General features: G+C 58.6%; 80 protein-coding genes and 7 tRNA genes (1 of these 87 running past the window's edge). 26 read left to right on the top strand and 61 right to left on the bottom strand.

From position 1 onward, the window contains the following. Together B5F40_RS00430 and B5F40_RS00425 are read left to right on the top strand one after the other, a co-directional pair. A protein-coding gene (locus B5F40_RS00430) for an ABC transporter permease subunit (protein WP_087192408.1) crosses the window boundary here: on the top strand, positions 1-510 show its 3' portion. 288 nt of this gene lie to the left of the window's left edge; only the last 510 of its 798 coding nucleotides appear in the window; the start codon falls outside the window, past its left edge; the stop codon is at positions 508-510. A gap of 215 nt (positions 511-725) precedes the next feature. Next, positions 726-802: transfer RNA gene (locus B5F40_RS00425), tRNA-Arg, on the top strand. 591 nt (positions 803-1,393) lie between these two features. Here the strand turns inward: B5F40_RS00425 and B5F40_RS00415 are convergent. Together B5F40_RS00415 and B5F40_RS16120 are read right to left on the bottom strand one after the other, a co-directional pair. Continuing rightward, entirely contained in the window at positions 1,394-6,070 is a 4,677-nt protein-coding gene (locus B5F40_RS00415; protein ID WP_087192406.1) for a leucine-rich repeat domain-containing protein, read from the bottom strand. A 16-nt stretch (positions 6,071-6,086) separates the two neighbouring features. Next, on the bottom strand, positions 6,087-6,236 hold the full coding sequence (locus tag B5F40_RS16120; RefSeq protein ID WP_162610827.1) for a hypothetical protein: 150 nt from the start codon (positions 6,234-6,236) through the stop codon (positions 6,087-6,089). Between the two features lie 582 nt (positions 6,237-6,818). Here B5F40_RS16120 and B5F40_RS00410 point away from each other — a divergent pair. From B5F40_RS00410 to B5F40_RS00400, 3 genes are all read left to right on the top strand, one after another. Further along, positions 6,819-7,247 carry a hypothetical protein gene (locus B5F40_RS00410; RefSeq protein ID WP_087192405.1) on the top strand — a complete coding sequence of 143 codons (429 nt, stop codon included), beginning with the start codon at positions 6,819-6,821 and terminating at the stop codon, positions 7,245-7,247. A gap of 475 nt (positions 7,248-7,722) precedes the next feature. Then, positions 7,723-9,075, top strand: coding sequence for a magnesium transporter (locus B5F40_RS00405; RefSeq protein WP_087192404.1), 1,353 nt, complete (start codon positions 7,723-7,725; stop codon positions 9,073-9,075). Positions 9,076-9,077: 2 nt separating this feature from the next. After that, positions 9,078-10,571 carry an Nramp family divalent metal transporter gene (locus B5F40_RS00400; protein WP_239442818.1) on the top strand — a complete coding sequence of 498 codons (1,494 nt, stop codon included), beginning with the start codon at positions 9,078-9,080 and terminating at the stop codon, positions 10,569-10,571. Positions 10,572-10,793: 222 nt separating this feature from the next. On the opposite strand, the gene B5F40_RS00395 is transcribed toward B5F40_RS00400, so the two are convergent. Continuing rightward, the gene (locus B5F40_RS00395) at positions 10,794-11,270 is read right to left on the bottom strand and encodes an RrF2 family transcriptional regulator (RefSeq protein ID WP_087192403.1); all 477 of its coding nucleotides are present in this window, start codon (positions 11,268-11,270) and stop codon (positions 10,794-10,796) included. Between the two features lie 749 nt (positions 11,271-12,019). Between B5F40_RS00395 and B5F40_RS00390 the strand changes: the two genes are divergently transcribed. Continuing rightward, positions 12,020-12,640, top strand: coding sequence for a 5-formyltetrahydrofolate cyclo-ligase (locus B5F40_RS00390; protein ID WP_162610826.1), 621 nt, complete (start codon positions 12,020-12,022; stop codon positions 12,638-12,640). A gap of 244 nt (positions 12,641-12,884) precedes the next feature. Here the strand turns inward: B5F40_RS00390 and B5F40_RS00385 are convergent, their stop codons facing one another. From B5F40_RS00385 to B5F40_RS16495, 6 genes are all read right to left on the bottom strand, one after another. Continuing rightward, positions 12,885-13,886, bottom strand: a complete 1,002-nt coding sequence (locus B5F40_RS00385) for a YdcF family protein (RefSeq protein WP_087192401.1) — start codon at positions 13,884-13,886, stop codon at positions 12,885-12,887. A gap of 768 nt (positions 13,887-14,654) precedes the next feature. Continuing rightward, on the bottom strand, positions 14,655-16,193 hold the full coding sequence (locus tag B5F40_RS00380; protein ID WP_087192400.1) for a sodium:solute symporter family protein: 1,539 nt from the start codon (positions 16,191-16,193) through the stop codon (positions 14,655-14,657). Positions 16,194-17,287: 1,094 nt separating this feature from the next. Continuing rightward, positions 17,288-18,529: a phenylacetate--CoA ligase family protein gene (locus tag B5F40_RS00370; RefSeq protein ID WP_087192398.1), complete on the bottom strand. Its 1,242-nt coding sequence runs from the start codon at positions 18,527-18,529 to the stop codon at positions 17,288-17,290. A gap of 579 nt (positions 18,530-19,108) precedes the next feature. Further along, positions 19,109-24,808 (bottom strand): BspA family leucine-rich repeat surface protein, encoded by a 5,700-nt coding sequence (locus tag B5F40_RS00365; protein ID WP_087192397.1) that lies wholly within the window; start codon positions 24,806-24,808, stop codon positions 19,109-19,111. Between the two features lie 917 nt (positions 24,809-25,725). Further along, positions 25,726-26,322, bottom strand: coding sequence for an indolepyruvate oxidoreductase subunit beta (locus B5F40_RS00360; RefSeq protein WP_087192396.1), 597 nt, complete (start codon positions 26,320-26,322; stop codon positions 25,726-25,728). Continuing rightward, the gene (locus B5F40_RS16495; RefSeq protein ID WP_239442817.1) at positions 26,315-29,341 is read right to left on the bottom strand and encodes a thiamine pyrophosphate-dependent enzyme; all 3,027 of its coding nucleotides are present in this window, start codon (positions 29,339-29,341) and stop codon (positions 26,315-26,317) included. Before B5F40_RS16495 ends, B5F40_RS00360 begins: the two co-directional genes overlap by 8 nt. Positions 29,342-29,667: 326 nt before the next feature. Here B5F40_RS16495 and B5F40_RS00345 point away from each other — a divergent pair, with 326 nt between their 5' ends. Beyond that, positions 29,668-29,967, top strand: a complete 300-nt coding sequence (locus tag B5F40_RS00345) for a TFIIB-type zinc ribbon-containing protein (RefSeq protein ID WP_087192395.1) — start codon at positions 29,668-29,670, stop codon at positions 29,965-29,967. A 569-nt stretch (positions 29,968-30,536) separates the two neighbouring features. Here B5F40_RS00345 and purE read toward each other — a convergent pair. From purE to B5F40_RS00330, 3 genes are all read right to left on the bottom strand, one after another. Then, positions 30,537-31,007, bottom strand: coding sequence for a 5-(carboxyamino)imidazole ribonucleotide mutase (gene purE / locus B5F40_RS00340; RefSeq protein ID WP_087192394.1), 471 nt, complete (start codon positions 31,005-31,007; stop codon positions 30,537-30,539). Between the two features lie 369 nt (positions 31,008-31,376). Beyond that, positions 31,377-31,721 carry a winged helix-turn-helix transcriptional regulator gene (locus B5F40_RS00335; RefSeq protein ID WP_087192393.1) on the bottom strand — a complete coding sequence of 115 codons (345 nt, stop codon included), beginning with the start codon at positions 31,719-31,721 and terminating at the stop codon, positions 31,377-31,379. Positions 31,722-32,261: 540 nt separating this feature from the next. After that, positions 32,262-32,831, bottom strand: coding sequence for a TetR/AcrR family transcriptional regulator (locus B5F40_RS00330; protein WP_087192392.1), 570 nt, complete (start codon positions 32,829-32,831; stop codon positions 32,262-32,264). Between the two features lie 238 nt (positions 32,832-33,069). On the opposite strand from B5F40_RS00330, the gene B5F40_RS00325 reads away from it, so the two are divergent. Both B5F40_RS00325 and B5F40_RS00320 read left to right on the top strand, forming a co-directional pair. Next, complete coding sequence (locus B5F40_RS00325) at positions 33,070-33,858, top strand: EFR1 family ferrodoxin (RefSeq protein ID WP_162610825.1); 789 nt, start codon at positions 33,070-33,072, stop codon at positions 33,856-33,858. Between the two features lie 1,018 nt (positions 33,859-34,876). Next, positions 34,877-35,752: a radical SAM protein gene (locus B5F40_RS00320; protein ID WP_087192390.1), complete on the top strand. Its 876-nt coding sequence runs from the start codon at positions 34,877-34,879 to the stop codon at positions 35,750-35,752. A 392-nt stretch (positions 35,753-36,144) separates the two neighbouring features. On the opposite strand, the gene B5F40_RS00315 is transcribed toward B5F40_RS00320, so the two are convergent. From B5F40_RS00315 to B5F40_RS16115, 22 genes are all read right to left on the bottom strand, one after another. Further along, a tRNA-Phe gene (locus tag B5F40_RS00315) sits at positions 36,145-36,220 on the bottom strand. A gap of 352 nt (positions 36,221-36,572) precedes the next feature. Further along, positions 36,573-37,898: a coproporphyrinogen III oxidase family protein gene (locus tag B5F40_RS00310; protein WP_087192389.1), complete on the bottom strand. Its 1,326-nt coding sequence runs from the start codon at positions 37,896-37,898 to the stop codon at positions 36,573-36,575. Positions 37,899-38,144: 246 nt separating this feature from the next. Then, on the bottom strand, positions 38,145-39,434 hold the full coding sequence (gene purD, locus B5F40_RS00305; RefSeq protein ID WP_087192388.1) for a phosphoribosylamine--glycine ligase: 1,290 nt from the start codon (positions 39,432-39,434) through the stop codon (positions 38,145-38,147). Positions 39,435-39,585: 151 nt separating this feature from the next. Next, a complete protein-coding gene (locus B5F40_RS00300; protein WP_087192387.1) occupies positions 39,586-40,902 on the bottom strand; it encodes an adenylosuccinate synthase in 1,317 nt (438 codons plus the stop codon). 380 nt (positions 40,903-41,282) lie between these two features. Next, a complete protein-coding gene (locus B5F40_RS00295) occupies positions 41,283-43,544 on the bottom strand; it encodes an ATP-binding protein (RefSeq protein WP_087192386.1) in 2,262 nt (753 codons plus the stop codon). After that, positions 43,541-44,827, bottom strand: a complete 1,287-nt coding sequence (locus B5F40_RS00290; RefSeq protein ID WP_087192385.1) for a metallophosphoesterase family protein — start codon at positions 44,825-44,827, stop codon at positions 43,541-43,543. The genes B5F40_RS00295 and B5F40_RS00290 overlap by 4 nt, the downstream gene beginning before the upstream one ends. A 35-nt stretch (positions 44,828-44,862) precedes the next feature. After that, positions 44,863-46,275 carry a replicative DNA helicase gene (gene dnaB, locus B5F40_RS00285; protein WP_087192384.1) on the bottom strand — a complete coding sequence of 471 codons (1,413 nt, stop codon included), beginning with the start codon at positions 46,273-46,275 and terminating at the stop codon, positions 44,863-44,865. A 1,497-nt stretch (positions 46,276-47,772) separates the two neighbouring features. After that, the gene (rplI, locus tag B5F40_RS00280) at positions 47,773-48,345 is read right to left on the bottom strand and encodes a 50S ribosomal protein L9 (protein WP_087192383.1); all 573 of its coding nucleotides are present in this window, start codon (positions 48,343-48,345) and stop codon (positions 47,773-47,775) included. A 15-nt stretch (positions 48,346-48,360) separates the two neighbouring features. Then, positions 48,361-48,621, bottom strand: coding sequence for a 30S ribosomal protein S18 (gene rpsR, locus B5F40_RS00275; protein WP_087192382.1), 261 nt, complete (start codon positions 48,619-48,621; stop codon positions 48,361-48,363). A gap of 20 nt (positions 48,622-48,641) precedes the next feature. After that, the gene (locus B5F40_RS00270; RefSeq protein ID WP_087192381.1) at positions 48,642-49,115 is read right to left on the bottom strand and encodes a single-stranded DNA-binding protein; all 474 of its coding nucleotides are present in this window, start codon (positions 49,113-49,115) and stop codon (positions 48,642-48,644) included. Positions 49,116-49,172: 57 nt separating this feature from the next. Continuing rightward, positions 49,173-49,466, bottom strand: coding sequence for a 30S ribosomal protein S6 (gene rpsF / locus B5F40_RS00265; protein ID WP_087192380.1), 294 nt, complete (start codon positions 49,464-49,466; stop codon positions 49,173-49,175). A gap of 764 nt (positions 49,467-50,230) precedes the next feature. Then, the gene (locus tag B5F40_RS00260; protein ID WP_087192379.1) at positions 50,231-50,773 is read right to left on the bottom strand and encodes a hypothetical protein; all 543 of its coding nucleotides are present in this window, start codon (positions 50,771-50,773) and stop codon (positions 50,231-50,233) included. Between the two features lie 1,164 nt (positions 50,774-51,937). Beyond that, the gene (locus B5F40_RS00255; RefSeq protein ID WP_239442816.1) at positions 51,938-52,615 is read right to left on the bottom strand and encodes a MarR family winged helix-turn-helix transcriptional regulator; all 678 of its coding nucleotides are present in this window, start codon (positions 52,613-52,615) and stop codon (positions 51,938-51,940) included. A gap of 347 nt (positions 52,616-52,962) precedes the next feature. Next, a tRNA-Ser gene (locus B5F40_RS00250) sits at positions 52,963-53,055 on the bottom strand. 30 nt (positions 53,056-53,085) lie between these two features. Continuing rightward, a tRNA-Ser gene (locus B5F40_RS00245) sits at positions 53,086-53,177 on the bottom strand. Positions 53,178-53,217: 40 nt separating this feature from the next. Further along, positions 53,218-54,171, bottom strand: a complete 954-nt coding sequence (locus B5F40_RS00240; protein WP_087192377.1) for an ABC transporter ATP-binding protein — start codon at positions 54,169-54,171, stop codon at positions 53,218-53,220. Between the two features lie 84 nt (positions 54,172-54,255). Then, positions 54,256-55,521, bottom strand: coding sequence for a peptidylprolyl isomerase (locus tag B5F40_RS00235; RefSeq protein ID WP_087192376.1), 1,266 nt, complete (start codon positions 55,519-55,521; stop codon positions 54,256-54,258). A 471-nt stretch (positions 55,522-55,992) separates the two neighbouring features. Then, positions 55,993-57,804, bottom strand: coding sequence for a translational GTPase TypA (typA, locus tag B5F40_RS00230; protein ID WP_087192375.1), 1,812 nt, complete (start codon positions 57,802-57,804; stop codon positions 55,993-55,995). Between the two features lie 9 nt (positions 57,805-57,813). Then, the gene (locus B5F40_RS00225; RefSeq protein ID WP_087192374.1) at positions 57,814-58,377 is read right to left on the bottom strand and encodes a J domain-containing protein; all 564 of its coding nucleotides are present in this window, start codon (positions 58,375-58,377) and stop codon (positions 57,814-57,816) included. A 417-nt stretch (positions 58,378-58,794) separates the two neighbouring features. Further along, on the bottom strand, positions 58,795-60,375 hold the full coding sequence (locus tag B5F40_RS00220; RefSeq protein WP_162610824.1) for an FAD-dependent oxidoreductase: 1,581 nt from the start codon (positions 60,373-60,375) through the stop codon (positions 58,795-58,797). A gap of 49 nt (positions 60,376-60,424) precedes the next feature. Beyond that, positions 60,425-60,886: a hypothetical protein gene (locus tag B5F40_RS00215; RefSeq protein WP_140396360.1), complete on the bottom strand. Its 462-nt coding sequence runs from the start codon at positions 60,884-60,886 to the stop codon at positions 60,425-60,427. Positions 60,887-61,050: 164 nt separating this feature from the next. Further along, positions 61,051-61,683, bottom strand: a complete 633-nt coding sequence (locus B5F40_RS16115) for a response regulator transcription factor (protein ID WP_162610823.1) — start codon at positions 61,681-61,683, stop codon at positions 61,051-61,053. Between the two features lie 710 nt (positions 61,684-62,393). Between B5F40_RS16115 and B5F40_RS15745 the strand changes: the two genes are divergently transcribed. Continuing rightward, complete coding sequence (locus B5F40_RS15745) at positions 62,394-62,783, top strand: hypothetical protein (RefSeq protein WP_140396359.1); 390 nt, start codon at positions 62,394-62,396, stop codon at positions 62,781-62,783. On the opposite strand, the gene B5F40_RS00205 is transcribed toward B5F40_RS15745, so the two are convergent. After that, positions 62,754-62,829 (bottom strand) — tRNA-Ala (locus B5F40_RS00205). The genes B5F40_RS15745 and B5F40_RS00205 overlap by 30 nt on opposite strands. 108 nt (positions 62,830-62,937) lie before the next feature. Further along, a tRNA-Ile gene (locus B5F40_RS00200) sits at positions 62,938-63,014 on the bottom strand. A 551-nt stretch (positions 63,015-63,565) separates the two neighbouring features. Between B5F40_RS00200 and B5F40_RS00195 the strand changes: the two genes are divergently transcribed. Further along, positions 63,566-64,078, top strand: coding sequence for a bifunctional nuclease family protein (locus tag B5F40_RS00195; protein ID WP_087192370.1), 513 nt, complete (start codon positions 63,566-63,568; stop codon positions 64,076-64,078). 35 nt (positions 64,079-64,113) lie between these two features. Here B5F40_RS00195 and B5F40_RS00190 read toward each other — a convergent pair whose 3' ends face one another. From B5F40_RS00190 to B5F40_RS00160, 8 genes are all read right to left on the bottom strand, one after another. Then, positions 64,114-65,676, bottom strand: a complete 1,563-nt coding sequence (locus B5F40_RS00190) for an MATE family efflux transporter (protein ID WP_087192369.1) — start codon at positions 65,674-65,676, stop codon at positions 64,114-64,116. 1,194 nt (positions 65,677-66,870) lie between these two features. Further along, positions 66,871-69,675 (bottom strand): DNA gyrase subunit A, encoded by a 2,805-nt coding sequence (gene gyrA, locus B5F40_RS00185; protein WP_255396398.1) that lies wholly within the window; start codon positions 69,673-69,675, stop codon positions 66,871-66,873. Positions 69,676-69,834: 159 nt separating this feature from the next. After that, entirely contained in the window at positions 69,835-71,784 is a 1,950-nt protein-coding gene (gyrB, locus tag B5F40_RS00180) for a DNA topoisomerase (ATP-hydrolyzing) subunit B (RefSeq protein WP_204217280.1), read from the bottom strand. 1,102 nt (positions 71,785-72,886) lie between these two features. After that, positions 72,887-74,002: a DNA replication/repair protein RecF gene (recF, locus tag B5F40_RS00175; protein WP_087192367.1), complete on the bottom strand. Its 1,116-nt coding sequence runs from the start codon at positions 74,000-74,002 to the stop codon at positions 72,887-72,889. Next, positions 74,003-75,103, bottom strand: coding sequence for a DNA polymerase III subunit beta (gene dnaN / locus B5F40_RS00170; RefSeq protein ID WP_087192366.1), 1,101 nt, complete (start codon positions 75,101-75,103; stop codon positions 74,003-74,005). It abuts the gene before it with no gap. Between the two features lie 794 nt (positions 75,104-75,897). Continuing rightward, on the bottom strand, positions 75,898-76,119 hold the full coding sequence (locus tag B5F40_RS15740; RefSeq protein ID WP_140396358.1) for a hypothetical protein: 222 nt from the start codon (positions 76,117-76,119) through the stop codon (positions 75,898-75,900). A 276-nt stretch (positions 76,120-76,395) separates the two neighbouring features. After that, the gene (gene dnaA / locus B5F40_RS00165) at positions 76,396-77,940 is read right to left on the bottom strand and encodes a chromosomal replication initiator protein DnaA (protein ID WP_087192365.1); all 1,545 of its coding nucleotides are present in this window, start codon (positions 77,938-77,940) and stop codon (positions 76,396-76,398) included. 76 nt (positions 77,941-78,016) lie between these two features. Beyond that, positions 78,017-79,177: an ATP-binding protein gene (locus B5F40_RS00160; protein WP_087192364.1), complete on the bottom strand. Its 1,161-nt coding sequence runs from the start codon at positions 79,175-79,177 to the stop codon at positions 78,017-78,019. Positions 79,178-79,995: 818 nt separating this feature from the next. On the opposite strand from B5F40_RS00160, the gene rpmH reads away from it, so the two are divergent. The 6 genes from rpmH to rsmG all read left to right on the top strand — a co-directional run bounded on the left by rpmH (position 79,996) and on the right by rsmG (position 82,965). Next, positions 79,996-80,130: a 50S ribosomal protein L34 gene (gene rpmH, locus B5F40_RS00155; protein WP_087192363.1), complete on the top strand. Its 135-nt coding sequence runs from the start codon at positions 79,996-79,998 to the stop codon at positions 80,128-80,130. Then, positions 80,121-80,471: a ribonuclease P protein component gene (gene rnpA / locus B5F40_RS00150; RefSeq protein WP_342395008.1), complete on the top strand. Its 351-nt coding sequence runs from the start codon at positions 80,121-80,123 to the stop codon at positions 80,469-80,471. Before rpmH ends, rnpA begins: the two co-directional genes overlap by 10 nt. 13 nt (positions 80,472-80,484) lie before the next feature. Further along, the gene (yidD, locus tag B5F40_RS00145; RefSeq protein WP_087192361.1) at positions 80,485-80,718 is read left to right on the top strand and encodes a membrane protein insertion efficiency factor YidD; all 234 of its coding nucleotides are present in this window, start codon (positions 80,485-80,487) and stop codon (positions 80,716-80,718) included. Positions 80,719-80,748: 30 nt separating this feature from the next. Then, positions 80,749-81,519 carry a YidC/Oxa1 family membrane protein insertase gene (locus tag B5F40_RS00140; protein ID WP_087192360.1) on the top strand — a complete coding sequence of 257 codons (771 nt, stop codon included), beginning with the start codon at positions 80,749-80,751 and terminating at the stop codon, positions 81,517-81,519. A gap of 55 nt (positions 81,520-81,574) precedes the next feature. Beyond that, entirely contained in the window at positions 81,575-82,084 is a 510-nt protein-coding gene (locus B5F40_RS00135) for a Jag family protein (RefSeq protein ID WP_087192359.1), read from the top strand. 239 nt (positions 82,085-82,323) lie between these two features. Beyond that, positions 82,324-82,965: a 16S rRNA (guanine(527)-N(7))-methyltransferase RsmG gene (gene rsmG / locus B5F40_RS00130; protein ID WP_087192358.1), complete on the top strand. Its 642-nt coding sequence runs from the start codon at positions 82,324-82,326 to the stop codon at positions 82,963-82,965. A 51-nt stretch (positions 82,966-83,016) separates the two neighbouring features. On the opposite strand, the gene B5F40_RS00125 is transcribed toward rsmG, so the two are convergent. After that, positions 83,017-83,424: an endonuclease domain-containing protein gene (locus B5F40_RS00125; protein ID WP_087192357.1), complete on the bottom strand. Its 408-nt coding sequence runs from the start codon at positions 83,422-83,424 to the stop codon at positions 83,017-83,019. A gap of 238 nt (positions 83,425-83,662) precedes the next feature. Between B5F40_RS00125 and B5F40_RS00120 the strand changes: the two genes are divergently transcribed. Continuing rightward, a complete protein-coding gene (locus tag B5F40_RS00120; RefSeq protein WP_446718583.1) occupies positions 83,663-84,631 on the top strand; it encodes a ParA family protein in 969 nt (322 codons plus the stop codon). Then, the gene (locus B5F40_RS00115; RefSeq protein WP_239442815.1) at positions 84,624-85,655 is read left to right on the top strand and encodes a ParB/RepB/Spo0J family partition protein; all 1,032 of its coding nucleotides are present in this window, start codon (positions 84,624-84,626) and stop codon (positions 85,653-85,655) included. The genes B5F40_RS00120 and B5F40_RS00115 overlap by 8 nt, the downstream gene beginning before the upstream one ends. A 226-nt stretch (positions 85,656-85,881) precedes the next feature. Here the strand turns inward: B5F40_RS00115 and rlmN are convergent, their stop codons facing one another. After that, entirely contained in the window at positions 85,882-86,868 is a 987-nt protein-coding gene (rlmN, locus tag B5F40_RS00110; RefSeq protein WP_239442814.1) for a 23S rRNA (adenine(2503)-C(2))-methyltransferase RlmN, read from the bottom strand. 145 nt (positions 86,869-87,013) lie between these two features. Here rlmN and B5F40_RS00105 point away from each other — a divergent pair, with 145 nt between their 5' ends. Continuing rightward, complete coding sequence (locus tag B5F40_RS00105) at positions 87,014-87,940, top strand: D-alanine--D-alanine ligase family protein (protein ID WP_204217283.1); 927 nt, start codon at positions 87,014-87,016, stop codon at positions 87,938-87,940. A 51-nt stretch (positions 87,941-87,991) separates the two neighbouring features. Here the strand turns inward: B5F40_RS00105 and B5F40_RS00100 are convergent, their stop codons facing one another. After that, the gene (locus B5F40_RS00100) at positions 87,992-88,636 is read right to left on the bottom strand and encodes a hypothetical protein (protein WP_087192355.1); all 645 of its coding nucleotides are present in this window, start codon (positions 88,634-88,636) and stop codon (positions 87,992-87,994) included. A gap of 63 nt (positions 88,637-88,699) precedes the next feature. Here B5F40_RS00100 and B5F40_RS00095 point away from each other — a divergent pair, with 63 nt between their 5' ends. From B5F40_RS00095 to B5F40_RS16375, 4 genes are all read left to right on the top strand, one after another. Continuing rightward, positions 88,700-91,717, top strand: coding sequence for a helicase C-terminal domain-containing protein (locus B5F40_RS00095; protein WP_087192544.1), 3,018 nt, complete (start codon positions 88,700-88,702; stop codon positions 91,715-91,717). A 16-nt stretch (positions 91,718-91,733) separates the two neighbouring features. Then, the gene (locus B5F40_RS00090; RefSeq protein WP_140396357.1) at positions 91,734-93,092 is read left to right on the top strand and encodes a hypothetical protein; all 1,359 of its coding nucleotides are present in this window, start codon (positions 91,734-91,736) and stop codon (positions 93,090-93,092) included. A gap of 57 nt (positions 93,093-93,149) precedes the next feature. Continuing rightward, positions 93,150-96,401, top strand: coding sequence for an aminopeptidase (locus B5F40_RS00085; protein ID WP_239442813.1), 3,252 nt, complete (start codon positions 93,150-93,152; stop codon positions 96,399-96,401). Positions 96,402-96,525: 124 nt separating this feature from the next. Next, positions 96,526-96,675: a DUF5679 domain-containing protein gene (locus B5F40_RS16375; RefSeq protein ID WP_204217279.1), complete on the top strand. Its 150-nt coding sequence runs from the start codon at positions 96,526-96,528 to the stop codon at positions 96,673-96,675. Positions 96,676-96,732: 57 nt separating this feature from the next. Here B5F40_RS16375 and B5F40_RS00080 read toward each other — a convergent pair whose 3' ends face one another. The 13 genes from B5F40_RS00080 to B5F40_RS00020 all read right to left on the bottom strand — a co-directional run bounded on the left by B5F40_RS00080 (position 96,733) and on the right by B5F40_RS00020 (position 111,226). Then, the gene (locus B5F40_RS00080; RefSeq protein WP_239442812.1) at positions 96,733-97,425 is read right to left on the bottom strand and encodes an HAD family hydrolase; all 693 of its coding nucleotides are present in this window, start codon (positions 97,423-97,425) and stop codon (positions 96,733-96,735) included. A gap of 1,555 nt (positions 97,426-98,980) precedes the next feature. Next, a tRNA-Gly gene (locus B5F40_RS00075) sits at positions 98,981-99,054 on the bottom strand. 80 nt (positions 99,055-99,134) lie between these two features. Further along, the gene (locus B5F40_RS00070; RefSeq protein ID WP_009305493.1) at positions 99,135-100,505 is read right to left on the bottom strand and encodes a tyrosine-type recombinase/integrase; all 1,371 of its coding nucleotides are present in this window, start codon (positions 100,503-100,505) and stop codon (positions 99,135-99,137) included. Beyond that, on the bottom strand, positions 100,462-100,776 hold the full coding sequence (locus B5F40_RS00065) for a helix-turn-helix domain-containing protein (protein WP_239442811.1): 315 nt from the start codon (positions 100,774-100,776) through the stop codon (positions 100,462-100,464). Before B5F40_RS00065 ends, B5F40_RS00070 begins: the two co-directional genes overlap by 44 nt. A gap of 68 nt (positions 100,777-100,844) precedes the next feature. Then, positions 100,845-101,357, bottom strand: coding sequence for a type II toxin-antitoxin system PemK/MazF family toxin (locus tag B5F40_RS00060; protein WP_009305495.1), 513 nt, complete (start codon positions 101,355-101,357; stop codon positions 100,845-100,847). A gap of 242 nt (positions 101,358-101,599) precedes the next feature. Further along, a complete protein-coding gene (locus B5F40_RS00055; RefSeq protein WP_013981114.1) occupies positions 101,600-102,052 on the bottom strand; it encodes an RNA polymerase sigma factor in 453 nt (150 codons plus the stop codon). Between the two features lie 823 nt (positions 102,053-102,875). Then, complete coding sequence (locus B5F40_RS00050) at positions 102,876-103,595, bottom strand: 4'-phosphopantetheinyl transferase family protein (RefSeq protein ID WP_009305497.1); 720 nt, start codon at positions 103,593-103,595, stop codon at positions 102,876-102,878. Between the two features lie 41 nt (positions 103,596-103,636). Continuing rightward, positions 103,637-104,893, bottom strand: a complete 1,257-nt coding sequence (ahcY, locus tag B5F40_RS00045) for an adenosylhomocysteinase (RefSeq protein ID WP_009305498.1) — start codon at positions 104,891-104,893, stop codon at positions 103,637-103,639. A gap of 51 nt (positions 104,894-104,944) precedes the next feature. After that, positions 104,945-105,874, bottom strand: a complete 930-nt coding sequence (cysK, locus tag B5F40_RS00040; RefSeq protein WP_009305499.1) for a cysteine synthase A — start codon at positions 105,872-105,874, stop codon at positions 104,945-104,947. A gap of 29 nt (positions 105,875-105,903) precedes the next feature. Further along, a complete protein-coding gene (metK, locus tag B5F40_RS00035; protein ID WP_009305500.1) occupies positions 105,904-107,196 on the bottom strand; it encodes a methionine adenosyltransferase in 1,293 nt (430 codons plus the stop codon). 58 nt (positions 107,197-107,254) lie between these two features. Further along, a complete protein-coding gene (locus B5F40_RS00030) occupies positions 107,255-107,635 on the bottom strand; it encodes a metal-dependent transcriptional regulator (RefSeq protein ID WP_013981116.1) in 381 nt (126 codons plus the stop codon). Between the two features lie 14 nt (positions 107,636-107,649). Next, positions 107,650-109,386 (bottom strand): ABC transporter ATP-binding protein, encoded by a 1,737-nt coding sequence (locus B5F40_RS00025; protein ID WP_009305502.1) that lies wholly within the window; start codon positions 109,384-109,386, stop codon positions 107,650-107,652. Further along, positions 109,376-111,226 carry an ABC transporter ATP-binding protein gene (locus B5F40_RS00020; RefSeq protein WP_009305503.1) on the bottom strand — a complete coding sequence of 617 codons (1,851 nt, stop codon included), beginning with the start codon at positions 111,224-111,226 and terminating at the stop codon, positions 109,376-109,378. The genes B5F40_RS00025 and B5F40_RS00020 overlap by 11 nt, the downstream gene beginning before the upstream one ends. Before the next feature lie 136 nt (positions 111,227-111,362). Between B5F40_RS00020 and B5F40_RS00015 the strand changes: the two genes are divergently transcribed. Further along, positions 111,363-112,040, top strand: coding sequence for a TetR/AcrR family transcriptional regulator (locus tag B5F40_RS00015; RefSeq protein WP_009305504.1), 678 nt, complete (start codon positions 111,363-111,365; stop codon positions 112,038-112,040). On the opposite strand, the gene B5F40_RS00010 is transcribed toward B5F40_RS00015, so the two are convergent. Further along, positions 112,041-113,582 carry a (2,3-dihydroxybenzoyl)adenylate synthase gene (locus B5F40_RS00010; protein WP_009305505.1) on the bottom strand — a complete coding sequence of 514 codons (1,542 nt, stop codon included), beginning with the start codon at positions 113,580-113,582 and terminating at the stop codon, positions 112,041-112,043. 145 nt (positions 113,583-113,727) lie between these two features. Here B5F40_RS00010 and B5F40_RS00005 point away from each other — a divergent pair. Next, positions 113,728-115,343, top strand: a 1,616-nt coding sequence (locus B5F40_RS00005) for a condensation domain-containing protein (RefSeq protein WP_204217277.1), incomplete at its 3' end; no start/stop codon positions are given.

Genomic DNA, 115,343 nt, shown 5'->3' with positions numbered 1-115,343 from the left:
CGTCACCTCGACCGCGGCTCCATGGCGTACCTGCTTGCCACGCCGAACAGCCGCACGTGCATCGCATGCACGATGATCGGCGTGATGACGACCATCCTGGCGGGCCTTGCAGTGGTGGTCACATCGTTGGAGGTGGGAGTTTCCGAAGCGTTGTTCCCCGGCGAGCTGGACATGCAAGCGCTGCTGCGGGTGAACGCAGGCCTGCTCGCACTGTGGTTGGCGCTGGCAAGCCTGTGCTTTCTCTCGGCATGCCTCTTCCCGAACACCGCGGCAGCACTATGGGCGGGCGGGGCATTGAGCATCTTGTTCTTTCTCATGCAAATGGTCTCGCAGGTAAGCGACAAGCTGGAGTTCCTGGAAAACGCCAACCCGCTTTCCTTGTTCGATTACTATGGCTTGGCCGCAGGCGAGACAACGGCGGCCAGCGGCGCCGTGGTACTGCTCGTCGCCGCCATCGCGCTGTTCGCCGTCGCCGTAGCCGTGTTCGCCCATCGCGACCTGAGCGTGTGAGAGAGCGAGGGGAAGAACGCAAGGCGGAAACGATGCCGGTCGGCAACCAGCACCCGTCGACCGGCCGATGGCTACCGTCGTGCTTCGAACCTGCGCCAATACTCCCTCATCTTCCTTGCTTCAAACTTTTGTCGGCTTTCGTTTTCGCGGATTTCGCAATTTCTCATTGACAGGTGATCGCCAAACCGGCATAATAACCTTTGCTGTTTCGACGTGCGCCGTTACCTCAGCTGGATAGAGGGACTGACTACGAATCAGTACGTCGGGGGTTCGAATCCCTCACGGCGCACCACTTGTCATCCTAGATCAGAGCCGGTTTTTAGGCTCTGATTTTTTGTTTTACAGGGACGTTTTGACCAAAAATCGCCGAAATTGGCCCACTAACTCGGTTCAAACGCCTTTCCATGTTTCGTTGCAATATTATTTTCTCTCTCCCTGCATGGAGATTTTGCATACGCACTCAAGAACGTTCTAACTTGGTTTCGAGATAGGCTAAAGATGCCGAGTGCGACCTTCGAAAAAGCGCTTAATCAGCACCAACAAGCGACTTCTGCTGAATGCGCCCAGCGAGCTTCCCGCCGAATCGGCAGAGACCGCCGCATCTCCTTTCAACATGAAAGTCGCAACACCGTCGTAGGGAACTTCGGCAGAGAGGCGCGAGATCTCAGTCAGCGCAGGTGAAGCCGATGCGCTTCCCGCAGAATGGAGCAGCGACGAGCCATCCGGCTCCAAATGCGAGAAGCGCGATGCAACTGCTTCGGCTACGATGGAGGCAGAGACCGCAAACACCGATCCGCCACCGCGATGGGCGTTCTAAGCGAAGAAAGCCCAAAAACGAGCCACCCCCTCCCGGCCGGGCCCCGCGGCGCGCCGGCCGCTGGGGCTAGGGGCGCCCGAGGGCCCGCCTCGCGGCGGCCAGGGCGGCCAGGGCGGCGCAGAGCGCGCCGAGCGCGGCCGCCAGCGGGCCCGCGGCGTCGCCCGCGGCGGGCAGGGGCGCCGCGGGCCCCTCGGGGGCGGGCGGGGCGGGCTCGGCCTCGGCCCGGATGGAGAACCCCTGCTCCACGCGGGCGCCCTCGTAGCAGCGGTTGCCCGCCACCTCGCCCACGAGCCTGTAGTCGCCGGGCTCGCTCGGGGCGGCGTCGAGCCTGCGCCAGGAGCCGTCGGGCCCGAGGGCCCACCACGTCCACGTCGGCGGGACCTTGGTGCCCGTCTGGCTGTAGGGCGGCAGCCCCACGGGCTCGCCGTCCTCGACCTTGGACAGGTCGCCCTCGATCACGATGGAGCTGGGGCTCCGCGAGATCGTGAACAGGCGCTCGTCGGACTTGACGACGGGCGTCCCGTCGTCGGCGGCGCCCCGGACGGTCGCCACGACCTTGTAGTCGCCCGCCATGCTCGGCGGGCCGTCCAGCAGGCGCCAGCCGCCCTCGGCGGCCCCGTCGCGCTCGTACCAGGCGAGCTCGGGCTCGCCGGCGCCGCCCTGCACCTCGGTCGCGGGGTCGTGCACCGGCGCGCCGTCGCACGGGCGGCTCAGGTCCTCGACGATGCGCACCCCGATCGTGCGGAAGTCCAGCGTCACCGTGAGGATCTGGTCGCCCGGCGCCGGGGCGCCCGAGTCGGCGTCGCCGCCCGAGCGCCCGCAGTAGTACGTGTACACGATGGGCGCGCCCTCGCGGTAGCCGCTCATCGTGGAGCCGTCGAGCACGGCCCCCTCCACGGAGCGGATGCGCGAGGCGTCCAGGCCGGGGAACCTCTCCTCGATGTCGAACGTGTCGTCCAGAAGCCCCAGGTCGAAGTAGCCGGGGCTCATGGTCGTCCTCGTGGTCTCGTTGTCGGCCATGTGCATCCACGCCAGGTTGTTGTTCGCAATCTCAAGCAGCGAGAGGTTGGTGTTCGCCGTCGTGTCGTAGCCCACCATGTCGTAGCCGGCGACGCCCTTGCCCAGGCCCTCCATCTGAAGCTCCTCAAGATGCGGCAGCATCGAGACGTCCAGATCGGTCATAGGCGTGCCCGAAACGTAGATCGTCTTGAACGCAGGATCGTTCTCCGGCGCAATCTTGAGCCCGGAGAGCTGGGACGCGGGAGCCCACAGAATCTCGAGCTTCGTGTTGGCCGTCACATCCAGGCTCTCGATGGCCGCGTTTCCGCAGTACAGGTGCATGAGCTCGGGGCACTGCGAGAGATCGATGGAAGTCACGTCGGTCTGGTCGAAATTGAGGTTCTGCAACTTCGGGCAGCCCGTCACGTCAAGCTCGGCGATGCCCGTGCCGCCCAGCTCCAGCGTGCCGAGCGCCGGCTGGGAGCCGATGGCGATGCTCGTGAGCGGATTGCCCGCCGCCGAAAGCGATCCCAGCTTCTTACAGCCCGCGATGTCCAAGCTCTCCACCTGCGAGTCGAGCAGGTTCACCGTTGCCAGCTCGGGAGCCTCGCCCAGCTCAAGCGTCTTGAGGGCGGAGGTTTGAGCCGTGAGCATTTGCAGGCTGGGCATGGCGGACACGTCGAGCGCCTCAATGCCCGTGGTGTTGCTGATGTCGAGATATTTGACGGTTGTCAGCTTCTCGATGCCGGCAAGGCTCTTGATGTCCGCGTTGCCGCTGACGTTCAGCGAGGTGAGCGCCTGCTGCTCGTCCTCGTTCAGGAAGCCGTTGCCGTTCTCGTCGTAGCCGCCCAAAAAGTCGCGCAGGGCCGCGTCGGGGAAGTTGGCCTCGCTGATCTCGATGCCCGGATCCACCTCGCCGCCGTCCACCACGGGGTTCAAAGTGACCTCGTAGTCGATAGCCGCGCCGTCCGCATCGTAGCCGTGAGTACGGTACGTCATGATGATGGCCTCGCCGTGAACCACACCCGAAGCCTCGCCGGTGGCCATATCGTAGCCCACGTGGCCTTCCACGCCCCGCAGGGAGACGTTGGACGGAGCAACACCGAGCGGCTCGTCCGTCACATTAAAGCTCGTCGCGCCTGCCGGCAGGGGAATGTCGATCACGTTGTCCTGCGGCAGGGTCGCATCGACGTGAATCTTGCTGCTGGGCGGGAAGTCAACTCCCACCAGCGCGTCGTTGCCCTCGAGGTTGACCGTCGCCGTAACCGTCTCGTCGCCCGCAGAGGCGTTGCACAGCTGCGTCAGATCGACGGTGCGCAGTTCGTTGTACGAAAGATCGAGCTGCGTAAGCATGTTGGTCGAAACAGCGCTGCCACCCGTGTTGGCAAGGTTGAACGCGCTCAGCTGGTTGTGCGAGCAGTTGAGGCTTGCAAGCTTGGTGTTATGCGCGACATCAAGTTCGGTAAGCTGGTTGTTCGAGCAATCAAGCGACGTCAGTTCGGTGAACAGCTCGATGCCCTCAAGGCTCTTGATGCCCAAGCCGCTCACGTTGATGCTGTTGACGGCTTTAAGCTCGTCCTGCTGCAGGCCGATCTGGCCGTTCTTCTCGAAGTTGCGGTTCACGTACGCCTGGAACACAGGGTCGGGGAACTGGGGTTCGCCCACCGTGAGGTCGAGCTCGCCCGCGAACAACACGGGTTGGCCGCTGCCGTCCTTGGCCCCGGTGTCGTAGCTGTACGCGACAGGCGTTCCCTGGGAGTAATCCGAAAGCTCGGTGCCCGTGAGCGTTGCGCCCACCACGTCGCTGACCCGGTCGATCTCGATGCCTGGCAAAAACAGAGTCATGTCGAACGGCGCGCCATCCACCGTCAAACCGTAGCCCGCGCCGCCCTGCGCAAGGTCGGATCCGGTGATCGTGGCCTCGGGGCTCAATTTGACCCACATAAGCGGGTTGCCCGCCACCTTGATGGCAGAAAGCGCCGCGTTCTGCTCAAGGCTGAGCGACGTGAGCTGGTTGTCCGAGCAGTCGAGCGTCGTCAGCTTGGAATTGCCCGACAGGTCGAGCGCCCCGAGCGAAAGCCCCGAGCAGTCGAGCGTCTCCAGGTTTGCGAAATGCTCGATACCCGTGAGGTCCTCGATGCCCTCAGGCAGACCAGAAAGCTCGGTGACCAGCGAGCGTTCATACTCGGTGAGGGAGTTCTGAACCCCGTCTTTGTCGAGATTCGTCTCAACATAGGAGCGCCACGCATCGTCGGGGAAACTCATCGGGTCGACGGAAACGTCTGTGTCCTCGACCGCAACCTCAATGTTCACGTCGAACGTGACCTTCTGACCATCCGCAATGGTACCGGCATTGTAGGTGTAGGTGAACGTGCCGCCACCTAGAAGATCGCTCAGCTCGCCCGTCTTCGCGTCGTAGACGCCAGCGCCACGCGGGTTCTCCACCTTGGAAAGGTCGATGCCCGGGAAGAGCGTCTTGAGGTTCGTGGTGCGCGGATCGTCGTTTGCAAGCTCGAGCGCCTTGGTGGTGGTGGGCAGGATGCACTTATCGGCCGTGAGGTTCTCGAGCCCGTCAACGTTGAGCCAGCCGAGGCTCGTGCTGCCGCCCTCGCCGTCCGTCATATCGAGGTTGCTGAGCTGCTCGAGCCCCGTGAGATCGGCGCCCGGGATGGCGTTTTTGCCAGCATGGAGAATCGTGAGGCCGGGAAGATTCGTCACCAAGTCGTCGAGCGATTCAACGCCGCCAGGGAACCAGCCGCCAACCCCTCCGTCAATGGCGTCGAGCCAGACGCCGTCCTCGTAGATGGAGGCGACCTCCTCCTCGCTCAGATAGCCGTCCCCATTCTCGTCTTTCACCTTTTCGAAGTACTCGCGCAACGAATCGTCGTTCGCGAAGGCCTCGGCGATGTTGATGCCCGGCGGCACGGGAACATCGGACGTGTCCACGTTGAGCGTGACGTTGAGCGTGAAGTCGTTGATGCCGGTTTCATAGGTGTAGGTCACCGTGTCGGTTACGTTGGAGAGGACGCCCGTGGCTTTGTCGTAGTCGGCGCCCACGACGCCGTCAACTTTGCTCGGATCGAGGCCCGGGAACGATTCTTCGAGGTTGACCGTGCCGTCCTCGGCAGCCTTCACGGGAACCGTAGAGGAGTACTCCTCGATCTCGGAAGCGCTGCCGCCCACGCTCTCTTCGGCCTGAACGGTCATGTATTTATTGGCGGAGCTCAGCCACGCGAGAGGCGTGCCGCCCTCCGCATCGAGGGTAATTTGCACCGCTCTAGATGGCACATCCAGGCCATTGATCCGAGAGCCGCCGATAAACAGCTGATAACGCACGCTGTCGAGCAGCTCGAGCTCTGAGATACCCGTGTTCTGTATCGACAAGTTCGTCAGGAGATAACAATTGGAGATATCGAGCGTCGTCACCGCGGGCGAGTTCGAGATGTCGAGGAACGTCACGTTCTCGTTGCCGGTCAAATCCACATTCGCTGCGCCAAGCCCATAAATCGTGACATCACTGAGATTCGTCAAGGTTTCGATGCCCGTAAGATCTGTAATGGCGCCCGCCATCTCGGCATCGGTGATATAGATGGAGATCGCCTGGGTGATTTCCTCCTCGCTGAGCGAGCCGTTGCCGTCCTGATCGAAACGGTCGGCGACGTATTCGCGGAACGCCTCGTTGGGAAACGCTTCTGCCAGCGAGACCTCACCGGCCTTGCCGGCCTCCGCGACGCCGTCCGGCATCGCGGAAACCTCGGCGTCATTGGCCGAGATTAGACCCCCCCCCCGTCTGCTCAATAGACGAAGACGAGCCTGCGTAGGCCCCTGAAGGCACCATGCCGAACGCGCAGACAAGCGCCACGCCGACGGCGGTCGCCTTGCGCGCCAGCGTCTGGTCGTGCTTCTTCATGCCGCATTCCCTTTCTTTCTCTCGTCGTTGGCAGGGCAGCATCCGCTCTGTCGGAGGATGCGCAGCCCCACCCCTCCCTCAACCGCAAGTGCGATCCGCACAGGAAGGTTGAATGTATGAGTCGGATGTAGAATAGCACGCATTAAAAGAGCGCGCTAAGGCAATTTTGACAAGTAAGCGAAGAAAATATTTGATAGCGTGCTCCTTTGCATTCGGTTTCGATTCCTCCTGAACGCCCGCCGAACCAGCGAAGGCGGCGCCTCGCTCCGCCCACATGCGTGGCCTTTCAAGTTCGACCGCCTCCGCCCAAGACGAGCACGCCGCGACCTGCCGACAACCGTGCAGGGCCGTCCAAGCACCCTCTTCGGCGACGCATTCGTCGCGGGAAGCTTGCGATCGCAACTTGAAGCATATGCCAGCCGAAGAAGACAGGGACAGATGAGGAAAACCTACTTGCAATGAAGTCAGAGACCTCTGTTTCGATCTCCCGGCAGCTGCCGCCATCGAGAGGTCAATCTCTTTGATTTTCACCCTCGAAGGCCGGGGATCTTCGATCACAAGAAAGCTCTTGGCCTTTGATTCTTGCAGTTCTGGCTTCAATCTGTCTTCGAGCGCTTCGCCAAAGCGCAGTCGCTTCACGAGGGCTGCGGTATAGAGGTCAAAGGCAATGGCGTTTACAAAGGGCCTATCGATCCTTCCGTTTGCTATCGCCTCTTCGTTTTCGGTGACACCCGCCACTTTGCCGACGAAGCCGAAGCCGTATTTACCGCCCTGATGTTCGACGAACGCGCATCAAAACAGATGGCAAGATCGTTGATGACCGGCACATCCACCGTTACGGTCGCACTGACGGTTGCGCCTTTTGCGGCAAGCGCATTGGAAGAGCGACCGCCGGGCTTCACCTCCTCCCTCCCCGAAACAATCCGCTTCGGCGACATGGACGGCATACGCAATATTGGCGGCGAAAAGCGTCCTTCCTTTCACAAGCCCGATCGCCGAGGCGATCATTGAACGGACCCGCCTCCTGCTTCGCAGACCGCGATTGCTCCCCGAAGCGCCGGTTGCATATTGAGCTAGGGCCGGCAGCATCGAGGACGACCCGCGAATCGACTCGCAAGCCTTCCCGAAGCGGCGGGACGCGGCATCGCCGTTTTTCGCAAACATATGAAATACAGCCGTTTTCCTGCACTATCGTTGCGTTCCGGCACGATTGCATGTATCATATGCACGCTGGTTTTGGTCGCTGACGACGAGGTAGGCGATGCCACGAGTCGGCACACCGCAAGGTTCGAACCCCTTGCGACGCACCATCGCAGCATGGAGAACCCGCAACGACTGGCAGCAGCACGTGCGGTTTTTTTATTGGCCAAGGAAAGGAACGTACTTGAAGGTTCGAAAATCGAAACCTCACAGTAAGTAGCTCTCCTCCGGCACCCTTGCTGTGGCCGCCGGAGGGCGGCTGCTCCGCACAGCAAGGGACATCATCATGCTTTATCTTTCTCAAATGACGGGAAAGCCTGTCGTGGATGCCACGGGCGAGAAGATCGGCACGATCTCCGATTTGGCGATATCCACCGGCGAGGTATTTCCCCGCATCACAAGCCTGGCCTTCCAAGGGCCGGGCAAAGTGCCGTTCATGATCTCCTGGCGCAAGTACGTCGAGGGGTTCGACGAGAACGGCATCACCCTCGGCGTTCCCGCGCACGACATCCGCTTCAGCTATTTGCAGCCCGACGAGGTGCTGCTCGCCCGCGACCTGATGAACCGCCAGATCGTGGACACCCAGGGTATGAAGGTTGTGCGCGTGAACGATCTCAAGCTGTCCGTGTCCGGCTCGCAACTGCGCCTTTTGGGCGCGGAGGTGGGCACGCGCGGCATCTTGCGCGGATTGGCCCCATGGCTCGAGCGCGCCGTTGTGGCCGTGGCGCGCGCGTTCGGCAAGAAGATCGACGAGCAGATCATCGCTTGGAACTACATGGACCTGCTCGACCGCGACCTGTCCGAAGTGCAGCTGTCGGTCACGCACAAGCGCCTCGACGAGTTGCACCCTGCCGACGTGGCAGACATCCTAGAGCAGCTCGACCCTCAGCAGCGTGCCAACGTCTTCCAGCACCTCGACGACGCGCAAGCCACCGAGGCAATATCCGAGATGGAAGACGAGTACCAGGCCGACTTCATCGAGAACCTCGACACCAAGCGCGCGGCAGGCCTTCTGGGCAACATGGATCCCGACGACGCCGCCGATATCGTGCGCGACCTGTCCTATGAAAAGGCGGAGACGCTCTTGCGCCTCATGGGCATGGAGGACGCCACCGAGATTCGACGCCTTCTAGGCTACAAGGACGGCACGGCCGGTGGCATGATGACCACGCAGTTCGTAGCCGTGCACGACGACGACACCGTGGGCGAAACGATCGAGGTGCTGCGCGAGCTGCCCGAAGACCATCCCACCGTGCACTACGTGTACGTGCTCAATGAATACGACGAGTTCGTGGGCGTGCTGAGCCTGCGCACCCTCGTGCTCACCGATGACTCCACACGCGTGAGCGCTGTCATGTTCGACGACGTGATATCCGTGCCGCCGGACGAGACGGAAGAGGACGTGGCAGCCGACATCTTCAAGTACGACCTTCCCGCCATGCCCGTGGTTGACGAGCACAACATGATGCTGGGCATCGTCACCGTCGACGACGCCTGGGACGCCATCGAAGAGGACGTGAGCGGCGACAAGACGAAGCGCAACGTGCTCAAGGGCGTGGGCATTGCCGTGGCGGCCGTGCTGTTCCTCGCGCTGTACACACTCGCGTTGTTCCAGATCATCGGCTATTCTTGGAGGTAGCCATGACGACCAAGAACCGCATCGGACACAACAGCGCCCAACGCGAGTGGGGCACATTCCAAACAGGACGCATCGAGAACGCGAAACGCGGGACAAGCCCCTCGCACGACGCCGCTTCCCCAGTTTTCTCGAACGCACGCGGCTCGGACGAAAACGGAAAAGACGCGCGCATCGTGCGCAACGGAAGCGAAGCGAGCGAGGATAAGGTGCGCCGCAAAACGTGCGAAGAGGGCACCGAGACAGGCACGCTCGAAGCTGCGCCGAAGAAGGGTCCGAGCAAGCTCTGGCTTGTTCTGGCAGCGCTCGGCCCCGGCGTGGTCACCGCCATGGCCGGAAACGACGCCGGCGGCATCTCCACGTACTCCACCGTGGGAGCGGAGTTCGGTTACGCCACGCTGTGGGTCATCCCCATTATGTGCGTGCTGCTCGTCGTTGTGCAGATGACCGCTGCGCGCATGGGCGCGGTCACCGGCAAAGGATTCGCCGCGCTCATCCGCGAACGCTTCGGCATCCGGCTCACAGCATTGGCCATGCTCGCGCTGCTCATCGGCAACGTAGCCACCACGTTCTCGGAATTCGCGGGCATCGCAAGCGGAATGGAGATGTTCGGTGTGTCGAAGTACCTTTCCGTACCCGTCGCCGCCGTGGCCGTGTGGCTGCTCATCGTGGGAGGCAGCTACAAGAGGGCGGAGAAGGTGTTCTTGGCGCTGTCGCTCGTGTTCGTGACGTACGTGGTGGCGGCGTTCATGGCGCAGCCCGATTGGAACGCTGCGCTCGAGCACACTGTCTTACCGCGCGTCATCGGCGAGACGAGCTTCATATCCCTGGTCATAGCAATGATCGGAACCACCATCGCACCTTGGATGATGTTCTTCAACCAAAGCAACGTGGTCGAGAAGGGCGTCTCGACGAAGGATTTCTTCTCGCAGAAGGTGGACGTGGTGGCAGGCACCATCGCCGCGTGCCTTGTGGCGTGGTTCATCATCGTAACGACCGGATCGGTGCTGTTCCCGCAGGGCATCGAGATCGAATCGGCAGCTGATGCCGCACGCGCCCTCGCGCCTTTTGCAGGGCATTATGCCGAAGCGCTGTTCGCCATCGGGCTGGTCGCTGCGTCGTTTCTGGCCGCATGCGTGCTGCCGCTCACCACGGCGTTCGTCATTTGCGAGGCGTTCGGCTGGGAAGCGGGCGTGTCCTTCAAATGGCGCGAGGCGCCGCTTTTCAAGAGCATCTTCACGTTCGTCATCGCGTTTTCGGCCGTGGTGGTGCTCGTGCCGAGCATCGACCTTATGGGAGTCATGCTGACGGCGCAGTTCGTGAACGGCCTCGTGCTGCCGGTGCTGCTGGTATTCATGGCCATCATCGCTGCGGACAAGCGCATCATGGGCGGACACCGTTCGAGATTGGTTTCGCGCGTGCTCATCTGGCTGACCGTGGGCATCGTCACCGTATTGACGGCGGCCCTGCTGGTCATGCAGGTGCTCGGCATCGAATGAGGGTTCGAGCGAGGGCGCGGCGAAAGCCCTCGCTCGAACCCTCGACCCCCGCCGTGCACTGCCCGTTCGGTCGGCACGCCGCCGGAGCGGCGAGCACCTTCGCTCGCACGTCCGCGCGCTTTCGTTCCTTGCATTAGCACAGAGTGGGACCAGGCAAATCTACGCGAAGGTGGAGAAGCCAAGGAGCGGGCATCAACGAGGCGTCGACGCAGCAAAGCGAGGCTATTCGGCTTTGGCAGCCAGGCGTCGGCTCTCTTCCTCGAGACGCTTGGAGAGAAAAACGTACTTGCTCTCCCCGTCGCGAACGCAATCCAGCATCATCTGCACGGTAATGCTGGACAAAAACGCGCTCATGCTCTCCCCTATCAGGTCGTAGGCCTCTTTAACGCCCTGCACCATGGAGCTGTCCTTGCGCGCATTGCGACGAGCGCGCGTGGTTTGCTTGGCATCTTCGTCGAGCGCGTCCATGATCTCGAGTATGCTTATGTCGGTAGGCTCCTTCGCCAAACGATAGCCGCCGTGCTTGCCCGGGCGCGCTTCGATGATGCCCGCATTGCGCAATAGCTGCGCAAGCTGGATGAGGTAGTCGCGCGGTATGGACATGTCCTCGGCGATGTCCTTCGACGAGCAGGTGGTTCCCTGCGCAGCCAAGTACAAGATGGTGCGCATACCATAATCGGTTGATGCCTTCAGTTGCACTGCTGTCTCCTTACTTTGTCTCACCACCGGTCTGTTATCCGGTGACTTTTTCACTTATATATGAGTATATAAATCATTTTTCCCTTGATACAACAAAACGACGCTGCAGCAGCGTCGTTTTGCTCCTCCAACCCCGCAAACGAGGCCGAAGTTTCAAGGTGGTTCGAGTGTACCCAATGTAGTTCGATTATAGCAAGGTCAAAGACAGGTTTGCAGGTCAAATCGAATTGCAACGGTTACGTTTGTGCAATCTGGCGCTGTACGGCGCCCCCGGCATCAAGCTGTGGCCCGCGTTTCGAAGCCCGATCTTACCACGAGGCGGTCGCATAGCCTTTCGTCGGAGGAATCCACACATGGGCTAACCACCGATAAAGCGCGCCCGACCGAGTGAGGGAAACGCTCCCGACGGTGGTCGCTCACCTGGCAGAAGATGTCCACCTGAGGAGATGCGCCCAAGAAGATCGATCGGCCAAACGAGACGGCGCGCCCGACCGAAGTAGTTTGTCGTGGAAGTTTTCGAAGATGCCCGCCCGTTTAGCGGAGAGCACCTTGGCGGAGAGCGCCCCTCTTGGAAAGCCGTCCAGCCAAAAACAAGGGGCTCGCACACGCAAGGGGCTCGCACAGCAAAGGTTGCTCGACCGAGAACGGTATCTCCGTGCCTCCTTTCGCCTGACGCTTCACACGGAACGCCCAATCCGATGAGGAAGGGCACGCCTTCGCGGCAGAGGGGCCGGTGGTATACTCTTGCCATGAACGACAAGTCACTCATGCGCGCGGCGGTCCTCGAACGACGCGATGCCATCCCCGAGGAAGAGCGCGCACGCAGAAGCGAGAAGATCTGCCGCGATCTAGCGTGTCTGGCGAAAGCCTTCTGCCCATGCGAGGCCAAGGGTGCGGCAGAGAGCCCACCCCTCGTTGCAGCATATGCAGCCATGCGCAGCGAAGTCAACCTCGATGCCTTCGTGCGCGACATGCAAACTCGCGGTTGGACGGTCTGCTTCCCCTGCATGGTGCGCGACCGCTCCCAGCAGAAGCCACGCATGGAGTTTTTCCGCGTGCCGCCCGAGCGAATGTCGCATGCGCGCAGGGCCTTCCTCTCCCACCCGCTGTGCTGCTTCTCCTCCGACGAGCTTGACAGCGCAGGATACGCGCTTGCAGAACCGCGCGATCTCGACTTCGTTGCAGTCCCCCTCGTGGCGTTCGACAGAATGGGTGGTCGCTTAGGGTACGGGGGTGGCAATTACGATCGTCTGCTGCCCAAGCTACGTCCCGACGCGCTTGCTGTGGGCGTGGCATTCGTAGAGCAGCGCGTAAGGTCCGTCCCGCGCGACCATCACGACGTCCCACTTTCCCGCGTGATAAGTGCCTGAACGACAAATGAGTGCGATTTCGGATGGCTCGAGTGCTTCGAACCGCGCCTTCCATGGATACCGGAAGGCGCGGTTCCTGCGGGGCCATAGCGAATGCCTCGCTCCGCACCCGCAACGATCCGCCCCGTTGGCCGCGCTTGCAGCCATGCCCCTACACTCGACGGATGCGCGTCTCTGAGCCGCCGCACAGCGCGCTTCAATGCGCACGGAGCCTGCGCGAGAGGGCAGCGAGATGAAAGGGGCGTCAGCGTGCTAGCAGTGAGCACCCTGACGGCACAAGCCATAGCACGAAAATCAGGATGATCGGCCACAGATGAGCTTTGGTCACCGCCGCAAACTCCCGGATGAACGCGGAAGGGCGGAAGTATCGCGCCGTTTTGCTGCCCACGCCGTCGGCGACAAGGCCGATCTTATGAGCGTACTCGGCGGTGCGGAACACGTGGAAATCGCTTGTCACCACAGCAGAGCGATAGGCACCAGCACCGGAACGCGCGTCCATGATGGCCTTGCTGTTTCGCAGATTCTCCATTGTGGTAGTGGAGCGATCCTCTTCGATAACGGCATCGGCGGGCACGCCGCGCTCGTTCACAAGATACGCCTTCATAGCGGTGGATTCAGGGATCTCCTCGTCGGGTCCTTGGCCGCCCGAGACGATGATGACCGCTCGTTTGCCATCGGCTTCCCACAACTCAACGCCCTTGTCGAGACGACCAGCTAGAAGCGGCGTCGGTTTTGTTCCCGAAAGACCTGCGCCATGCACCACGATGTAATCGTAATCGCGACGCTTTGGCAACCTGCGATACAGCCACGAATACAGAAGCAAAGCTGTGAACGTGAATGCCAGATACGACCCCTCCATCACCACCAGCAGCGCAAGCGCAACAACGACGCCAGGAGCCGGCACCAGCATGAGCAACGGCACGCCCACGCAAGCGGCTATGATGCCAACCGCAAGAAAAGCCGGGAGCAGATGCGAGAGGGAAAGCCCTTCACGCCTCACCATCACAAAGGCGTTCGCCAATAGGAACACGACAAAGGCCACCGTGCCAAAGGGGATGGCTGCAAATGCCAGCAGCACGAGCCACGGCGTATCAAGCTGAACCGACAACCCCCACAGTCCGAACAGGCACAATAGCAAAAAGTACAGGGAGTTGCGGAACTGGCGTGGCTCCTTGATGTAGTTCTTGACGAACAGGAACCCGAACACCAGAGCAGGAAAGTATATGGACAGCAGCGTGAGCAGCATGAAAGAACCTTTGACGATTACGGGAGGGCAGCACGAGCATTCGATAGTATAGCGTTCGTTGCACTGCTGTCGCCAAATTGTTCTTTTCTCACAACGCTACCCAAGTTCTTCCAGCGAAAAGCAAATGGCGAGCAAGCGAAACCTTATCGAGACCATGAAGGCACCCTCCGCGTATTCCCTGTTCCAGAGCTTGCCATATCGCATCACGTTTCCAAAATGCGGACGAGGAAACCAAAATGGGCCCTCGAAGCAAACGGAGAGTAAATGAGATTTTGAAAAAGGGAGTGGCAGGTTTTGACAGGATCGCCTGATCAAACGGGCACCGACCCATTAGGAGGCCTTCGAAAACAGCTGGAGCTCATAGCGGGTCCCTCGGAGCAAATGGAGAGCACGTGAGAAACTCCTGGGAAGCGAGCGAAGCGGTCGGAGCTCGTCTGAGATGCAGGCTAGGCGGGTGGGCCTTCCGTCCGACTCAACCTTCTTCGAATGAGGGCCACAAGAACCAATGTTTCACGTGAAACACCCGTTTGCTCGATGAGCACACGGAGCGGCCATGCTCGAGCGCTCACCCCGAACATAGCCGCTCCGAGATTGCGGATGCCGCCTATCACGCCGCCTCGGCCATGCCGCACAACGACAACGCGCCCGCACGCGCCGCACATGCGGGCGCCATCCCGCCATGCGCCCAGACGATGCGATCCACGCGAGCGAGACGTCCGCATGCGCTGGATACGCGCGCCCTCCCTCGCATGGCGTAACGGTGCAACCCTATTCCGCTTCCAGCTCCTGCTCGTACTCGCGATCGATGGCGCCTTCCACGCGCGGCGGGTCTACCTCGAAGTCCACGCGCTTCGTGAACAGGCTTACCAGCGGCACGATGATCAGCGACAGCACCATGGCGATGGCGCCGCAGTTGATGGGGCTGGCGATGAACGCCGTGCCCACGAACCCGGCGATCATGTTGCCCGTGGTCAGGCCCACGCCCACAATGAAGCTGGCCCACACGGCCGGGCGCGAGATGCGCTTGGAGAACAGCCCCCAGAAGAACGGGCCGAGGAACGATCCGGCCAGCGCGCCCCAGCTGATGGACATGAGCTGCGCGATGAACGTGATGGACGAGTTGTACTGCACGAGCGCGAGCACCGCCGAGATGACGATGAACACCACGATGAGCACGCGCATGTACGACAGCTGCTTCTTCTCGCTCATGTTCTTCACCAGGTTGTCCTTGATGAGGTCGAGCGTGAGCGTGGACGACGACGTGAGCACGAGCGACGACAGCGTGGACATGGACGCGCTCAGCACCAGCACGATCACGATGCCGATGAGCAGGTCGGGCAACGTGGACAGCATGGTGGGGATGATGGAGTCGTACACCGGCGTGCCGGCGGCCGTCATCTCCACCTGCCCGCCGTACAGGCGGCCGAACCCGCCCAGGAAGTAGCTGCCGCCCGCCACGATCAGGGCGAACACCGTGGAGATGATGGCACCCTGCTTGATGGCCGGGCCGCTCTTGATGGCGTAGAATTTCTGCACCATCTGCGGCAGGCCCCACGTGCCCAGGCTGGTGAGGATGATGACGCCGATGAGGTCGGGCAGGTTCGGCCCGAAGAAGCTCACGAACGGGCCGGCCATTTCGCTGCCCTCGACCGGGATGAGCGAAAGCGACGTGATGGCCTCGGTGAAGCCGCCGTTGTTCACCAGCACCGCCACGATGACCGCCACGATGCCCAGCAGCATGACGATGCCCTGGATGAAGTCGTTCATGACGGTGGCCATGTAGCCGCCCAGCACCACGTAGATGCAGGTGATAACCGCCATGCCGATGACGCACCACTCATACGGCAGGCCGAACGCCATGCCGAACAGCCGCGACAGGCCGTTGTAGACGCTCGCCGTGTACGGGATGAGGAACACGAAGATGATGGCCGCGGCTGCGATGCGCAAACCCTTCGACTGGAAGCGCGCGCCGAAGAACTCGGGCATCGTGGACGCGCCCAGGCGGTGCGTCATCTCGCGCGTGCGCGGGCCGAGCACCCACCAGGCCAGAAGGCTGCCCAGGATGGCGTTGCCGATGCCGATCCACGTGGCCGCGATGCCGTACTTCCAGCCGAACTGCCCCGCATAGCCCACGAAGATGACGGCGGAGAAGTAGCTCGTGCCGAACGCGAAAGCGGAGAGCCACGGCCCCATGTTGCGCCCGCCCAGGATGAACCCGTCGACGGTGCCGGCGTGGCGTCGGCAGTAGATGCCCACGCCCACCGCCACGCCCACGAAAATGAGCACCATGCATATCTTTTCGATCATCGGTAGTTCCCTATCGTCTCATGCGGGCTGCCCCGCCCGCGTTCGCTTTCCGTTGGAGTGCGGGCCGTTGCTCCAGCTTGTTTCAGGTGAGACCCTTGCCGCATCATCAAATGATCGTACAAATGTTTCACGTGAAACATTTACCACAATATACTGATATTTAAGAACAAAAGTTTCATATGAAACTTTTCGACGGCTGAAGGAACGAGCCCGCGCAGTGGCGCACATGACCTTGCCGGCTGCGGGCGCGGCGTGCCGGGCTCCGACACGTCGCAGCACCACGGGCAAACCCATGTGCTAGAGGTATCGATAGGAATAATAAGGAAGGGCGCAATAGATCCTGTCGCCCTGATGGACCCTCGTATGCTGCAAGGAAGACGACGCATGGCATTCGGGATCGAGCGGAGAAGGCATCGGGGCGAGGCATTCGGAATCGCGCGGCGCGAAGGCGCGGCATGCAGCCGCGACGGCCAGCTCGAGGCGCCAACGCTCGTCGACGAAGATATGTCCCCTCGCAGAATGCATGCGCATACTCTACCACAGTAAAGCGCCTCGGCGAGCGAGAAAGTGAGCGGGCCGTCTCGATTCTCTCGCTAACGAACGAATGTTTCACGTGAAACATTCGGGGCACATAGGTTGATCGGGCGGGAGCGAAGCAGTCCGCCCATGCGCCCGGAGGGCGCATAACGGGCTCGCAGGTTGGGCAGGGCGCCTCGATCTGCTCGAGCTCGTCGCGGCGCACAGGCTCGCAGGTTGGGCAGGGCGCCGCCAGAGCGCCCTTTCGCGCCGACAGGCGCAAAGCCACGGGGGAGCCGTCGTCGGCCGCCCGCAGGGCGGCCTTCGCGCCGCAGGCGTGAAAACGGCCGCACAGGTTGGTTGGCCGCGGCGCTGCGCCCCGGCCATGCGCCCGGAGGGCGCATGATGGGCTCGCAGGTTGGCGTAGTAAGTCAGCGAGGCCGGCTGAGGTGCCCGAGATTCGTGGGATCGCGGAGGCGACGCGTACTTTGGTACGCGAGCCTCCGGGATCGCGCGAAGATCGGGTGCCTCAGCCGGCCGCAGCGTCGGCTGGTTCCGTTTGCCGGAGGCAAACGGAACTAATACCGGCTGTCGAAGATGCGCTTGGTCTTCTTCTCCGAACGGGGCAGCTCGCCCATGGGGACGCCCTTGGCATCCGGCGTGCAGCCGCACTTCGCCTTGAAGATGAGAGCCAGCTCCTCCTCGGCGCGGGTTTTCGCCTCGCCGTCGAGCGGGGTCTCGAACAGCACGGTGAGCACGTCCTTGCCGCTGATGTTCTCTATCATCACCTGGTACTCCGAGCTCGTGCCGTCGGTGGCGGCGATGACCTCCTCCACCTGCGCGGGGAAGATGTTGCACCCCTTCACCTTGAACATGTCGTCGGTACGGCCGGTGAGCGTGTCGATGCGCGGGTGACGATGCCCAAAGCCGCAGGTGCAGTCGCCGGGGATGATGCGCGTGAGGTCGTGCGTGCGGTAGCGGATGAGCGGCGCGCCCTGCTTGCGCAGCGTGGTGAGCACTAGCTCGCCCACCTCGCCGTCGGGCACGGGGGCGCCCGTCGCCGGGTCGACGATCTCCGCGTACACGTAGTCAGCCCACACATGCATGCCGTGATGTTCGGAACACGAAATGCCGATGCCAGGGCCGTACACCTCGGTCAGGCCGTAGATGTCGAAGATCTCCACACCCAGCTCACCGGCGATGCGCTGGCGCATCTTGTCGCCCCACCGCTCGCTGCCGATGACGCCCTTGCGCAGGTGCAGCGTGTCGCGGATTCCGCGCTCTGCGATCTCTTCCGCCAAAAGCAGCGCGTAAGAACTGGTGGCGCACAGCACGGTGGACTTCAAGTCCTGCATCATCTTCAGCTGCTTCTCGGTGTTGCCGGGCCCCATCGGCACAGCCATCGCTCCTAGGCGCTCGGCGCCCAACTGGAAGCCGATACCCGCCGTCCACAAACCGTAACCGGGCGTGATCTGGATACGATCGGCATTCGTGATTCCCGCCGTCTCGTAGCAGCGTGCGAACTGAACAGCCCAGTCGGTCACGTCCTGCTGCGTATAGGGGATGATGACCGGCGTACCCGTGGTTCCGCTGGAGCTGTGGATGCGCACGACTTCTTCATCAGGCACAGCTTGCAAACCGAGCGGATAGGCACGACGCAGGTCGTCCTTCTCGGAGAACGGCAGCTTCTCGAAATCCTCTTGAGTTTGGACATCGGCCAAATCGATGTCCGCGAACTTCTCAGCGTAGAAAGGGGAGCGATCTTTAAGCGTTCTGAACTGCTCTTTGACGAGGTCGAACTGCTTGGGCGTAAGCTCCATGGCAAACCTCCTTCAAGGCGATGGGCATAATGGGCCATTTGCGCGCGGATATGCGGCGTGGAAGCGCTTCAAGCTCGCTTGCGCGAGTCTTGAAGCAAGGGCCATCGACCGGCCGAGCCCTGGGGCACGGCTTGAAGGATGCGGATGTCGAATGTATTCACCATGCGCATCATTGTAAGCGAAGGGATCGCGAATGCAAAGAGAAAGACGCGTTGCACAGAGGCGTCCCGGCCCCTCGCTGCTCACCCTCCCCTGCATGACTCTTTCCGCGCCTTCGCTCATGCCTCGACGCGAGGATCGAACGGCATCGATCAGACCGCAGCATCCGAAGCGTCTCGCGCGCACGGATCACCGTCAGCTGTAACGCGAACTTGAAAAGCCCTTCGCGCAGGATGGTGCCGAGAGGCGCCGCAGGAGCAGGACTGAGAGCGTGTCGCTCGGAACGAGAGCCCGGCTTTGCGCCACAGGTTCAGCAGCTGCGCAATACCCCCAGAAAGAGCATGAAGCGCCGCAGCGAAAAACGAGGGACCCGGCATCGCCGGGCCCCTCGTTTCGTTTTCGGACGCAGTGCTCAAGTTCTCACTTCTCGCCGCCACGCCGACGCAGCGACGTCCACGTAGCCGCGATCATGCCGACGAAGGCTGCCACGGCGACAGAGGCCGCCAAGGACGCGGCAGGCGCTGCAGAGTCGGACGTCCGCACCAGAGCGGCCTGAGCCTGTCCACCACCCTGCACCTCCTGGGCATCGGAATCGCCGGAGTTCGTAGACCCGTCCTCCTGGCTGCCTTGGCCACCCTGGCCGTTGGAGCCGCCGGGGTTCGTAGGCTCGCCAGGATCCGTCGGCTCATTGGGATCGGTCGCACCGGGAACCGCCACGGAAACCGACGTCTCTGACGAGAAGCGCGGCACACCGTCGACCACACCGCCGGCGATCATGAACTCCCAACTGTGGCCACGCGTAACCTCAAGCGTTCCATCGGCGGACACAGCCACCGGCTCCCATGCGCCACCGTCGACGCGAGCAAGGTAGAGCCCCGCAGCCGCAGTAGCCGGATCGAACCCGACGAGATATGCCGGGCCGTCGGAACCCTGCGGTTCGAAAAGCGAGGGTGCGGGAACCGCGAAACGCTCGGGAACCGCAAGCCCGACGGACTCCGACTCCAAGCCGCTCTCCGAACCAACACGCACAATGGACAGCTGCTCCCCAGCGAGACCCAGAACGGCACTGCCATCGGAAAGCTCGGATCCATCGGCAGCGCGGGCCACAGTCGCATAGCCCGCACCACCTTGTTGACCGCCCGAGAGGACAAGCGTGCCGGCAGTCAGATCGAAGCTCGCATCAAGCCCGTCTGCAGGAAGAGCGGACGATTCCGGTGCCGAGGGACGCGTCCAAGCGACAACAGGCTCGGAAGGCTCCACTGGCGCCTCCCACACCTGGGCTGCTTCATCGGTGAGCGTCCAAGAGGCGCTCACCTCATGACGGGAGTTGGGCTCAAGCCCCTCGAACGCCGGAGAGCCCGACTCCGCACGCGAGCCACTCGAAGGCACGCAGGAGTAGGACAACCCCGGAGCGTAACCGCCACTCTCGGCAGCACCGGCCCAGCCCTCCGGAAGAGCCTCACGCCATGAGGCAGCGCCCACTGCCAGCGACGTATCGGTGGTGACGGAAGCGTCTTGGCTGCCCGGAACGGGTGCCGCAGGCAGCGGCGCCTTGACGAACGAAATCGAAGCCGTGTGCGCCGGACCGCCAGCAACCGAGTACGCCTCGAAGGAAGCCTGACCGCCAACAGCATCCGGACCCGCATCCCTCACATTCGAAGGATCGGACACGACGACCGGCACCTCAGCCCAGTTCTCTGCCGGATTGAAAGCCTTCGCGCCGGTCTCGGCGGCAAGCCATACGCCGAGCGCCGCGTCGCCCAGTGCAGCCTCAGCGTCTTTCTCGGGCAACGTCACAGCCGCATCGTTGAAGAACAGGTTCGGCTCTCCCCCATCAAAGAGGGAGATGTCGGCAGCAGCCGACAGCGATGCCGTCTCCGTCCCTGGCACCACGTCGAAGCGCACGGCATGAACGCCAGCCGCCGCGCCGGCGAGCGAGGAGGGTTCGGCGGAGAAGGAATAGGAATCGGCGGCCTGAACGTCCCAAGCGTCCCCATTCTCCTTCCACACGGTCAGGCCGCATGCCTTGGCAAGCCCTGCGTCATCGGCAAGCTCCAAGGAGGCCATCGCCGTCGTCGTGGCGTAGGGGTGGGCTGCCACAGCCCAGCCGTCTGCGACGGTCACGGCACCGGCAGGATAGACGTCCAGCTCGATCCTCTGCTCAAGCGAAAGGTTGTGCGTCCGACCTATCGAATCGGTGTAGGTGTAGGGCACGGTCAGCGTCCCGCCGTAAGAACCCTGCTTGAGTCCGCGAACCGACAAAGACACCATAGCGGAATCCTGTGCTGTGCCGATGTACCCGTCATTCGCGACATAAGCGCGCAGCCAAGATCCGTCGCCCTTGTCCGGAGTGAACGAGGGCTGGCCCACTTCGAACGAAACGGAGCTGGCACCCGAAACCGAAGCGGAGTCGAACAGGTCGCGAGCCGAAAGCGAAAGCACCCCGTCCAAAGCCCCGCCCTCCTCTATGGCGGGAGCATCGAGGGACAACGATGACTTCAGGCCAGCGTCCTCAATGCGCGCAGTCAGCGAGAACAGCGCCTCCGGCTTTATCTCCGCAATCTGGTCGCCCGTCAGCCCGGCCCCCTCCTTAGAGTCCATATAGATTGGACGCCTGCCTTTGAAGGAATCTGGATCGTAATCCACCAGCTCGCCATAAGCCGCAGCCAAATTGTCCTCGACCGTGACCGGGCCGGAGGAGTCGGTCTCGGCCCAGCGACGCTCGGCACCCTCGTCGCCGTCCAAGTCGTATTTCTCGTTGACATCGAAGTAGTAGCCAGAAAACACCAGAGCGCTGGAACGGAAAAGGCCCTGCGCGTCGGGTGCGCTACCACCTGCGTCGAAGATCGGCGGCTCGCCAAAAGACGCCCCAGGGTCGAGGGCCGAGGTGCGGGAGTTGTTGCCGTTGCCATTCTTCAAGGGACCGTAGCGCCCATCGGAATCCGGCGCGGAATACTCCTCGGGAATTGAGAAACGGCCCGCATAGACGCCTACGGCCTGACGATAGGTCGCCGAGAACGACAGTCCGTCCATCGTGCGCCACGTGACAGCCTCGCCTGTCGACGACGTGCCGAAATCGGCTGGCGAGATACCCCCCTCCGCAATCACGGAAAGGGAGCTAGCCACCTGGAAGGGGCGAGTGGTTCCGTCGGCAAGGTGCAACACCCAAGGGTCGCGCACGTACGATCCCCAGCTGATCTCGGTGGGATCGATAGGCTTATCGCCAGGCTCAAGGTCGGGGAAGTATTTTTCGACCCACGTGGGGTCGTCGGGGTTCCAGTACGATGAACTCCCTTTCAGGTCGACCAGAAGCTCGCAGCGCGTCTCTTCGGTCCACCCCACGCTTTGAACGGATGGGATGCCGGGATCGACCGAACCCTTAGGCTCCTCTCCGTCAGTAGACGATTTGTCGAAGTTTACGATCCAAGACACGTCGTAGCGACGCTCCTTAAGATAGTACTTCGCCTCGACGGGACCGTCCGCAGCGGGGCCGGCTCCTGCGAGGGCCTCCGTAAGATCGTCGCCTTCCAGGATGCGAGATTCCCCTTCCTGAATATTCCACTCGATGCGGACGATATCGTAGCCGGGCACCTCGAACGTACCCTCACCTTCAAAGAACACCGGGAGCTTGGAGCCAAGACCCTCCGTAACCAGCCCGTCACTAGGTTTACCATCATAGCTGACCGACCCATCGTCGCGCAGTACACCCACAGGCTCCGTGCCAAGCGGCTCATCGGTAGCGACATCGACGAAGGACAACGAGACCGGCCAGATCTGGCTAACCTCGGCAGATGCGGGCACCGAAGCAGCCCAGCCCACATGGTCGTCCACCTGAACGGGGGTGACACGAGCCTCGTAGGAGCCGGCCGCAACCGATACCACTTCTTTGGGCCACTCGGCCCACGACCCATTGCCGACCTCTCTGAACTGGTAGGTACGGCCCTGCTGATCGTCAGGCAACGATATCGAGCCCTCACCGGGATCGCCCGAAGCCGAACCCACCGCCGGCGTGCAAACCGTCTGCGGAGCGGCAGGACGCCCGTGAACAGCCAAATCCTGCGACCAAAGCTTGCCTGAATTGCCGATGCCGGAAAGGCTCAAGTCGTGATGCACGTCGCCCTGGGCCTTCCACTCATCCGAGTCGAGCGCAGGAGCCAGGCTGAAAAACCAGCCGTCCTTTCCATTAAACTTCCAGTCGGGCTCGACGCCCATGGGCAGACCCTCAACAGAAATGTCGGAGGGAGCTGCAACGTCACCCGAAACACTCACAATCTCATCAAAGATGTCGAGCGTTACGTCCACATCTGCCGCAGTCGCAGGAAACGATCTGGTAATGAGAATCGACCGGCCCTCTATGACGTAATCGGCCTGAGCCCCATCGAGGGTCACATTCGTGCGTTCCTTCTCAGCAGTCGAAGCCGGAATAGATATCTTGATGCGAGCGGTGTACGATTTCGATGCGTCAGCCGGTTCGCCCTCGGGTACGAGCTCACCATCGATACCGCCGACATGCCATTCAACAGACTCCACGACCGGATCGGGACCATGCCAAAGCGTCGAGTCGTTCTGCTGAGAGTCGTTCAGCTGAGAAGCGCTCTGGAAGGAACGCTGCTTGACGGAAACCGCCACGTCACGGTCGAGCTCCGTACCTTCACTGGGATCGGAAAGGCCCGATACTTCATAACTGGTGATGTCGGGCACACGCACCCACGTACCCGACTGATCGGGGAGGCCAGCAATGCCATTGGCGTCGAGCACCTCGAAGGAGTCGTAGGCGGCATCCGCATCGGCACCTCTCGCCCACAGGCCCGAGAGTCCGATATCTGCAGCATCGGAAGGGAACGCTACTCCGCCTTCGCCCACTTCAACCATCCAGAGACTCTTGCAGCCAGAAAAGAAGCCCTCGTGGTTCCCGACATTCTTCTCTAGGTTCATGGACAGCGAAACTCTCTCGAGCGAATAGCAATTGTTAAAAAAATTTAACATCGTGGGATTATTCGGCATCTTCCAATCGGCAATGTGCTCGGCGGAGGTCAATCCCGTGCAGCCATTGAACAACCTGTGCGCCGATATCACATTTTGGACTTTCCATTTCTCAAGGCCCTCGAGCGACGTCAAGGCCGTGCAACGGTCGAACATGTCGTTTAGAAGCTGCACATTGGAGACGTCCCATTCTCCCAGGGGCTCGAGGGATGTCACGGACGAACATCCGCTGAACATAACGTTCATGTCTGTCACATTGGAGACGTCCCATTTTCTCAGGGGCTCGAGGGATGTCACGGACGAACATCCGCTGAACATCTCGATCATGTTTGTCACATTGGAGACGTCCCATTTTCTCAGGGGCTCGAGGGACTCCAAGGCAAGGTCGCCCTTAAACATCGCGTCCATTCTCGTCACATTGGAGACGTCCCAGTCCTCGACGCCTTTTACGGATGTCAGAGCTTCACACTCTTGAAACATGCTGGTACAAGAATAGGCGCTATTCATATCGAGATTCTCCAGCCCCTCAATCCTGGTGAGCGAAGAGAAACCGGCGAACAGATAATCAAAGTTACCCGTACCAGAGGTAACGGTGTCTTCGATGGTTATAGAGAGCACTTGTCCTTCGTCAAAGACAACCGGCCAGACACCCCTCCACCTACCGCCCTTGATAATGAGGTGGCCATCTTCGAACTCGCATTTCAGTTCATCAATTCTGGAATCGCTTTTAGCTATAACCTCTTCCGAACCCACGTCAGGCTCCACGGCGCTTTGAGCTTCGGACGCCCCGGCACTTTGAAGACTCCGTTCCTCAACGGGATCGATCGCACCCCCTCCTTGGATAGCGTCCTGTTGCCCCTGCGCCGCAGAAGACGGCACTTCCTCAGCGGCATCCTCTCCATCGGGGAACAAGGGGGTGTCCTTTCCAGTTGCGGCATCGCCTCCCTCAGGTGCAGAATCCACCTCTGTACCGTCCTGAAGGTCACTGTTTACCGCAGGGGTCTCGGACGGAGACTCATTGAACGAAGCTAGTACCCCCCCCCCTACATCAATCTTCGCGAGTGCCTGGGCCGGGACGAAGCCCAGCGCTAACACGACGGAGAGCGCCACGGCGGTTGCCTTTCTGAACGCAGGCATCTCCTCCTCCTTTCTTTTCCGAAAATGGCGTCACATGGTTCGAATTACTTGTGATGTGCACGAATATAATCTCCGCTATGCTATGCCAAACGTTTTGATTTAGCAAGCGCACAATAAACGAACAGTAAGTAATGCTTTTTTGGATTCCCGCGTTTCTTGACCCTTCGAATTCTCATCGGCACTTTGATGGGAAAACGTATGATATGTGCATCCCCGTCTTCGCCGCACGCTTTGTGTCGGCATTAAAAGGACGGTGGACATCGCGTGGGGCGTGCGGTCCTCGTCGTGCGCCCAACAAAGAGGCGCACGACACGCAAACGAATCACGAGGACAGACGACTTCAATAATGAAGCTGCGAAAGCCCCCCCCCCACCGCACGAAACGTCAAGCAAACCAGGCTCGCCTCGCTCGGAAACCGTCGCTTTCGCGCCTTCCCCACCCCGGATCGAGATTTGCCCTCTATGCTCGAGCGAAGCCCTTTGCGACCGAGAGGCGTACGGTTTCGGTCTGCTCTATGTTTGCAAGCGGTTCGCATCCGCCCATCAGCCACCTCACTCTTTTTCGGACACGACAAATGAGGCGCCCGATTGGGCAACGTCACGAAGGGATTGCTCTCATTTCAGATATCTTGCGAGCGCACCAATCCGTAGTGAGCGCCACTGCAACGGCTATCATACGGGCATGCCAGATCGAAGTAGCGCATCACGACGGGTCATGGTCGCTCAAGGACAGGCACCCTCCCATCGAGAACGTTCGGCCGATGGCGACCACAAGCAAGCATGAAGGGAAGCCTATCAAAGAACGAAACGCTCGAAAGCGAGTTGCGCTCACTCGCGCAACCAGCTTGCGAACTTGTTGCTACCCCCTGGGATGGCCGCGCCGTTTCGCTCTTCGATGCACATGCTGTGGAAGCGTCATCACGAGACCGCAGCGGCGATAGCAGCCAAGTTGATATCGACGAACTGGGGTTTCACGCACGTGCAGATCGCACGGCGCAGATCGTCGAGGGTCAGAGGAAGCCTTCCTGTGTTCAGCGCACACGCCAGCAACACGGTGTTGAGCGCCTTGCGACCGCCCGTCTGCCGTAGGATACGCTCGTCGTCTACCGCCACAAAACGCCGCGCGGTACCGTCGTTCAAAAGCGCGTTCAAACGGATCACCACCTCTTCTCCTCGGTACGGCTCGTTCGACAACGCCGCCGTCACCGGCTGTATAGCCGTGGTGGCGGAAACCAGCACGCCATCAGGCGCAAGATACGAAAGCACGCGCGCGCCTTCGGCCGGCTCGAACGCAATGACGAGATCGGCCGTGCCATGCGCCACCAACGGTGCGAGCACCTCCTCACTCGCATCGCCCATTCGCACATGCGACACCACGCTACCGCCACGCTGCGCCATGCCGATCGTTTCGGCCGTGCGCACTTGCCAGCCCTTCTCCTGCGCAGCCTGAGCCAGCACCTTTGCCGCAAGAACGGTTCCCTGCCCACCCACGCCCGTCAACAGCACGTTACGCACGAAAGCCCCTTTCCGTCCGCATCTTCCCCGTCGATGGAAGCTTCTCCGTCGGCAGCTTCCCAATCGACGATCCTTTCGACAGGTTTCCCACTGACAGGTCTTCCATCGACGTCCGTACGGCGATCTCGCATTCCGCCGCGCTCCCATTTGCCGAAGCAGGACTTTCCACCGCAAGCTTTTCCGCTGGCTGACACCGAATCGACAAATCCGACGAAGCACCCAGCGCCTTCCCATCGGATGATTCGCATAAAACGTCTGTTTGCAGCACGGGAATTCCCAGCGCGCCGAACGGACACACCTGCACGCAAAGGCCGCAGCCGTTGCAGAGGCTCACGTCCACGAACGCCTGACCGCGCTCGCGGCTCCTCGGGCCGCGAGCGTCCGCATCGAAGCCGATGCCGGGACAGCCGATCGCGGTGATGCACTTCTTGCAGCCTGTGCATACATCCGCGTCCACCTGCGCCGGAGCGCCGGGGCGCACCAGCTGCACGCACGGGCTCTCGAACAGGATGGCCGACGGACCCTCAAACGACAGCGCCTCGCGCGCCGCCTCTTCGGCCGCAGCGAGGTCGAGCGGATCGGCCCGCACGATACATTCGACGCCGAAGGCCTCGAGCACGCGCCGGATGGACAACGGCGCGCGACGCGGTCCCATCAGCGTTGCGCCCGTACCGGGATGGGGTTGCGAACCGGTCATGGCGGTGGTGGCGTTGTCAAGCACGCACACGGTGATGTCGTGGCCGTTGTACACGGCGTTCACGATGCCGGTCAGCCCGCTGGCGAAGAACGTGGAATCGCCCACGAACGCCACGTGCTTCTTCTGCGGTTCTGCCACGGCGAAGCCCTGCGCCATCGTGATGCCCGCGCCCATGCACAAGCACGTGTCCACCGCATCGAGCGGTTTGGCGTTGCCTAGCGTGTAGCAGCCGATGTCGCCGCACAGCACGGCGGGCGTTTTCCCAAGCGCACGTTTCACCGCGTAAAAGCTGCCGCGATGCGGGCAGCCTGCGCACAGAACCGGAGGACGCACGGGAAGAGGCGCGTCAAACGCGTCCGCTGCGCCCTCTCCGCATGAGCGCGCAGCGGACGCACGAAGAGCCGAAACGGAATCGGCCGCAAGGATGTCCGAAGATGCCATGACCACCGAGGGCGCGGAAGGCACCGAAGGTCCAGCGCATGCCGAGGGCGCAGCGGCCTCCGAAGCCATGGCGGGCGCCGGAGGGGCCGAGGGCGCTGAATTTACAGAAACCGCAACAGTCGCCGCATCCGCTTCCGCGACGGATGCGCTGCAAGGGGGAGCAAGCGGTTCTGCAACGAAAGACGATGCGGAATTGGATGCGGACGCGAGCATAGGAACGGCATTCGCAACCCGCCCGTCGGAAGCCTTGAAAGACGATGAGGAACCGGGATCGGATGCCGCGAAGGCAGGCAATACAGAAGAAGGCAGAGGGGAAACGGATGGGGATGTTTCATGTGAAACATCCGACGTGCTCGAGATGAGCGCATCAGCGCCCAAAAAGCGTGCGATGCGGAGCGCGATGTCGTCCACGTCGTTCTCACCGCGGTCACGCGCGTCACCGGTCAGCCGCCCGCACACCTCGCATGCCGCGCGACCCTTGCCCGCCAGCACCAGCAAGCCATCTTCCAGCACGTTATCGAGCTCTTCCAACACCAGCACGCGCTCTAAGCCCTCGGCGAAGCGCGCCACCGCGTCTTCGGGGAAGGGGTACGGCGTTCCCACCTGCATGAACCGAAACGCTGGCAACACGACGGACGCCGCCTCCGACGACGGCTGTGCATCCGCAGCGGCAACCGCTGCGCCTGTTGCCGGCGCCGCCGAAGCTGCAACCGTTGCGTCCGCCACAGCCGCAGCAGCCGTCGCGCCTGCTGCAGCAGTCGCACCCACCGCGACCGTTATGCCCGCTGCAACGCGCTCGGCCAACATCCGCAGCGCCTCGCGCGCGTATGCCGCCGACACGCCCCCCGCAAGAATGCCCACGCGCGGATCGCCAACAGCTTCTCCATCGGTCCCCGATTCGCTGCCGCTTTTTTCGGCGGCGTCCTTCCGAAGGGCGCTTCCTTCGCGAATGGCTTTTTCGTCGGCGGGCATTTCGTGCGGAACGCCCATTGCGGCGCACGCCTTCTCCGCATGGACCCCTCCCGCAACGGCACTCCCTTCCGCAACAGCGCGTCCTTCCGCGGCGACGTGCGCCTTCTCCGCGCGGGATTCCTGCATCGCGCCGAGTTCTTCCGCACTACCGCCTTCTTCCGCCCCAGCATGCTCTTTCGCCGCGCCGCTCTCCGGCATCTCAACAAGCGCATTGAACGCCGCCAAAACGGGATCCGCGCAAAAATCGCGCGCGATCAGCCCCAGCCGCTCGTTGATCTCGCCATGGGCCTCCCATGCACGCCGGGGGAAGATCACCCATTTGGAATCGCGCACGAAACCCTCATCGGGAACGGGACGCGCTTCGGTGACGTCGGCCACCTCGAAGAACGTCGAAGCGTGGCAGATGCGCGTCGTGGGCCGCACGATGACGGGCGTGCCGTAACGCTCGGACAGATCGAACGCAGCTTTCACCATGGCGAAGCCCTCTTCAGGCGTGGAAGGGTCGAGCACCGGCAGTTTTGCAAAGGAGGCGAACCGGCGCGTATCCTGTTCGGTCTGCGACGAGATGGGGCCGGGATCGTCGGCCACGAACAGCACGAGGCCGCCTTTCACGCCCACGTAGTTCAGGCTCATGAGAGCGTCGCTCGCCACGTTCAGCCCCACCTGCTTGCACGTGAACAAGCAGCGCGCGCCGGCGTATGACGCACCGGCCAAAAGCTCGAGCGCAGCTTTCTCGTTCGTCGACCACTCCACATGCACGCCGCGCGCGCTTCCGGCAGCGTGCAGCTTCGCGATCGTCTCGATAACCTCCGACGACGGCGTGCCGGGATACCCCGCCGCCACGCGCACGCCCGCCTCCAGCGCCGCATGCGCGAACGCCTCGTTGCCCATCAGCAGCTTCTTCGCCATTGCCCTCGCCCGCCCCACTCTCGTCACCTGAACGGATGTTTCACGTGAAACATCGTTTCCGCCATGATAGCAAAAGCACCTGAAGCCGCCAGAAGACATCTGCGAAAGGGGCTTGCTGGGCATGCGGACGAAGCGCAGACCGAAAAAGAGCCGGCGAACGTTCGCAGCCCGAGGATGCCGCCGCGCGAAAAAGCACGCAAGACGGCGCTTGACGGAGTTCGAGATTGTCAAATCGAAGTAACGGTTTCTGCGGCATGCAGAGATGCAGACGAGATTTCGGTACCATTTCTCTACGCCTCAGCGATTCGAGAGAAAGCAGGTATCGCATGAAATGTCCTCTCTGCAATGTCGACCTGGTTATGAGCGAGCGCCAAGGAATCGAAATCGACTATTGCCCACAATGTCGCGGCGTTTGGCTTGATCGCGGCGAGTTGGACAAGATCATCGAGCGCTCTTCGGCGCCCACCGCCGCCCCGCATACGCAACCGATGGGCTACGATGAAGGCTACCGGCGCTCGGAAAAGCGTTTCGACAAACATCCTCGATACGATGACGACTACCGCGAGCACCACAAGAAAAAGCGACGCGGCGACTTTTTGAGCGACCTTTTCGAGTTCGGCGACTAACCAAGCTCGCGATCATCCGCAAGCGCTGCGCCAAAGGTCGCGACATTCGACGGGGCGCGGTCAAACCGCACGTCTCCGCGCCCCGCACCCACCGCAGCCGCACCGTGCTACCGACATCGCCAAAGTGATCGGCCTCTTGGACGCAGCCGCTCTTCCGCATCAGCGCGACCCGAGCCGCACATCGGAACCACCCGCGCGCAAGCTTCCGTCCATAACGACTTCTCGTAACGACTTCGCGCGGACACCGGACACCATGCATCTCGGAAGACTCCGTGCTACGACGTTGCGCGCTTCGGCGCTCTCGCACGCTGCCCGCCAAAAGCATCGCGCAACCTCCGCGCAAGCTGGCGGATATCTGCCCCCAATCACTCGACTCTCCTCAAAGAGGGCCATGCCGCTTTCCGCACGCAACCCTGAGGGCGGCCTCTTTTTGCCGCACGCCTCTCAGCGGGAACTGCTCCTTCCCGCACGGCGCTCGGCGAGTATCCGGGCGTCTTCGCCCTCCCTCGGACGATTTCCATGCGCCGCCCGCCGAGCGCACCGCAAAGGCGCACGTGCTTCCGCGTTGCTTACGCCTCGGCCATCGCGGCTTTGAAGTCGATAATCTTCTGGCGCGCGCCATCACAACCGGTGCCCAGCATCTGCACAGCCAGAATAGCGGCGTTCTTCGCGCCGTTGATGGCAACGCACGCCACCGGCACGCCGCTGGGCATCTGCACCATCGACAGCAGCGAGTCGAGGCCGCCGAGGTCGCTCGTCTTCATAGGAACGGTGATCACCGGGTTCGGAGTGTAGGCCGCCACGACGCCGCCCAGATGCGCCGCCTTGCCCGCCGCCGCGATGATGACGCGGATGCCGCGCTCGTGCGCGCCGCTCGCCCACTCGTGCACCTCGGCCGGCTTGCGGTGCGCGCTTGCCACCTTCACCTCGTACGGCACGCCGAACTCCTCCAGTTGCTGCATGCACGGCTCCATCGCCGGCATGTCCGACGTGCTTCCCATGATGATGCCCACCACCGGCTTACCCTTTTCACAAACCATGTGCGTTCCTTCCCGAAAATCCTTTCAACCGCGCTGCCCGTCTACGTGGCGCCTTCCGCACGCCCCTTCCGCGCAGCCCGCGCGCCAAAACCCCAGGGATCTGCGCATCCGTGCGGCGACTTCCGCGCGGCGCATTTTGCGCGGCGATTCCCTGCGGCATATCCCGTGCGATGGCTTCCAAACGACGCACTCGCGCGACTCGTTTCGCGCGACGCTCCCGAGCGCACTGCCCGCGCCGCTTTCCACGCAATGCCGCCGCACGCTCCGACCGGCAGCGCGCCCCTATCAGCGATCAGGTGTTTCACATGCAACATCCGATGCGCAGGAGCCATCGCCCCTATTGTACCGCGTCGGGCCGCGCACAGGCGCCTACGACGGCTCTTCCTCGGCGAACTCCCGTTCTCCCCACTCGCGCAGCGCCTCCAACACGGGAACAAAGCCCTCGCCGCGCGGCGTGAGGCGGTACTCCACACGTGGCGGCATCTCGCCGAAGTCGTGACGCGAGATAAGGCCGTCGCGCTCCAGCTCTCGCAACTGCTTGGAAAGCGTCGAATCGGAGATGCCTCCGACGCAGCGCTTGATAGCGCCGAAACGCCGCACGCCCTTGATGCCGATATAGTACAGCAGCTCGATCTTCCATCTGCCGCCCACCACCGCCTGCACCTTGGAAACATAGGGGCAACGTGCCACCAGCTCGCCTTGCCTTACCGCCATTCGCCACCGCCTCCTTTCGCATGCGAGAACGCAGCCGGACCGACCGCGCCGGCGTCGCGCACTTCTTACGTGCGCATGATACAGCGCGGCGAAGGAATGCGGCAAAAAACGAGGCCGACATCACGCACTTTGCCGCACCGCGTCGCAGCGGAGGAGCGGGCGGCGCTCGCCGGAGCGGACGACACCCTCGAGGCGCGCGACAGGACGCCGCAACGGTAGCGGGCATGCGACGCATACCACGGCGACGGGCAGATGCGTGACAGGATGCTGCAACGATGACGGTGCACGGCGCGATGTCGCAGTGACGATCAGACGCACGGCGAAGCTGACGCGGAGCGGGCGGCTATGTGCAGAATGCCGAAATGCGCAACTGCCCCGCCAATCCCGCCAATCCCCCATGCAAAGCTGTCCCGCCGATCCCGCTCCTCCCCATGCGCAGCCGTCCACGCCAGCCCCACCCCGCGCCCCCCGATACGCAGCCTGCCTTGCCCGCAGCGGGCGCGCCGGCAGCGCTCCTCCGCGAGCCAAATGACGGGGCGCTCACACGCCGGCCAGCAGATGATGCAGGTGGCTATGAGCCTGGACCTTCGTGCAGGGACGGTCGCCCAAAAGGCTCCACTCCAACACGAGGAGCAGCGTGTTGGCAAAATGATCGGCAACCAGACCGGTCGGCACCGGTCCCGCCATACGTGCCGGACAGGCGCGCATGGCGGCACGCACCTCGGCGCGCACGATGCCGCGCAGGCAGCTGAGCAGATAGCCTGAATCCTCGTTGCAGGCAAGCGTGCGCCTCACCACGTCGAGATGGGCGGCACAGAGGTCGTAAGCGCGGTCGAAATGCGCATGCAGGCTCTCCTCCGCGCCCATCGAAGGGTCCTCCTTCGCCCGCAGATGCGCAACGACACGCGACCACCCGTAGTTCAGCAGATCGAACTTGTCATCGAAGTAGTTGTAGAACGTCGCGCGCGGATACCCCGCACGCTGGCACAGCTCGTTCACCGTCACCCGCTCGAACGGCTGCTCGGCCACCAGCTCCAATAGCGCACGGGAGAACGCATCGAGCGTGCGCTGCGCCCCGCGCGTGGGCTTTTTCGTCACGTCGTATTTCATCCCAACCCCCCTGGCCCGATTTTGACCCGACCATAACCGCAGCCGATTCGAACATGGACAGTTTCGACCGATCCGTCCAACGATGGGCAAAACGGGTCAACCTGTCTCTTGCATCGCTTCGCACGGCATTCTATGGTTGTCCCCGGTTCTTGGCAAGCGCTCGAAACCGAGCCCGCCCCCGCATTGCGCCCTTCCGGCCAACGAAGGCAGAGCGAGGCCGCAACGAGGGCGAAACGCGATGGCGCGCACACGGGAGGATACGATGATCTTCTACTATTCGGCCACCGGAAACAGCCGGCACGCGGCCAAACGGCTCGCCGCGGCACTCGACGACACCGCCGTCTCCGTCTTGGACTGCCGCGCGGAGAGCCGCACCTCGTTCGCGCTGCCGGCGGGCGAGCCGCTCGGCCTCGTCACACCGACATACTTCATGGGGCTGCCCACCCTCATGTCCGACTTCCTCGACGCGCTCGAACTGGACGTCGAAGGCGAACCCTATGTCTACCTCGTAGCCACGTTCGGCAACTTCAGCGGCACGACGCGAGCCATGACCGCAAAGGCCCTGAAAAGGCACGGCATCCGGCTGGCCGCCGCCTTCGGTGTGCGCATGGTGGACACGTGGACGCCTTGGTTCGATGTGTCCGACCGCGAGCGCGCTTTGCGCATCACGCGCGAAGCCGACACGCGCATCGACGACATCGCGGCGCGCATCCGCAGACGGGAGGAAGGGTCCTACCGCCTTCGAACAGGTCCGCTGCTCGAGGCGCGCGCCATCCACGCCCTATGGAGACGCGGCCGCTCCACCGCCCCCTTCTCGGTGAGCGACGCGTGCATAGGCTGCGGCAGGTGCGCACGCGAGTGCCCCTCGGACGCCATCCGCATGAGCGAGGGGATGCCCGTCTGGGCAAGCAGCACGTGCGCGCAATGCCTCGGCTGCCTGCACCGCTGTCCCGTCTTCGCCATCCAACGCGGCCCCCGTACGAAACGGCACGGTCAATGGACGCATCCCGGAGAGCGCGTCGGATAGCGCGCGAAGCTGCGAGGTCGAAAGGGCGGGAGGCGCGGCACGACGTGCGGCGCCGCAAGTCCGAACGTCACAGGGTGCAGTGCCGCGAAGACGAATGCCGCAAGAATCGCGCCTTGCGCCCAAGCACAGCCGATCATGAGCGCGAAAACGGCTTCCGTATCGGATTATCCTGCGAGGACTCCGCTTCGCTTCCGCGCATCCCACATACGCAATCGCGAACAAGCTTGCCGACCCAACCTCATGACGCATCTGATCGGAATCGAAGCAAACCCTTCAAGGAAAGTCGTTTGTCCATGTCAAGCCGCCGTTGATGCGAGCCTGCGCTCGATCAGTCTCGCGCTCAGGCCCCTTGCGGGCGGACGCCGCGGAATGCCCGTCGGGAGAGGGGGCCACGCGACGCCGACGAGGCCGCATGCGAAAGCCGACCGGGAATACGCCAATGGCGGTTTGGCATAGACACCGCCGCGAACTGGCACGAATCACGCTTTGTGCATGGATCTGCGGCCCATCTGCGACGCTCGGCTTCCCTCCGACTTCCCCCGACCTGGGTTTATGCCGACCGCCTTTGGCCCAGCCCCCTTTCCGGCGCCGAAAATCCATGCACAAAGCGCGATTCGTGCCAGTTAGGGCCTTTTCCGCTGTTAAACCGCCATTGACATCGGCCAAGACGACCCGTTGCACAAGCTTCTGCCAGCGCTTCGAAAGGGCCACCCGCCAAACAGGGAGGGCCTCGCAACAACCAGCCGGAAAAGGCTCGGCTCGAAGCCCGGCGAACGCGGGTTTGCGTCGGCGATGGTTTAACAGCGGAAGGTCTCCGCCCGCGTCAAGCCGCTACGAGCATGCGCCCGGCACCTCAGCGCTCCCCCTCTTGTCGCAAGCTCCAGCAAAGGGACGAAACCGGCGCCGCCCCGTCATGCGCCGTCAAGAATCCTTTTACTCCAAAAAAGGACAGTACTGTTTCTTTCTATTGCCTTAAGGCATAGTTTCGCACGAGACGAAACCATAGGAAGGAGACACCATGCATTTCACCGGAACGATTTGGCGGCCCCCTTACGAAGCGGGCTCGGCACTGCTGCAGGTCACCGTCGGCTGCACGCACCATCGCTGCCGTTTCTGCTCGCTTTACCAAGACCCGTTTTCGCTCTCGCCGCTTTCGGAGGTGGAAGCCGACCTCGCCGAGATACGGCGCTTCCACCCGCACGCGCGCCGCGTGTGGCTCACCGGCGCGAACCCCTTCGGCATCAGCGAGACGAAGCTCACGCCCATCTTGCAAAGCGTCAGAGCGGCGCTTTCGAGCGTGCGAAGCATCGGGGGCTTCGTGCGCATCGGCGATCTGCGGCGCAAGACCGACGACGATCTGGCCCGCTGGGCCGAACTCGGCGTGGACGGCCTCACCATCGGCGTTGAAAGCGGCCACGATCCTTCGCTCGACTTTATGGAGAAGGGCCATACAGCAGCCGATATCGTGCAGCAGTGCCGCAGGCTCGACGCGGCGGGCATCGGCTATTACTTCTTCTACCTTTCGGGAATGGCCGGAGCCGGACGCTGCATCGAAGCCGCACGGGCAAGCGCCGAGACGTTCAATCAGACGAAGCCGCGCATCATCAGCGTGCTTTCGATGACGTTGTTCCCCGATTCGCGCCTTGCGCTCGACGTTGAAGAGGGACGTTTCGCGCCCGCTGGCGAGTTGGAACGCCTCAAAGAGGTGCGCGAGTTGGCTGCGAGCCTCGAGATCGAGACGCTTCTGTCCACTGCACACGTGTCCGACACCGTCCATGTGGAGGGAATGCTGCCGAACGATCGGGCCGGCATCCTCTCGGCTCTCGATCACGCTATCGACACCTACGACGAACGCGATCTGAGAAACTACCGCCGCCGCATCCGCTCGCTGTGAGGGGAACCCGCGAAATTCTCCGGACGCACATGGCGACCGGCCTCCGAACGCTGGACGCCCATCGTCGAAGCCACGAGCGGGTGCGCATGGGGATGCTGCACGTTCTGCACCCTCTACGAGAGGGAGCCCTTCCTCGTAACCCCCTTGGAGCGATCCTGCCGCAACCTTGACGAGTGAAAGCCCCTTTCGCACGCCGCCTATGGCTTACCGGAAGCGATCTTTCCAAATGAGATTTCGCCACCTTGAAGACCGGGCGCTGACCGTGCGCAGCCGCCTCGCCAGTCAGCGGTAGGGCGACCTTCCCCTCCCTGATGCTGGTCAGCGAAACGGAAATCGCGCGAACGGGGCTCGTCGCACGCAAAAAAGGGAGCCTTGCGGCTCCCTTCAATGTGTGGTGGTCGGAGACGGACTTGAACCGCCGGCACGGGGATTTTCAGTCCCCTGCTCTACCAACTGAGCTACCCGACCGGAAACGCCTTTACAGCGCGAGACGATATTGTACCGGTCGCCCGTCCGGCGGTCAAGCACTGCCCGCAAATGTTTCACGTGAAACGCTTGCGAGAGCAAGGCGCGAGACAAGCAGAGCGCGAGGCGGAAGACGCGGGGCGTTCACAAGGTGCAATGCGAGAGCGAAGCGCGAGCGGTCGTTTCCGGGTTTCGCAGCGCGCCATGGGTGGCGCAAAGCGCGAGACGGGAGCGCAGCACGAAGCGGGAGCATGGCGCGAGGCAGCTGCAAAGCGCACGAAAACCGGTCCGACGCGAATACCGACCGAATCGTGCCCCTCGTCCTCCAAGCACGAAGAGCACGTGCCATCGCGCGCTATTCGCTCGCGCAACCATCGCCGAAAATCAACTCCCTTTCCTCGCCGGTAAGAGCAGCGCGAGCCTGATCACGCAGATTGTTCACGCCGATGAAGAACTGACGCATCATCACCACCATGAGGTAGCGACCGCGCGGCGTGAGCGTCAGCTCGTCTCGCGTGTCGCGATCGAACGCGCCCGCAGCCTTCATGAATGCCATCTCCGCGGGAAGCCCGGCCTCCACCGTGCAGCCAAAGTCACGCTCCCACGCCACCTTGTCCAACCGCAATCCGAACAGCTGCATCATAAAACGGTAACGCATGCGGTCGCGCTTGCTGAACGTCGTCTTGCCCATGAGCGACATGCGGCCGGACTCGATGGCTGCGTTGTAATCCCTCACCGAAAACGTGTTCACATACAGATTCTCGCCCAGATACGTGATGCCGCCCGACCCGATGGCCGGATACTCCTCGTAATCAACCACATACTCGTCGATCATCGCGTCTTCGCCATCCGCCCCACCACCGCGGCGGTTGAACGTCCACGCCGAGCCGTACTCGAACAGCGGCGCATCGCCGCCAGCCAAAAGCTCGCAGACGATCTCGTAGAACCGTTGCTCGCGACGATAGTCCACCGGACCCACGGTGCGCGCCAGCGAGCGCGCCACGCTCGGCGACGCCATGAGCGGGTAGAACGTGGTTTGGCTGGCGCCGCTTTCCACCACACGCTCGATGTCGCTGATGAGAATATCCTCGGTTTGAGCAGGAAAGTTGAATATCATATCTGCGTTCATCGAGGTGAAGTACGGGCTGGCATCCTGGATGCGCTCCATGATCTCCTGCCCGCAGCCGTACTTTTCAAGACGGTCCATCTGCTCGAGCAGCCCGTCGTCGAAGCTCTGCACTCCCACGGAAAGGCGCTGCACACGTCCTTGCAGCTTATCCAGATACGATGGGATCAGATGGTTCGGATTCGTCTCGCTCGACACTTCCTTGAGGGAGAACGTCTCGCGCGCCATATCGATGGTGTCGCACAGATCGTCGATCATGATGGTAGGCGTACCGCCGCCTACATACAGGCTCTCGAAATCGTAGCCCAAGTCCTTAAGCATGAGCATCTCGCGCCGCATGTTTGCGAAGTACGGTCGGGCGCGCTCTTCCGAGAACGGAAAGCGGTTAAAGCTGCAATACGGGCACAGCCGTTCGCAGAACGGCACATGCATGTACAGCATGTACTTTCGCCCAGGCTCGGGGACGGGCACACGCCCGTCGTCGGTGGGTTGAAGCTTCAGGTAGCGCTTTGTGCATTCCCGCACGACGTAAGTGAGCAAGCGTTCAGATACCATAGGTTCTCCCATGAACGTACAGATTGACGTAGCAAGTCGGTAAAGCATGCGCAGCACCGCGCATCGTCCCGTTCCACGGAAAGCGACCGGATAGACGATTCGGCCGCCCCGTTCGACGCGCGCGGTCACGACCCAAGCAGCATGCTTGCGCGACGAGCACGTCTGAAGCGAACGGTGAAGGGGAGGGGCGCGGCGGATGTCGATGACATCCGCCGCCCATCCGCTCAATAGCGAGGCCGGACGGAACTACTTCCATGCTCCACGACCGGCAGCAGCTCGTTTGCCGATATCCGAGCGGTACTGCTTTCCCTCGAAGTTGATGAGATCGCACGCTTCGTAGGCCTTTTCGCGCGCTTCGTCAAAGGTGTCGCCCAAGGCCACCACGTTGAGCACGCGACCACCAGCAGTGACCAGCTCGCCGTCGAAGTTCTTGGCCGTGCCGGCATGGAACACCGTCACCCCATCGATCTGTTCAGCCTCGTCGATGCCGAGAATGACCTTGCCCTTCTCGTACGACCCCGGATAGCCTTCGCTCGCCAGCACCACGCACACCGCCCACCGCTCGCTCCAACGAAGATCGATGTCGTCAGGACGCCCCTCGGCCACGGCCATCATAATGTCCACCAGGTCGGTCTCCAAGCGCGGCAGCACCACCTGCGTTTCGGGGTCGCCGAAGCGCGCATTGAACTCGAGCACCTTCGGACCCTCGGGCGTCAGCATGAAGCCGCCGTACAGCACACCGCGATAGTCGCAGTCGAACTCCTCAGCCGTCGCAGCGGCGGCCTTCTCCATGATCTCGTGCATGGACGCCAGCTCTTCGGATGTGACGATGGGCACCGGCGAGTACACGCCCATGCCTCCCGTGTTCGGCCCGCGGTCGCCGTCGAAGGCGCGCTTGTGATCTTGGGCCGTGGCCATGCAGTGCGCCTTGCCTCCACTCACGAACGCGAGCAACGAGCATTCCGGCCCGGCGAGGCACTCCTCTACCACCACGGTGGAACCCGCCTGTCCGAACGCGCCGTCGAAGCAGTCGCGCAGCGCCTCTTCCGCATCCTCAACGTCCTCTGCCACCACGACGCCCTTACCCGCAGCCAAGCCGTCGGCCTTCACCACGATGGGAGCGCCCAGTTCGTGCACGTAGGCCAGCGCCGGCTCGAGTTCAGTGAAGCTTGCGTAACGCGCGGTAGGAATGCCGTGGGCCTCCATGAACCGCTTGCTGAACGTCTTGCTTCCCTCCAGCTGCGCGCCCTGCGCGTCAGGGCCGAATACGGCCACGCCCGCCTCGCGCAGCGCATCGGCCACGCCCGCCACCAGCGGCGCCTCAGGGCCGACAACCACCAAATCGACGCGATGCTCCTTGGCGAACGCCAGAACGGCGCGGCCGTCCTCAACGTCGAGGCCGCTCACATTGCTCGCGATATGCCCCGTACCGCCATTGCCAGGAGCCACGTAGAGGTTGTCGGTGCGCGGAGATTTCGCGAGCGCCCACGCGATGGCATGCTCGCGGCCACCGCCGCCCAAAACCAGGATGTTCATTGCCGTTCCTTTCAACCCAAATCGTTTTTCTCCGCGCACGGCACATTGACAACTCGATGTTTCGCATGAAACGCTTGTTGCGATGTCGTGCGATAAAGGAGCGCATGTTTCACGTGAAACATGCTCCGTCGGCACCGGGCCGCTTCACGCGCTAACGATCCCAACCGCGCATGATCGTTTGGTCGCGATCAGGCCCCACAGCGATGATGCTGATGCGCACGCCGGTGATCTTCTCCAAATACTCCACATAGCGCTGCGCGTTCTCCGGTAGCTCGTCAAACGAACGGCAGCCGGTGATGTCGACGCCCTTCCATCCCGGAAGCTCCTCGTACACGGGCTTCGCATGGAACAGCACGCTTTGCTGCATGGGGAAGTAATCGTAGATCTTACCGTCACACTCGTACGCCGTGCACACTTTCACGGTGTCGAACGCCGAAAGCACGTCCAGTTTGGTGAGCGCCACATCGGTGAGGCCGTTCACCTCGGCAGCGTATCGCGCGATCACCGCATCGAACCAGCCGCAGCGGCGCTTGCGGCCCGTCGTCACGCCGAACTCGTGGCCAGCCGCGCACAGAAGCTCGCCGGCCTCGGCCTCTTCGCCCGTGCCCCCGTCTTCCGTATAGCGTTGCTCGGTGGGGAAGGGGCCGCCGCCCACGCGCGTGATGTAGGCTTTCTGAATGCCAAGCACGCGATCAATGGCCGTAGGACCCACGCCCGTTCCCGTGGCCGCACCGCCCGCGCAGCACGACGACGAGGTGACGTAGGGATACGTGCCGTGGTCGATATCCAGAAGCGTACCCTGCGCGCCCTCGAAGAGGATCGATTTGCCCGCGCGCACGGCCTCGTTCAGAAGCTGCGCGGTCTCGGCCATGTAGGGCTTCAGAATGCGCGCGTAGGGCAAATACTCCTCGCAGATCTCGTCCACCGTGTAGGTGTGAAGTCCATATATCTTCTGCAGCACAGGATTCTTCTGCGCCAGCGCCGTCTCAAGCTTAAGCCGGAATATCTTCTCATCCAGCAGGTCTTGCACGCGGATGCCCTTGCGTGCCACTTTGTCCTGGTAGCATGGGCCGATGCCGCGCTTGGTGGTGCCGATCTTGTTGTCGCCGAGGCGCTTCTCGTCCGCGCCGTCGAAATCCTTGTGATAGGGCATGATGATATGCGCGTCGCAGCTGATCTTGAGGTTCTCGCACGAGATCCCCTCAGCTTCCAGCATGGCCATCTCCTTGATGAGCACGCCAGGATCGATCACCACGCCGTTGCCGATCACCGGAACCGCGTTCTCGTACATCACGCCAGAGGGCATGAGGTGCAGCGCCAGCTTCTTGTTGCCGTGGATGACCGTATGACCGGCGTTGTTACCGCCCTGATAACGCACCACGTAATCATATTCGCGCGCGATGAGGTCGGTGATCTTCCCTTTGCCTTCGTCCCCCCACTGAGCGCCGACGAGTACTGTGCTAGGCATGTGAGCGCATCCTTTCATCACATGAAGAAACGCGGGGCGCACAACGCGCCGTTCCGCAACCTTGCTTAGTATAGTATAGGCGCCCCTGCGCGCGCCCCAAGATTCCGAGGTCGCCCCAACGCTCCAGCCTACCGCCATATGAGGCGCGGAAATGGACGCGCGAGCACCGTTCGCTGCCGTCAGGGCGGGCGGCCAAGCCTCATCGCGAAGCGGGCCTTTGCAACTCTCCCACTGGTGCGCTATAACGAAGCCGAAGCCTGTCTGCATGCGAAGCGAACGCACGACGGAGTCCTCCCGAGGAAAGGATGTGCGGCATCGCCCGAATCCCGGAGGGTGCGAACGCCATCAATCTCGCGCGCGCTCTGGCGAATGGCGACCCCTTACAGCCTTACCTCGTTGAGCGTCGGATCGGCCTCGCGCAAAGCCTCGACGATCTCTTCGTGACAGGTGAACAGGATCACTTGGCGGCAGCTTGCCAGTTCGACAAGAGCTTTCGCCGCACCGGCGCGGCGCGACGAATCGAAGTTGACGAGGATGTCGTCGGCAAGGATGGGGATGGCGCGCCCCACGTTGTCGGCTTCCATGAGCAGCGCTATGCGCAAAGCCAGGTAAAGTTGCTGGCACGTTCCTAGCGATAGATGGACAGGCTCACGCGTGGTTTTTACGGCGTCGACAACCTCCAAACGACCGTCGGACGACAGGGAGACCTTCGTCCATCGTCCATCGGTCATGAGCGCAAGCAAACGGCTAGCCCGGCGATAGACCTGCGGCTGGCTTTTGCTCTCCCATGCGGCGATGGCCGCCTCCAGCATGCGCTTTGCCAGCAGCAGTCGCGCGTAATCCTGCACGCTTTCGTCAAAGCGCGTGCGCACCTGCTGGTAGCGCAGCTTGATCTGATCGAAATCGCGCAGATGCTCGGCTCGGGACAATTCCTGCTTGAGCTCGCCATATCGCCGGTTCAAACTCTCACTCGTTTCGCGGAGGCCCGCACGCTGCCGAGTTTTCTGCTCGATGGCCCCTTCGATGGCCTCAACCGTGGCTTCGGAGCGCACCTCTACGTCTTCGAACAGAAGACAACGCTGGCGGCGAGCGAGGGAAAGCCGGTCCTCGAGCGCAGTACGGCGAGACACGAGCGCCTGGTGGCGCTGCTGGAACATATTGAGCTCGGAGCGAGTCCGCTGCGCCTCGTCGAGCAGCATCTTAGAGCGACGAAGCGACCCCTGCGCTTCACCCAACCCCGCTTTCCCAAGCTGAACGACGATGCGCTCCTTGAAGGCAGCCCGCGCCTCGAGGCATGCTTCGAGTTTTTTCTTGTCCTGAAGCATCACCCAATGCGCGTCCTTCTTGCGCGCCTCCTTAGCTTCAACCTCTTTGTCGGGCCTGAACAGCATGACCAACGCCGCCAAGGCCAGCATCACCGCGAACACGAGCAGGCCAACACCCAACGCAGTGAACGACAAGCTGGCGATTTCGCGACCGTGCGCGAACAGCGGGACGCCGGCCAATACGAACACGAGAGGCAGCGCAATGGACAGCCCCACCTGCACGCTGCGCTGTCGGCGGCGTCGCTCGGCCTCAGCTCGCTCGTCCTCGGATTCGAGTAAAGCCTCGTATGCGGCCTTCGAAGTGGTGAAGTTATCCTGCGCGAGGTCCACGGCATGCTCGCACTTCGCCTCTTCCACGGTAAGAGCCTCTATCTGATCGCGCAGAGCACGCTCATCCGAAGAGGAAAGGGATACAAGTTCGGGATATCCCGCATCCATCGCGCGACGTTCGGCTGCAAGCAGCTCTTCCTCTTCGCGCAATGCAACGACCTGCTCCTGCATTTCGGCGATCTCGCGATCTAGCCTTTCCACATGAACGCGTTGAGCAGAAAGCGCCTCGATGACAGCGTTCAATTCATCGAGGCGCGCGTTCAGCTCGTCTCGCTGCGGACCCAGATCGTGAAACTCTTTGTCTTCGCGCTTGAAACGCTCCGCTTCGTCGGCGGCGGCTGCCATGGCCGCGCGCAGTTCATTCTGCTCGGATTCCAACCGCACGAGCGAATGCTCCACGCCCGTCGCACGCGACGTGTACTCGGCAAGGCGTTCTTGCACCTGAGCGAGAGCGCGAGCAGGCGAAGCCCCTGTGCCCGATCCCGCCGTGAGCAGCTTCGCCGTGACGTCAGTGGTGTTGCGCAAACTCCGGAGCTCGTCGCTCGTGAGCGAGAACATCGTGCGGAACGTCTCCTTGTCGATGTCTCCCACAAGCGAGACGTCCCCCTGAAGCCCCTCGCTGTTGCGCGCGCGGGAAAGTTCTATCTCGAAAAGATCGTCAGAATCGCATACCGCCGACACGTCTCGTACGAGATCGGCGTCCTCCTCGCACGGCCGCCGACCCGCCTCGGTCGAATCCCCAACGGCACGAGACGCGAAGAAGAGCGATCCGGCGCGCTCGGCATTGGCCGGACGGTAGGTGTTGCGGTTTCCCCGCGCATCCTCCCAACCAAATAGCACACCGCCCACGAACGACGCGAGCGTTGTCTTTCCCGCCTCGTTTCGTCCGAACACCACGTTGAGACGAGAATCGAACGGCCCCACAACGCGGTCGGTGAATGCGCCAAAGCTCTGTATCTTTATGTGCTTGAGGAATGGCGCGTTCATCGCTCGTTCCCTTGCAACAGAAGGTCGAGCACAAGGTTTTCCGCATCGTCGGACAACTCGTCGATCATGCGCGTGCAGGAACTGGGAAGCTTCACGTTCTTGCGCAAAAACTCATCCTGCAGGTACGCCACCGCGTCGTCGGGATTTCGTCTTTGCGCCTCTGCAACTTGGAGGAGCACTGACGGGAACAGGCCCTCCGCACGCAGGGCTTCTTTGTCGCACGGCAGCACAGTGGCATCAACGAGCGCGTCGCAGAAGAACTCCGAGTACGCATCGTTCACATGTTTGCGCAATTCGCACAGCACATCGGGCTGCTCCAAAAGGGGATGCAGGGAGGTGGCGCCCTCTAAGGCGATGCGCACCACCATCTCCTCGCAGCGAGCCTTGCCGTTTTCATGGAACAGCTCGCGCATGATCTTGTCGGTGACGTCGGGCAGGTTGGAGCAGTCGGACACGTCCACGCGCATGCGCTGCCACACCACGCTCGCCGTGGGGATGAATTCGGCTTCGTTCGGGGCTCCCTCGCGCAACGTCACATGAAGCACGCCGCGCTCGCCCGTCTCCTTGATATCGCGTCCTTGAATGCAGCCCGAAAACGCTATGCGCGGATCATCGAACGACGGATGGGCGTACTTTTGGTGAATATGCCCGAGCGCCCAGTAGTCCATGCCCGCACGCATGAGCGTTTCGGGATCGACCGGCGCCTTCACAGGATCGAGATGCAGTCCGGCATGCAGCACGCCCACGGCAAACGGAACCTCCCCCGCCTCTGGAAGCTTACCCTCAAGCGCGGAGACCGCATCGGCGCGGGTCACCCCATCGGCAATGCATTCGTCAGCAGGCCAGGTTTGGTTGTAGTATCCCCGTCCGGCAATAAGGCACAGCGGCCTGCCGTCTCTCTCGAAGATCTCATAGCCGGGACGATCGCCAGGAAGCATGACGGCATTCGGAGGCAACGAAAAGAAGTCGTGCTGCCACGTGGTGTACGGATCATGATTGCCGGTTACGAGGTACGCGGGAATGCCCGCCGCCCCCAAGCGCTCGAGGCCTTTGAAAAAGTGCAGATAGTCGCCATAAGATGGACGTGCCGAGTCGAAGATGTCGCCCGCGATCACCACGAAGTCAACCTCGCGCGCGAGCGCTGCGTCGATGACGCGGTCGTATGCCTCGGCAATGGCCGAGAGCAAGCGGTCGGCCCACGCATCTGAAAGGGCCCTCAAGCCGCGGAACGGCGCGCCGAGATGCAGATCGGCAGCATGGATGAATGTGATGCGTTCGGACATGGCCCCAGTGTAGCGCGAAACGACGCAAGAGAACTTTACATCATGCCGGCCACGCGCGAATCGTCGATGAAATCCATGAAACGGGTGTACTCGGCATTGAACGCGAGAGGTATGTCTCGCGTGGGACCGTTGCGATGCTTCGCCACAATAAGTTGCGCCGTGCCCAGATCGGGGCGATCCTCGCTCTCCGCCTCGGCTTCATCCATGCTTCGGTCGATGAAGGCCACAATGTCGGCATCCTGCTCGATCGAGCCCGATTCGCGCAGGTCGGAAAGCATCGGGCGCTTCTTGCCACGCATCTCCACGGCACGCGAGAGCTGCGACAAGGCGATCACGGGCATGTCCATCTCCTTCGCAAGCACCTTGAGACCTCTCGATATCTCGCCCACCTCGACGGCACGGTTACCGTCGGCGCGAGCCTTGGGAGGCTGCATGAGCTGCAGGTAGTCGACAACGATGAGACCCTTCTCTGCATCGCGCAACTCGCGACGGGCCTTCGCGCGCAGTTCGAGGATGGACAACGCCGGGGTATCGTCGATGAAGATGTTGAGGTTCGATAAGTCGCTCGACGCTTGCACTATGGCCGCCCAGTCGGCATCGTGCACCTTGCCGGCGCGCACGTTCGCCAAACTCACGCGGGCCTCGGCGCACAGGATGCGCTGCACCAGCTGCGATGCGCTCATCTCCAACGACAGAAACGCCACCGTGGCGCCAAGCTTCGCCGCGTTGGTGGTCAGATTGAGGGCGAACGATGTCTTGCCAACGCCGGGACGCGCCGCCAATATAACGAGGTCACCGCCGCGAAAGCCGTGGAACAGGTCGTCGACATCCCGGAAACCCGACGCAACGCCGACGATTTTGTTCTCTTGGGCCGCCACCTTCTGAATCTCCTCGTACGCATCCATCACGAGGGTGTTCATTTTCTGGAACGACGACGACACGCGTTTTTCCGTAACGTTGAACAGCGTCTTCTCCGCATCTTCGACGACTGAGTCCAAATCGTCGGGCGCATCGTAAGCCAGCGACTTGATGGACTCGGAAGCGCGGATAAGATCGCGCAGGATGGACGTGCGCTTGACGATCTCCACATGGTTCTGCCAGTTGGTCAACGCAAATGTGTTATCAGCGAGCTCGAGCAGGTACGCCTTCCCCCCCACAGCCTCAAGCTGGCCCGCGCCTTTGAGATTGTCGGCCAACGAGATGTGGTCGATGGGGATGTGGCGGGCATACAGATCGAGCATCGATTCAAAGATGCGCTGGTGAGATGCACGATAGAAATTATCGGAAACGAGCTTCGCGGCCACTTCTTCGATGGCCTCCTGCGTGAGCATGCATGCGGCGAGGACTGATTTCTCCGCCTCGATGTTCTGCGGTTCAAGCTTGCGACGGTCGGCTACCTCCTCTTCGGGGGCAAAATCCGCGTTGTAAGGGGCGACGGGACCGGGCATGTGCTATCTTCCTCTCGTTCGTGGAAGACCCTATAATACTTCATCGGGAGCCTTCAAGCGAGCATCCCTCCAAAACACGAGCGAATCGTTCGCCCCCTCCTTTTTGCGGGAACGAGCGGGGAGCGCGACTCAAAGTCAGGCTCTGTCGGGGCATAGTCGAGCCACTCGCCCCCTTCGGCCTCCCTTTCCCTTCATCCTCTCTTCGACCTTCTCCTTCTCCACCGCACATCCCTTCCCCTCCTACCCTACCTCTGCACCATTCCCCTCCGCCCTTCTTGACCGCTATCTCATCCCCTCTTCCCTTCTCGCCCTTTAGCCTACCCCTCGTTCCCGCTTGCCTCCCAGCTCAGTCTCGCCATTCCGAGCTCAACCGCTCGAAAGCGTGCGCCGGAACGTTCGGGGCTCTTCGATCCGATATCCACCAGCGCCCCTCGCCGTCACGCAAACTCGAAGTCGCTCAGTTCGGTCGCCCGATATGGCCAGCTAACCTGCGCCCGTGCGCCATAGCTCAAACTCGAACGTTGTTGCACCAATAGACCTCGAAACCCCAAGGCCCCAACATGATCGTCCGCTCAGAAGCAAAGCCATCGAGAGTGTGCAAGGATGGCAACCTTCATGATCGCTCTGCAACGCTTGACCTGCTCAGGCGGGAGCGAAGAAGCAGGATCTGGCAACGCATGAGCCAAGCCGCCGCCGTCAGAAGGATCAGGTACCGCATCGGAAGAAAAAGCGGGGAAAGGCGGTCTTTCGCCTGCTTCGATCAACGTTTGGCAAGAAAGTGCAGATGAGTGTTTCACGTGAAACACTCTGCTTTTCGTTCTCTCGCACAGGTGGAACGCGATATTTGCAAGGGGAGGGTGGGAATGGAGAAACGCAGGGCAGGCCGAAACATTGCGAGACGGCCCATGCGAAGAAGGTCAAGCCGAATCCAATATCAAACGCACCGTACGGATCTCAAGGCAATCTCTCCGAATGCGGGCGCCTGCACGGGACCGAACCCTTCAATTCACCCGCAAAACCCAAGGGTATCGAATACCCCAGTGCGCCAAGTGCGTCGTGAGCGTGGAAATCCACAACGCCATCTCAGCTTTTGAGAACGTCAGGAACATCGTGACATCAAGAATGCCGGGAACTTCAAAGCGTCTGGAAACCTCGGTAGCCGAGGCTTCGGAGATGTCAAGAGCATCAAAAGAGTCAGAGACGTCGCGTTCACTGGAAGCGCCAAGGGCGTCGTCGACCCCGGGTATCTCGCGAAAACCTCATGACCAGGCCCTGCACTTTGCCACGTTCGACCGCTCGGACGGCGCCAAGCTCGAAGGATTCGACCGCTCGGACGACCTCGACATGCGGCACCCAACCCCTCGCACGGCCAAAAAGAGACGTTTCAAGCGAAACGTCTAGACGCAAACAAAGCGCTTAGATGCAAAAAGGCCCCGAAAACGTGCCGTGAACATCTTCGACACCGTTTCGGGGCCTTGAGCAAGTTCGCAGCGGAAACTACTCCGCAGCCTCCTTGGAAGCTTCGACCGCCTCGGCCTCTCCGGCCTCCGACTCGACGGTAACCTCAGCTTCCCCAGCCTCGGTCTCCTCGGCGTCCACGGCCTCCTCGGCAACGGGAGCGTCGTTCTCCCCGCCGACGAGCACGTTCACCGTGGTCCTGATCTCTCGGTAGAGCGAGATGGAAACTTCATGCTCGCCCGCCGTCTTGATGGCATGACCAAGTTCGATGCGGCGCTTGTCCACCTCGATGCCCGAGCTCTCCTTGATGGCATCGGCGATCATCTGGGCAGTGACGGATCCGAACAGCTGACCCTCGTCGCCCACCTGGGCGATCACCTTGACGGTGGTGCCGTCGAGCGCCGCCTTCACCGCATTGGCGTCGGCAATGCGCTTCTCCTCGCGCTTGGCGATGTTATGCTTGCGATCCTCAAGCTGCCTCAGGTTGCCCTTCGTCGCAAGGATGGCAATTCCCTGCGGAAGCAGGTAGTTGTTGGCAAAACCGGGAGCCACGTCAACAACGTCGCCCTCACCGCCCTTGCCTTTCAGTTCTTGGAGCAGGATGACTTTCATGGTTCCTCCTTGCGCCTAGCGGTTGCGACGGTCGCCGCGTCCGCTGATGGCGGGAACCGCGTAGGGCATCAAAGCCATCTCGCGAGCGCGCTTCACGGCGTTCGCGATGTCGCGCTGGTGCTGGGTGCAGGCACCCGTCACGCGACGCGGCTTGATCTTCCCGCGGTCGGTCACGTATTTGCGCAGCATCTGGGTGTCTTTGTAGTCGACGTACTGCACGTCCTCTTTGCAGAACTGGCAGTACTTGCGACGCGGCTGCTTCGCGTAATCGGACATTTCAAACCTCTTTCGTATCGCTAGAACGGGATGTCTTCGTCATAGACCGAAGAAGAGGCGTCGACTACCGGTGCGGGAGCAGGAGCGTACGCAGGCGCCGCAGGGGCTGCCGGTGCGGGAGCGGAGTAACCGCCTCCCATACCGCCGCCGTACGACGACGAGTCGCTGCGACTCGACATGAACTCCAGCTCGTCCACGATGACCTCGATCTTGCTGCGCTTCTGCCCTTCGCGCTCCCACTGGCTCCAGCGGAGCTTGCCCTCGATGGACACCTTGGTGCCCTTGCTGAGGTAGCGCGAGAGAGCCTCGGCGCGGGCGCCGAACATCGTGCAGTCGATGAAGTTCGGGTAGTCCTCCCACTCGCCGGTCTGCTGGTTCTTGCGGCGGTCGTTGACCGCCACGCCGAAGCCGAGCACGGGCATGCCGCCCGCCGTGGAGCGCAGCTCGGGGTCGCGCGTAAGGTTCCCGCTTATTATCACTCGGTTGATGCTCATGTAGCCCACCTCTTCTCATGCCAGCCCTGGGTATTCGCCCAGGCCCTGAACGTCTCCTTAGTCGCGATCCGTGCGCTTGACGATCATATGACGCACCACGGCATCGGTAATGCGCAGGATACGATCGAGCTCGGCAACGTCAGCGGGATCGGCATGGAAATCGACGAGAGTGTAGTCACCATCGGTCAGACCGTTGATCTCGTAAGCGAGTTTGCGCTTGCCCCAATTATCGACGTTATCGACCGTTCCCTTGGCACTGGAGATCGTCGTCTCGATACGCTTCATAACAGCGGCGCGAGTTTCCTCGTCGGTAGACGGAGCGACAAAAAACAGCAATTCGTAAGCCTTCATCAGCTCACCTCCTTTGGACTAGACGGCCCCGGGCCGGTGAAGGCAATACACCGGGGCAGGATTAGCCTGACTATTTTAGCAAAAAGACGCAGGTCGCAGCATTTAAACCTTGCCGAAAGCCCGTTTTCACCATTTCGTCATACTCTATCGCCCGTTGCAAGCGAACCCTTCGCCACCGACCCCGGCGGATCCGCGCGCAACGCATCGCTCCTCGCGGTTAGTTGCGCAGGAATGCGTGCGCTCGCGCGAACCAGTCGGGACTCGCCTCTGCCCAGCTTGCGTGCCGAACATCGTGAAACCATCATAGCGAGCGGATCTTCTGCGGGCATGGCGTGCGTCCAACGTATCGCCCCGTCACTCTTACAGGCATCCCGCCCGGTTTTCATATAAAGCGTGCAGATCGCCCTTCCCGATCCGCCGTGGTCCGAACGCGGTTTCAACGCATATCCAACGCAAGGAGACAAATGAGAAAGTTCCAACGTCTTGGAATGCGCTCGCTTACAACTCGTTTCACGGCGAGCTGCTATGCGAAAGCGGAAGGCCGGCTCTTAGCAACTCTTGCTCCGAGACAGACCCTGCTAAACGACTCGTCTTTGCCAGGAAAGCATCCTGCCGAGCGCTCGCTTTTGGGCGGCCGATCTTCAAACCGACCCGTTCGGAAGCACCGCCATAGAATCGAACATAGCAGCAAATGACAGCAGTCCACACATAGAAAAGCGCCATGGCCCAAACACCATGGCGCTCGCCCTTCATCGGAATTCCCTCTATTCCTCGGACTTGGCCTCAAGCTCAGCCTCGGATTCACGCCCTTCCCCATCGAGGTACTTCTCGTCTATATCCTCGTCGGTGTAAGACTCGGCATTTTGCAGGGCAATCATGAAATTCGGCGCTTCTCCGATGTAGACGGGCTCGGTTTCGAACGTCACCGACCCATCCTCTCCAACCTCGTACAGATAACCCGCTGCATAGCCATGGTCACCACCCGGCACTCCGCCTTCGGCGATGAGCGCATCCTTCTCTCCATCGTCCACCTCGACGTAACCGTCGTAGCAAAGCGCATAGGCCTCGGCGCCCCTGGCATGCTCCACCGTGTGGCGTGCGAAATTGAAGCACTCGTCGGATGATTCTCCCGGATGGTTTTCTATGAACAGGTTCTCCTTCACCACGAGAGCCGTGAAGGGCACCACGTTTTCACCGGCCTGCATCTTCTCCTTGGCTTCGTCCAAGGAGAAGAGCAGAACCTTTTCGAGCGTTTCGGGAATCTCGGGCACCTCGACGTCGGAGCTCTCAACTACTCGATCGGCCATTTCCTCGTCCTTTCAACAGCACCCCCGTCTCTGCGGGGACATTTTCGTTTCGGTTCAGTGTAGAGCTTGGGCGGATGTCGAACGGCGAACCAGTGGGGTTATTCGGCGTATCTTCAAAAAATGCCGAGCACAGGTTGTCGCCGCGTCGAAAATGACAAGCGCTTCCCACGCATGACCGGCAGAACGGAAAGCATCATGAGAACGCTCTCCAAAAGGACGCGGAGATGCACGATAACAAGGAAGTTTTTCCGCTTTAAAGCGTCAGAACCTGAAAGAGAAGATATCCAGCCCTCGGGTCAACAGCAGGTGAGAACCGGAAACTCCAGCATTTCGCCAATCCCGTCAAAACGGCTGATCTACAGCAGATGAGAACCGGTGATCGGATTTCCGCCAACATTGCAACAATCTTCCCAGAAAAGGCCGCAAACATTGCAAACGGCGAACAACGGGTTGTGCCGCTGGCGAACGCTTTGGGGAGCGGGAGGCGAAAGCCAATGCGGATGCAGGAGCCGAAACAGCAGCAGGCGCGTCATCGGAGGAATAACGGACTATCGCAAATGGAAAGAGCACAGCGACATCGTCGGCGAAGGGCGGCAAGACCGCCGCCGAAGCGGGCGGAACACGCAGCATCGTCGGCACGCAGGGACGCAGGCGCGAGCGTCGCGACCGAACACGGGCTTGCCGCGACGGCCTCCGCTCGCACGAGGCGAAGCACGAGCGCGAATGACGAGCTCATACCGGACGGGCGCGACGTTCGCGCCGTACAATGGGGCAACGTCTTTTTGCCGGCGACGTCGGGCGCAGATAGCAATAGGAGCACGCAGCGCGGACTACAGAAGGCGGAAGCAGATCACAAACGGCGAATAGCGAAAGGCGCGGACAGGGGCACAGAGCTTGCCATCGGCGACAGACCATGGGTAACGCAAATCGCAGCATGGGGCAGAAAGCGCGTTGCAAACGATACGCAGCTCGTTGGCCAACTCTTCACCCCCTCCGCACCGAGCTAGATGTTAGAAGCCTTGAGTGTTTCACGTGAAACACTCAAGGCTTCGCCAAGCACCAAAACGCTTGACACGCGACCTGTTCCTCCCATTTCCGCACCGATCCATGTCCGCTGTCCGCTCACAGCGCAAAACCGCGAGCGGCGTGGTCCTCAATCATCGGCTAGCGACAGCGGCATCCTCTCGCTTTGCGGCCTTTCTTTTTCCCGTTCACGCCTTTATCTTTCATTGAAAGGATGATCTTCTCTGTCAACACGTTCAACTGCGCAATCTCGTCGTCGGTCAGACAGGAAAGGATGTCGTCAGCCGTTCTGTCGTTGGCCAGCACGCGCTTTTCTGCAACGGTGCGACCCTCGTCGGTCAGTTTCACCGCATAGGTGCGTTTCTCGTCCGTGTTCTCGATGGTCACATACCCGTTGCGCGCAGCTTTCTTCACGACATCCTTAAGGTCGCCGCGATTCAGGCCGAGAATGCGCACGAGCTCACGCTGAGTGGCTCCGTCGTTCTCAACGAGCGCATTGAGCAGGGCGCCTTGTCCGCGCTTGAAGCTTTTCGGGCCGTTTTTGCGAAACGCAAGCCGAACGAGCTTGCTCGCTTTTTTCAACTGGGCAAGAGTCTTCGTCGATTCGTTCATGCGGGATTCCTTTCCTCGCAGGTCGTTGCATGCAAGCATTACTATACGACTTGCCAATATCGAGTATTCTATTATTCGAGTATATTCATTGATTAATAATATTGCCTGATTATTTGATATGTCTTCATTATCTATGAATAAATATGCCATAGATGAAGCAAGAAAAAATCGGAAGAAACGACCTCGGCTCCCTAACCAGTCGCTCAAGGGAGTCGTCGTAATCCCTAAGCCGTTTTTCGAGGACTGCTGCGGACGCCTTCCCGAGCCGCCCGGGAAGCCCGCAGAGGTTCGAAACGCTTCTGCACGCGAAGGCGCCGATGCGGGGATGCTGCCGTATCCCGCGACCCTTCAAGCGCAGTTCGTGCAGAATGCTGGGCATGCCACGTCGCCACAGCTTTCAATCCCCCGAATCGCCCTCGCACGACACCTCCGATGATATGCTTCGGAACCGGAACGCGCAACCTGAAACCATCGACCGTCGCAACCGCTCCCCAAACCCTTTTAGATCGAACTCGAGCAATAAGAAAAGCGCCCTTAGGGCGCTTTCAGTCTACTGGCGGAAGGGCAGGGATTCGAACCCTGGTCACCGGGGTTACCGGTGAAACGGTTTTCGAGACCGCCGCATTCAACCGCTCTGCCACCCTTCCGCACGGGTGATGCCGTACCTGCCATCTCAGTGGCGGAGAGATGGGGATTCGAACCCCAGATACGCTTGTGGCGTATACACGATTTCCAATCGTGCTCCTTCGGCCAGCTCGGACATCTCTCCGCATCTCCGACAGGCGCATGGTCGTCCGACCATGCAGCAGCTACGTAGTATACAACAGCTCATACGTGCTCACAAGCGAGAAATATTCCTCTTCACGAGAGGGGCCTGCAACCTCTTCCATAAGCTCGGCAGCTTCGATATCCGAGTCTGCCTCCAAAGTCGCTGCGCGAACTCGCTGCGACGCTCTCGAGTGACGGAGCAAAGACGAAGGAGAGGACATCACTTCGTGCCGCACACGCAAAGGAACATTGAACAACTCGCTCATCACCTCATCAGAGACCAATTCGCGCTTCGAACCATCCGCATGCACTCGACCCTCTTTGAGCAGCACGACACGATCGATCTCGGGAATAATGTCCTCGGGGTAGTGGGTGACCAGGACGATGCTTTTTCCCGCACAAGCGAGCGCGCGCATGCTCGAACGCACGTAGTACATGCCCTCAGGATCGAGACCCGTGCAGGGTTCGTCGAACACGAGCACACATGGATCATGCACGAGCGCGCGAGCAATGAGCACACGACGGGCTTGACCGGTAGACAACGTCATGATATCCCGCTCGGCCAGATCGGCAACGCCGATCTTGGACATCGAAGCTAACGCTCGGTCGCGCGCCTTGTCCGTATCTTTAGCGCGAGGCGGCACGCCAAGAGATCCGTACAACCCTCCAGCAACCACATCCGCCGCGCGCAGATGCACGGAAATCTGATCCTGCATCGAAGACGACACCACTCCGACGCAGGCCTTCACCTCGGCGAGCGTGGCACGGGGTCGGCCGCGAAAGCGCACGGGAGATTCGTCGCGATGCAAAGGCAGCACTTCACGCGTGATGAGCTTGACGAACGTCGATTTTCCCGAACCGTTCGGACCCAGCAGCGCCACGCTCTCACCCTCTCCGAGCGAGAAGGAATCAACCATGAGGATGGGTTTGCCCGCGCGCATCACCGTCGCATCGCGAAGCTGCAAAAAGGGAGGCGTTTCCTCGTTCCGCTCCATCAACCATCCTTTCCAAGAAAAAGCGGGGAACCTCCGGTTCCCCGCTCGGTACTTCGACCCCAAAGGCCGTTCCCTTCCGTTTCGTTACTCGGAAAGGGAGCCGGTATCCTCCGAACCTTCGGCAGGCTGTCCTTCGCCGCTTGCGGCATCATCGGTCCCGTTGCCGGCATCGGCCGCATCGTCCGCCGCAGCGTCGGCGGATTCACCGCCCTCTCCGCCTTCGGATGCGGCGTCGGCGTCGGCACCTTCTCCGGTTTCATCCGAAGCGGAGGAGCCGTCGCCCTCCCCTTCGCTAGAAGCGTCGGAGGATGATTGGTACTTCGACATGTCAACCGCATACGACAGCCCCTCCGGCATGGGATTAACCACGACGTTGGAGCTTTCCTTGCGCTCTTCAAGCCACTGTTGGTACTCTTCGCTCTGCTTTTGCGACTTGAGGGACGACTTGATGGACTCCACCCAATCAGAAGGGATCTGGTCAAGGCTCGTCACTTCTTCGGGAGCGGTGAACACATCAGTGCATTTGATGATATGGATACCATAGTCGCTCGTCACCAAACCGCTTATCTGGTCTTTCTCAAGGCCATCGAGAGCTGACTGATACTGCTCCACGAAGCTGGTGGTCTTGTCCCAGCCCACATCGCCGCCATTCGAAGCACTTCCATCCTTGGAATACTCTTTGGCCGCCTCGGCGAAGTCGAGCTCTCCGGAGTTCAACTTGTCGAGCACTTCCTGCGCCGTAGCCTCGTCCCCCGAATCGAATAAGATATGGGAAGAGCGCTTGGCTCCGTCGTAGGTGGTGGCATACATCTGCGCGTACTGCAGCATGTCCTCCTCAGAAGGCTCCTCGTCAGTGGCGAACGACTCCATCAGCCCTCTGCTCTTCAGCTGCAACTCTATTTCGGAACGATACTCTTCCTCGGTCATGCCGGCCTGAGCGAGCGCTTCCTGCCACTTCTCATCGGTGTCGTAATTCTGCTTCATTTCATTGACGTACTTATCGACCTCGGAGCTATCGACCGTAATGCCGCGCTCATCGGCACCCGTTCGAATAAGCTCGCGCTGAACATAGGAATCAATCACTTCCTCGCGCACAGATTCGGGCGTGTAGCCGTTCTGCGCAAGCCAGTTGCCCCACGAATCCTCGTCCGTCACCCCCATTTGAGAGCGAACGTTCTCGATGTACTTGGTTACCGCGTCCTCTGAAATGGACGTTTCGCCAACCGTGGCCGCAACCGCTCCACTGTCCCCCGATGCCTGGTTGCCGCCCGTGCAGGCGGCCAGACCCCAAACGCATGCGGCCGACAGCCCTACAGCACAGGCGGCTTTCAAAATGTGAGACCTGTTCATATGACCCTTCCCTCGGTCATGCACCGTTCGCAAGCCACCGTCTGCGCGACCCGCGAATCGACGCATGAGATGTTACTTGCGCCGTATTTTCGCACACGCGAGAAATAGGGTTGTCTCGATGCGCAATATATCCACTTTCGATTCATAGTCCGAACTTTCAAGGTGTCCGCCGCAGTGCCAGATCGGGAAGGAGTTCAACCACCATGTTCAGCGCGCTTGTCGAGAGAACCGCCCTCCACCCGCAACGCGCGACAGATTTTTCGAATGAGCGCGGAACCGCTTCCGCGCTCATAGGGGTTCAAGATGCAAGTGGCGCTCATAACGCAAGGAAGCCTTTCCCACCGGTCGCCTGCGCAGAAAAGGAGAACCCGTTTGCAGACGCGCGGACGACCCTTGAGCAGCATGGGAAAGGGAACCGTCCGTAAAATCGCGAGCACAAAGAATTTCTTTGAGGCTGCTTCGCGCGAAACGCTATTTTTTCGCCGCCTTTTTGCGTTCGGTTGCCGACAGGATGCGCTTGCGCAGGCGGATGCTCTTCGGCGTGATCTCCACCAGCTCGTCGTCCTCAATGTATTCGAGCGCCTCCTCGAGCGTGAACGTCTGCGGCGGCGTGAGCTGAATGGCCTTGTCCGCACCCGACGAACGCTGGTTTCCCAGCTGCTTTGACTTGGCGATGTTCACCACCATGTCGCCTTCCTTGGCACTCTCCCCCACGATCATGCCTTCATAGCAATCTTCGCCCGGACCAACGAACAGCCTACCGCGCTCCTGCAGCGTGTCCAGCGCGTACGCGACGCTCTTCTCGGTGGACATGCTGATCATCGAACCGTTCTTGCGGCCATTGAAGTCGCCACGGTACGTGCCGTACTCGCTGAAGTGATGAAACATCGTCGCCTCGCCGCGCGTTGCGTTCAGAAGACGCGTTCGCAGACCCATCGTACCGCGCGTGGGAATCTTGAACACGAGGTGCGTCTGGTCGCCGCGCTGGAACATGTCTGACATTTCACCGCCTGCTCCGCCGAACACCTCGATGGCCTTGCCAGCATACTCGCTCGGCACGTCAACCGTCGCCTCCTCGATGGGTTCGAGCTTGCGTCCCTGCTCATCGGTTTTGATGAGCACGCGCGGACGACCCACCTGGAATTCGAATCCCTCACGGCGCATCGTTTCCATCAGCACCGACAGGTGTAGCACGCCACGACCGGCCACTTCGATGCCAGATTTGTCCTCCAACTCCTCGATGCGCATGGAGATGTTGCTCTCCTTCTCGCGCATAAGGCGCTCTTTGAGCTGGCGCGCGCCGACGATCTCGCCTTCGCGGCCTACAAGCGGGCTCGTGGACGCCTCGAACACGATGGCCATCGTGGGCTCCTCCACTTGGATGGGATCGAAGCGCACCGGATGCTCGCGACTCGTCACCATGTCGCCGATATCGGCGTCCTCGACGCCCACCACAGCCACGATGTCGCCTGCGTGGACCTCCTGCTGCTCCTTCTTGCCCAAAGCCTCGAACGTGAACACCTGCTTTATGTTCGTGTTGTAGCGCGTGCTGTCGTTTTTGATGACGAGCACCGGCTCTCCTTTGTGAATGGTGCCGCTGAACAGCCGTCCTACGCCTATGCGCCCCACAAAGCTCGAATGGTCAACCGTGCAGATTTGCAGCGCCACCGGGCCGCCCGGTTCGCAGTCGGGCGCGGGAACCTCCTTGAGGATGGTGTCGAGCAACGGCAACATGTTCATGTTGTCGTCTGCGGGATCGAAGCGCGCATAGCCGTTCATGGCGCTCGCGTAGATGACGGGGAAGTCCAGCTGATCGTCGGAGGCCTCCAACTCAACCATGAGGTCGAACACCTCGTCCACCACCTCTTCGGGGCGCGAACCGGGACGGTCGATCTTGTTCACCACGACCACGATGCGCAATCCCAGTTCAAGGGCGTGCTTGAGCACGAATCGCGTCTGGGGCATCGGGCCCTCGAACGCGTCCACAATGAGCAGCGCGCCGTCTGCCATGTTGAGCACGCGCTCCACCTCGCCGCCGAAGTCGGCATGGCCAGGTGTGTCGATAACATTGATCTTCACGTCTTTGTAGGTGATGGATATGTTCTTCGAGAGGATGGTGATTCCGCGTTCGCGTTCTTGGTCGTTGGAGTCGAGCACGCGGTCTTCAACCTGCTGGTTCTCGCGGAACACGCCGCTGGTGTACAGGAGCCGGTCCACGATAGTGGTCTTGCCGTGGTCGACATGAGCGATGATCGCCACATTGCGAATGTTCTCTTGTTTCACGATTGCTTCCTATTCCTCGTCTTCCAGTTCCTGGGAAAGTCGGCGCTCTTCTTTGTTGAGCGACTCGATGTGCTCGTCGAGCGTCGCGATAGTACGCTGAGCCGAAACCGTCTGCACGATTCCCCATACCGCCGCCGTAGTTGCGATAGCCGTCACAAGTCCGAGCACGCCAACCGGACGCCGTCCCGCAAACAGTGCCACAAGCATGCCGATGACGGCCATGCCGATGCCGTTGCGACGCTCGTCGTATGCCGCATCGCGCTGCTTCACCAGCTGCATTCGCGCTGCAGCTATGCCGGCTAAGCGAGCTTCAAGGTTATTCGCGGCCGTGCGCGGCGTGCGAGCAGCCGAGCCCGGCTTGGACGAGCGTCGCGCGCCACGGCCTTTCGTCAGGTACTCATAAGCCTCTTGAAGGTTCTTGAACTGCTCAGTCGCGCGATCTTGCAGCTTTTTGTTGCCAGCAAAGCGGTCGGGATGGAGAATCTGCGCCGTTTCCTTGTATGCGGCTTTGATGTCCTCGGCTGTAGCGTCGTCGCCGAGTCCCAAGATGCGCAGCGCTTCCGTTCGGTTCATGGCCCCTCGTGTATCGTCGGTCGTTCCGAATCCGTATACTACCACGTCGCGCTGCGAAGAGCCGGAATGCGCGAAGGCGCGACACAGAATGCACGCGCAGGGAGAGTGCGCAGATCGAATGCGACGAGAAGGGACAATGCTCGAAGGCATCGACAATGTCAGAGGACACCGAGAGCGGCAGAGGCCGAACCATCCAGATCGCGAGGTGCCTTTCCGCGTCTGTGCGAGGGATGTCTGCCTACAATTCGGGTGTTTCACGTGAAACATCTCTCAAAACTATCGCAGGAATTTGCACCCAGCCATCAGTCTTCGCGCCGACGGTGCGCCAAACAAAAGAGGCCCATCTTGACGATGGGCCTCTTGTGCCACGATCGCGATCAACAGCGAGGGAGGGGCCGATCGCATTCGGGAGACGGACTATCTGCCGTTCGCAATGAATTCGTGCGCTGTGTTGGCAGCGGTGCGCGCGCTGTTCACGCCATGGCAGCTCATAGAGCCGTTTATGTCGATGCCGTACATGTTGTTGTACAACATGCCCCCATCAGCGCCGATGGCGAAGAGATTTTCGAACGCCTGGTCGCGCCCGGGCTTCTTCACGCGGAAGCAACGATCGGTTTTGACACCGCCGGAATACAGTCCCTCAAGCGCTCCGCGAATGAGCCCGCAATAGAACGGGGGCGTGGAGATGGGCATAAGGTACTGAGCGTCTTTCCCATAGTCGGAATCCACGCCGGCTGCCACGCATGCGTTGTATTGCTCCACTTGGCTCAGGAAAAGCTCTTTGTCAACGCCTTCCATGGCATCGGCGAGCTCCTCAAGGGAGTCAGCTCGGTAGGCATCGTCTCCGTTGGCGATCATCTCGTCCCAAAGCTGCGCCGCCTCCTCGTCTCCTTCCAACATGGTCTCGAGGATGGTTTGATCCATGATGGTCCAGCAGGTGCCGCCAGCCAAGCGGACGGGGACGTGCTGCAGTTCGAAGTTGTGCGTGTACGTCGAGCACGCCTCATCCGAGAAACGCTCACCGTGAATGTCGACCCACAGGCTCGGTCCGCCCCAACACAGTTTGTCCCATATGGGACCCCATGGGCCAGCCGAACCGATGATGTTCGTGCATCCGAACGCCGGCGCTCCGTGCTCGATACCGCCCGCCTTGATCATCATGGTCACACCGTCGCCGTAATGGCCGGGCGTGCCTATGATGCGCACATCGTTCAGATCGATGCCGAGCTTTCCCATGCGATCGGCATCTTCGCCGAAGCCGCCCGTCCCAATGATGACGGCCTTGGCGTTGATCTTGATGGTGTCGCCGTAAGTGTCGGTGGCGTAGGCGCCGGCCACATTCCCGTTCTCGTCCAGCACGAGATCGCGCGCCCGCGTGTTCAAGCGCAGATTCACGCCATATTCCGCCAGCTTCTTCTTCATGAACGGGAAGTACCCTATGCCAGCAGCGCCGCCTTTGTACACATAATCGAAGCTGAACGCAGCGCGATAGCGTCCTTCCTTGTACATTTCAAGGTACGCGAGATCAAGATCCTCGATGGCCTCGTACTGCACCCCGTTATCGATAAGCCACTGGACGTTTTCAGCCGCATGGCTGATCATGTCGCGGATGAACATTTGATTCACCGTGTAGGACTGGGCATCGGCTTCGTAACGCACCATTTCTCCAAGAGTCGTCTCTCCCGAATTAGGATGCAAGCCATACGCATTCGTGCATTCGACACCCGTGCCGTTGCCGCCGAGCGCCGACTGCCCTTCGACAAGCAGCACCTTGTCCCCGTTCTCGCCCGCTTGGACTGCCGCGGCGGTTCCGGAGAACCCACCGCCGATCACCAGGATGTCGCACGATATCTCCTCGGTCACCTGGTTTGCCCAATCGAGATTGTCCTCGTCTTCGCCTTTCGCAGCGAAGGCGCGGCCAGCCGTAGCCGTGAGCGCCAAGGCAGCCCCCGCCGCTCCCGCGCCGATCAAAAAACCTCTTCTCGTCAATTCAGCCATGATGCTCCTCGCTCTCGATCCAATGAAATGCTGGGATACGCCCCGCGGATCACTTCTTCTTGAAATCTCCGTCGGCATACGTGATGCTCTGTCCGTCGACCACCGCATCAAGGCTCTCTATGGTGTACATGTTGTCTTTGACGTTCTCATGGGTTGCGGCGATCTCGGCACCCGCAAACTCGGTGACCTTCACCTGCATGGTGAGGCTCTCGATATTGAATCCGGTGAGTTCTCGCAAATCGTCAACGTAATCGGAAAACTGAGGGTCGTCGCTGGACACGGTAAGCGGGCTGTCATCTGCGGTGACATCCCAATCAACCAGGGTCATCTCGTTGGCTGCGGTCTTGACCAACGTTTTCGCGATCATGGTCGCGGGGTCGGAGTCCGACCCTGACGCCCCTTGACCGTCTGCTGCGCATCCCGCAAGCGCACCCACCGACAAAATCGCAGCTAACGACATGGCGCAAAGAACAGATGCGCGCTTCGATAGTGCTTCAGTCCTCTTTCTCATAGCTCTCCCTTCTCCTTGCGTACGCTTGTGTCGCACCTTTCATGCAATTCGCTCGCGATTCTTGCGCGACGCATGGCGACAAGGAAAGTGAACACTACGAAGAGGAAAAGCGCTTCGCCGAGATCGGGTGCTTTGCAATGATCACCCGTTTATGATGACCCTTTTCATTCGAAAGAAAGCACGAGATCGAGAAGCTCTTGGCGATTATGCACATCGAGCTTTGTATAGATGTGCCGAACATGGGTTTTCACGGTGTTGTCGGAAACGCAAAGATGCTCGGCTATGTACGGCCCGTTACGTCCCGCCACAAGAAGGGTGAGAACATCGATCTCGCGCGCCGAAAGGAAGTAGCGAGATGCGATTTCTTTAAGAGCCCCTTCGCGGGAAACGCTCCCCTGCATCTCCGCAAGAACACCCTCTTCATCGGAATTTCTTGGCATGTCGAATCCCACCTCGCATGAAGCAAGCCCGTCTTTCAAAGGGCTCTTCCCGCTCGACATCCACACCATCAGCAAGAGAAGCAGACTCCCGAGGACAACGCATATTCCTTCAACCGAATTCGCCGCAAACGGCAAGGATCCCGACGAAAGGACCCCCAACGATGTTCCGACAAAAACACCGATTTGATCGATGGCGTACACGATGCAAATGGTGCGGAGCAAAGGCATTCCCGACCGATGGTTCAACATGATGCAAAGCGCCCAAATGAGCACATCGAAGCAAAGATACCCCGCAAGAAAAACCAAGCTGGCCAATTCGAGCCCCGCCACCCCGCATGCAACAAGTCCTACGGCCATAAGCAGCAACGCCGCGCCAAAAAGGGAATACGGGCGCCATGAGAAACGAACGTACCCTCCGAAAACGACAGCGCTCACCGCAGCGCGAATAAGAAGAGGAGTGTAAGAAACGAGGGGGCTGAAAAGCGCGTCCGCAGTGGAGAGCGCGCGAACGTTCACAAGCCCGAAAGCGCTCGCCACCAGGAACACCACCAAAAGGAAACGCCAGTCCCTTCCGAATGGCGAACGACCGCTGCTGTTCGACGATCGCGCAGGACCCCGTGCGACAAGCGTCGATCTCAACGTTGCAGAATTGCCCCCTCTCGCCATGAAGACGACATAGCAGCATGCCGAGCACAGCGGCAACATCGCAGAGAACACGACCGAAGCCGTAGGCTGCAAATAGACGACCAGCAGAACCATGACGATATTCAAAGGAAGGGCGGCAGAAAGATGAATGAGGGAGTTCGTCGTTCCTTGGCAGGTTGCCACACCTCCCACGACCAAGGCCCCGCACCCTTCATACAAGCCGACGAGCACCGCTCCTATCACAAAAAGCAGCTCTGACGAGCACCCCCCCCCAGATGGCAACGGTTCCCCCCGCACCGCATACGAACGAGACGGAGGAGAACACCTTCGCATCGAGCATCAGTGATCTCAAACGCGCGCTCATCGAGCACACCGCAAGAACCACGGCGCTCACTGCGAGGGAAATGGCAAGGGGTTGCGGCATGAAGGGAACGCCAGCCGCTGAAAAGAGCGTCGGACTGAAAGGAACGATGTCAAACCACGACCAGAAAAAAGACGACACAAGCAATGCGACAAAAGAGATGTTGCCAACGAATCTGTCGAGTATCCCATTCATGGAAGAAAATTATAAAGCAGAACGCCGAAAGCGCAGTCAAGCAAAGCAGAGGATCGGTTGGTGCGCCGGCGAGAACGCCAGGCATCCTCATGCGATCCTAAAACGCTCTTCCTTTCGAAAACTCGCCCTGAGCAAACGATGGCCGACAACCCTTCCCCATCCGGCTTGCTCAAAGCTCTTCGAAAAAGCAAAGAGGCCAAGGAGTTCCTTGGCCTCGCATTTTAAATGGTGGAGCATAGGGGGATCGAACCCCTGACCTCAGGCTTGCAAAGCCCGCGCTCTCCCAGCTGAGCTAATGCCCCGTCTCCGACGCTTTGCCCGACTGCAAATAGACGAGCAATTCGCATCTAGATACTAATAAACGCTCCACCGGCAAACTCGGCTCACGGTGGAGCGTTTATCGCAAAACATGGTGGGCCCGAATGGATTTGAACCAGCGACCTCACGCTTATCAGGCGTGCGCTCTAACCAACTGAGCTACGGGCCCAAAAAAGTGCTTAGCTACTTTACCTCAAACACCTTCAGAGGGTCAAGGCGTTTTTTAAAGAAATGCACCGAGTTTTCAACCGTTCGGCGTCAATCCGACAGCTGCGCGAACCCGATCCATCTGCAAAGCACCCCTCAAAACGCCCGCGCATGGTGCTCTTGGAGTCTTTCATGGAAACATCGCAGTTGCTCCCAGAACCTTCATACGAGAACCGCTGACGTCAGCTCATCCTGCTTTCTCGGTGCCACTGATAAGCCAGGCAGTCACCGTACGAGCGCGGTGTTTCCATCCAGCCGACGGCAAAGACACTTCCTCAGCCGAAAACCCGTGAATTTGCCCGAACGTGCGTCATAGAGCATCAAACCCGCCGCAATCACAAAACAGCACTTCGCAACGTCGAGGAAGCACCAGAATTCTCGCAAAGCTCCACAGAGCACCGAGAGAAAAGACCGGCGACGAAAACGAACGAGAGAGCTATAATCGAACGGTACAACAGCCTAAGGCCCCAAGTCGGCCCACAACGCACGGCTTTTCGCGAGAAGGGAGCCGCCATGGTGCCCGTGAATATACAAACCCTTATCGTTTCCGCAGCCCCATCACCCTCAATCATCGTGCTGCAACCCGTCGAGGATGTGCCTCAGGAAGGAAAGTTCCGCATCGTTCCCATATGGGTTGGAGTGAACGAGGCAACCCAAATGGGAATCGCTTTGGAACAAGCGCGTTTTTCGAGGCCGATGACTCACGACCTATTTCTCGACGCACTCACCAATCTCGACGCCCGTATCGACCACGTGGTTATAAACGACGTGAAAGGTTCCACTTTCTTCGCCCGTCTCACCTTGCGCCAACATGATCGGCTCATCGACCTTGATGCGAGGCCGAGCGACGCACTGGCGCTGGCTGTGCGACAGAAAGCGCCTATTTACATCGAAGAAAGCGTACTCGAACGCGCCTCTTTTCCCTACGTGCTCAAGCGCGAAGGGGGCGATATTAACGCCGAGCAGGAACTTTCCGAATTTCGCAGGTTCCTTGACGAGATCGCCCCCGAAGACTTCGAAGCTTGACAAGTCGATGCGCGAGAAACCGGAGGGCAAGCCGCTCACCAGAGATGGCGCGCCGCTTCGGAAACGGCGTCCACCACACCATCAGCAAGCGCTCCGTCGTCGTCCGCACCGAGCGCCAAGAGCGCGGGCACGCTTTGCACGCTCGGTTCCTTCGGCTTCTCCGCGACGCCGCACGACCGCGCCTCAATCGCGCGACGCCTCCATCCGCCACGAGCGAACGTTGCCAACAAGAAACCCGCGCGCAACCACTCGTCAACGCACATGGCCAACCACATACCCACAATGCCCCAACCTAGTCCAATGCCGAGCAGATAGCCTCCGCCCACGGCGAACACCCACGACGACAGCACGTTCACCGTCACCGGAGTCCTTACATCCCCCACCGCAATGAGGGCCTTCACCATCACGATGTTGAGCGCACGCCCCACACCAAGAAAAACCTCGACCAGCATGACCTGCTTCCCCAACTCGTGCACGAGCGGATCGGCGGTGAACAGTCCGAGCACGACGTCGGAGTTCAGATAGATCAGAGTGGACACGCAAGTGGTAAGCGCGATGGCGATGAGATCGGCTGCCCACACCCGGCGCGCAACGACATCGAACCTTCCCGCGCCAAAAAGGTAACCCAACACGATCTGCGTGGCCTGCGACAACGCGATGGAGTATAGATAAGCGATACCCGCGATCATGGAGCAGTACACCTTCACTGTCACCACGGTCGTCCCCAGCACGTTGATGAACGACAGGATGACGATCTGAGCCAAATCATAGTTCATCTGCTCTCCGGACGAAGGGATGCCAACACCCAGCATCCGCTTGAGAGTGCTCCAAGGAAACGGCCTCAAGTAAGATACGCTCATCCTCACCTCAGTGCCGCGTCGTACAAGCCGATACGCCACAAACAGGCCCGCCACTCGCGCGACGACATTCGCCGCAGCCGCGCCTTCCACACCGAAGGCGGGCAACGCGCCTGCGCCACCGATGAGGACGGCACTCGCTGCGATGTTGACCATGTTCATTACCATGCTCGCCTTCATCACGTCACCTGTGCGCGCATGGGCGCGCAGCAAAGCGGTGAACGCGAAGAACACGCCTTGAAGCACCGTCGTTGATCCCACGACGAGAAGGAACGACGAGGCCATACCATGCAGGGCGGGATCGATGTTAAGCATCGAAAAGAACTGAGGCCAGAACGCGAACAGCACCGCCGTCAAAAGTCCCGCGAGCGCCACATTCACAACAAGCGCCAATGTGGCGATCTCCGAGACGGAGCGCGAACGATCAGAATCCGCTCTTCCTAGCACGCGAGTGACCAGCACCGTGGACGCGGTTCCCATAGCCGAGAGCGCTATAGTCACGATATTGAGTATCTGCAAAGCGTTGCCCACGGCTGCCGCTGGCTGGGCACCGAAGGGCGCGAGCATGAATTGGTTCACGTTGCCGATCATAATCTGCATGAACAGCTCGACAAACAACGGCACGCTTAATGCGAACACATCGATGGACGCGGTTCTCTCCGCAGGGGCTCGCATAACACGGTCAGCACGTACGGCTCGTATGCGCGCTTGAGCACCTTGCGCCAAAGCGGCGATTGTCATAGGCTCGACGCCCTCCTCTCCGTCAACGAATGCAGGGCGTGCAGTATACGGCACGTCAACAGTAGCCCCCCTGAGGGCTCGCTCCTTCACGCTTTTCGCATTCCTGATCATATGGCCCCACGTCAAAAAATGCTTCACGTGAAACATAAACGTTCGGAAAACGCGCACCGTAAAAAGGGGGACATCCTGCAAAGAGGCAGAGGAGGATGAAAAAGATTCGGGGCTTGCAGCATAAACGATCGCCAAGCAATCGCCAATGGCTTCATCGGCCCCTTCTCTATTCAGCGGAAAGGGCATCGCCTCGTCACCAATGCTCTGCGCTTCACGTGAAACGCCGCCCGCTTCGAGAGCCAAAAGAACAATGGAAGGCGAAAACACCGCTCTGCAGCCGATCGCGCGACCAGAGAAAGACGCAACCGTAACTTTGGGAAGACCTTGCCAGCACAAGCGACCAACGAAATCGACCCCGAGCGAAGAATACCCGTCTCAATATGAGGAAACCGGGATCACAAGCTCGCCAAGAGCGGCTGGGCCAAAAGCCACAGCCATCCAGGCTCGAAGAAACCCAGAGTTTGATGGAACCGAGAACGAGAAAGAACTGAAGAGGGGTTACGTCAAACGCATCGAAGCCGAAACGCGGAGCTTCTTCCACAGCGGAGGACGCAGCTGCTCTGACGCAAGAGGGGCGGAAAGCGAACGCCAAAAGCCGAAGTCCGAAAGAATCCAAGCCCTACCAAGCGACGGACAACAAGGAACGAGGCCGTCCGAAAACGGCAAACCAAACAACCAAACCATTCGCGTGCGGCAACCGTGAACGAGAGGACCCCGAAGCCATAGCCCTTGAAGGGTGGGGTATCCGCTCTAGGCGAGAACCCCCTCATGACACTCAGGCAATCCCCCGCATCCTGGCGCAGCAGCTTGCAAAAGCGAAACAATAGACGCCACGGATCTGAAGGGAAGAGACGAACGCAAGGGCAAAGGGCGCCGAACGTCGAAGCCAAGAGACACGACCCCTCGTGCGCACCAAAAGGCCGCAGTGACGCGAAGCGAAGCGTCCACGCTTTACATGAAACGCCCAACGCGTCATGGAACCAACCACATCCAAGAAGAGAGAAGGCCCGCCACATCACGCGGCGGGCCTCGCACGAGCGTCTCAGCTCACTCTTCCACTAACAAGAAAGCGGCATTGAGGCTCTACTCCTCGGAATCCCCGAAGGCTTCGACCCCACCGTCGGTGCCGGGATCGCCGCCGTCTTCGACGACCGTCCCGCTATCGCTCCCGGGCCCCTCGACGCCCTCATCAATATCGTCGATGGAATCCTCATCGAGCTCTTCGGCTTCGCCGGGCTTCACAGACGCTTTTTTCTTCTTGCCGCGCGTGGAGATGGCCACTGCGGTCACGCGGTCGTCGTCGGCCACGTTCATCACGCGCACGCCCTGCGTCGAACGGCCGAGCTCGGAGATGCCGGACACGGGCGTCCGAACGCACACGCCGTCCTCGGACATGATCATGATCTCATCGTCGTCGGCGACGATCTTCATAGCGGCCAGAAGGCCCTTCTTCTCCGTCATCGTGATGGTGAACACGCCCTGGCCGCCGCGATGATGCTCGGGGTACTCGGCGACCGGAGTGCGCTTGCCGTAGCCTTTCTCCGTGATCACGAACAGGTCGGTGTCGTCTTGGGCGATCTCCATGCCCAGCACCTTGGCAATGGGCGGCACGTTCATGCCGCGAACGCCCATAGTGTCGCGGCCCATCGCGCGCACCTCTCCCTCGTCCCACATGATGGCCTTGCCGGCAGAGGACACCATGAGCACCTTCTCGCCAGGAGCCACGCGGCGCACGCTGATCAGGCGGTCGTTGTCCTTCAAGTTGATGGCGATGAGGCCGTCGCGGCGGGTGCGGTCGTACAGGTCCATCGAGGTCTTCTTCACCATGCCGTGCTCGGTGGCGAACATCAGATACTCGTCGGACGGGAAGTCCTTCGTCGCGATGACGGCGCTGATCGTCTCGCCGCGCTCAAGAGGCAGCAGGTTCACGATGGCGGTGCCGCGGGCGTGGCGGCCGGCCTCGGGCAGCTCGTACACCTTGAGGCGGTACACCTTGCCCTTCGTGGAGAAGAACAGCATGTAGGAGTGCGTGGACGCCACGAACAGGTGCTCCACGTAGTCGTTGTCCTTGAGGTTCACTCCCTGCATGCCCTTGCCGCCGCGCTTCTGCTGGCGATAGGTGGCCACCGGCAGGCGCTTCACGTAACCGGACTTCGTCACCGTGACAACCATGTTCTCCTCGGCGATGAGGTCCTCCACGTCGAGATCCTTCGCCGCCTCGGACAGAAGCGTCTTGCGCGGGCTGCCGAACTTCTTCTTGACCTCTTGCAGCTCTTCCTTGATGATCTCGCGGACGAGCTTCGGGTCGCCGAGCACGCGCTTGTAGTAGGCGATCTTCTCCAGAAGCTCGGCCAACTCGGATTCGATCTTGTCGCGCTCCAAGCCGGTCAAGCGGCGCAGGCGCATCTCGAGGATGGCCTCGGTCTGCTTCTTCGAGAGGCCGAAGCGCTCGATCATGCGCTCGGAGGCCTCTTTGTCGGTTTGCGACGATCGAATGATGTGGATGACCTCGTCGATGTTGTCGAGCGCGACGATGAGGCCCTGCAGGATGTGTGCGCGCTCCTCGGCTTTGGCCAGCTCGTAGCGCGTGCGACGCACGATGACGTCTTCCTGATGGGCGATGTAGTAGTGCAGCATCTCCTTGAGCGACAGCACGCGCGGCACGCCGTCCACGAGCGACAGCATGATCACGCCGAAGCCCACCTGCAGCTGCGTGTGCTTGTACAGCTTGTTGAGCACCACCTGCGGGATGGCGTCCTTCTTGAGGTCGATGATGATGTCGATGCCGTGTCGATCGGCGCCGTCGTGGATGTTGCTGACCTCGGGAAGTTTCTTCTCGCGAACAAGCTCGCCGAGCTTCTCGAGCAAGCGCTGACGGTTCACCTGGTAGGGGATCTCCGTCACCACGATGGAGCTCTTGCCGTTCTTGCCCTCCTGCACCTTGCACTTCGCGCGCACGGTGAGCGAGCCGCGGCCCGTCTCGTACGCGTCGCGAATGCCCTTCTTGCCCATGATGATGCCGCCGGTGGGGAAGTCCGGTCCGGGAAGAACCTTCATCAGCTCCTCGGTGGACACCTCCGGATCGTCCAGCATGAGGCAGGTGGCGTCGATCGTCTCGCCCAGGTTGTGCGGCGGGATGTTCGTGGCCATGCCTACGGCGATGCCGTTCGAGCCGTTGACGAGGAGGTTCGGGAAGCGGGCGGGAAGCACCGTGGGCTCTTCCAAACTCTCGTCGTAGTTCGGCTGGAAGTCCACCGTCTCCTTGTCGAGGTCGCGCAGAAGCTCCATCGCGGCGCGATCGAGGCGCGCCTCGGTGTAGCGCATGGCCGCCGCGCCGTCGCCGTCGATGGAGCCGAAGTTGCCATGGCCGTCGATGAGCGGCACGCGCAGGCTGAAGTCCTGCGCAAGGCGCACCATCGTGTCGTACACGGCCGAGTCGCCGTGCGGGTGGTACTTGCCGATCACGTCGCCGACGGTACGCGCCGACTTCATATGAGGCCGATTGGGCGTGTAGCCGCTCTCGTTCATGGCGTAGAGGATGCGGCGGTGCACCGGCTTCAAACCGTCGCGCACGTCGGGAAGCGCGCGCGAGACGATGACGCTCATAGAGTACTCGAGGAACGACGCCTGCATCTCCTTGCCCAGATAGGCAGAGCGGACGATGGTTCCCTCGCCGCCGTTGGCCCCTTCGATGATGGAGCCGTGCGGAGCGCCGAACGACGAGGTGTCGATCAGCGAGCGGGCGCGGTCCTCGTCGGACACGCCCACGCCCGTCAGACGGGTTGCAGGCTCGCCCTCGTCCCCCGTTTCGCCGTCCGTCCCACCCTGCGCGCCGTCGGCTTCCGCGTCAGCCGCGGCATCGTGATCCGCCTCGGCGCGCGAGAGCATCTCGCCGAACGCGCCGCCGTGGCCGGAGCCTTCGCCGCGCGCATCGTCGGGCGACTCAAAATCTTCAGTGTTGTCTGCCATGTGTCTCCTTGGTTCTGAAATGTTTCACGTGAAACAATCCCTCGTGAAGGCTTCGGCGGCCCTGCGACCGCCGATGCGCTAGATATCGAGGAAACGGACGTCGCGGGCGTGCTTCTGGATGAACTCCTTGCGCGGCTCAACCAGGTCGCCCATGAGCTCGGACACGACGCGCTCCGCTTCGGCGGCGTCGTCGATGTTCACCTGCAGAAGCGTGCGGGTGGCCGGCTCCATGGTGGTTTCCCACAGCTGGTCGGGGTCCATCTCGCCGAGACCCTTGTAGCGCTGGACGTCGAAACGGTTGGGATCGTCGTACTCGGCGAGCGTCGCGGAAAGCGCGCTCTCGTCGTAGATGTAGCGCTCGATCTTCGGGCTGCGAGAGTTCTTCTTCTTCAAACCGAAGATGGGCGGCTGAGCGATGTAGATGTAGCCGCGGTTGATGAGCTCCGGCATGTAGCGGTAGAAGAACGTGAGCAAAAGGCAGCGGATGTGCGCGCCGTCCACGTCGGCATCGGTCATGATGATGATGCGGTGGTAGCGCGCTTGGTCGGCGTCGAAGTCGTCTCCGATGTTCGTGCCGATGGCCGTGATGAGCGAGCTGATGGTGTCGCTGGAGAGCGAGCGATGCAATCCAGCGCGCTCCACGTTGAGGATCTTGCCGCGCAGGGGCAGGATGGCCTGCGTCTTGCGGTCGCGGGCCTGCTTGGCCGAGCCGCCTGCGGAGTCGCCCTCTACGATGAATATCTCGGACTCGGAAGGATTCTTCGACGAGCAGTCGGCCAGCTTGCCCGGCAGCGCGAACGAATCGAGCACGCCCTTGCGGCGCGTCATCTCGCGCGCTTTGCGCGCGGCCTCGCGAGCCTTGAGCGCTTGGGTGGCCTTGCCGATGATGCGCTTGGCGGGCGTGGGGTTCTCCTCCAGGTACTCGCCAAGGCCCTGCGCCACGGCGTTCTGCACGAGCGGGCGGATCTCGGTGTTTCCGAGCTTCGTCTTGGTCTGGCCCTCGAACTGCGGGTCGTGCAGCTTCACGGAGATGATGGCCGCCAAACCCTCGCGCGTGTCGTCACCAGAGAGGTTGGAGTCCTTTTCCTTGAGTATGCCCTTGTTGCGCGCGTACTCGTTGATGGAGCGGGTGACGGCCTGTTTGAAGCCGTCGAGGTGCGTGCCGCCCTCGTGGGTGTTGATGTTGTTCGCAAACGCCATGACCGAGTTCGTGGAGTACGACGTGGACCACTGCATAGCCACCTCAACGGTGCCGTCGGCGTTCTCGGCCTCGAAGTAGATGGGCTTGTTGAGCGTCTCCTTGCCCTCGTTGAGGAACTTCACGAAGTCCACGATGCCGCCCGCGTACTGGAACGTCTCGGTGCGGGGATTACCGTCCGCATCCGTGACGCGCTCGTCGTGCAGCACTATTTTGAGGCCCTTGTTGAGGAACGCCATCTCGCGGAACCTGCTGGCCAACGTGTCGTAGTCGTACACCGTCGTCTCGGTGAAGATGGCCGGGTCGGGCCAGAACGTGGTCTTGGTGCCCGTGTGCTTCGCCGTACCCACTTCGTGAAGCTTTTCGCACGTCTTGCCGTGGTCGAAGGCGATGGCATACTCTTTGCCGTCGCGCTTGACGTTCACCTCCACGCGCGTGGACAGCGCGTTCACCACGGATACGCCCACGCCGTGCAGGCCGCCGGACACCTTGTAGCCCTCGCCGCCGAACTTGCCGCCGGCGTGCAGGATGGTGAGGACCACCTCGACCGTGGGGATCTTCTCCTTCGGATGCTTGTCCACCGGAATGCCGCGGCCGTTGTCCTCGACCGTAATCGAGTTGTCGGGATGTATCCACACTCCGATTTCGTTGCAGTAGCCGGCAAGGGCCTCGTCAACGGAGTTGTCAACCACCTCGTACACGAGGTGGTGCAAGCCGCGGGGCCCCGTCGAGCCGATGTACATGCCGGGACGCTTCCGAACAGCCTCAAGCCCTTCGAGGACCTGGATGTCAGAACCGTCGTAATGATCGGGTTTGTTTGCCACTGACATGCTCCTTTTGTAGCGCGATAGAGAGTGATGTGGTGCGCTCTCGCGCGAGACCACCAACTTTCAAATTTTACCACAATAGACACGTGACACCAATAAAAACAACCCCTCAAAGGCTTCGAGAGGCTGTTTGAGGGGCGATAAGACGATCACACCTCAAAAATGCCAAACCATCGCGCAGCGCCGCGCAAAGAGCCGAGGAGACGCCCGTCCCGCAAGGAGAAGACGCCCTCTCGAAACAACTCAACGTATCCGTGTCCAGAAGAGAGGCGCGCCCTGCACGGCGAAAAGGTGGAGCGTCTCATTCCAATGTACGTCGAGCCTCCAAACACCCCCGCCACGCCTCCCTCATCTGCATGAGGGCCTCGCCTGCATGGGAGCAGGAGATGCGGACACGAAGCGAGGGGATGCGCATGACGAGAGGAGGCAAAGCGAAAAGAGAGGGCGCCGTGCGACCGGGAATCGATAAAAGCGAGACCGAGAAAAGAGAACCGGAGAGCAACGAGTCGAGATGATCGGACGACTCGCACCTTCCCACGTAACGCAGTGAGGAAGCCCAAGTATCGGAGCCAAAGCACAGGAGGCTTCTCATCAAGGAGCCGCACGGCCCGAAGACTCCGAAGGGAGATGTTTCACGTGAAACATTCAAGGGCCTCCGACAGAGCCAAACGTCGCGGGGAATGCGGCAGACGGTGCTCTCCCCTCATCATCGATGCTCACGAAGGAGGCATGCAGCAAAGGGCGGACGCGTTGGCCGTCTGCCGACGAAGATCGGAGGCGCGGGCGAACGACTCGGCGCGGGCGGAAAAACCGCGTCAGTGCGAGCTTCAGCAGCCGCCCAGGGATCGCGGCAGACTGAGAACACCGTTGTCCGGCAAACGGCGGCACGGGACAGCGCGACGGGGCGTGGAATCAGCGGCCCGCTCCGCCAACACCCGCCCATTCCCAGCGCGCGCAGCGGCCATGTTCGGTGAATGGGGAACGGAGAGGGATTGGAGCACAGCCAACGGAAGCGCCGCTGCTCTCGTAAGCCGGACGACGCCCATCCTGACCGGCACGACCGGCATTGCGGCCAACGAGCGCGGACGCCTTCGCGTACCGTCTTTCAGCCTTCGGCAAGGGGAAGCTCCACCACGCGCGCGGCGGAAAGCAGATCGGCATCGAAGTAGTCGAGGTTTGCGGTGGTGATGAACGTCTGAATGTCGCCCGCTATGAACGCCACGAGTGCTCGACGGCGAGCTGCATCAAGCTCGCTCATCACGTCGTCGAGCAGAAGCACCGGTTTCTGGTGCAATATTTCCTGTATGAGCGTAGCCTCGGCAAGCTTGAAGGCCAGCACGACGGAGCGCTGTTGCCCTTGGCTCGCAAACGACGTCACGTTGCGCTCGTTGATGAAGAACTCGATATGGTCGGCATGCGGGCCTACAAGAGCACGCCGACGTGCGCGCTCTTCGCCGGCGCGCGCCGACAAGGCGGACGCCAAGGCGGCGCGCGCATCGTCCCGTCCGAAAGAGAACGTGGCGGCCACAGCCGGATCGTGCGCCTCCCATGACGGAACGTAACATGCACGCAAGCGCTCACGACCGTCAGCGATCTCGGCATAGTACGCCGCCATCGCGGCAGCAACCTTCCCGAACAGCGCAGCGCGATAACATGCCAGCTGCGCTCCACACGTGATAAGCGCCTCGTCGAGGGCCTCGACGAGCGCCGCAGGCGCTTCGTCTTTGAGCAAGCGATTCTTGTGGCGCAGCACCTTCTCGTAATCGCGTCGGATAAGGTAGTGGTTCGCAGATAGCTGAGAACCCAGCGCATCGAGAGCGGCGCGGCGCACCGCCATCGACCCTTTCGCCAATTCAAGGTCGTCGGGCGTGAACGTAACCGAGGGCACGATCCCCTTGAGATCGGCTGTTCGCCTGCCCTTTCCGTTCAGCAGAAACCGCTTGCGCCCTTCGGCGATGCGCAGCTCAAGCTCAAGCTGCCGGTTCCCATCGGACGCGTCGGCCACCAGACGTGCGAAAGGCGCCCCCATGCGAACGAGCTGATCGACTGGAGGATGACGAAACGACGACTGAGCCGTAAGCAATTGGATGCCCTCGACAACGTTAGTCTTCCCCACCGCGTTCGGTCCCACGAGAACCGTAAGAGGACCGATGCCGTCCAGATCGAAGCGCTCGTAGCTGCGGAAATCAGCAAACGAGATATGAGTGATCGACAAATCCACTTACGATATGCGCACCGGCATGACGAGATAGAGGAAATTCTCGCCCTCGTCGGCTTTGAAAATGCCAGGCTTGAGGGACGACTGCACCTCGAGGAACACTTTGTCCGTGCTCACAGACGCCAATCCGTCGAGCACGTAGGCGTAGTTGAACGCGATCTCCACGTCCTCGCCCTCGCCCGCGCAGGGCAGCGTTTCCTGGGCGGAGCCCACGTCTTGAGCGACTGCGGACAGCTGCGCTGTCTGGGATGCGATGTTGATGTCGAACTTCACAGGCAAGCTCGTCTGCCCGAGAAGCGACGTGCGCTTCACGCCGGCTACGAGATGATCGACCTCCAAACTCACGCGCGTGGTGTACGAATCGGGCAGAAGCTGCCGATAGTTCGGGAAGTTACCCTCGATACGCCGATTGATGAACACCGTTTCATGATAAGTAACAACTATCTGGTTCTCGGCAAGCGCGATGCGCAACGGATCGTCCGATCGGGGCAATGATGCAATCTCCTGGAGGAACGCCCCCGAGATGACCGCTTGGAAATCCTCTGGAGCGGCATCGGGCACATCGGCTTCGGTGATGGCAAGGCGGTAGGAGTCCGTTGCCACCATCTTGAGCCGACCGTCCTCGAGCGTGATGAGCACGCCTGTGAGGATGGCGCGGCTCTCGTCCTTCGACACCACGCGCGCCACGCGCTTAACCATCGATGCAAACTGAGTGAACGGAATGGCTATCTCCTGCTGCACGTCCACATGGGGAAATCCGGGGAAATCTTCGGCATCGAGCGCCTTGATCGAGAACGACGCCGTGTCGCATGTGATGACGGCCGAGTCATCCTCGGCCTCCACATGCACGGCAGCATCGGAGAGATTCTTCACGATCTCCGAGAACAGCTTGCCTGGAACGACGGAGCGCCCCTCAGCTTCCACGAGCGCTGGGACAGTGTATTGAATGGACAACTCGAGATCGGTTGCTTGCAGGGTGAGCGAGTCGTTCTTCGCATCAAGGTAGATGCCCGACAAGATGGGCAGCGTTGAACGTGTTGCGATGCCCTTGAGAACGACGGACAACGCGTTTTGAAGCTCAGATTGGTTGATGCTGAATTTCAAAGGTGTTCCCTTCTTTCGACGTCGATTGCCATTATAGAACGATCCGATACGCTTCGCTCGAAACACTTAGGGAAACACGTACGAGATTTCGCCCGCTCTCCTCGGTTTTCTAAGGTCGTTTCCGTTTGCTCACGAACAGGGGTGCAAATAGCCGATACGAAGATGTTTCACGTGAAACACTTCTCTTGTCCCGTGGACCTCTTTCTTGCATGCCTTTGCTCTTTTACTATATTCAAGGGTTTCATAATGATAATAATAAGCTCGGTGGAAATGTGGATAACTTGCGTTTTCCCATATGGAAGCCGTAATTGTATGAATATTGAGCAGTGTAGACGAAGTTCTTTCTTTCAACATGGATTATCGCTTTTATTATCTCTCCTCACCTTTTGCGGGTTTTTCAGCATGTTGTCAGTCATGATTCATCCATGTTTTCCTCAAGACGCGTGTTCGCGATTGTTCGAGATGCTCGGCACCGACGCCGAAAGCTGGGCATGCTTCTGTTCCCGTACTTTCTTCTTTTCAGGCGAGGTCCTCTTCGAGGGGCCTCGTGTCCGATGATCGAGTTCTTGCGAGGCCGCTTGAGCGGGAGGCGGCTACGGGTCGGTGAGGATCGTTCGGTCTGGCGTACTGTGCCCGATGCGTACGTGTTCGATCGAGGGCAGGCGCTTGTGCGTTGTGCGTCGCGCGCCGATTGCAATGGAGGTGAATGCAAGGGTGAAAGGAAGGATTCGGGCGTTCTTTTCATTGCCTGTAAAACGTTTGAATCGAGCAATCTCTCCTTTTCCACTTGCTGCTTACCCGATCTTTTTCATCCGACCTTGCATTTTGCTCTCCGCTTCGAGCGCGGCTGATGGGTGGACGCCGTTCGCCCATCGCCAACCGTTTGCCCATCGAGATTGCCGGCTGCGCTTTTTCGTCGGTTGACGGTATCGCCGCCATCGGCCGCCGGTCGATTTATCGCTTTGCGGCGTATTGCCGATGCGCCGACCATCGTCGCGCGAGAGAATGGGTTTCATGTGAAACACCATGGTGGTTCTGATTCACGATGTCTTGTCGAAACGCCGCGAGGAGGAGCGATGGGCGAAAGCGGAGGACCTTTCGCGCGCGGCTTCGACGGCGTTTTGCCGAAATGCCGCAACGAGGTGGAGGGCGGCCGGCGACGAGGAGGGCCCCTTGCCGCAAGGTGTCCCAACGCTGCGGACTGGTTATGAACGGGGGACCTGCTGGGCGCGAACGGTCTTTCGTTCGCCGCCTTTGCTCTGGCCTGTCTTTGAAGGCGCTAAGAGGGACCTCTAAATCTCGTGGATAATCTGCCTCAGCGTTTCCAGCTCTTCGCTCAACTCGCGGTTCTCTTTTATCTTGTTCTCGATGTTCGTAACGGAATACATCACGGTTGAGTGGTCGCGGTTGAACTTCTTGCCGATGTCGTTGAACGGCAAATCGAGCATCTGCCGGCATAGGTACATGGCGATCTGCCTCGCGTAGGTGATGTTGCGCGTGCGCTTATTCCCTATCAGGTCGGCGTGGCTCACCTTGTAAAATGCTTCGACCTCCTTTTGGATGTCTGCGATGGTGAGGCGTTTCGACGAACCGCCTGAGAAATGGTTCTCGAGGAGCGATCTGACGTCGTCGAGGCTGAGCATGGGCTGGTTGAAGAACGTCATCTGGTAGATGACCTTAGTCACGGCGCTTTTCAGCTCGCGGATGTTGGAGCTGGAGCTTTCGGCGATGTACATCTGTATGTCGGCGGGGATGTCGAAATCATTGGACCCCTCAGACTCTCGGTACTCCTCCACGAAGCTTTTCACGATACCGAGCTTCGTTTCGATTTCCGGCGGTTGGATGTCGAACGTGCCACCGGAGTTGAAGCGGCTCTTGTAGCGCTCGTCGATGTCGATGTTTTTTGGCGCGCGGTCGGCCGAGAGCACCACCTGCCGGCCTTGGCTCGTCAGTTTGTTGAATATCTGGAATACGATGTCGAGTGTCTGCTTCTTGCCTTGGAGGTACTGGACATCGTCGATGAGCAGAACGTCGGCCTCCTCGTAACGTGTCTTGAAGTTCTTGTAGCTCGACTTCTCCTTGTCATGGGCCGCGCTCGCCTCCATATAGTCGCTCAGCAATTCGGCGGAGTCAACGTATATGACAGACAGGTGCGGCATCGTTTCATTTACGTAGTTTTGGATGGCGCGCATAAGATGCGTCTTTCCGAGTCCTGATTTTCCATAGATGAACAGGGGGTTCAGGTGGGCCTTTCCCGGCATTTCGGCTACGGCGACAGCCATTGAATAAGCCATGCGGTTCGAGTCTCCGATGACGAAGTTTTCGAACGTAAGCGTCGAGGTGGGCGCATCCGCCATATCCGCTGTTGAGGGCAGGGGGTTCGCTGGGTCTGGCAGGGCGACGGCACCATCGTCCTCTTTGGAAGGGTCTTGCGCTGTCGCCTGGGTTTTGGATGCCGCAGGTGTTGTGTGAGGCCCGGTCTGGGTTGCCGTGGCTGCGGTTGCCGCCGTGCTGGGCTGCAGGGTTGGCGGATGCGCTCCACTGGCTTGGACAGCGTTTGGGACAGGGGGCGCACCAGCGAGGTCCACCTCTATGACCACTGTGAACGGCACGTGGTATAGGTCGATGAGCGCTTGTTGGATGAATTCGGCGTAATGTCGTTCGATCCAGGTCTTTATAAAGTCGTTGTCGGCGGTGAGCATGAGGAACCCTTCGCTCATCGCCTGAGGATGGAGTCTCGAGAAGAATGCGCTGATCTGGGTGGGATCTATGTTGTTGTAGCTTTTGATCTGGCTGCACACTTCTTGCCAGCTTTGTTCGATGCTTTCGCTGTTCATGGGCTGCTTCCTTTATCGGGCATCTGTGCGCGCCGTGCACCCTGGGATCGCACGCTTCGGCTTGATTGTATATCTATCAGAGGGAACTCGCCACTTGGTATCCCAAGTCCGTCAGAATGCGCTTTTGACCGGCGGTCTTTTCAATGAGGCCCGCCTCCTCAAGCTTTTTGAGTATGAAGTGGGTGCTCGACTGAGGGACGCCGGTGAGGTGCACCAGGTCGGTCACGCCGAGTGCGCCCTCGCTGAGGAAGAGCGGCAAAAACTCGCGCTCTCGGTTGGACAGCGGCGGCACGAGCGGAGCGAGCGCATACTGGAGCTGGGGGTGCGTTCCAAGGGGTTGCCCGAGGTGCGCGGGGACTTGCTGCGCAGGATAGGGGTACCCTTGCTGGTACGGCTGCGCTTGAACCTGCTGATGGAACTGAGTCTGCTGTTGGTACTGTGGATGAGGTTGGTACATAGGAAGTCCTGCCTGATGAGCGGAGGCGTACTGCGAAGGGATGTACTGCGAAGGCGCCGCGGGGAAAGGTCGTCCGTCTCCGACGTGGTGCTGATTCGTTCCTGTGGGTGCCGCGCTTTCGAAAGGGCTTCCGACCATGGGGAATTCTGCCTGAGCGGTTTCCGCGTGCGCTGCCGCGGTCGGGGTCTCCTCCTTCAGGGAGGCTTCTTTCAGGTTGTAGCGCGTGTCGGTATCTTCTGGTGAGCTTGGCTTTTCCTTAAGGCTGATCGTCACAACCGAGCCTGTTCCCAGGTTGTCCTCTATAGAGATGGTGCCATGGGAAAAATCAAGGTATTCTTTGACGATGGGCAAGCCTGATCCTACGCCTCGTATGTAGCGCTTCATCGGCTCGATGGCCGAGGTGAATCCCGGCAGCTGGGCTTTCTCTTTCTGAGAAATGCCCGGGCCTTGGTCGGCGAAGCGGATGGTATTTCCGTCGTCGAGGATAGAGACGGTCACTTCGGCGAACCGCGCGTGGATGAAGTTCTCCGAAACTTCGCGGATCACGGTGTAGGGGATCGTGCCGCCTGAGGCTTTCGCCTGATCGTACACTTTTGATGCGAGGTTTTCGATGAACTCGCCGGTGGGAGCCGGCTGTATCTCCGTGACGCGTGGAGCGCTGCGGAGATCGTCGTATAAAGCTACGCGCGCAACGGTGTTTACATGCGCGTAGTCGTACTCCCCTGCATATTCATCGGAGGTTTCTTCGTTGTGATCTGCTTTTTCAATCTGGTCGTTCAATAGTGTTCCGTTTTTCAGATTCGATATTCAGCATTTTCCAATAGTATTCAAAATCATTGTAGCGCTTTTCCTGTTGTGAATCCATCCATCAGCCAAATTGCATTGTCTCAAAAGTTGAAAACTCAAACCGCTGAAAACTCATTGCGGTATTTCACAAGGCACTTTCAAAGTTTTCCACTTTCTATTCAATAATTGTGGAAAACATCATGGAAGCTACTTGAAATGGCGTACGGACGTTGGTGTAAAACAGATATCGAATGTTGAAATACTACGCGCTGTTCGTCTCTTCTTCGCAAAACCGAAAGCAGAGAGCTTATTTTTCAAGAGCGTTTCGCTGAGATGTCTAAGAGGTGACGTTTTGCTTGGAGGTCACGGCACCTGACTTTCTTATTGAGGTAAAACACCAGTTCAAAGGCTTGTTGATAATATCAGTTTTCTTTCGTGCCTGATAGATCGCTTGTTAGGGAAAGAAAAAAAGTGCTTGACAAAACGATTTCGTTAGAGATTTCCACAACGCTCTATGAATGAATGCGAGGTTTTCCACGTTTTCCACAATTGCCCTAGCGCTCATTTGGGGAAAACTGATCCTTTCAAAGGGCTTCTATGCTTCCTTTCGCTCTCTTTCTACTTCCCCTCTCCCGCCTTTTCGCTGCCGCCTCTTTTTCGGATGTCCCTTCGGTTGCATTCTTGTGCGCGCATTCGCTTCTCGTTCGCTCTTGCAGCCCCGTCGTGAGACTTTTCTTTATGGCTTTTCCTTGACGAGTGCATGTTCTAGGCTATACTTTCTAAGTTGCTCTAAACCATGAAAGGGAAAAGGTATGAAGCGCACGTATCAACCTAACACTCGTAAGAGGGCAAAGTGCCACGGTTTCCGTGCTCGTATGGCCACCAAAGGCGGTCGTAAAGTGTTGGCTCGTCGCCGCGCAAAGGGCCGCAAGCGTCTTTGCGTGTAAAAGAGAGCCATCGATTGGAGACAATCAAATCCCGCGCGGATATCTCCGATCTGTTCTCTTGCGGCAGGCGTCTGCATACGCCGTATCTTACGTTCATAGTGTTACCCGCAAAGCAGCACGGCCCGTGTGGTCGTGTTGCTTTTATTGCAGGCAAGAAGATGGGGAACGCCGTGTGGCGAAACGGCGCGAAGCGGCGCATGCGCGAGGTATGCCGTGCGCTCGGAGGACCTTGGGCGGGCTATGATGTTATATTTCTTGCAAAATCGAGCCTGATGCGGTGTTCTTATAGTAAAGTGCTAGCAGCATGTAGCGAGTCGTTGGAGCGCGCCAAGATTCGATAGGGATTTGGGAGCGATGAAGGAGTTTCTGAAGAAAGCACCGTGCAAGATTGCGGTATTTCTCATAACTTTCTACAGGGCTGCCGTCTCTCCTTTGTTCCCCTCTTGTTGTCGCTTCACACCGACGTGCTCTGAATACGGATTGGAGGCGTTTCGTCGCTACGGTTTCGTGAAAGGGTTCAAGCTTACGGCAAGGCGCGTTCTGCGCTGTCGCCCCGGGGGACCGCACGGCTACGATCCCGTCCCATGACGGGTGATGTAGAAGGAAGGAACAACATACATGTGGGACGTCTTTAAGGGTTGGATATTCGATATTATCCAGTTCTTCTATAGTTTTTGCGGCGACTGGGGACTCGCCATCGTCATCGTGACTGTTATTTTCCGTGTTATCGTATCGCCCTTGATGCACAAGCAGACGAAGTCGTCGTTCCAGATGCAAAAAGTGCAACCGCTCCTGCAGGAGATTCAGCGCAAGTATGCTGACGATCCTATGCGGCAGCAAGAGGAAATGCAGAAGCTGTACGCCGAGGTGAAATTCAACCCATTGGCAGGTTGCCTTCCCATGCTCCTGCAGATGCCTATCTTTCTTGCGCTGTACCAGGTGCTTTCCGAGATGGGCACTCGTACGGAGGGAACCACGTATTCGTTCTACAACTTGGTTCCGAGTTTGGTGATGCGTCCTTCCGAGGCTATATCCCAGGGTTTTGGAACATTTGTTCCCTATTTGTTGTTGATGATTGTGTTTGCAGGCGCGACTTTTTTGCCCATGGTGCTCATGCAGCTGGGCAACAAAGACAATCCGCAGCGCAACCAGACGCTCATAATGTCGGGTGTTATGAGCTTGTTCATGTTGTGGATTAGTTGGGGGTCACCTGCAGGTGTGCTGTTGTTCTGGGGTGCGTCATCTTTGATGGGTGTCGCTCAGCAGCAGGTGTCCATGCGTATTATGAAGCGTAAAGATGCCGAGGCCGAAGAGGCCATCGAAGTGAAGCCAATCGAAGTTGATGTGACGCGCAAGGTGAAGAAGCCTCGTCCTAAGAAGAAGAGGTAGCGAGTGTTTCACGTGAAACACTCGCTACCTCCATATCGATAGAAGGAGTTGGACCATGGCCGATGATTTGATGGAGCACGAAGAGGATGTTGAACTGACTGACGAGGAGTTGGATCGCATTGCCGATACTGCCATCAGCGCCTTGCAGGACATCCTCAAGTATTTCGATGTGGGGGAAGTAACGATTGATGAGTATGAGGGCGATGAGGGAGAACTGATCCTCGATATCACTGGCAACGATTTAGCGGTGCTGATCGGTCGTCATGGAAAAACTCTCGATGCCCTGCAATTCCTTGTGTCGGCTATCACTGTGCGCACTATTGGTTTCCGGTATCCAGTTATAGTAGATGTTGAAGGGTACAAAGGTCGTCAGCGTGAGAAGCTTGAATCCATCGCACGTTCTTCGGCAAACCGTGCGGTCAATCAGCACCGCAGCGTCAAACTTCGCCCTATGACTCCGTATGAAAGACGCATCATCCATATTGCTCTTCGTGATGATGAAAGGGTCGAAACGGCGTCTGAAGGTGAGGGAAGCGCCCGTCATGTGGTGATTCTTCCGCTTTAAGCTTTCATCATGGTTGAAAGCCTCGCATCACGTAGTGCGAGGCTTTTTTATATGGTTTTATCCATGCCTGATCAATGAACGCCGGATGGTCTTGTTTGTAAGATAGATTGTTTCACGTGAAACAATCTTCAACCGAAGATCCGGATGTTACCGATGTCTTCTCCAGGTTGTTCCCATTGCTTTGTTTCACGTGAAACAATCCCCTATACTAAGTGCCTATTGCGATTGAAGGGGGAACTATGCATGAAGATATGCTACGCCGTCATCTCGAACTAGTGATAGAGGCAAACAAAACCACGAATATCACGCGTATTGCGAGTATAGAGGAAGGTATGCTTCTTCATGTTGAAGACTCTCTTGTAGGGCTTCCGGAGATTGAAGATGCTCCTGCTGGTCTTTATGCTGATATAGGAACCGGTGCGGGCTATCCTGGCATACCCCTTGCTGTGGAGACTGGCAGAGAAACGCTTTTAGTGGACTCTGTTGGAAAGAAGACTGCGATTTTAGATGGGTTCATAGAAGAGCTAGGACTGTCGCACGTTTCCACTTACACAGGTCGTATTGAAGATCTCGCGCGTGAGAGACCGTATGAGTTTGCAGTTGTGACTGCTCGCGCATTAGCCAAACTGTCGGTTCTTATGGAGTTGGCATGTCCATTGCTTCAGAGAAATGGACGCTTAGTGTGCTATAAGGCACGAGTTGATGATAACGAACTTGAGCATGCTCTCGTTCTGTGCGGGAAGCTTGGCATGAGGCTTGTTTCTGATCGTAACGCTAGTCTTGGCGAGCGTGCTCGTCGGATAATTGCGTTCGAACGAGTGGGCGACCCTTCTATTCTTTTGCCTCGCAGAACCGGAATGGCTCAGAAAAAGCCGCTTTAAGTTGTTTCACGTGAAACAATAGAGATGAATGTTTCACGTGAAACATTCACGTTACCGCTTACGAGTGAGTGCTGCAAAAGCTTCTGCTCGGTTATGGGTGTCGGTACGTCGTTTTTCCACTTCGTCATGTATAACCTCGCATACGCCTTCGAAGCTTTCGTATATTTCATTATTAGTGAAGCGAAGTTCTTTGATTTCAAGCGTTTCGAGATACAACGTTCTTGCTTGATCGTATTGCTGTTGAATTTTACGATAATGACTCTCTCCATCAATCTCGATTGAAAGACGAACACGTCGACAGTAGAAATCGACAATAAAATCGCCTATGACTTTTTGAGGAACAAAGGATATATGGTATTCTCTTAAAAATCTGAACCAGAGCATTTTTTCAGCGGAAGTCATTTGTTTGCGCATATTTTCTGCCCTTTGGGCAAGTAATTGCCTTCTTGCTTGGTTCATTGGGTCCTCCTTTTTCCTCTCGTTATATACTACCGACGAGAGCTGGCAGATTGTTGACGGATACCCCATGTGGGACCGCTACGATTCTTCTGCGATTGCAACACAGAGTGAACGTGGTTCCATCACGCAACCGAAAAGAATGTTTCACGTGAAACATTCTTTTCCGACGATAGTGCAAACTGTTTCACGTGAAACATAAACAGGGTATACTGTTATGTCGTTTAGAAAGGGGGTCCCCGTGGGGCTATTCGATAGTCTCAAACGAGACAGAAAGCCAGCCGAGACTGTCATACGGGAACAAGATCGAAATGTCGAGGATGGAATCGACATTGAGACTGTTGAAGTTGTTGAACGAGAGGCGCGTCCGTCTGTTATCGAGAATGATCTCGAGTCGAAGCCTATCAAATCATTCAAAGATAAAGCACCTGTTACCCATGTAGTAGGTCAAACGAAGGTGGTTGCCATCATCAACCAAAAAGGCGGTGTTGGCAAATCGACGACGGCTATCAATTTATCTGCGGCTTTAGGGGAAATTGGAAAGCAAGTTCTCCTCGTGGATCTTGATCCTCAAGGGAATTCTTCAAGTGGGCTTGGAATAGAGAAAAGCCAGGTTAAGAACTGCGTATACGATGTAATACTCAACGACGTTCCTATAGAAGAGGTTATTATCCCTGATGTGTGCGAAGGGCTTGATTTGGTTCCTGCAACCATTAATCTAGCTGGAGCAGAGGTTGAGCTTGTTTCTGAAATGGCTCGTGAGAATCGCTTGAAGGACGCAGTAGGTAGCCTTCGGGGGAAATATGATTATGTGTTCATTGATTGTCCTCCTTCGCTCGGACTGCTCACGGTGAATGCACTTGTGGCGGCAGACAAATTGCTCATTCCTATTCAATGTGAGTTCTATGCCTTGGAAGGTGTGACAAAACTTCTCGATTCGATGAAGCGTGTCAAAAGTCGCCTTAATCCGACATTGGATATCTTTGGAGTGTTGTTGACCATGTACGACGGCCGCACAACTCTTTCGAAACAAGTGGTGGAGGAAGTTCGAGGGTATTTTGGGAAGATAGTCTTTTCTACACTTATACCCCGTACGGTCAAGCTGTCTGAAGCTCCTAGCTTCGGGCAGCCTATCACCCAGTATGATCCTACGGGAAAAGGGGCTCAATCCTACATGAATCTGGCGAAGGAAGTGGTGCAGCGTGGCTAAAGCGAATAGGAGCGGCCTCGGCCGAGGATTGAATTCATTGCTGGGAGGGGCATATGAAGAGGCTGTTCCTCTTGAAACCGCTCCTCAGAGGGTTCTTGTTCAGCAAGAGGAGTCGGAAGGGGCCATACATCAGGAAAGGCCGAGCGAAAAACCGGTTGAGGAATTCGTTGAGGAGTCTGCAGAAGAGTCGGTTGTGGAAGACGAGGATCGCGTTACCATCAAGAGCGTAACGCAGCGTCGCACTGACGAAGTTCCTATTGATTCCGTCTCTCCGAATCCGGATCAGCCGAGAACGAACTTCAAACGCGAAGAATTGGAAGAATTGGCGGCGTCCATTGAAAAGGACGGTTTGCTTCAACCTATACTCGTACGTCCCGTGGGTTCGCAAGAATACCAGATCATTGCCGGAGAACGCCGTTGGCAAGCATGTAAGATAGTGGGGCTTTCCACCGTGCCTGTTCGAATTAAGGAAGCGGATGACGATAAAGCGCTGGAGCTTGCTCTTGTCGAGAACGTTCAACGTTCCGATCTTAATCCCATCGAAGAGGCATATGGGTATCGTCGCATGATGGAGCGGCGCAATCTCACTCAGTCGCAGGTTGCTCAGGCGATGTCGAAAGGCCGCTCCACCGTGGCGAACGCGCTTCGGCTTCTCGAACTTCCTGAGGAAGCGCAGCAACTTCTATTCGAAGAGAAAATTACCGCTGGACATGCGAGAGCCATCCTTTCTATCCCCACAAGTGCAGGGCGACAGAAACTTACGGAGAAGCTTGTAGAGCAGAGGCTGACGGTTCGTGAAGCTGAGGCAATTGCTAGGTTGCTTTCTGGAAAGCGAGACGATTCTCCGAAGAAGAAGGAGCCTCTTCCGAAAACATTCAAAACGGTCGCTCGTGCTTTAAGGGATGTTCTTGGAACGAACGTGAAGGTCAAATCCGTTCAGGGTAAGAACAAGATAGAAATTGAGTTCAAGGATGAAAAGGATTTGGAGCGCTTGTTCGAAGAGTTGATTGCTGCTGCATCGTAATGTTTCACGTGAAACATCGTCTCAAGTGAAGCATCATCATGGTGAAAAAGGGCGATGAGTTTCAAAAGCATAGTAGGATGATTGTTTCATGTGAAACAATCATCCTACTTAGAATTTAGGCGCTATAAAAGGAAGAGCGTTGTAAGGTTTGAACATTGTAGAGAAAGCGAGTCCCCTGTGTTTCACGTGAAACACAGGGGACTGTTAATATGCTGAGATAGATGTTTCACGTGAAACATTTTGTACGTTTGAGTTGACCGCATGCGCCTTCGATGTCTGCACCTCGTGAGTTACGTACCGTGATTTCCTTGCCGCAAGATTGGATGGACTCAATCCAACGCCTCATGATACGAGGTTCGCTTGGTCGAAACGAGGAGTCTTCTAAAACGTTGATAGGTATAAGGTTTATATGGCATAGCAAATCGGAACAAAACGCCTGAAGTGCCTCAAGATCATCTTCAGTGTCGTTCACGTCTTGTATCATGATGTATTCTAAGGTGACGCGACGGTTCGTCTTCTGGGTGTATCTCCGTAAAGCACGTTGCAAATCAGGTAATTGATTGGTGGCCATGCGAGGCATGAGCAAGTCACGCGTGGCCTGACGAGCAGCGTGGAGCGAGACAGCAAGTGTAAATTGCTCGGGTTCGTGAGAAAAGCGCTCGATGCCGTCAAGTAACCCGCAGGTTGAGATGCTTATATGACGCGCTCCAATGGCTATTCCTTTAGAATAGTTCAGAATACGAAGCGCGGAGAGCACGTTCTCGTAATTCAGAAAGGGTTCTCCTTGTCCCATTCCCACAAGATTGGTCACGCGTTGTCCCATATCTTCTTGAGCGAGCATCACCTGATCGACGATTTCGCCCGGAAGGAGATTCCTCTCGAATCCAGCTTTTCCTGTGGCGCAAAAGGCGCACTGCATTGAACAACCAACTTGAGTGGAAAAGCATATGGTCAATCGATTGTCTATCTTCGACGGAATGGCGACTGCCTCGACGCATGCCCCGTCATGGAATTCGACGATATACTTGCGTGTTCCATCGTGCGAGATTCTCCGCTCAGCCAAAGTTGCTGGATGCAACGGGAAACGCTCAGAGAGGCTTTCGCGTAAGGAGACAGGCAGGTTGGTCATATTCTCGTACGAATTCACATGGTGCACGTAAAGCCACTGGGCTAGCTGCTTGGCTCTAAATGAAGGCTGGCCGAGCAACTCCATTACGTCTGAGAGTCCATCTAGACTATATGATTTAATTGGCTTATCCATGCGGCCATTATACATGTTTCACGTGAAACATTCTGCAGGGTTCATAGTGGCTGGTATACTGCTGACGATCATATCGATGTTGATGAAAGAAGGGTACATGGCTAGATGTCGAGTGGCGTTGCTCGCAGGAGGTAAAAGTGGGGAGCGCGAAGTGTCGCTTGCATCGGGAGAAGGCGCACGGAAAGCCCTTGTTAAAGCTGGATACGATGTCACGGTTCTCGATCCATCGGATAAGGAAGATCTCAAGCTGCTCATTGAAGGACCGTTCGATGTCGCTTTCCTTTGTCTGCATGGCAAATATGGGGAAGACGGCACCGTGCAGGGTTTGTTGGAAACTATTGGGCTTCCTTATATCGGCTCAGGCGTATGGGCGAGCGCATTGGCTATGGATAAGTCAAAATCCAAGCGTTTTTATCACGAGGAAGGTATTCCCACACCTCCTTCGGTGACCTTGCATGCTCAGGACGAATATAATGCAGAGACTTTGGCTAACGAACTTGGCCCTCGATGCGTTGTGAAGCCTGCTACCGAAGGAAGCGCTCTGGGTGTTAACATCGTTGAAGGCGCTGAAGCGATTGAGAATGCTATACAAGGCGTTTTCGAGATTGATGATGAGGTGCTAGTAGAGCGCTATATACAGGGCAGAGAGCTGACGGTTGCGGTTATCGGTAATAGGGAGCTCACCGCTTTGCCGATTATAGAGATTGTTGCTAAGAATGATTTCTATGATTACGAGTCCAAATACGCTCCTGGCGGATCTCAACATATCTGTCCTGCACCGCTGCCTGACACGACAACATCCTTTGTCCAAGAACTTGCCGTACGTGCCCATCGTGCTCTATCGTGCAGCGGAGTGTCTCGCTCTGATTTCATTTTGGAAAGCGATGGATCTTGTTGGATTCTCGAGACGAACACTATTCCTGGCATGACGGAAACGTCTCTTTTGCCCGATGCTGCTCGTGCAGCGGGCATTTCGTTTTCTGATCTATGCACGAAGCTTGTGTGCTATGCGCTTGAGAAGTGAGTGCGGGCTCTCGGAATGTTTCACGTGAAACATTCCGAGAGCAATGAGACTTTAGAACACGCCGCAGGTCTTGAAGGTGAACAGAACGACAGCCACGAGAGCGAGTAGAAATACCCAGCTGACAAGGTAACATCCTTTGTTTCCTTTTCGACCTTGTTCGATAAGACTCTCAGATAATTTGCGACGGCTTTTCAGGATGACTGTTCCCGCTGTTTTCTCTGGGAAAGGAAGCGTAGATTTTGGCTGCCAGGTTCCATCGGTTCGAACAATGTGCTCAACCCCTTGTTCTCCTAGTGCGATGTCGGGTCGCACGCCGTTTGCAAGACGTTGGCTGAGGGCGCTCTCAAAGTGCGAGAAAGGCTTATTTAGCGAGGGGTCGTAGCATATCACCGCAGCTTCTCCCCAATAGTGGCCTGGTTCGGGGCTATCGGTGAAAGCGACGAAGGACAGGAACGCTTTGAGAATCCAGCCGCGCGCAGACAAAATGCGAAGCTTACGAGAGAATTCGGCATCGAAAAACCCGGCTAAATTGCCGAAACGGTTCTTCAACCATGCGGTCGAAGAACCTTCTTCGGAAAGGAACACGATGTCGAATGCGTCGCCGACCAGATTGTCGGCACTGAGCAGAGAGGCCGCATCCTTCTTCGATTTCGTATCGAAGCGGGCATACGATCCGAAATACTGCTCTGCGTGCATGGGGCCTCCTGACACGATGGACAGATGTTGTACGATTTTATGATAGATGATAGGCTGGACGGTATGGATAAACAAGCTGCGTCCGGACAGGATGCCCTGCAAAGTTTCATAAGCGACGGAACGCCCGATCTTATTCGCGCGCGTTACGCGTCTTTACCGGCATTGGCCGCTGAACTGGATTTTGGCGAGCTCGACCGGTCCATAGTCGTGCTCGATACGGAAACGACAGGGTTTTCATTCAATCACGATGAGCTGACCCAGATAGCTGCTGCGCGCATGGATCATGGAGAGATCGTGGAATGGTTTGTGACGTTCGTGAATCCTGGAAAGCCCATACCTGAAGAGGTGGCCCATCTCACGAATATTCATGATACCGATGTCGCTTCAGCTCCCACTCCCGATCATGCTTTGGCTGATTTGGCAGAATTTGTAGGCGATTCGAAGATCGTCGCTCACAATGCCGAGTTTGACCGCACGTTCACCACTCGTCATCCAAGCGGTTATCCGTTGCTTGAAAATATATGGATCGACTCGCTCGATCTTGCGCGCATTGTGGTTCCTCGCCTGAAGTCTCATAGGCTGCTCGACCTCGTCAGAGCGTTTGGTGCGCCCCTTTCGACGCATCGCGCCGATGCTGATGTTGCGGCCACATGTGCGGTGTTTCGCATTCTGCTAGCTGGCGTCGCCGCTATGCCCCCTGCGCTTGTACGCGAGATCGCTCGTCTCGCTCCTGCTGATCGTTGGCCTACCCAGGTAGTGTTCGAATGGTTTGCATCGGAGGAGGGGCGCCGAAATGTTTCACGTGAAACATTCGACGGGTCAGGTGAAGATGAATCGTTCTCGCTGAAAAACCTCCGAAGGGATCGTATCGGCAAATTGGAAAGGCCTGCAAAGGTTGATGCCGATGATATCGCCGCTGATCCTGCCCGTGCGTTGAAGTTTCCTACGGTTGAGGATATCGCCACAGCATTTTCGCCCGATGGATTGGCGGGATTGCTGTATAAGGACTTTGAGCCGCGTGAAGAGCAGCTTATCATGGCGAAGGCTGTGAGGGCGGCATTCGCAAACTCAGAAAACCTTACGGTTGAAGCGGGCACGGGTGTTGGGAAGTCAATGGCCTATCTTGTTCCTTCGGCGCTGACGGCGAGGAAGAATGGCATTACTGTGGGCGTGGCAACTAAGACGAACACCTTGCTCGATCAGTTGGTTTATCATGAGTTGCCCGCTCTAGCAGGTGCTTTAGCTGCGGCTGATTCGGATAACCCTCCATTAACGTACGCACCCCTCAAAGGTTTTTCTCATTATCCTTGCCTGCGCAAAATCGGTCGCCTTGTGGAGGAAGGCGACCACATGAAGATTGTTGCAGGCAAGGAGCAGTCGCAAGCTCCAGCGCTCGCTGCATTGCTTTCCTTCGTCGAGCAAACAGAGTACGACGATATGGACAGTCTCAAGATCGATTATCGGGTGCTGCCTCGACGAATGGTGACAACGACGAGTCGTGACTGCCTACGTCGGAAATGCCCATATTTCGGGACGTCGTGCTTTGTTCACGGTGCACGCCGCCGTGCCGAGATGGCCGATGTGGTAGTGACGAATCACAGCCTGCTCTTCTGTGACCTTGTCGCAGATGGAGGTTTGCTGCCTCCTATTCGCTATTGGACGGTCGATGAGGCTCACGGCGCGGAAGCCGAAGCACGGCGCGCGTTCTCATGTTCCCTTTCCGCAGAGGACATTATGCGGCTTGTCAATCGTGTGAGTTCCGACGAGGCATCCCGCAATGTGTTCGTGAGGGCGGAGCGGCGTGTCGTAGCACCAGATGCCAAAGAGGGGTCGACCCTGTTTTACGCGCTCACTGCGAAAGCGCGTGCAGCGGGTTCGCAGTATGTCGACGCTGCTCGAGAGTTTTGCGAGCATTTGAAAGATCTTTTATTCTTTGATCAGAATAAAAGAGGAAAGGGATACGAAACTGTCGAGCTGTGGATCAATGCTGATATACGCCAAAGTGCGACATTTTTCAGCATTTCTGAGCTGGGTTGCGCAATGTCCTCCGCTGCCGAGAAGTTGGTGACGGCGAGTCAGGAGTTGGTTGGCTACCTTGAGGGACTTGAAGGTGCAGCTGAAATCCAGCGAGAGATAGCCTCCCTTGCAATGGAATTGAAAAACCAGGTGAACGCAGTGGATATCATACTCGTTCATCCTGACGATTCCTATGCATACGCCGCTACGCTCAGTCGTAAGAAAGATCGCATGGTCGAAAAGTTGGAAGCGTTGCTGATCAATGTTGGCCAGATGATGAACGATACGCTGTTCGCTCGGACACATTCAGTGGTGTTCGCTTCGGCAACATTGGCCGTGGGCGACAGCTTCGATGCTTTCGAAAGTGCGCTTGGACTTAACACCTCCGAATTCTCTACTTGTCGAACATGTCGGCTTGACTCGAGCTATGACTTCGATGGGCATATGACCGTGTACGTGGTCGAAGACATGCCTGAGCCGAGCGATCCTCGTTATTTGGACGCTCTGCAGCGGCTGTTGGTTGATGCTCATCGTGCCCAGCAAGGATCGATGTTGACGCTTTTTACGAACCGTCGAGAGATGGAGAAGTGCTTCGACGAGGTGCAGCCCCAGCTCAAAGAGAACGACTTGCGCCTCGTGTGCCAGAAATGGGGAGTCTCAGTCAAGGGGTTACGTGACGATTTCCTCGCTGACGAGCGCTTGTCTCTCTTCGCGTTGAAGAGTTTCTGGGAGGGCTTCGATGCTCCTGGTGCCACTCTCAAAGGCGTGGTCATTCCCAAACTGCCCTTTTCCAAGCCTACTGACCCTTTGTCGTGCGAGCGCGCCGCGCGCGACGACCAAGCGTGGAGGCGCTATGTCTTGCCCGCTGCCGTGTTGGAGGTGAAACAGGCCGCCGGACGGCTCATTCGAAAGGCCGACGACACGGGCGTGCTCATCTTGGCCGACAAGCGCCTGTTGACGAAAGGCTATGGCAAGGCGTTTCTCAATTCACTGCCCAGTAGGACGATCAAGGTGCTGCCGGCATCGGCTGTCGTCGAAGAACTTGCTCGCGGTTGCGACCGATAGCGGCAGGCTTGCTCTTGTGAAGAAAAAGAATGACAAGCTGATCCATGCTGCGCATATCAAGCGTCATACGGTGGGCACTTCGAATGAAATCTCATTCAGCGTGCTCGATGCGGCGAAGGATGCTCTGGATGGAAAAGGGCGGGTTAATCGTGATGCGCGGCTCCCACGGTTTGGGGTCATCTCACTGTTCACCCTGCCTGTTCGAAGGAAGAAACCGGCAGGCACGCCAACAAAGGAACAGGGACTGACGCTATCGACTGGTGATTTCGTTTCAGCTGAAGATTCTGAGCCTCGGCCATCGCATGTCGTGAGTACGGTTCTCTCCGATATCGTGTCCGAGGATGCTCCTAGCGCTGGTTCGGAGGCTGTTGAGGAGTCGGCGGCCCCGTTGCCTGAAAAGCCGACTCAGGGTTCAGCGTTGACGCCCGAAGAAGAGGTGGCGCGCAGAAAGGCGCGCCGCCGCCTGAGCAAATTGTTGGTTTACACTGCGACTTCCCTTATCGTCGGGGTGCTGGTAATCGTGGGGGGCTGGTGGCTCTACGATGGCTATCGGCAACATCAAAGCAATATTGCCTATCTCAACGATACGCTGAGCCTCATTGCAGAAACAGACGAGGCGATTAATAGGCTTGATGACCTTATCGCCGATCCGTTCGCAGTCGATTCATCCGATGCGTACGAAGAGGTCGAATCGAGCTTGTCCGAAATAGAGGAAAAGCTCGACCGAGCCGACGAGCGCGCTCGAGAGGCATCCGCCACTCTGCGTGAATCGAAAGCCGCAGAGGCCGCTCAGCAGGCAATCGAAACCATATCGGCGCGATACGTTCTCATCGACCAAGGGGGTCGGATCGTCGATGCCGCCGAAAGAGCATATGCCTCGATCGAGAGGGCGCGCGAAGCGTGGGACAAACTGCTTTCAGCCGACGCGAGTGCTCGCGAATCGTCCGATCTTGTGAAGGATACCACGCCTGAAAACGTGCGATCATCGATAGATAAAGCGAACGAGGCGCTTGAGAATTTTGGAGAGGCCGAAAGATTGTTTCAAGAGGCCCAAGCGCTCTACGGCGTTGATTTCTCTATGTTCGGAGATTATATTGCCAAGCGCGAAGAGGCTCTTAGATACGCGATCACTTCCGATGAGGCCATTCTTGCAAAGGACAAGGTTGCAGCGATCAAGGGAAACGACTTGTACAACGCAGCAGACGCGCAAGCGGCCGCTTATGTGAAGAGCCTCCCCGACGATCCCTCGTCTCCGGTGATCGATGCGTACGAATCGGATATCGACGCGTTCGAGAATGCATATTCAACGGCACGTTTACAGGCAGGCGCAGCCGACGCTTTTATTCGTGATTATTTGGGTACGGAGATCAAATAGCGTATACTTGTTTTATGTATGCCTTGAAGAAAAGCCAAGGAACGAAAGGCAGAGAATATGCCTGAGCCAATGGAACACGTCGCATATCTGTCCCAGGAGATCGGCCCTCGTCCCGCTGGGACCGAAGAGGAACAGCAAACGGCGTTGTATCTTACTGAGCAAATGCAGAAAGAAGCTGGCCTTTCTGCCGTCATCGAAGATTTCAGTGGCGCCCCTAGCGCAGAGGCGCCAAAAGTCGTGTGTTGCTCTCTCTCCTTCGTGTTCGGGCTGCTGTCCTTGTTCGTTCCCATGTTCGGAGTGGCAGCAATTGTGGTGACCCTCGTTGCGGTGGCTTTGTTCGCAGCTGAAGTGTTCGACCGCCCGGTGTTGTCGAAGATCTTTGTGCGCGGCGTCAGCCAAAACGTCGTCGCGAAGTACGAGCCCGGATATTCTGCCCAGACGGGAGGAACTCGTCGGCGCAAAGTGATTCTGGTGGCGCGCTACGATACGGGTAAGGTTCGGACAGAGCTTGCCAGTCCGGTTCTTCCGGCATTGCGGATTTTGCAGTGGGCGACGTTCGGCGCTATGGTTCTCTTGCCGATTCTGCTGATCATGCGTGTTGTCGCGTTTCCGAATGCCGAGGGTGCCCTCGATGCGACGCTGCTCGCATTAATCGTCATTGCGCTTGTCTCCATCGCGCTTCCGCTTGTGGTGGCGGTACTCCATAAAGCGGCTCCCTACAATGAAGGGGCGAACTGCAACGCTTCCGGCACGGCTGTGTTGCTGGAAGTTGCCCGCCGCGTTGGCCGTGGTCGCGTGAGCGAGGCCGAGCTGGCAGAGCGCGACGACGTGGAGATTCACGGAGCGGAAGCCGCGCGGGCAGGCGGGTTCGTTCCTGAAGGGGCGCAGCTTGTGTACGAGGCTTCGAACGTGAAGCCTCCCGAGATGGTTCCTCAAACTCCCGAAGAGCGTCTCGCTGCTGCTAAGGCCGCTATTGCAGCGCTTTCGGGTAAGCCGGTGAGCGGTGTTGCGGCGGTTGACATCTCGCAGAACCTCGTGCAGGTGAAGGAGCCTCCTGTGCCCGAGCCCACAGCTGAGGACATTCGGGCGTTGCACGACGAGACGCGGGAAGCGTTCAGCTCTCTTCCGGCTGAGACGATGCAGGCGGCTCTCGCCAATGCTGAGGCTGCACATCGACTGGATGAAGGTTCGGAAGGGCCGGTCTCCATGGCGGAAGAGTCAGTGGTCGGCGAGCCAGCCGTTTCCGCAGGCGACGAGACACCTCGTTCGACCGGAGGCGTACCGGATTGGTTCAAGAAGGCGCAGGAGAAAGCGAAGAAACCGCGAGGTGTCGATAAGCCCGTGCAAAGGTCTCGCTATGCGAGCGCTCTCGATGCGGCATCGAGCGAAAGCGCCGGGCATTTTGCAGGGGCGAACCCGGTTGCCGAAGAGGATGCAAGCCGTGCATCTGATGAGGGGCGGGTTGATGATCGGGAGGTGCAAGCTCCTCAATGGTCGTTTGCGCACGATGATGCGTCCGATCCGCACCCTGCCGAGTCTCAAGAGGTTGCCGTCCCCTCACACCCTGTTTCGACGGAGAATCCCTCGTCCCCCGCTTCCGAATCCGAAGTCGATCCGCTCTCCACGACGGCTATGCCTCCGATCGATGTGAGCAGTTTCAACTTGGATGACGTTCCCCCTGTCGATGATCTTCCACTGCCGTCGTTCCTCGATCCTCGAAAGGTGCAGAAAGAGGCTCAATCCGCTGTGCAGGACGAGCAGAGAACCGACAACCGCGTTGACGTGACTGCCGTTCCCATCGGTGATAGCGGGCGCATTGATTTTCAGCCCGATTCTGTGCCTCCGACAAATGATGACGTCTGCTCCGCTCCTGTAGAAACGACGGAAGCAGCGGTTTCTTCCGCCAGCGAGAGAGGTTCTCGCCGTCCCATTGTGCTTCCGGATATCGGGCTGTCGGGCAAGTTGGCTCCCATCACGGAGCTTCCAAAGCAACGAGCTCCGTTGGCCGAGGCGGAATCTTCTGGCAAGACGGCTGCGAAAAGCCTGCTTTCCATGCTTCCCGCGATTGATCTGGGAGCCTCAGGCACGGTAGAGCCTCCAGCTGAAGATGTGACGGCGGCTGCCAAACATGGAAAGAAATCGGGATTACGCTCGATGCTCCCCTCTCTTTCAGGTTCAATCGCCCGCGTTGAAGAGGAAGGTCGCTCGAGCGTGAGCGCCGCCGGATCGTTTGCGCCGGCCGGTGCTACGGGTGCTTTTGCCCCCATAGGGGACGAGCTGCTCCAGAACGTCGACCCTGAGGATATCTACGTGGACGATGCAGACGATTCGGCGTATGAGGAGAATTACACGGAGACGGGCGCGTTTGCTGGCCCGGGGTATGTAGAGATGCCCAAGTCGCGCATACGTCGTTTGTTCGATCGCTTCCGACGCAAGAAGGACGAAGAAGAACCAACCCCTCAAGAATGGCTCGATGTGGACGAATCGTTCGATGCCCGTACTGTGGGAGCAGAGCGGGGAGGTTGGGAGAGCTTCCGCGAAGATGCGACCGCGCAGATGGAAATCCAAGATGATTTCTCTGGCGATGAGTTCGACGAGTATGAGGATCGTGCCGTTGGCGATGGGTATGGCGAGGGCGATCAGTACGTCCAACACGACGAGTATGGGGAGTACGACGAGAGCGACCTTGGTGGACGGAACCGCGATTCGGGCGGCCGTTCGTGGAATGGCGGCGCGTTCTCTCCGCGGCGCATGGAGCGCGCCGAGCTAGATTCGGAACGCGTTGCCGAAGAGTCTGCCGCGGCGGCAGAGCGTCACGACCAGGACGTCTCCGAGGAGATCGAACACATTTATCAGTTCCGTAATCCCGATATCAACACAGAGGTGTGGTTTGTCGCTCTTGGTTCGGAGCTTTCTCAAAATGGAGGAATGCGCGCGTTTCTGACCGAGCATCAGCAAGATCTGCGAGGTTCGATAATCATTGATCTCGACGGGCTTGGTGCGGGCGATCTGTGCATGGTGGAACTTGAAGGCCAATATCGTACAGTTAAAACGTCTTCTCGGATGAAGCGCTACGTGAGGAAGGCTTCTCAGGCCACGGGACTTGATGTGGGCAGCACTCAGCTTCCTTGGATGGACAGCTCAGCTTCGTATGCGATGAAGCACGGGTATCAAGCCATGCACCTGGTGGGCATGCACGGAGGCAAGCCGGCATACTTCGCGCAAGCTGACGATGTGCTCGAGAACGTGGAAGAGGATAAACTCGAGAAAAGCGCAAACTTTGTTATGGAGTTGTTGAAGAATATATAGCAGGATGCAGCTGCGCTCGATAAGCGTCATTGAAGCTATCGTATAATGGTTTTTTGTATGCGCGTCTGCATCAAATGTAGCGTGCCATCCTATTAGACAGAAGCAGAGAGGTGTTTTAGCAGCCATGGCTATCGAAGCATATTGCGTGAAGTGCAAAGCCAAGAAGGTTATGAAGGATCCCGTCGAGAGCACGACGAAAAACGGTAAGCCCATCACGAAGGGCAAATGTCCTGATTGCGGCACCACCATCTGCCGTATCGGTGCTGCGAAGTAGCGTTGGGTTTTCGATCAAAGACGAAACGGCCCCGGGTTCAACCCGGGGCCGTTGTTATTATTTGAGGAATTGGAGCAGTTCGGTTGAATGATGGATGATCAAATCGGGTTCAGCGTTGATCAGCTGTTCTTCGGTGTGGTATCCCCATGTCACACTGATGGAGTACACTCCGGCATTACGTGATGCCTTCACATCTCCCGTCGAGTCGCCTATGTAAGCCGTTCTTTCCTTGGTGGATCCGAGCTCGTCGATAGTACGCAAAAGACCTGCGGGGTCGGGCTTGCGCGGAAAATCGGCGCATTCTCCATGGGCGACGGAGAACAATCCGGGCAGGTAGGCGTCAACGATCTCGCGCACAGCACCATCGAATTTATTGGAGAGCACGGCGAGCTTGGCACCACCCTTTTTGAGAGCTGCGATGGTATCGGGAATGCCGTCATAAGCTCTGGTGAAGCGATGTCCGTATATTGGATAGAGGTCTTTCCACCGTTTCATCGCGTGTTCCACGTCATCAATGTCGGCATCTTCGGGAACCGCTTGGTACATAAGGGCTTTCACGCCATTCCCAACGAAACTAAGTATCTCGAGCTGCGTACGTTCGGGGTAGCCGCACTCTCGCAGCGTCGCATTGGTGAGTTCCACAAGATCTGGCAGCGTATCAAGCAGCGTGCCATCAAGGTCGAAGATGAAAGTGTCGAAACGGGCGCTCCTATTCATGTGACCAGGTGTTATCGTACTCTGATTGTCCATGTCATCACCTTTGCTCCGCTGCATTTGCTTCCATGTCATTGCGGTTCTAAACGGTCAATTTCATGCGCATGGTTTGCGCGCTGTGCGCACCTTGATGCTCAAGCTATCACGCGGGAAGCGGTCTATCAACGCAATGAAAAGTAAAAACGCTCGGTGCACATGATGATTGTTCCTGGAAGTGAGATACGGCAAGCCGATGATGGGTGCGAGATGCGGCATTCTTGCGCAGGTGAGGCGCGATGCTGTGCGAATTGCAGCTCAATGCCATACGATACCGCACGGGCAGGATGACAAAGCGTTGCGTGTTGATGCTGTGATGCTTGGAGGTATTTCGATTCCGCCTTGTGTCCATCGATTGTGGCTCCATGGGCGAAGGACAAACAGACTCTCATGGACGCATGTGAAAGACAGGTGGGAATAGGCGTTTGAGCATAGCGTTTGTGCGGATGTTCCTGGCAGTTTTTTGGAGTAAAGGACAGTTGACATGCGATTTGACGGCTTTTTGCGAACAGGCGAGCAGAGCGAGGGCAGAAGCGAAGAAAGAAGCGGACGTTCCTGCGCGCATTGATGACCATTCGCTTCTCCAAAGGTTCTGTTTCACCGTATGGGCACGTGCTCGCCGGTACGGTCGTTAGCGAGGCACGAGTGTCTGCGATGGGCCAATGTGCAGGGCGGTGCAGGTGTGGTGGAGTGGCTGCTGCATATTCAATGCCGTGCTCGAGAGGGCGCTGATACCCAAAGGGTTGGTTACGATCGAAAAGAAGAAGGCTGTTTCGCAAGATGTGCCGCGTAGCGTATGGGAAGGACGGGAGGATTTGAAGAGGAATGCCGAAGAAGCGGAGTTGAGACCGGAATGAGAGCGAAGTTTGATTTGGATGCGAGCTGAGGCCCTTGGTCAAGGGCGGAGCTGGTACGAGTTGCGAGGAAGTTGAGCGCACGGCAAAGGCGAAAGATAGGGAAGGAACGGAAGGCGAAATTCAAAGAAGGGGTATGGAAGGAGGAACCAAAGCCTCGGCTTTTCACAGCTGTTAGGGATTGTTTCACGTGAAACAATCGTCGTTTCATCGCGATGCATTACGATACATGCTTCACGTGAAACAATCGCATGTGAAAAGGTGCGCCTAGGATTTGATTCCGATCATTTGCGTTTCTTCGGCCCAAGCTAAGTCGTATATTTGCCGATCAGGCTTCTTGTTGTTCAGCATAAGACGTGCGAGGAGAAAGAACGATCATCGGGGTTTTGATTGCGTCTTCAACTCCTTTTGCATGAAGTGAAGGAAAAGGAAAGAGCGCCGACCGTAATATCAGCGCTCTTTGCAGCCAGTGGAGCGGGTGACGGGACTCGAACCCGCGAATACGAGCTTGGGAAGCTATTTCCATCCCGAGCTCCATTTCCGAGAAAACCGCTCGTCACCTGCAAAATCGCTTTTAGAGTTTAGCGCATGGCGAGAAGTTCGTCAAAAAGTTCGTCAAATTTCAACTGTTTTCAAAACTGGACATCTGCAAGAGAAAAATCGAAGGGCACCGACAAACGCCGATGCCCTTCGTTGATTGCTGGAGCGGGCGACGGGACTCGAACCCGCGGTACAGGCTTGGGAAGCCTGGGCCTTACCACTTGGCGACGCCCGCAATTCATTCGCTGACTAAACGCAGCGCTTGAATTATAACGCATCCCAAGCAAAACGCAGCGGAATACAAAAGTTCCAAAACTATGCGGCCTGCGGCAGCGATTCGAGCCGTGAGACGTACCTGTTGGATAGCTCCCTGCTTGTCGAGGGGATGTAGCCCACATAGAGGTCGAGCGTATAGGACGGCGACGCGTGTCCGAGGATGACGGAGATGGTCTTGATGTTCTCGCCGCGAGCGAGGTTGATGGTGGCGAACGTATGCCGCAGCGCGTAGGGGCGCACGCCCTCGAACCCCACCTTCTCCACGAACCTTTGCCACTGCTTCTTGAGCACGTTGTAGGTGAGGGGCTTGTCAAGTTCTCCCACGAGAGGCGTGCTTGGGCCGGGCCTGATGCCCATGGCGCGCAGGCGTCTGCTCTTCTCCTCTATCCATCTGCCTATCTCGCGGGAGGTGTAATCGTCGATAGGAACCGTGCGGTACGACGAATCGGACTTCGTATACTCAACGATTTCCGCCGTCCCGTGTTCGAGCGACCCGGTGATTCTCGCCGAAGGGACGCCGCCGACGTTGACGCCGCCCATCTTCAAAGCGAGTGCTTCCTCGGGGCGCATCCCGCTGGAGAAAAGGGCGAGGCACGCCACCTTGAAAGGCGACAGGGGAAGCGCCTTCACTTCGTGGAGGAACCGCGCCGCATCCTCCTCCATGAGAGGGTCGATGAGCGGGCGGCTCTTCTTGAAGTTCTTGGAGAGGAAGCGCGCCTTCGCCACGTTCTTCTGCACGAGCTCCCTATCCAGCGCGTCGTTGAGGATCTCGCGGCAGAATTTGAGGATTTTGTGCTGCATATCGGGCCCGGCAACGCGCGGGGAGCCGAGCGGCTTCTTCTTCCGTCGATTCCCCTCGCGCACCGCCTGCTCGCGTTTCCTTTTCCATTCCTCCACGCGCTCGTTTGCCCACCGCCGCGAAATCTCGGGCACCTGAAGCAGGCATCGCTCCACGTCCATCGCCGTCAAATCGCGAAGGGGGATAAGCCCTATTACCTCACGCAGGTACTCGGCGTATCGCCGCTCGTTGGCTAGGGTTTGCCTTCCTATGGCCCCATTGCTGCGGAGCGCAATGTAACGCTCAACGTACTCTCCGAAAGGCGTTGCGGGACTCAGCGGTGAAACGTCTTGCGCCCCAATGCCCACCCCCGTCGTCCTATCTTCAAGCATTCTGTTGGCATCTTCCTCGAACTCGGCGATGCGCGCCCTGAGTTCTTCGCGCTTGTTGCGGGCGAACACCGTCCGCGACAGCTTCTTGCGCCCCATGACCCCCTGGAACTCGGCGGGCACCCTGATGCGCAGTTCGTAGGCGGTCGCTTTCGGGTCGTCGCGCTTCCTGCGGGGAAGCCCCTTCGCCTTCCTCGCCTCATCGAGATCCACGGGCTTGTCGCATTTGAGCGTCTTCGTCATTCTCTCCTCCATCTTCGCGCCTGTTCAGATAGCGTAGGAGGCAGAGCTTGGGAACCAGCCACTTCGACCCGAACTTGACCCCGCGCATCTCGCCCGCCGCCAACAGCTTCCTCACGCCCTGCGACGTGAGGCCCGTGAACTCGGCTATCTGGCAGGGGGTCATCATGTAGGGGTACGGTTCGAGCGCGGGCAGGAACAGCCCGCCAGGGTCGGCCCCGCAAAGCGCCTCGTCGTCAAACGCCGCCTCCGCGCGACGCTCATAATGAGCCATTTCGGCAGAGCGCGAAACGATGCGATTTTCCGCATCGCATGCTTGACAAGGGACGAAAGGCCGCGCGGTCATCTCCTCACGACCTTGTAGTCGTAGCCCGTGCGGGTATTGCAGATGGTGCAGGGCTCGCGTTGCTCCTGCTCGAAGTCCGCGCGCCACACCAGGTAGTCGTCCGAGTCGCAGAACGTCTGATGGCACTTCCTGCACAGCGTGAGCAGCATGAAGTCGTCTCCCGGCCCTTTGAGCCCCAGGCTCACGGCGAGTGCAGCGTCCACAAGCCTCATCTGCTCGGCGCCGATGTGCCCCGCCCTCCCGCGCAGGCGCAGCTTGTCGATGGTGCGCAGCTGCTCCAGGAGGGCGACCGAGCCCTCCCTGAGCCCGGCCGACGCGGGCACGGGTACGTGCACGGGGAGGTTCGCCTTGGGCTTGCCGGTTATGGCGGCGACGATGATAGTTTTGCTGCGCCTGTTGCCCGCATCGTTTTGCACGACGAGGACGGGACGCGTGCCTCCCTGCTCGCATCCCAGAACGGGGTCGAGGAAAGCGAAAAACACATCGCCCCTGCGCGGATGGTCGTCCATGAGGCACCTCCTTCGTTTCAATATGTAACTGCGGCCGAGAGTCGGGGTCGTCCGACCCGCGGCCGCCTGAAACGCCGCTTCCGCGGCTCCCGCTCGCCCACGAGGCCCCTCATGGCGTGGCGCGCTCTTGACCTTGCAAGGGCGGGCGGGTATGGGGCTGTCAAGGTTCCATCGAGGGATTTCCTCCCTCATAGAGACGGACAGCTAGGTGGGCGAAACGGAACCCCGCACGGAGAAAAACACTAGAAACCGGAAGAGAGAATCTCTTTCAGGTTCTCTCGCGCAAGACTGATGCTGCGTCTCACTGCGCGATCGGAGCACCTCTCTACTTCGGCTATCTTCGCCGTGGGCATACCAAGCAAGTGCCTCATCAGAAAACGCCTGCGTTGTGCGGCGGGTATCTGCTGGAACGCTTGAAACAGCGCTTCGGATTCCAGCTTCTCCATAAAGATTAACTCTGGGTCTTTTTCGGGATTGTTGGGGGCAAGAGAGGCTTCGTCCATCGACGCCAAGTGTAGTGAGTGTCTTGTCTCGCGGCGCTCCGTTCGCCAGAACTCACGCTGAAGTTCCTCTATGCCCTCGAATACTTGCCTGGGCAGATTTATCTCGGTTCGTTTGCCGTCAGGCGTCCTCACCACAATGCGATATTGGGCTTGGGAGTCGTCAATGTTCCTGCTTTCGTAAAATCGGGCCATATATTGCTCCTTCGGTTCAGACCCGCAGGAGCAACCGGCCGAAAGCGCAAAAAAGGACGGGCAGGACGTTTGGCTCCTGTCCGTCTGGCGGATCGGCGGGTATTTATTTACATCCTCAAGGATGTGCTACGTTTTGGGCAAATTCGTTATGCGCATAGTCCCATTGCTCTCGAACGTAAGCACGGTAAGCTGGCCCTTGCGTACTATTTCTACGCGACGCAGCTTTCTATCTGCCCGACAGACGAGCTTGCCGAGCGCATTCCTTACGTCTTGCATACAGCCACCTCCTCTCTGACGGAGCATGATGTCATGTTTGACCACATAGCGTCCCGACTTGAAAAGTCAAAATTCTGTCTGGTTCGACAATGGTGCTCCGCAGACTGTCGATCTTGGGGTGCTCTACGAGACGGATGGGTAATGCATCGTCACCGCTAAACTGACGGAAGATTCTCGCTCGGTCTATCGGTTCGCAAGTGTTTAGGGTTGTTGCGGGAGATTTTGCTTACGCCACAACAACCCCTTGGGCGTCATGCTGCAGCACAATGCATAAATATCCAATATTTTGTCTTAAAGGTTGTTGGAGCGATTCTGCTACTTTTCGGTCTTTGGCATGAAGCTGGAACGGAATATCGAGCGGGAGTTTAACTCGATATCCTTTTCGACAAGCTTTAACAAGAAAGAAATGAATTGCATTATGATGCAAAGAGCCAAGCGATAGTCCTGATGAACGAAGTACAAAGCGCGACTTTAATCTGAGGGTGAAATCTGCGACTTGCGCTAAACTGCGAATGTCGACAGTTATAATACGGAGTGACGTATCGAATCAAGATTCCGTCAAAGAGCCTGCTGTTGTCGTTATGAGGAGATTGAAAAATGGCACAAATGCCCATTGTCCGTTGCAGGAATATGATCTTTTTGATTTAAGCAGTTGGGCATGGTAGCGCCCAACAACCAGTTCTTTGGGTTGGTTGTTGGGACGATGTGAATCCAGATAAAACATGACCTCGCAATCAGTGAAATCGAGCCACTTCCCATACGTTGGAAACCATGCCTTGTAGACAGATTCTTTCGCGCTGAAAGTCAGCCTATCCCAAGATATATTTGGCTGACTGCAGGTAAGCTCACCCATCTGTTTTATCTCCTTCTTGCTCATTATCAAACTGTATATCTCTGATTCAATGGGGTTATTCGGCTCGGCGTCAATCCCGATAGTTCGAAATCGGTAATCTGAGGTGACTGCGGCAGCGGCATATCCTCTGCAATGCGTAATGCTCCCGCATATGTTTTTGGGCCAAATCGGTTCTCGGTTGGTACCGATGAGGATAGGAGGGTCATTGAAGCCCAGATGCGAGAGAGCGTTGCGAGCACATTTGCGCCCAACGGAAAACTCTTTCAGGCGTTTAGAAGAAAAACTTCGTGATATTTCCTTTTCTTTCCCAATAAGAGGAAAACCGTAAAAAGACCCCAGGTATTCTGAAGAAAACACTTCCTCTGGTAGTAAGGAGGCTAAAAAACCGGAATTGAATTTAGGAAAGCCAATCACAGCACCACCCCTAGTATGAACTATACACCCTTGTATACACTTTAAAAGTTCCAGCTGTTCATGTAGGCGATCTGCTCCTCGGTGAGGGTGTCTATCTTCACGCCCAGAGTCTCCAGCTTCACGCGCGCCACGCCGTCGTCGATGGCGGCGGGCACGTCGTACACCTTGTTCTCCAGCTCGCCCGCATGCTGGAAGAGGTACTCGGCCGCGAGCGCCTGGTTCGCGAAGCTCATGTCCATGACGGACGCCGGGTGCCCCTCGGCGCAGCTCAGGTTCACGAGGCGCCCCTGCGCCAGGACGATGACCGTGCGCCCGTCGGCAAGCGTGTACTCCTCCACGAGCGGCTTGATCTCCTCCACCTTCACGGCGTGCTCGCGCAGCCACTCCAGGTTGATCTCGCTGTCGAAGTGCCCGGAGTTGCACACGATGGCGCCGTCCTTCATGTTCTCGAACGCGGGCGCGTCCACCACCTTGCAGTTGCCGGTGACCGTCACCCACACGTCGGCGAAGCGCGCCGCCTCGGCGGCGGGCATGACCTCGTAGCCCTCCATGTGCGCCTCCAGCGCCTTCAGCGGGTCCACCTCGCACACGATCACGCGCATGCCCATGCCCTTGGCGCGCAGGGCGAGCCCGCTGCCGCAGTAGCCGTAGCCCGAGATCACGATGGTGCGCCCGCACAAAAGGCGGTTCGTGGCGCGCACGATGCCGTCGAGCGTGGACTGGCCCGTGCCGTAGTGGTTGTCGAAGCAGTGCTTCGTGTTCGCGTCGTTGACGTTGAACACGGGGTAGCCCAGCGTGCCCTCCTTCGCCATGGACACAAGGCGCACCACGCCCGTGGTGGTTTCCTCGGTGCCGCCGATGACGCCTTCCAGCTTGTCAATGTGGGTGGTGTGCAGCGCGGTGTCCAGGTCGGCGCCGTCGTCCATGATGATCTGCGGGTTCGTGGCGATGACCGCGTCGATGTGGCGGCGGTAGGTGTCCATGTCCTCGCCGGTGACGGCGAACACCTTGATGCCGAAGTCGCGCACGAGCGAGGCGGCGGTGTCGTCTTGGGTGGAAAGCGGGTTGCTGGCGCACAGCGCCACCTCGGCGCCCGAGGCCGCCAGCGCGCGCATGAGGTTCGCCGTCTCGGTGGTCACGTGCATGCACGCGCCGATGCGCACGCCCTCAAGCGGGCGCTCCTTCGCGAAGCGCTCGCGGATGGACGCCAGCACGGGCATGTCGCGCGCCGCCCACTCGATGCGGGCAAGCCCTGCGTCGGCAAGGTCGATGTCTTTGATGTCGTAGCTCTCGGTCATGGCGCTTCTTTCTTATGTTATCGACTGATCCTATGTCTGGTTTGGCGTCGATTAATCCTCAAACAATTCAGTGGAAAAATATCGTTCGCCCGTATCGGGCAGTAAAGTAACCACTGTCTTGCCCGAACCAAGTTGCCGAGCAAGCTGACGTGCGGCAACCACATTTGTACCGCCCGATACGCCGCAAAGCAAACCCTCCTCACGAGCAAGCGCGCGAGCCTCGTTGATAGCTTCCTCATCGGAAACCACGCAGATATCGTCATAGATGCCCTGATCAAGGATATCGGGAATAAGCCCATCGCCGATACCCATCTGCAAATGCGTTCCGACGCTTCCTCCCGAAAGAATCGCTGCGCTCTCCGGCTCAACGGCCCAAATGCATACATCAGGAAAAAGACGTTTGAGTGCCTGCCCTATACCGGAAATAGTACCACCTGTACCAATGCCCGAGCAGAATCCATGTATGGGCCCCTTCACGTCCTCTAAGATCTCAAGTGCTGTATGATAGCGATGCGCTAGTAAATTATCCCTGTTCTCGAACTGCTGTGGCACGTAAACACGAGGATCCTCGCTAGCCATACGCTTAGCCAGAGCGATGCATTTGGATATGCACTCTCCAATATCGCCAGCATCATGTACGACAATTACCTCAGCACCATAGTGGCGAACAAGCTTACGACGCTCTTCCGACACGCTGTCTGGCATAATGATGCGCGCACGATAACCGCGCACAGCACACACAAGCGCGAGCCCTATACCTTGATTGCCGCTTGTAGGTTCAACGATAATACTATCTGGCCCAATTTCGCCGCGGCGTTCGGCGGATTCAATCATCTGTAATGCCGTGCGCGTTTTAATGGAGCCTCCTACATTAACGCCCTCAAACTTAACGAGTATCTGTGCGGCATTCGCTTCAGATAACCGATTGAGACGAACGAGAGGTGTATGCCCCATGGCTTGCAGCACATTATCGTAAATCATGGAACTCCTTCCAAGGGGGTGCTAGCCCCTTATGCTAGCCTGCAGGTCTTTCGCAGATCCTCGGCGCGGTCGGTGCGCTCCCAGGTGAACTCGGGCAGCTCGCGGCCGAAGTGGCCGTAGGCGGCCGTCTTGCGGTAGATGGGGCGGCGCAAATCCAGCGCGTCGATGATGGCGCCGGGGCGCAGGTCGAACACCTCGGCCACCGCGCGCTCGATGGCCCCCACCGCCGCCTTCTCGGTGCCGAACGTCTCCACCATGAGCGACACGGGGCGCGCCACGCCGATGGCGTAGGCCACCTGCACCTCGCAGCGCGCGGCCAGGCCCGCGGCAACCACGTTCTTCGCCACCCAGCGCGCCGCGTAGGCCGCCGAGCGGTCCACCTTCGTGCAGTCCTTGCCGGAGAAGGCCCCGCCGCCGTGCCGTCCCATGCCGCCGTAGGTGTCCACGATGACCTTGCGGCCCGTGAGGCCGCAGTCGCCCATCGGCCCGCCGATGACGAAGCGGCCCGTGGGGTTCACGTGGATCTCCGCGTCGGGCGAGAGCGCCACGCCCTCGCCGGCCAGCACCGGGCGCACCACCTGCTCCACCACGTCGGCGCGCAGCCGCTCGTAGGGCGCCTCCTCGGCGTGCTGCGTGGACACGACCACCTTCTCCACCCACTTCGGCGCGCCGTCCTCGTAGCGCACGCTCACCTGGGTCTTGCCGTCGGGGCGCAGGTAGTCGAGCGTGCCGTCCTTGCGCACGGCGGCGAGGCGCTCGCTCATGCGCTGGGCCAGGTAGATGGGCATGGGCATGAGGGTGCTCGTCTCGTCGCAGGCGTAGCCGAACATCATGCCCTGGTCGCCCGCGCCGATGCGCTCGTAGGGGTCGTCCGCGGCCCCGCCGTGGGCCGCCTCCCAGCTCTCGTCCACGCCCTGCGCGATGTCGGGGCTCTGCTCGTGGATGGCGTTCACCACGCCGCAGGTGGTGCCGTCGAAGCCGTACTTGGCGCGGTCGTAGCCGATGCCGCACACCACCTCGCGCACGATGGCCGGCACGTCCACGTACGCCTGCGTGCGGATCTCGCCCGCCACGGCCACGAGCCCCGTGGTCGCAAGCGTCTCGCACGCGCAGCGCATCCGCGACACGTCGGCGGGCTGCCCGCTGGGGGCGATGTAGCCCTCGCGCTCGAGCTCTATCTCCTTGGAGATGATGGCGTCCAAGATGGCGTCCGATATCTGGTCGCACATCTTGTCGGGATGCCCCTCGGTGACGGATTCGGACGTGAACAGGTAGGATTTTGGCAAAGCGATCGATAAGCTTGGCCTTTGCTCTATCGTCATTTCAATTCTCTCTATACTTTAGATTGCCCATTATCCAGCTTATTTAGGTTGATGACCCTTATTGGACGTCCATCTTGCTCGACAGCTCCTTTTTTAAAGCCTGATATGACTCTTCGCTCATTGCGTGCTCCATGCGACAGGCATCCCTTTGTGCAATTTCAGTCGGAATGCCAAGGTTGGTAAGAACCTTGAAGAAGAAGCAATGGCGGTCGTAAACTCTTTCAGCGATTTTGCGTCCCCCATTTGAAAGGCGAACCAAACCTCGAGGCCTAAATTCAACATATCCTTCCGCGCTCAAGGAGGACATAGCTTTTGATATGCTCGCCTTGGAAAAACCCATTCTACTGGCCATATCCACTTGCCTTACAAAACCACCAGAACGAGTTTCGAGAATAAGCAGGTTTTCTAGATAGTCTTCCCTTGACTCACTCAAAGTCATCAGTTCCACCTCACTTAATTCAAAATCCGACCCGTCGACGACTGAAGCTCCACCATTTTCTTGAACAGGCTGTCTTCGCGCTCCATGAGCTCCGACGGCTTTCCTTGCTCGGCAACGCGGCCTCCATCCAGCACCACGATTTTGTCGGCGCTCATCACGGTTCTCATCCGGTGCGCGATGACCAGCACGGTTTTGCGTTCAAGGAGACACGATAGCGCCTCCTGCACCTTCGTCTCATTTTCAACGTCAAGTGAAGCGGTCGCCTCATCCAGAAGAACAATGGGGGCGTTTTTGAGGATCGCCCGGGCAATCGATATGCGCTGGCGCTCGCCTCCGGACAAAAGCGCGCCGTTCTCGCCTATCCTCGTTTCATAGCCCTTCGGCATGCGGGAGACAAAATCATCGCAGTTCGCCGCCCGAGCCGCCGCAAACACCTCCTCATCCGTGGCATCTGGCCTACCGAGTCGGATGTTCTGCATGATCGTGTCGTCGAACAGAACCACATCCTGGAACACTTGGGCGAAATCGACGAGAAGGGCCTCGGGGTCGACGGTCGAAACGTCCACGCCTCCGATGCTCACAACGCCATCGTCGGCATCCCAGAAACGGGCAGCCAGCTTGGCCGCGGTGGACTTGCCGCCCCCGCTCGGACCGACCAAGGCGGTCACCTCGCCCTCCTTCGCAACAAATGAGACGTTCGAGAGAACCTTCTCGCCTCCTTCGTACGAAAAAGTCACGTTGTCGAAAGAAATGTCGTGATTCGCCGGCTCGAATTCCATCGACCCGGTTTGAGGCCGCTCGTGCTCGATGGAGTGCATGCGCTTGATTCCGAGCTTGAGATTGAGAAGCTCCGTCACAACTTCAAGCACGGTGTTGATCGGATCGTAGAATCTCGTCACCACGAGAAGGAAGCAGAAGTACACCATGAACTCTAGTTCCCCCGATGCCAAAAGCAGGGCTCCGACGAGGACGGTCGAAGCTATTCCGAGCTTGAGGAACGCTTGCGCGGCCGACACGGGAACGGCACTCGAAAGCTCCGAGACGATCTGGGCCTTCTCCGCGCGATCGATCTTCTGATCCAGTTGCTCGAGATACGTTTCCGATTGGTTCGCCGCCGTGATCTCTTGGGCGCATTCGAGGTACTCCTGCAAGCCGTCCGCAACGTCAAGCTGGCGGTCGATGAGAAACTGCCCCTTCGCATCTTGGCTCTTCCGAGAGAAGGCGATGATGAGCAAGGCGATGGGAAGAACCCAGAGGGCGGCGATGGCCATCTTCCAGTTGAAGAGCAGAAGCATGATCGAGATCAATATGGTCGACGCGCCGGTTCCGAACAAAAGGGGCATGATATGGGAGAACATGCGCTCCTGATCGGCGCAGTCCTTCATGATGGTGGTGGTGAGGTCCGAGAGGTCGCGCCTTCCGAAAAAGGAAAGGGGCAATCTGCGCAGCACCTCGGCAAGCTCGATCCGCTTTCTGGCACTCTCGCCGTACACGACATTGTAGGTGAAATGGTATTCGAGCCATTGGGTCAGCAGCATGAGCAGGAGTATGACGACGATGGCTGCAAGATAGCCACCAAGAGCAGGGAGGGGCTTCGAGGGGTCGAGCAGATGATCCAGGTAGTCGTTGGTCGCCATGCACAGCACGCCAATGGGTGCCATCATGACGAGGTTGGCGAGAGCGCAGAAGAACGCGCCTCTCTTGAACTCGAAAGCACCCCGCTCGGTCAAAGCGAACTTCTCACGCAGCATCGTTGGCACCCCCTCCGATTCTCCAAGAGACTGATTTCTGATAGTCCTCCCACATCCGGCGATACACTCCCTTGCTTTCGACAAGATCCCCGTGGGATCCCGATTCCGAGATGGCCCCGTTCTCCACGACGCAGATCCTGTCCGCGCCCACCACGGTCGATAGCCGGTGTGCAATCATGAGAACGGTCTTGCCGTGCGTAAGACGCGCGAGCGCACGTTGGATAAGGGCTTCGTTTTCCGGATCGGCGAACGCTGTGGCCTCGTCCAAGACCACGATAGGCGCATCTTTCAGAATGGCCCGGGCAAGCGCGATACGCTGGCATTCGCCGCCCGACAGGTAGACGCCCTTCGCGCCGACCACCGTGTCCAAGCCCTCGGGCAGCTTCGCGATGATGTCGTCGCATTGCGCCGCGTGCGCGGCCGCCTCCACCTCCGCGCGCGTAGCCGACGGGCGCGCGAATCTGATGTTGTCAATGAGGCTGCGCTTGAAAAGCCGTGTGTTTTGGAAGACGAAGGAAACGGAATCCATCAGTTCCGAACGGGGAACATCCCGCACATCAACACCGCCGACAAGCACCCGTCCTTCATCGACGTCCCAGAACCTCGGAACAAGGCTTGCAATGGTGCTCTTGCCTCCTCCCGACGGCCCGACGAGCGCCATCGTTTCTCCTTCGGGAATCGCAAAGCTCACGTTCTTGACGGCAGGTGCGTCAGCGCCCGGATACGTGAAAGACACCCCTTCAAAAACGATATCGCACGTCCCGCTCGCCCTCCCGCCTTTCGCAGAACAGCAAGGCATCTCCGGCGTGGATAGGATCCCCTCGATTCGCATCACGGCATCTTGGGCCATCGCCGCAGCTTCAGAGGCGTACAGTATCTTGGTCATCATCGATGTCGTCACCGCGCTGAACACCACGTAGAAGAGGAAGTCCGTGAAGAACGACGCGAAGTCCCCTGCTGCCCCCGCAAGCAGGATGCTGGCGGGAACCAGCACAGCAAAGGTCGAGTTGATCGCCACGATCTGCACGACCTGCGGTTTTTCGCACAACTTCGAATAGCCATGGGCCATATCCCGGTACTGCAGGATGGCCTCCTTGAATGCGTTGAACGAATCGACCGTTTGCTGGAACACTTTGACGACGGGCATGCCTCGAACATATTCGGTCGCAGCGGCGTTCATTCGGTTCAATGCCTGCTGGTAGTTCGACACGAAAGTCAGATAGCTTGAGTTCTCATCGCTGCCTCCCCCTCCCATCATCCTCCAAATGCACGCGAAGGACACCGCGATGGGAACCAGGCACGCCAAACCCATGGCCCAGTCGAAGATGAACATCACGACGACAAACACAACGGGGGTGATGAGGGCTCCCACGAAATCAGGGAACTTATGGGCAAGCACGGACTCGGTCTGGCCGGCGCAGCCGTCGATCACCCTCCTTAGTTCGCCGGTCGAATGCTCGTCGTAGTAGCCAAGGGGAACCTTGGAGAGATGGTGGGTCGCGGCCTTCCTCATGTTGTTGCCGGTTCGGAATGCCGCGATATGAGTGCACATCAACGCCGCGAAGTACACCACCACTCCGGCCACCGCGAATCCGACTGCCAGCCATGCGTAAAAGGCCGCGCCACTCGCTTCGCTCCATTGAGGAGCCACTGCGACAAACTGCGACATGATAAACCAGACGCACACAAGGGGCATCACAGCAAGCAACGAATGCAGACCAGACAAGGCGCAGCCCACCACGGTGAGGATTTTGTAAGGCCCTGCGAAGTCAAGCAACCTGAACAGCGGATGGGGTGCTTTGCGTTTCGACTTTTTGTTCTCTGGGCTTTGTTCCGTCATTTCTCCTCCTGCTCTATTACCAGGACGTTGTTTTGCACTTGCAGCGACTTGAATATTTCCGCAAACTGACCGCGTTACGCTGGGGGTGCAAAAAAATGGTATTCTGTCGCAACCAGCAAATAGAAAGGTGCTGAATATGGGGTCGACGCGCCAGACAGCCGGCTTGCCAGCAATTGACGTGACTTCTATCTGCGATGCCGCCTTGAAGCTCACCAAAGAATTTGGCATAGATGGTTGGTCTATTCGTCAACTGGCTAAAGAAATTAACGCGTACCCAGGTGTCATTAATTACCACGTTGGTCGAAGAGAAGATGTGGTACATCTTGTTATCGAGCACGTTAATGCCGAAATCGACCTTCCTGAGCCTCGCGAGAATTGGAAACGATGGTTCAAGCTTCTTCTTGAGGGGATGCGTTCCACCCTGAGAAAGTACCCCGGAGTCGCTCGTAGACTCGCTGCCGTAGGTCCTGGCCTTGGGGAATCCGACCGCATTATCAATTGCGGCATTCAAGTGCTGAGAGATGCTGGGTTTGGCGATTGGTCCACTCTTGTTTATTCCGTTTTGCTTTGCCAAACTTGCGCGTTCGTTGCTACCGAGGATGACAGGGACAAAATGGACGATGTGCGCAAAGAGGTGGGGGGTTCGTATGCGAGTGCGCTTTCTGCGTCCGATCCCGGTATTGCCGCTTTGGCAAAAACGGTCAAACTCCTGACCGAAGAAGAAAGCCTGAGGAGAAGTTTTTTTGATCATCAGTTCTCAGTCCTTCTCGATGCTCTTCTCGGCGGATTGGAAGAGATTTTTTTAAAGGGCTGACTAGCGTATCGAGGTCTTAAGAGCATTTAAATCAATTTTTCCTATGGGGGTCAGGGGCAACAACTCACGAATCTCTACTCTGTCTGGATGCTTGAATGGGGCGATTCCTATGTTGTTTAAAAACTCCCTTATGGATTCCAAGTTGGGCGCATCGCCGCTGCAAACGATAAACGCACACGTCTTTTCGCCAAGGGCTTGATCCGGTATCCCGCAGACGGCTACGTCTACGATGCCGGGCATTTCTCTAAGACTTGCCTCTACGTCTTCCGCCGAGAAAGTCTCACCGCCACGGTTTATTGTGTTTTTCAGACGTCCCGTGATTTTGAAGTTGCCGCAGGGATCCCTCACCGCTAAATCCCCCGTATGATAAAATCCTTCCGAATCAAAAGAGCGCAGAGTAGAATATTCATCTTCGTAATATCCACTCATCAGATACGGTCCTTTCCATATCAATTCCCCTTCTTCGCCGTCTGCGCAAGGTTGCCCATCTTGTCCGATGATAAGAGGGCGATCGTTTTCGGAAAGGGGGAAGCCTTGGGTGGTAAAGGCGATTTCCTCTGGCGCTTCAGGGCTTGTCAGCGTCAATATTCCTTCAGTCATGCCGTATGATTGCTGGACAGCGCAAGAGAAAGCGGCAGAAAGCCTCTTGGCATCTTTTGCGGTAAATCGCGCACCTCCTACATGGATGGACTCAAGGCTTGAAAGATCAACAGGATACCAGTCGAGTGCGTCCATCCAGAGGTTTACCGCCGATGGAACTGCTGTTATTGTCGTCACTTTTGCAGAAGAGATCAATGGAAACACTTCATCGGGACTCACGCTTTCCGCCAAAATGACGGTGCCTCCTTTTTCTAGCGCACCAAGTGCGCCGGGGCATGCGAGCGGCAAATTATGGCATATCGACAAAGCTGCTAGGTATTTTGTTTTTTCGGAAAAAAGCGATCGGGAAGCCGCTTCCACGAAATTGTACACATAGCTGAAATTTGAGCGAGGAATAAGTTTAGGGAGTCCTGTTGTACCACCCGACGGAAGCAGGAACAAAATTGATGAGGAGTGGGGTGCTGTGGCTTGCCAGAGCTCTCCGCGCATATCCGAAACTGATCGATATTGATCGGAAGATCCGATGACAAAACATTTTAGCCTTGGATTGTCCTTTTTGATGGCTTTTGCTAAGGACTCGTAATCATAAGCCGGGGAAGAACACGGAACAATTAGGCAGGATGCATTTGACTTTGAGCAGAAATGAGAGATTTCCGCTTTGCGATGAGTCGGCAAAGCAAGTACGGGGATGCATCCTCTCATTACTGACCCGAACAAGATTATAAGAGATTCAGCTTTGTTCGGAAGCTGAAGGACGATCCTGTCCCCAGCTTCTATCCCCTCCGAAGCAAGGCAAGAGGCGAATCGCCTTGCCGCATCAAATAGCTCAGTGTAAGTATACGTGGTTTCTCTGTCGCGAACCGCAATATTTGCCCCATATTCACGCTCCCATTGCGCAATACGTTCAACAAGAGTGAAACCAACGTCGGTTGCCCTTCTCATAAAACCCCCTTCTGCCATCCGAAGCCTTAGAAGATATTTGCGCAATATTTGCAAACAACAACCCTTTCGCTATAAGTATACTATAGCTAACATTATGTTAGTATGCCTTATATTCAAAGACTTATTGCTTGAAAGGGCGGTTGGCATGTCTGAAGTATGCGTGGAGCTAGTTGGAAAGCTTGTTGGGGAAATGCTCGGACTGTCAAAAGAAGAACTAAGCCCTTCGGATAATCTTATCAGTTTGGGGCTAGGATCTCTTGACATTATGAGAATAGCTGGGTTGCTAACAAAGAATGGCTGCAATGTTACCTTTTCAGAATTGGTTTCGAATCCCTGTATGGCTTCTTGGGTAAATTTTGCAAGAGAGAGGTCTGCGAGAAGCTCGTCTAATGGCAGCCCTCTCCTCGGTTCCGCAAATTACAGCAAAGGCGACCCCTTTCCGATCACGTCCGTCCAACATGCCTATATGGTTGGAAGGCGAGACGGACAGGAGCTAGGGGGAACCGCTTGTCACGCTTATATGGAATTCGAATGCGGATCTCTCGATGCGGCCAAACTCGAACGCGCAGTGGAACTTCTTATTCTAAGGCATCCCATGCTGCGCGCCCGGTTCTCTGATGACGGAACAGCCCGCATCGAAGACAAAGTAACTTGGAAGGGACTAACCACCTACAGAGTGGAAGGAGCAGGCAATCCCGACTCGAGGATTGAAGGTATTCGCCAAGAATTAAGTCACCTACGTTTCGACATCGAGCAAGACGATCTCATAGATGTACGCCTTACTGTCGTATCACCGAAACGCACTATCATGCATATCAACGTCGATCTTCTTGCAGCTGATGTGCTTAGCATCCAAGTTCTCTTAGAGGATCTAGCGCATCTCTACGACGGAACGGATCTCGCCCCCATCGAGATAGACTTCATGGAGTATGCGAGAAGAACCGGAATCGGAGAAGACGCACGAAACGAGGATAGAGAATACTGGCTGAATCGAATAGACAACATGCCAGGCGGCCCCTCTTTGCCACTGAAAGCCCCTATGGAGAGTGTCAAAAGATCTCAATTCACTCGTATGGAGTACTTAATTGATTCTAAGTCTTGGAAGAACTTCACCGAGAAAGGACGGCAAATCGGGGTTACCCAATCTATGGGCATCGCCGCTGTTTATGCCAAGGCTCTTTCTCGATGGAGCGAAGACAAGAAATTTCTTCTCAACCTTCCGCTGTTCAACAGAAAACCAATTCACCCAGACGTTGACAAGATCGTATCCGACTTCACCTCTCTTATCCTTCTTGAGGCTGATTGCGCAAACGCAATTTCCCTTCTTGAACTAGCTTCTCAAATGCAAGGACGCTTTCAGCAGGATGTTGCGCACTCTTCATTTGGAGCTGTAGAGGTTTTGAGAGAGCTTTCTCACCGTTGCCCAAACGATCCCAAGAAAGCCCCTGTTGTATTCGCTAGCAATATCGGCACCCAATTTATCTCCAACAAAGTGGAAGATGTTTTCGGTCCCTTGTCGAAGATGCTAGCAGAAACACCACAGGTATTGCTGGATCATCAGATATACGATCATAAAAACGGGTTGCTTTTGGCGTGGGATTACGTTTCCGAATTGCTTGATGACAAAATAGCCAAACAGATGTTTGAGGCATATTGCACAGCAGTGCGCTTCTACTGCGAAAACGACTGGTCGGAGCCGTTCCCCGACCTGCTGCCCCCTTCGCAGCGCGCGGCGCGCGCCGAGGCGAACTCGGAGGGGGC

The organism is Gordonibacter sp. An230 (assembly GCF_002159915.1).
In the GTDB taxonomy this organism is placed as follows: domain Bacteria; phylum Actinomycetota; class Coriobacteriia; order Coriobacteriales; family Eggerthellaceae; genus Rubneribacter.
Note: the sequence above shows the minus strand (reverse complement) of the source record. Positions and strands in the feature narration are given on the sequence as shown.

Excerpts from the sequence above, each read along its gene's own strand:
- B5F40_RS00415 (WP_087192406.1), bottom strand. The coding sequence starts at position 6,070 with ATGCCGGACGGCGTCGCGGAGGCCGGCAAGGCCGGTGAGGTCTCGCTG.
- B5F40_RS16120 (WP_162610827.1), bottom strand. The coding sequence starts at position 6,236 with ATGAAGAAGCACGACCAGACGCTGGCGCGCAAGGCGACCGCCGTCGGC.
- B5F40_RS00405 (WP_087192404.1), top strand. The coding sequence starts at position 7,723 with ATGCTTTATCTTTCTCAAATGACGGGAAAGCCTGTCGTGGATGCCACG.
- B5F40_RS00400 (WP_239442818.1), top strand. The coding sequence starts at position 9,078 with ATGACGACCAAGAACCGCATCGGACACAACAGCGCCCAACGCGAGTGG.
- B5F40_RS00390 (WP_162610826.1), top strand. The coding sequence starts at position 12,020 with ATGAACGACAAGTCACTCATGCGCGCGGCGGTCCTCGAACGACGCGAT.
- B5F40_RS00385 (WP_087192401.1), bottom strand. The coding sequence starts at position 13,886 with ATGCTGCTCACGCTGCTGTCCATATACTTTCCTGCTCTGGTGTTCGGG.
- B5F40_RS00380 (WP_087192400.1), bottom strand. The coding sequence starts at position 16,193 with ATGATCGAAAAGATATGCATGGTGCTCATTTTCGTGGGCGTGGCGGTG.
- B5F40_RS00370 (WP_087192398.1), bottom strand. The coding sequence starts at position 18,529 with ATGGAGCTTACGCCCAAGCAGTTCGACCTCGTCAAAGAGCAGTTCAGA.
- B5F40_RS00365 (WP_087192397.1), bottom strand. The coding sequence starts at position 24,808 with ATGCCTGCGTTCAGAAAGGCAACCGCCGTGGCGCTCTCCGTCGTGTTA.
- B5F40_RS16495 (WP_239442817.1), bottom strand. The coding sequence starts at position 29,341 with ATGGCGAAGAAGCTGCTGATGGGCAACGAGGCGTTCGCGCATGCGGCG.
- B5F40_RS00345 (WP_087192395.1), top strand. The coding sequence starts at position 29,668 with ATGAAATGTCCTCTCTGCAATGTCGACCTGGTTATGAGCGAGCGCCAA.
- purE (WP_087192394.1), bottom strand. The coding sequence starts at position 31,007 with ATGGTTTGTGAAAAGGGTAAGCCGGTGGTGGGCATCATCATGGGAAGC.
- B5F40_RS00335 (WP_087192393.1), bottom strand. The coding sequence starts at position 31,721 with ATGGCGGTAAGGCAAGGCGAGCTGGTGGCACGTTGCCCCTATGTTTCC.
- B5F40_RS00330 (WP_087192392.1), bottom strand. The coding sequence starts at position 32,831 with ATGAAATACGACGTGACGAAAAAGCCCACGCGCGGGGCGCAGCGCACG.
- B5F40_RS00325 (WP_162610825.1), top strand. The coding sequence starts at position 33,070 with ATGGCGCGCACACGGGAGGATACGATGATCTTCTACTATTCGGCCACC.
- B5F40_RS00320 (WP_087192390.1), top strand. The coding sequence starts at position 34,877 with ATGCATTTCACCGGAACGATTTGGCGGCCCCCTTACGAAGCGGGCTCG.
- B5F40_RS00310 (WP_087192389.1), bottom strand. The coding sequence starts at position 37,898 with ATGGTATCTGAACGCTTGCTCACTTACGTCGTGCGGGAATGCACAAAG.
- purD (WP_087192388.1), bottom strand. The coding sequence starts at position 39,434 with ATGAACATCCTGGTTTTGGGCGGCGGTGGCCGCGAGCATGCCATCGCG.
- B5F40_RS00300 (WP_087192387.1), bottom strand. The coding sequence starts at position 40,902 with ATGCCTAGCACAGTACTCGTCGGCGCTCAGTGGGGGGACGAAGGCAAA.
- B5F40_RS00295 (WP_087192386.1), bottom strand. The coding sequence starts at position 43,544 with ATGAACGCGCCATTCCTCAAGCACATAAAGATACAGAGCTTTGGCGCA.
- B5F40_RS00290 (WP_087192385.1), bottom strand. The coding sequence starts at position 44,827 with ATGTCCGAACGCATCACATTCATCCATGCTGCCGATCTGCATCTCGGC.
- dnaB (WP_087192384.1), bottom strand. The coding sequence starts at position 46,275 with ATGCCCGGTCCCGTCGCCCCTTACAACGCGGATTTTGCCCCCGAAGAG.
- rplI (WP_087192383.1), bottom strand. The coding sequence starts at position 48,345 with ATGAAAGTCATCCTGCTCCAAGAACTGAAAGGCAAGGGCGGTGAGGGC.
- rpsR (WP_087192382.1), bottom strand. The coding sequence starts at position 48,621 with ATGTCCGATTACGCGAAGCAGCCGCGTCGCAAGTACTGCCAGTTCTGC.
- B5F40_RS00270 (WP_087192381.1), bottom strand. The coding sequence starts at position 49,115 with ATGAGCATCAACCGAGTGATAATAAGCGGGAACCTTACGCGCGACCCC.
- rpsF (WP_087192380.1), bottom strand. The coding sequence starts at position 49,466 with ATGAAGGCTTACGAATTGCTGTTTTTTGTCGCTCCGTCTACCGACGAG.
- B5F40_RS00260 (WP_087192379.1), bottom strand. The coding sequence starts at position 50,773 with ATGGCCGATCGAGTAGTTGAGAGCTCCGACGTCGAGGTGCCCGAGATT.
- B5F40_RS00240 (WP_087192377.1), bottom strand. The coding sequence starts at position 54,171 with ATGGAGCGGAACGAGGAAACGCCTCCCTTTTTGCAGCTTCGCGATGCG.
- B5F40_RS00235 (WP_087192376.1), bottom strand. The coding sequence starts at position 55,521 with ATGAACAGGTCTCACATTTTGAAAGCCGCCTGTGCTGTAGGGCTGTCG.
- B5F40_RS00225 (WP_087192374.1), bottom strand. The coding sequence starts at position 58,377 with ATGAACCGAACGGAAGCGCTGCGCATCTTGGGACTCGGCGACGACGCT.
- B5F40_RS00220 (WP_162610824.1), bottom strand. The coding sequence starts at position 60,375 with ATGGCTGAATTGACGAGAAGAGGTTTTTTGATCGGCGCGGGAGCGGCG.
- B5F40_RS00215 (WP_140396360.1), bottom strand. The coding sequence starts at position 60,886 with ATGAGAAAGAGGACTGAAGCACTATCGAAGCGCGCATCTGTTCTTTGC.
- B5F40_RS16115 (WP_162610823.1), bottom strand. The coding sequence starts at position 61,683 with ATGGCCGTAGGACTTGTTGCATGCGGGGTGGCGGGGCTCGAATTGGCC.
- B5F40_RS15745 (WP_140396359.1), top strand. The coding sequence starts at position 62,394 with ATGAAGGGAACGCCAGCCGCTGAAAAGAGCGTCGGACTGAAAGGAACG.
- B5F40_RS00195 (WP_087192370.1), top strand. The coding sequence starts at position 63,566 with ATGGTGCCCGTGAATATACAAACCCTTATCGTTTCCGCAGCCCCATCA.
- B5F40_RS00190 (WP_087192369.1), bottom strand. The coding sequence starts at position 65,676 with ATGACAATCGCCGCTTTGGCGCAAGGTGCTCAAGCGCGCATACGAGCC.
- gyrA (WP_255396398.1), bottom strand. The coding sequence starts at position 69,675 with ATGCTCTCGCGCGCCGAGGCGGATCACGATGCCGCGGCTGACGCGGAA.
- gyrB (WP_204217280.1), bottom strand. The coding sequence starts at position 71,784 with ATGTCAGTGGCAAACAAACCCGATCATTACGACGGTTCTGACATCCAG.
- B5F40_RS15740 (WP_140396358.1), bottom strand. The coding sequence starts at position 76,119 with ATGAAACCCATTCTCTCGCGCGACGATGGTCGGCGCATCGGCAATACG.
- dnaA (WP_087192365.1), bottom strand. The coding sequence starts at position 77,940 with ATGAACAGCGAAAGCATCGAACAAAGCTGGCAAGAAGTGTGCAGCCAG.
- rpmH (WP_087192363.1), top strand. The coding sequence starts at position 79,996 with ATGAAGCGCACGTATCAACCTAACACTCGTAAGAGGGCAAAGTGCCAC.
- yidD (WP_087192361.1), top strand. The coding sequence starts at position 80,485 with ATGAAGGAGTTTCTGAAGAAAGCACCGTGCAAGATTGCGGTATTTCTC.
- B5F40_RS00140 (WP_087192360.1), top strand. The coding sequence starts at position 80,749 with ATGTGGGACGTCTTTAAGGGTTGGATATTCGATATTATCCAGTTCTTC.
- B5F40_RS00135 (WP_087192359.1), top strand. The coding sequence starts at position 81,575 with ATGGCCGATGATTTGATGGAGCACGAAGAGGATGTTGAACTGACTGAC.
- rsmG (WP_087192358.1), top strand. The coding sequence starts at position 82,324 with ATGCATGAAGATATGCTACGCCGTCATCTCGAACTAGTGATAGAGGCA.
- B5F40_RS00125 (WP_087192357.1), bottom strand. The coding sequence starts at position 83,424 with ATGAACCAAGCAAGAAGGCAATTACTTGCCCAAAGGGCAGAAAATATG.
- rlmN (WP_239442814.1), bottom strand. The coding sequence starts at position 86,868 with ATGGAGTTGCTCGGCCAGCCTTCATTTAGAGCCAAGCAGCTAGCCCAG.
- B5F40_RS00105 (WP_204217283.1), top strand. The coding sequence starts at position 87,014 with ATGGCTAGATGTCGAGTGGCGTTGCTCGCAGGAGGTAAAAGTGGGGAG.
- B5F40_RS00100 (WP_087192355.1), bottom strand. The coding sequence starts at position 88,636 with ATGCACGCAGAGCAGTATTTCGGATCGTATGCCCGCTTCGATACGAAA.
- B5F40_RS00095 (WP_087192544.1), top strand. The coding sequence starts at position 88,700 with ATGGATAAACAAGCTGCGTCCGGACAGGATGCCCTGCAAAGTTTCATA.
- B5F40_RS00085 (WP_239442813.1), top strand. The coding sequence starts at position 93,150 with ATGCCTGAGCCAATGGAACACGTCGCATATCTGTCCCAGGAGATCGGC.
- B5F40_RS16375 (WP_204217279.1), top strand. The coding sequence starts at position 96,526 with ATGGCTATCGAAGCATATTGCGTGAAGTGCAAAGCCAAGAAGGTTATG.
- B5F40_RS00080 (WP_239442812.1), bottom strand. The coding sequence starts at position 97,425 with ATGGACAATCAGAGTACGATAACACCTGGTCACATGAATAGGAGCGCC.
- B5F40_RS00070 (WP_009305493.1), bottom strand. The coding sequence starts at position 100,505 with ATGACGAAGACGCTCAAATGCGACAAGCCCGTGGATCTCGATGAGGCG.
- B5F40_RS00065 (WP_239442811.1), bottom strand. The coding sequence starts at position 100,776 with ATGGCTCATTATGAGCGTCGCGCGGAGGCGGCGTTTGACGACGAGGCG.
- B5F40_RS00060 (WP_009305495.1), bottom strand. The coding sequence starts at position 101,357 with ATGGACGACCATCCGCGCAGGGGCGATGTGTTTTTCGCTTTCCTCGAC.
- B5F40_RS00055 (WP_013981114.1), bottom strand. The coding sequence starts at position 102,052 with ATGGCCCGATTTTACGAAAGCAGGAACATTGACGACTCCCAAGCCCAA.
- ahcY (WP_009305498.1), bottom strand. The coding sequence starts at position 104,893 with ATGACCGAGAGCTACGACATCAAAGACATCGACCTTGCCGACGCAGGG.
- cysK (WP_009305499.1), bottom strand. The coding sequence starts at position 105,874 with ATGATTTACGATAATGTGCTGCAAGCCATGGGGCATACACCTCTCGTT.
- metK (WP_009305500.1), bottom strand. The coding sequence starts at position 107,196 with ATGACGATAGAGCAAAGGCCAAGCTTATCGATCGCTTTGCCAAAATCC.
- B5F40_RS00030 (WP_013981116.1), bottom strand. The coding sequence starts at position 107,635 with ATGACTTTGAGTGAGTCAAGGGAAGACTATCTAGAAAACCTGCTTATT.
- B5F40_RS00025 (WP_009305502.1), bottom strand. The coding sequence starts at position 109,386 with ATGCTGCGTGAGAAGTTCGCTTTGACCGAGCGGGGTGCTTTCGAGTTC.
- B5F40_RS00020 (WP_009305503.1), bottom strand. The coding sequence starts at position 111,226 with ATGACGGAACAAAGCCCAGAGAACAAAAAGTCGAAACGCAAAGCACCC.
- B5F40_RS00015 (WP_009305504.1), top strand. The coding sequence starts at position 111,363 with ATGGGGTCGACGCGCCAGACAGCCGGCTTGCCAGCAATTGACGTGACT.
- B5F40_RS00010 (WP_009305505.1), bottom strand. The coding sequence starts at position 113,582 with ATGAGAAGGGCAACCGACGTTGGTTTCACTCTTGTTGAACGTATTGCG.